122 protein-coding genes (2 of these 122 cut by a window edge) are annotated in these 110,184 nt (G+C 60.1%); 58 read left to right on the forward strand and 64 right to left on the reverse strand.

What is annotated here, in order from left to right; translation table 11 throughout:
- From ISX84_RS16840 to boxB, 7 genes are all read left to right on the forward strand, one after another.
- A protein-coding gene (locus ISX84_RS16840) for a TRAP transporter small permease (RefSeq protein WP_195821559.1) crosses the window boundary here: on the forward strand, positions 1-75 show its final stretch. 426 nt of this gene lie to the left of the window's left edge; only the last 75 of its 501 coding nucleotides appear in the window; the start codon falls outside the window, past its left edge; its stop codon occupies positions 73-75.
- Between the two features lie 12 nt (positions 76-87).
- The gene (locus ISX84_RS16845) at positions 88-1,407 is read left to right on the forward strand and encodes a TRAP transporter large permease (protein WP_195821560.1); all 1,320 of its coding nucleotides are present in this window, start codon (positions 88-90) and stop codon (positions 1,405-1,407) included.
- Positions 1,408-1,520: 113 nt separating this feature from the next.
- The gene (locus tag ISX84_RS16850) at positions 1,521-3,065 is read left to right on the forward strand and encodes a benzoate-CoA ligase family protein (RefSeq protein ID WP_195821561.1); all 1,545 of its coding nucleotides are present in this window, start codon (positions 1,521-1,523) and stop codon (positions 3,063-3,065) included.
- Positions 3,062-3,883, forward strand: coding sequence for an alpha/beta fold hydrolase (locus ISX84_RS16855; RefSeq protein WP_195821562.1), 822 nt, complete (start codon positions 3,062-3,064; stop codon positions 3,881-3,883). Before ISX84_RS16850 ends, ISX84_RS16855 begins: the two co-directional genes overlap by 4 nt.
- Positions 3,867-4,331: a DUF309 domain-containing protein gene (locus tag ISX84_RS16860; RefSeq protein WP_195821563.1), complete on the forward strand. Its 465-nt coding sequence runs from the start codon at positions 3,867-3,869 to the stop codon at positions 4,329-4,331. Before ISX84_RS16855 ends, ISX84_RS16860 begins: the two co-directional genes overlap by 17 nt.
- A 111-nt stretch (positions 4,332-4,442) precedes the next feature.
- Positions 4,443-6,101: a 2,3-epoxybenzoyl-CoA dihydrolase gene (gene boxC, locus ISX84_RS16865; protein WP_195821564.1), complete on the forward strand. Its 1,659-nt coding sequence runs from the start codon at positions 4,443-4,445 to the stop codon at positions 6,099-6,101.
- A 97-nt stretch (positions 6,102-6,198) separates the two neighbouring features.
- On the forward strand, positions 6,199-7,650 hold the full coding sequence (boxB, locus tag ISX84_RS16870) for a benzoyl-CoA 2,3-epoxidase subunit BoxB (protein ID WP_195821565.1): 1,452 nt from the start codon (positions 6,199-6,201) through the stop codon (positions 7,648-7,650).
- Between the two features lie 6 nt (positions 7,651-7,656).
- Here the strand turns inward: boxB and ISX84_RS16875 are convergent, their stop codons facing one another.
- Positions 7,657-7,824, reverse strand: a complete 168-nt coding sequence (locus tag ISX84_RS16875) for a hypothetical protein (protein ID WP_195821566.1) — start codon at positions 7,822-7,824, stop codon at positions 7,657-7,659.
- Between the two features lie 54 nt (positions 7,825-7,878).
- Between ISX84_RS16875 and boxA the strand changes: the two genes are divergently transcribed.
- From boxA to ISX84_RS16890, 3 genes are all read left to right on the forward strand, one after another.
- Complete coding sequence (boxA, locus tag ISX84_RS16880; RefSeq protein WP_195821567.1) at positions 7,879-9,075, forward strand: benzoyl-CoA 2,3-epoxidase subunit BoxA; 1,197 nt, start codon at positions 7,879-7,881, stop codon at positions 9,073-9,075.
- Between the two features lie 105 nt (positions 9,076-9,180).
- Positions 9,181-10,071 (forward strand): helix-turn-helix transcriptional regulator, encoded by an 891-nt coding sequence (locus ISX84_RS16885; RefSeq protein ID WP_195821568.1) that lies wholly within the window; start codon positions 9,181-9,183, stop codon positions 10,069-10,071.
- A complete protein-coding gene (locus tag ISX84_RS16890; RefSeq protein ID WP_195821569.1) occupies positions 10,068-10,703 on the forward strand; it encodes a 3-hydroxyacyl-CoA dehydrogenase family protein in 636 nt (211 codons plus the stop codon). The genes ISX84_RS16885 and ISX84_RS16890 overlap by 4 nt, the downstream gene beginning before the upstream one ends.
- 7 nt (positions 10,704-10,710) lie before the next feature.
- Here the strand turns inward: ISX84_RS16890 and ISX84_RS16895 are convergent, their stop codons facing one another.
- A complete protein-coding gene (locus tag ISX84_RS16895) occupies positions 10,711-11,199 on the reverse strand; it encodes a DUF2165 domain-containing protein (protein ID WP_195821570.1) in 489 nt (162 codons plus the stop codon).
- A 72-nt stretch (positions 11,200-11,271) separates the two neighbouring features.
- The gene (locus ISX84_RS16900; RefSeq protein WP_195821571.1) at positions 11,272-12,936 is read right to left on the reverse strand and encodes an ABC transporter substrate-binding protein; all 1,665 of its coding nucleotides are present in this window, start codon (positions 12,934-12,936) and stop codon (positions 11,272-11,274) included.
- A gap of 637 nt (positions 12,937-13,573) precedes the next feature.
- On the opposite strand from ISX84_RS16900, the gene ISX84_RS16905 reads away from it, so the two are divergent.
- On the forward strand, positions 13,574-13,969 hold the full coding sequence (locus ISX84_RS16905; RefSeq protein ID WP_195821572.1) for a RidA family protein: 396 nt from the start codon (positions 13,574-13,576) through the stop codon (positions 13,967-13,969).
- On the opposite strand, the gene ISX84_RS16910 is transcribed toward ISX84_RS16905, so the two are convergent.
- The 4 genes from ISX84_RS16910 to hmgA all read right to left on the reverse strand — a co-directional run bounded on the left by ISX84_RS16910 (position 13,966) and on the right by hmgA (position 17,474).
- Entirely contained in the window at positions 13,966-14,181 is a 216-nt protein-coding gene (locus ISX84_RS16910; protein WP_195821573.1) for a hypothetical protein, read from the reverse strand. The two genes, ISX84_RS16905 and ISX84_RS16910, sit on opposite strands and share 4 nt — an antisense overlap.
- Complete coding sequence (locus ISX84_RS16915; RefSeq protein WP_195821574.1) at positions 14,178-14,693, reverse strand: DinB family protein; 516 nt, start codon at positions 14,691-14,693, stop codon at positions 14,178-14,180. The genes ISX84_RS16910 and ISX84_RS16915 overlap by 4 nt, the downstream gene beginning before the upstream one ends.
- Positions 14,694-14,732: 39 nt before the next feature.
- Positions 14,733-15,986: a fumarylacetoacetase gene (fahA, locus tag ISX84_RS16920; RefSeq protein WP_195821575.1), complete on the reverse strand. Its 1,254-nt coding sequence runs from the start codon at positions 15,984-15,986 to the stop codon at positions 14,733-14,735.
- A 126-nt stretch (positions 15,987-16,112) separates the two neighbouring features.
- Positions 16,113-17,474, reverse strand: a complete 1,362-nt coding sequence (gene hmgA / locus ISX84_RS16925) for a homogentisate 1,2-dioxygenase (RefSeq protein ID WP_195821576.1) — start codon at positions 17,472-17,474, stop codon at positions 16,113-16,115.
- 74 nt (positions 17,475-17,548) lie between these two features.
- Here hmgA and ISX84_RS16930 point away from each other — a divergent pair, with 74 nt between their 5' ends.
- Positions 17,549-17,989 carry a MarR family winged helix-turn-helix transcriptional regulator gene (locus ISX84_RS16930; protein WP_195821577.1) on the forward strand — a complete coding sequence of 147 codons (441 nt, stop codon included), beginning with the start codon at positions 17,549-17,551 and terminating at the stop codon, positions 17,987-17,989.
- 41 nt (positions 17,990-18,030) lie between these two features.
- Here the strand turns inward: ISX84_RS16930 and ISX84_RS16935 are convergent, their stop codons facing one another.
- Together ISX84_RS16935 and ISX84_RS16940 are read right to left on the reverse strand one after the other, a co-directional pair.
- Positions 18,031-18,864: a spondin domain-containing protein gene (locus ISX84_RS16935; RefSeq protein WP_195821578.1), complete on the reverse strand. Its 834-nt coding sequence runs from the start codon at positions 18,862-18,864 to the stop codon at positions 18,031-18,033.
- Positions 18,865-19,011: 147 nt separating this feature from the next.
- Entirely contained in the window at positions 19,012-19,821 is an 810-nt protein-coding gene (locus ISX84_RS16940; RefSeq protein WP_195821579.1) for a division plane positioning ATPase MipZ, read from the reverse strand.
- Positions 19,822-20,045: 224 nt separating this feature from the next.
- Between ISX84_RS16940 and ISX84_RS16945 the strand changes: the two genes are divergently transcribed.
- Together ISX84_RS16945 and ISX84_RS16950 are read left to right on the forward strand one after the other, a co-directional pair.
- Entirely contained in the window at positions 20,046-20,345 is a 300-nt protein-coding gene (locus tag ISX84_RS16945; protein ID WP_195821580.1) for a hypothetical protein, read from the forward strand.
- Positions 20,342-22,192 (forward strand): methyl-accepting chemotaxis protein, encoded by a 1,851-nt coding sequence (locus ISX84_RS16950; RefSeq protein ID WP_195821581.1) that lies wholly within the window; start codon positions 20,342-20,344, stop codon positions 22,190-22,192. Before ISX84_RS16945 ends, ISX84_RS16950 begins: the two co-directional genes overlap by 4 nt.
- A gap of 123 nt (positions 22,193-22,315) precedes the next feature.
- On the opposite strand, the gene rpmE is transcribed toward ISX84_RS16950, so the two are convergent.
- The 14 genes from rpmE to ffh form a co-directional block, all read right to left on the reverse strand.
- Positions 22,316-22,537, reverse strand: coding sequence for a 50S ribosomal protein L31 (gene rpmE / locus ISX84_RS16955; protein WP_159977188.1), 222 nt, complete (start codon positions 22,535-22,537; stop codon positions 22,316-22,318).
- Between the two features lie 11 nt (positions 22,538-22,548).
- Positions 22,549-22,932 carry a 50S ribosomal protein L19 gene (gene rplS, locus ISX84_RS16960; RefSeq protein WP_195821582.1) on the reverse strand — a complete coding sequence of 128 codons (384 nt, stop codon included), beginning with the start codon at positions 22,930-22,932 and terminating at the stop codon, positions 22,549-22,551.
- A 589-nt stretch (positions 22,933-23,521) separates the two neighbouring features.
- Positions 23,522-23,833, reverse strand: coding sequence for a hypothetical protein (locus ISX84_RS16965; protein WP_195821583.1), 312 nt, complete (start codon positions 23,831-23,833; stop codon positions 23,522-23,524).
- Between the two features lie 131 nt (positions 23,834-23,964).
- Complete coding sequence (trmD, locus tag ISX84_RS16970; RefSeq protein WP_195821584.1) at positions 23,965-24,756, reverse strand: tRNA (guanosine(37)-N1)-methyltransferase TrmD; 792 nt, start codon at positions 24,754-24,756, stop codon at positions 23,965-23,967.
- A 135-nt stretch (positions 24,757-24,891) separates the two neighbouring features.
- A complete protein-coding gene (gene rimM / locus ISX84_RS16975) occupies positions 24,892-25,398 on the reverse strand; it encodes a ribosome maturation factor RimM (RefSeq protein WP_195821585.1) in 507 nt (168 codons plus the stop codon).
- A 247-nt stretch (positions 25,399-25,645) separates the two neighbouring features.
- On the reverse strand, positions 25,646-26,032 hold the full coding sequence (gene rpsP / locus ISX84_RS16980) for a 30S ribosomal protein S16 (RefSeq protein ID WP_195821586.1): 387 nt from the start codon (positions 26,030-26,032) through the stop codon (positions 25,646-25,648).
- Between the two features lie 50 nt (positions 26,033-26,082).
- Positions 26,083-26,379 (reverse strand): chorismate mutase, encoded by a 297-nt coding sequence (locus tag ISX84_RS16985; protein ID WP_195821587.1) that lies wholly within the window; start codon positions 26,377-26,379, stop codon positions 26,083-26,085.
- 92 nt (positions 26,380-26,471) lie between these two features.
- Positions 26,472-27,077, reverse strand: coding sequence for a GNAT family N-acetyltransferase (locus tag ISX84_RS16990; RefSeq protein ID WP_195821588.1), 606 nt, complete (start codon positions 27,075-27,077; stop codon positions 26,472-26,474).
- A complete protein-coding gene (locus ISX84_RS16995; protein WP_195821589.1) occupies positions 27,074-27,631 on the reverse strand; it encodes a GNAT family N-acetyltransferase in 558 nt (185 codons plus the stop codon). The genes ISX84_RS16990 and ISX84_RS16995 overlap by 4 nt, the downstream gene beginning before the upstream one ends.
- The gene (locus ISX84_RS17000; RefSeq protein ID WP_195821590.1) at positions 27,628-28,128 is read right to left on the reverse strand and encodes a GNAT family N-acetyltransferase; all 501 of its coding nucleotides are present in this window, start codon (positions 28,126-28,128) and stop codon (positions 27,628-27,630) included. Before ISX84_RS17000 ends, ISX84_RS16995 begins: the two co-directional genes overlap by 4 nt.
- The gene (locus ISX84_RS17005; RefSeq protein WP_195821591.1) at positions 28,125-28,625 is read right to left on the reverse strand and encodes a GNAT family N-acetyltransferase; all 501 of its coding nucleotides are present in this window, start codon (positions 28,623-28,625) and stop codon (positions 28,125-28,127) included. The genes ISX84_RS17000 and ISX84_RS17005 overlap by 4 nt, the downstream gene beginning before the upstream one ends.
- Complete coding sequence (locus ISX84_RS17010; protein ID WP_195821592.1) at positions 28,625-28,960, reverse strand: NIPSNAP family protein; 336 nt, start codon at positions 28,958-28,960, stop codon at positions 28,625-28,627. Before ISX84_RS17010 ends, ISX84_RS17005 begins: the two co-directional genes overlap by 1 nt.
- Positions 28,957-29,499 (reverse strand): GNAT family N-acetyltransferase, encoded by a 543-nt coding sequence (locus ISX84_RS17015; RefSeq protein ID WP_195821593.1) that lies wholly within the window; start codon positions 29,497-29,499, stop codon positions 28,957-28,959. Before ISX84_RS17015 ends, ISX84_RS17010 begins: the two co-directional genes overlap by 4 nt.
- The gene (gene ffh / locus ISX84_RS17020; RefSeq protein ID WP_195821594.1) at positions 29,496-31,001 is read right to left on the reverse strand and encodes a signal recognition particle protein; all 1,506 of its coding nucleotides are present in this window, start codon (positions 30,999-31,001) and stop codon (positions 29,496-29,498) included. Before ffh ends, ISX84_RS17015 begins: the two co-directional genes overlap by 4 nt.
- 235 nt (positions 31,002-31,236) lie before the next feature.
- Between ffh and ISX84_RS17025 the strand changes: the two genes are divergently transcribed.
- Positions 31,237-31,944 (forward strand): methyltransferase domain-containing protein, encoded by a 708-nt coding sequence (locus ISX84_RS17025; protein ID WP_195821595.1) that lies wholly within the window; start codon positions 31,237-31,239, stop codon positions 31,942-31,944.
- Positions 31,945-31,959: 15 nt separating this feature from the next.
- Here ISX84_RS17025 and ISX84_RS17030 read toward each other — a convergent pair whose 3' ends face one another.
- Positions 31,960-32,538 carry an FMN-dependent NADH-azoreductase gene (locus ISX84_RS17030; RefSeq protein ID WP_195821596.1) on the reverse strand — a complete coding sequence of 193 codons (579 nt, stop codon included), beginning with the start codon at positions 32,536-32,538 and terminating at the stop codon, positions 31,960-31,962.
- A gap of 126 nt (positions 32,539-32,664) precedes the next feature.
- On the opposite strand from ISX84_RS17030, the gene ISX84_RS17035 reads away from it, so the two are divergent.
- Positions 32,665-33,543, forward strand: a complete 879-nt coding sequence (locus ISX84_RS17035) for a LysR family transcriptional regulator (RefSeq protein ID WP_195821597.1) — start codon at positions 32,665-32,667, stop codon at positions 33,541-33,543.
- On the forward strand, positions 33,540-34,457 hold the full coding sequence (locus ISX84_RS17040) for a DMT family transporter (protein ID WP_195821598.1): 918 nt from the start codon (positions 33,540-33,542) through the stop codon (positions 34,455-34,457). The genes ISX84_RS17035 and ISX84_RS17040 overlap by 4 nt, the downstream gene beginning before the upstream one ends.
- 124 nt (positions 34,458-34,581) lie before the next feature.
- On the opposite strand, the gene ISX84_RS17045 is transcribed toward ISX84_RS17040, so the two are convergent.
- Together ISX84_RS17045 and ISX84_RS17050 are read right to left on the reverse strand one after the other, a co-directional pair.
- Entirely contained in the window at positions 34,582-34,914 is a 333-nt protein-coding gene (locus ISX84_RS17045; protein WP_195821599.1) for an ArsR/SmtB family transcription factor, read from the reverse strand.
- Positions 34,915-34,953: 39 nt separating this feature from the next.
- Entirely contained in the window at positions 34,954-35,175 is a 222-nt protein-coding gene (locus ISX84_RS17050; protein WP_195821600.1) for a hypothetical protein, read from the reverse strand.
- Between the two features lie 103 nt (positions 35,176-35,278).
- On the opposite strand from ISX84_RS17050, the gene ISX84_RS17055 reads away from it, so the two are divergent.
- The 6 genes from ISX84_RS17055 to ISX84_RS17080 all read left to right on the forward strand — a co-directional run bounded on the left by ISX84_RS17055 (position 35,279) and on the right by ISX84_RS17080 (position 38,918).
- On the forward strand, positions 35,279-36,172 hold the full coding sequence (locus tag ISX84_RS17055) for a LysR substrate-binding domain-containing protein (RefSeq protein ID WP_195821601.1): 894 nt from the start codon (positions 35,279-35,281) through the stop codon (positions 36,170-36,172).
- 205 nt (positions 36,173-36,377) lie between these two features.
- Positions 36,378-36,707, forward strand: a complete 330-nt coding sequence (locus tag ISX84_RS17060; protein WP_195821802.1) for an AtpZ/AtpI family protein — start codon at positions 36,378-36,380, stop codon at positions 36,705-36,707.
- A gap of 1 nt (position 36,708) precedes the next feature.
- Entirely contained in the window at positions 36,709-37,455 is a 747-nt protein-coding gene (locus tag ISX84_RS17065) for a F0F1 ATP synthase subunit A (protein WP_195821602.1), read from the forward strand.
- Between the two features lie 55 nt (positions 37,456-37,510).
- Positions 37,511-37,735 carry a F0F1 ATP synthase subunit C gene (locus ISX84_RS17070; protein ID WP_011567586.1) on the forward strand — a complete coding sequence of 75 codons (225 nt, stop codon included), beginning with the start codon at positions 37,511-37,513 and terminating at the stop codon, positions 37,733-37,735.
- Between the two features lie 86 nt (positions 37,736-37,821).
- Entirely contained in the window at positions 37,822-38,349 is a 528-nt protein-coding gene (locus ISX84_RS17075) for a F0F1 ATP synthase subunit B' (protein ID WP_195821603.1), read from the forward strand.
- A gap of 5 nt (positions 38,350-38,354) precedes the next feature.
- The gene (locus ISX84_RS17080; RefSeq protein WP_195821604.1) at positions 38,355-38,918 is read left to right on the forward strand and encodes a F0F1 ATP synthase subunit B; all 564 of its coding nucleotides are present in this window, start codon (positions 38,355-38,357) and stop codon (positions 38,916-38,918) included.
- A 727-nt stretch (positions 38,919-39,645) separates the two neighbouring features.
- Here the strand turns inward: ISX84_RS17080 and ISX84_RS17085 are convergent.
- Positions 39,646-40,416: a FadR/GntR family transcriptional regulator gene (locus ISX84_RS17085; RefSeq protein WP_195821605.1), complete on the reverse strand. Its 771-nt coding sequence runs from the start codon at positions 40,414-40,416 to the stop codon at positions 39,646-39,648.
- Between the two features lie 285 nt (positions 40,417-40,701).
- Here ISX84_RS17085 and smc point away from each other — a divergent pair, with 285 nt between their 5' ends.
- Positions 40,702-44,157, forward strand: a complete 3,456-nt coding sequence (smc, locus tag ISX84_RS17090; protein WP_195821606.1) for a chromosome segregation protein SMC — start codon at positions 40,702-40,704, stop codon at positions 44,155-44,157.
- A gap of 82 nt (positions 44,158-44,239) precedes the next feature.
- Positions 44,240-44,608, forward strand: coding sequence for a hypothetical protein (locus ISX84_RS17095; protein WP_195821607.1), 369 nt, complete (start codon positions 44,240-44,242; stop codon positions 44,606-44,608).
- A 114-nt stretch (positions 44,609-44,722) separates the two neighbouring features.
- Here ISX84_RS17095 and ISX84_RS17100 read toward each other — a convergent pair whose 3' ends face one another.
- From ISX84_RS17100 to ISX84_RS17110, 3 genes are read right to left on the reverse strand one after another with little or no spacing between them, the layout of a single operon-like run.
- Positions 44,723-45,886 (reverse strand): lytic murein transglycosylase, encoded by a 1,164-nt coding sequence (locus ISX84_RS17100; protein WP_195821608.1) that lies wholly within the window; start codon positions 45,884-45,886, stop codon positions 44,723-44,725.
- Positions 45,887-45,906: 20 nt separating this feature from the next.
- Positions 45,907-46,812, reverse strand: coding sequence for an adenosylcobinamide-phosphate synthase CbiB (gene cbiB, locus ISX84_RS17105; RefSeq protein ID WP_195821609.1), 906 nt, complete (start codon positions 46,810-46,812; stop codon positions 45,907-45,909).
- Positions 46,809-47,762: a threonine-phosphate decarboxylase gene (locus tag ISX84_RS17110; RefSeq protein ID WP_195821610.1), complete on the reverse strand. Its 954-nt coding sequence runs from the start codon at positions 47,760-47,762 to the stop codon at positions 46,809-46,811. The genes cbiB and ISX84_RS17110 overlap by 4 nt, the downstream gene beginning before the upstream one ends.
- 198 nt (positions 47,763-47,960) lie before the next feature.
- Here ISX84_RS17110 and ISX84_RS17115 point away from each other — a divergent pair, with 198 nt between their 5' ends.
- Positions 47,961-48,341 (forward strand): response regulator, encoded by a 381-nt coding sequence (locus tag ISX84_RS17115; protein WP_195821611.1) that lies wholly within the window; start codon positions 47,961-47,963, stop codon positions 48,339-48,341.
- Positions 48,342-48,373: 32 nt separating this feature from the next.
- Here ISX84_RS17115 and ISX84_RS17120 read toward each other — a convergent pair whose 3' ends face one another.
- A complete protein-coding gene (locus ISX84_RS17120) occupies positions 48,374-49,348 on the reverse strand; it encodes a glutathione S-transferase family protein (RefSeq protein ID WP_195821612.1) in 975 nt (324 codons plus the stop codon).
- A 181-nt stretch (positions 49,349-49,529) separates the two neighbouring features.
- Here ISX84_RS17120 and ISX84_RS17125 point away from each other — a divergent pair, with 181 nt between their 5' ends.
- Entirely contained in the window at positions 49,530-49,880 is a 351-nt protein-coding gene (locus ISX84_RS17125) for a hypothetical protein (RefSeq protein WP_195821613.1), read from the forward strand.
- Positions 49,881-49,886: 6 nt separating this feature from the next.
- On the opposite strand, the gene ISX84_RS17130 is transcribed toward ISX84_RS17125, so the two are convergent.
- Entirely contained in the window at positions 49,887-51,080 is a 1,194-nt protein-coding gene (locus ISX84_RS17130; protein WP_195821614.1) for a MalY/PatB family protein, read from the reverse strand.
- A gap of 98 nt (positions 51,081-51,178) precedes the next feature.
- On the opposite strand from ISX84_RS17130, the gene def (ISX84_RS17135) reads away from it, so the two are divergent.
- The 5 genes from def (ISX84_RS17135) to ISX84_RS17155 all read left to right on the forward strand — a co-directional run bounded on the left by def (ISX84_RS17135) (position 51,179) and on the right by ISX84_RS17155 (position 53,940).
- On the forward strand, positions 51,179-51,697 hold the full coding sequence (gene def / locus ISX84_RS17135; RefSeq protein WP_195821615.1) for a peptide deformylase: 519 nt from the start codon (positions 51,179-51,181) through the stop codon (positions 51,695-51,697).
- On the forward strand, positions 51,694-52,197 hold the full coding sequence (gene def / locus ISX84_RS17140) for a peptide deformylase (RefSeq protein ID WP_195821616.1): 504 nt from the start codon (positions 51,694-51,696) through the stop codon (positions 52,195-52,197). Before def (ISX84_RS17135) ends, def (ISX84_RS17140) begins: the two co-directional genes overlap by 4 nt.
- A complete protein-coding gene (def, locus tag ISX84_RS17145; RefSeq protein WP_195821617.1) occupies positions 52,194-52,691 on the forward strand; it encodes a peptide deformylase in 498 nt (165 codons plus the stop codon). The genes def (ISX84_RS17140) and def (ISX84_RS17145) overlap by 4 nt, the downstream gene beginning before the upstream one ends.
- A gap of 93 nt (positions 52,692-52,784) precedes the next feature.
- Entirely contained in the window at positions 52,785-53,690 is a 906-nt protein-coding gene (fmt, locus tag ISX84_RS17150; RefSeq protein WP_195821618.1) for a methionyl-tRNA formyltransferase, read from the forward strand.
- A gap of 13 nt (positions 53,691-53,703) precedes the next feature.
- Complete coding sequence (locus tag ISX84_RS17155; protein WP_195821803.1) at positions 53,704-53,940, forward strand: hypothetical protein; 237 nt, start codon at positions 53,704-53,706, stop codon at positions 53,938-53,940.
- Positions 53,941-53,942: 2 nt separating this feature from the next.
- Here ISX84_RS17155 and ISX84_RS17160 read toward each other — a convergent pair whose 3' ends face one another.
- The 6 genes from ISX84_RS17160 to ISX84_RS17185 all read right to left on the reverse strand — a co-directional run bounded on the left by ISX84_RS17160 (position 53,943) and on the right by ISX84_RS17185 (position 63,743).
- Positions 53,943-57,107 carry an efflux RND transporter permease subunit gene (locus tag ISX84_RS17160; protein WP_195821619.1) on the reverse strand — a complete coding sequence of 1,055 codons (3,165 nt, stop codon included), beginning with the start codon at positions 57,105-57,107 and terminating at the stop codon, positions 53,943-53,945.
- A 1-nt stretch (position 57,108) separates the two neighbouring features.
- Complete coding sequence (locus ISX84_RS17165; RefSeq protein WP_195821620.1) at positions 57,109-58,236, reverse strand: efflux RND transporter periplasmic adaptor subunit; 1,128 nt, start codon at positions 58,234-58,236, stop codon at positions 57,109-57,111.
- 116 nt (positions 58,237-58,352) lie between these two features.
- Complete coding sequence (locus tag ISX84_RS17170; protein ID WP_195821621.1) at positions 58,353-59,036, reverse strand: TetR/AcrR family transcriptional regulator; 684 nt, start codon at positions 59,034-59,036, stop codon at positions 58,353-58,355.
- A 4-nt stretch (positions 59,037-59,040) separates the two neighbouring features.
- Positions 59,041-60,582, reverse strand: a complete 1,542-nt coding sequence (locus ISX84_RS17175) for a trimethylamine methyltransferase family protein (protein ID WP_195821622.1) — start codon at positions 60,580-60,582, stop codon at positions 59,041-59,043.
- The gene (locus ISX84_RS17180; protein WP_195821623.1) at positions 60,579-62,981 is read right to left on the reverse strand and encodes a GcvT family protein; all 2,403 of its coding nucleotides are present in this window, start codon (positions 62,979-62,981) and stop codon (positions 60,579-60,581) included. The genes ISX84_RS17175 and ISX84_RS17180 overlap by 4 nt, the downstream gene beginning before the upstream one ends.
- A 108-nt stretch (positions 62,982-63,089) precedes the next feature.
- On the reverse strand, positions 63,090-63,743 hold the full coding sequence (locus tag ISX84_RS17185) for a class I SAM-dependent methyltransferase (protein WP_195821624.1): 654 nt from the start codon (positions 63,741-63,743) through the stop codon (positions 63,090-63,092).
- A gap of 109 nt (positions 63,744-63,852) precedes the next feature.
- Between ISX84_RS17185 and ISX84_RS17190 the strand changes: the two genes are divergently transcribed.
- From ISX84_RS17190 to ISX84_RS17200, 3 genes are all read left to right on the forward strand, one after another.
- Positions 63,853-64,752 (forward strand): LysR family transcriptional regulator, encoded by a 900-nt coding sequence (locus tag ISX84_RS17190; protein ID WP_229884376.1) that lies wholly within the window; start codon positions 63,853-63,855, stop codon positions 64,750-64,752.
- 86 nt (positions 64,753-64,838) lie between these two features.
- On the forward strand, positions 64,839-65,213 hold the full coding sequence (locus ISX84_RS17195; protein WP_195821626.1) for a hypothetical protein: 375 nt from the start codon (positions 64,839-64,841) through the stop codon (positions 65,211-65,213).
- Positions 65,194-65,943 (forward strand): DUF4760 domain-containing protein, encoded by a 750-nt coding sequence (locus tag ISX84_RS17200; protein WP_195821627.1) that lies wholly within the window; start codon positions 65,194-65,196, stop codon positions 65,941-65,943. The genes ISX84_RS17195 and ISX84_RS17200 overlap by 20 nt, the downstream gene beginning before the upstream one ends.
- Positions 65,944-65,955: 12 nt before the next feature.
- Here the strand turns inward: ISX84_RS17200 and ISX84_RS17205 are convergent, their stop codons facing one another.
- Complete coding sequence (locus ISX84_RS17205) at positions 65,956-67,956, reverse strand: peroxidase family protein (protein ID WP_229884377.1); 2,001 nt, start codon at positions 67,954-67,956, stop codon at positions 65,956-65,958.
- Positions 67,957-68,311: 355 nt separating this feature from the next.
- On the opposite strand from ISX84_RS17205, the gene ISX84_RS17210 reads away from it, so the two are divergent.
- The 3 genes from ISX84_RS17210 (at position 68,312) to ISX84_RS17215 (ending at position 70,408) form a co-directional block, all read left to right on the forward strand.
- On the forward strand, positions 68,312-69,025 hold the full coding sequence (locus ISX84_RS17210; protein WP_195821628.1) for a FadR/GntR family transcriptional regulator: 714 nt from the start codon (positions 68,312-68,314) through the stop codon (positions 69,023-69,025).
- A 40-nt stretch (positions 69,026-69,065) separates the two neighbouring features.
- The gene (locus ISX84_RS23405; protein ID WP_268247496.1) at positions 69,066-69,188 is read left to right on the forward strand and encodes a hypothetical protein; all 123 of its coding nucleotides are present in this window, start codon (positions 69,066-69,068) and stop codon (positions 69,186-69,188) included.
- Between the two features lie 143 nt (positions 69,189-69,331).
- The gene (locus ISX84_RS17215; RefSeq protein WP_195821629.1) at positions 69,332-70,408 is read left to right on the forward strand and encodes a saccharopine dehydrogenase C-terminal domain-containing protein; all 1,077 of its coding nucleotides are present in this window, start codon (positions 69,332-69,334) and stop codon (positions 70,406-70,408) included.
- On the opposite strand, the gene ISX84_RS17220 is transcribed toward ISX84_RS17215, so the two are convergent.
- Positions 70,405-71,148: an aspartate/glutamate racemase family protein gene (locus ISX84_RS17220; protein WP_195821630.1), complete on the reverse strand. Its 744-nt coding sequence runs from the start codon at positions 71,146-71,148 to the stop codon at positions 70,405-70,407. The genes ISX84_RS17215 and ISX84_RS17220 overlap by 4 nt on opposite strands.
- 190 nt (positions 71,149-71,338) lie before the next feature.
- On the opposite strand from ISX84_RS17220, the gene ISX84_RS17225 reads away from it, so the two are divergent.
- Complete coding sequence (locus tag ISX84_RS17225) at positions 71,339-72,583, forward strand: NAD(P)/FAD-dependent oxidoreductase (RefSeq protein WP_195821631.1); 1,245 nt, start codon at positions 71,339-71,341, stop codon at positions 72,581-72,583.
- 12 nt (positions 72,584-72,595) lie between these two features.
- On the opposite strand, the gene ISX84_RS17230 is transcribed toward ISX84_RS17225, so the two are convergent.
- Complete coding sequence (locus tag ISX84_RS17230) at positions 72,596-74,353, reverse strand: TRAP transporter permease (protein ID WP_195821632.1); 1,758 nt, start codon at positions 74,351-74,353, stop codon at positions 72,596-72,598.
- A gap of 96 nt (positions 74,354-74,449) precedes the next feature.
- Positions 74,450-75,400, reverse strand: coding sequence for a TAXI family TRAP transporter solute-binding subunit (locus tag ISX84_RS17235; RefSeq protein ID WP_195821633.1), 951 nt, complete (start codon positions 75,398-75,400; stop codon positions 74,450-74,452).
- 562 nt (positions 75,401-75,962) lie between these two features.
- On the opposite strand from ISX84_RS17235, the gene ISX84_RS17240 reads away from it, so the two are divergent.
- From ISX84_RS17240 to ISX84_RS17265, 6 genes are read left to right on the forward strand one after another with little or no spacing between them, the layout of a single operon-like run.
- Positions 75,963-76,349 carry a Fur family transcriptional regulator gene (locus ISX84_RS17240; protein ID WP_195821634.1) on the forward strand — a complete coding sequence of 129 codons (387 nt, stop codon included), beginning with the start codon at positions 75,963-75,965 and terminating at the stop codon, positions 76,347-76,349.
- Positions 76,350-76,382: 33 nt separating this feature from the next.
- Complete coding sequence (gene zrgA / locus ISX84_RS17245; RefSeq protein ID WP_195821635.1) at positions 76,383-77,015, forward strand: zinc uptake protein ZrgA; 633 nt, start codon at positions 76,383-76,385, stop codon at positions 77,013-77,015.
- The gene (locus tag ISX84_RS17250) at positions 76,981-77,712 is read left to right on the forward strand and encodes an ABC transporter ATP-binding protein (RefSeq protein WP_229884378.1); all 732 of its coding nucleotides are present in this window, start codon (positions 76,981-76,983) and stop codon (positions 77,710-77,712) included. The genes zrgA and ISX84_RS17250 overlap by 35 nt, the downstream gene beginning before the upstream one ends.
- The gene (locus tag ISX84_RS17255; protein WP_195821636.1) at positions 77,709-78,959 is read left to right on the forward strand and encodes an ABC transporter permease; all 1,251 of its coding nucleotides are present in this window, start codon (positions 77,709-77,711) and stop codon (positions 78,957-78,959) included. The genes ISX84_RS17250 and ISX84_RS17255 overlap by 4 nt, the downstream gene beginning before the upstream one ends.
- 19 nt (positions 78,960-78,978) lie before the next feature.
- Positions 78,979-79,479: a DUF3299 domain-containing protein gene (locus ISX84_RS17260; protein ID WP_195821637.1), complete on the forward strand. Its 501-nt coding sequence runs from the start codon at positions 78,979-78,981 to the stop codon at positions 79,477-79,479.
- On the forward strand, positions 79,473-79,982 hold the full coding sequence (locus ISX84_RS17265) for a DUF3299 domain-containing protein (RefSeq protein WP_195821638.1): 510 nt from the start codon (positions 79,473-79,475) through the stop codon (positions 79,980-79,982). Before ISX84_RS17260 ends, ISX84_RS17265 begins: the two co-directional genes overlap by 7 nt.
- Before the next feature lie 16 nt (positions 79,983-79,998).
- Here ISX84_RS17265 and ISX84_RS17270 read toward each other — a convergent pair whose 3' ends face one another.
- The 5 genes from ISX84_RS17270 to ISX84_RS17290 all read right to left on the reverse strand — a co-directional run bounded on the left by ISX84_RS17270 (position 79,999) and on the right by ISX84_RS17290 (position 84,307).
- Positions 79,999-80,577: a dihydrofolate reductase family protein gene (locus ISX84_RS17270; protein WP_195821639.1), complete on the reverse strand. Its 579-nt coding sequence runs from the start codon at positions 80,575-80,577 to the stop codon at positions 79,999-80,001.
- 161 nt (positions 80,578-80,738) lie between these two features.
- Positions 80,739-81,224: an SRPBCC family protein gene (locus ISX84_RS17275; protein WP_195821640.1), complete on the reverse strand. Its 486-nt coding sequence runs from the start codon at positions 81,222-81,224 to the stop codon at positions 80,739-80,741.
- Positions 81,217-81,555, reverse strand: a complete 339-nt coding sequence (locus ISX84_RS17280) for an ArsR/SmtB family transcription factor (RefSeq protein WP_195821641.1) — start codon at positions 81,553-81,555, stop codon at positions 81,217-81,219. Before ISX84_RS17280 ends, ISX84_RS17275 begins: the two co-directional genes overlap by 8 nt.
- A gap of 208 nt (positions 81,556-81,763) precedes the next feature.
- Entirely contained in the window at positions 81,764-83,119 is a 1,356-nt protein-coding gene (locus ISX84_RS17285) for a tetratricopeptide repeat protein (protein ID WP_195821642.1), read from the reverse strand.
- Positions 83,120-83,695: 576 nt separating this feature from the next.
- Positions 83,696-84,307 (reverse strand): TetR/AcrR family transcriptional regulator, encoded by a 612-nt coding sequence (locus tag ISX84_RS17290; RefSeq protein ID WP_195821643.1) that lies wholly within the window; start codon positions 84,305-84,307, stop codon positions 83,696-83,698.
- A 313-nt stretch (positions 84,308-84,620) separates the two neighbouring features.
- On the opposite strand from ISX84_RS17290, the gene ISX84_RS17295 reads away from it, so the two are divergent.
- Entirely contained in the window at positions 84,621-85,949 is a 1,329-nt protein-coding gene (locus ISX84_RS17295; protein ID WP_195821644.1) for a patatin-like phospholipase family protein, read from the forward strand.
- Positions 85,950-86,119: 170 nt separating this feature from the next.
- On the opposite strand, the gene ccoS is transcribed toward ISX84_RS17295, so the two are convergent.
- From ccoS to ISX84_RS17345, 10 genes are read right to left on the reverse strand one after another with little or no spacing between them, the layout of a single operon-like run.
- On the reverse strand, positions 86,120-86,314 hold the full coding sequence (gene ccoS, locus ISX84_RS17300; RefSeq protein ID WP_195821645.1) for a cbb3-type cytochrome oxidase assembly protein CcoS: 195 nt from the start codon (positions 86,312-86,314) through the stop codon (positions 86,120-86,122).
- Positions 86,311-88,395, reverse strand: coding sequence for a heavy metal translocating P-type ATPase (locus tag ISX84_RS17305; protein ID WP_195821646.1), 2,085 nt, complete (start codon positions 88,393-88,395; stop codon positions 86,311-86,313). The genes ccoS and ISX84_RS17305 overlap by 4 nt, the downstream gene beginning before the upstream one ends.
- Positions 88,392-88,556, reverse strand: coding sequence for a hypothetical protein (locus ISX84_RS17310; protein WP_195821647.1), 165 nt, complete (start codon positions 88,554-88,556; stop codon positions 88,392-88,394). The genes ISX84_RS17305 and ISX84_RS17310 overlap by 4 nt, the downstream gene beginning before the upstream one ends.
- Positions 88,543-89,424: a cytochrome-c oxidase, cbb3-type subunit III gene (gene ccoP, locus ISX84_RS17315; protein ID WP_195821648.1), complete on the reverse strand. Its 882-nt coding sequence runs from the start codon at positions 89,422-89,424 to the stop codon at positions 88,543-88,545. Before ccoP ends, ISX84_RS17310 begins: the two co-directional genes overlap by 14 nt.
- A complete protein-coding gene (locus ISX84_RS17320; RefSeq protein WP_195821649.1) occupies positions 89,421-89,582 on the reverse strand; it encodes a cbb3-type cytochrome c oxidase subunit 3 in 162 nt (53 codons plus the stop codon). The genes ccoP and ISX84_RS17320 overlap by 4 nt, the downstream gene beginning before the upstream one ends.
- On the reverse strand, positions 89,579-90,310 hold the full coding sequence (ccoO, locus tag ISX84_RS17325) for a cytochrome-c oxidase, cbb3-type subunit II (protein ID WP_195821650.1): 732 nt from the start codon (positions 90,308-90,310) through the stop codon (positions 89,579-89,581). Before ccoO ends, ISX84_RS17320 begins: the two co-directional genes overlap by 4 nt.
- Before the next feature lie 4 nt (positions 90,311-90,314).
- Entirely contained in the window at positions 90,315-91,937 is a 1,623-nt protein-coding gene (gene ccoN, locus ISX84_RS17330; protein WP_195821651.1) for a cytochrome-c oxidase, cbb3-type subunit I, read from the reverse strand.
- Positions 91,934-92,254: a DUF1971 domain-containing protein gene (locus ISX84_RS17335; RefSeq protein ID WP_195821652.1), complete on the reverse strand. Its 321-nt coding sequence runs from the start codon at positions 92,252-92,254 to the stop codon at positions 91,934-91,936. Before ISX84_RS17335 ends, ccoN begins: the two co-directional genes overlap by 4 nt.
- Complete coding sequence (locus ISX84_RS17340; protein ID WP_195821653.1) at positions 92,251-93,018, reverse strand: DUF2189 domain-containing protein; 768 nt, start codon at positions 93,016-93,018, stop codon at positions 92,251-92,253. Before ISX84_RS17340 ends, ISX84_RS17335 begins: the two co-directional genes overlap by 4 nt.
- 1 nt (position 93,019) lies before the next feature.
- A complete protein-coding gene (locus ISX84_RS17345) occupies positions 93,020-93,436 on the reverse strand; it encodes a hypothetical protein (RefSeq protein ID WP_195821654.1) in 417 nt (138 codons plus the stop codon).
- A gap of 534 nt (positions 93,437-93,970) precedes the next feature.
- On the opposite strand from ISX84_RS17345, the gene ISX84_RS17350 reads away from it, so the two are divergent.
- The 3 genes from ISX84_RS17350 (at position 93,971) to ISX84_RS17360 (ending at position 96,792) form a co-directional block, all read left to right on the forward strand.
- Positions 93,971-94,369, forward strand: a complete 399-nt coding sequence (locus ISX84_RS17350) for a group III truncated hemoglobin (protein WP_326838760.1) — start codon at positions 93,971-93,973, stop codon at positions 94,367-94,369.
- 142 nt (positions 94,370-94,511) lie between these two features.
- Entirely contained in the window at positions 94,512-94,961 is a 450-nt protein-coding gene (locus ISX84_RS17355) for an RrF2 family transcriptional regulator (protein ID WP_195821656.1), read from the forward strand.
- A 445-nt stretch (positions 94,962-95,406) separates the two neighbouring features.
- Positions 95,407-96,792, forward strand: a complete 1,386-nt coding sequence (locus ISX84_RS17360; protein WP_195821657.1) for an IS1182 family transposase — start codon at positions 95,407-95,409, stop codon at positions 96,790-96,792.
- A gap of 18 nt (positions 96,793-96,810) precedes the next feature.
- Here ISX84_RS17360 and ISX84_RS17365 read toward each other — a convergent pair whose 3' ends face one another.
- The gene (locus tag ISX84_RS17365) at positions 96,811-96,957 is read right to left on the reverse strand and encodes a hypothetical protein (RefSeq protein ID WP_195821658.1); all 147 of its coding nucleotides are present in this window, start codon (positions 96,955-96,957) and stop codon (positions 96,811-96,813) included.
- A 121-nt stretch (positions 96,958-97,078) separates the two neighbouring features.
- Here ISX84_RS17365 and ISX84_RS23285 point away from each other — a divergent pair, with 121 nt between their 5' ends.
- Positions 97,079-97,285 (forward strand): hypothetical protein, encoded by a 207-nt coding sequence (locus ISX84_RS23285; protein ID WP_229884379.1) that lies wholly within the window; start codon positions 97,079-97,081, stop codon positions 97,283-97,285.
- A gap of 219 nt (positions 97,286-97,504) precedes the next feature.
- On the opposite strand, the gene ISX84_RS23290 is transcribed toward ISX84_RS23285, so the two are convergent.
- Positions 97,505-97,984, reverse strand: coding sequence for an ImmA/IrrE family metallo-endopeptidase (locus ISX84_RS23290; RefSeq protein WP_229884380.1), 480 nt, complete (start codon positions 97,982-97,984; stop codon positions 97,505-97,507).
- 548 nt (positions 97,985-98,532) lie between these two features.
- Here ISX84_RS23290 and ISX84_RS17375 point away from each other — a divergent pair.
- From ISX84_RS17375 to dacB, 4 genes are all read left to right on the forward strand, one after another.
- Complete coding sequence (locus tag ISX84_RS17375) at positions 98,533-99,822, forward strand: alpha/beta hydrolase (protein ID WP_326838761.1); 1,290 nt, start codon at positions 98,533-98,535, stop codon at positions 99,820-99,822.
- Between the two features lie 8 nt (positions 99,823-99,830).
- Positions 99,831-100,295, forward strand: a complete 465-nt coding sequence (locus tag ISX84_RS17380; protein WP_195821659.1) for an MOSC domain-containing protein — start codon at positions 99,831-99,833, stop codon at positions 100,293-100,295.
- Positions 100,296-100,374: 79 nt separating this feature from the next.
- Positions 100,375-100,977, forward strand: coding sequence for a nicotinate-nucleotide adenylyltransferase (locus ISX84_RS17385; RefSeq protein WP_195821660.1), 603 nt, complete (start codon positions 100,375-100,377; stop codon positions 100,975-100,977).
- An 83-nt stretch (positions 100,978-101,060) separates the two neighbouring features.
- Positions 101,061-102,560: a D-alanyl-D-alanine carboxypeptidase/D-alanyl-D-alanine endopeptidase gene (gene dacB / locus ISX84_RS17390; RefSeq protein WP_195821661.1), complete on the forward strand. Its 1,500-nt coding sequence runs from the start codon at positions 101,061-101,063 to the stop codon at positions 102,558-102,560.
- 57 nt (positions 102,561-102,617) lie between these two features.
- Here dacB and ISX84_RS17395 read toward each other — a convergent pair whose 3' ends face one another.
- A complete protein-coding gene (locus ISX84_RS17395; protein ID WP_195821662.1) occupies positions 102,618-104,024 on the reverse strand; it encodes a VPLPA-CTERM sorting domain-containing protein in 1,407 nt (468 codons plus the stop codon).
- Between the two features lie 137 nt (positions 104,025-104,161).
- A complete protein-coding gene (locus tag ISX84_RS17400; protein WP_195821663.1) occupies positions 104,162-104,584 on the reverse strand; it encodes a tellurite resistance TerB family protein in 423 nt (140 codons plus the stop codon).
- Between the two features lie 119 nt (positions 104,585-104,703).
- Here ISX84_RS17400 and ISX84_RS17405 point away from each other — a divergent pair, with 119 nt between their 5' ends.
- The 3 genes from ISX84_RS17405 (at position 104,704) to ISX84_RS17415 (ending at position 108,560) form a co-directional block, all read left to right on the forward strand.
- Entirely contained in the window at positions 104,704-106,287 is a 1,584-nt protein-coding gene (locus ISX84_RS17405; protein WP_195821664.1) for a lysine--tRNA ligase, read from the forward strand.
- Positions 106,288-106,346: 59 nt separating this feature from the next.
- Positions 106,347-106,748, forward strand: coding sequence for a DUF4864 domain-containing protein (locus ISX84_RS17410; protein ID WP_195821665.1), 402 nt, complete (start codon positions 106,347-106,349; stop codon positions 106,746-106,748).
- An 87-nt stretch (positions 106,749-106,835) separates the two neighbouring features.
- Positions 106,836-108,560, forward strand: coding sequence for a glycosyl hydrolase family 28-related protein (locus ISX84_RS17415; protein WP_195821666.1), 1,725 nt, complete (start codon positions 106,836-106,838; stop codon positions 108,558-108,560).
- Between the two features lie 21 nt (positions 108,561-108,581).
- Here the strand turns inward: ISX84_RS17415 and ISX84_RS17420 are convergent, their stop codons facing one another.
- Both ISX84_RS17420 and ISX84_RS17425 read right to left on the reverse strand, forming a co-directional pair.
- Positions 108,582-109,253 (reverse strand): hypothetical protein, encoded by a 672-nt coding sequence (locus ISX84_RS17420; protein WP_195821667.1) that lies wholly within the window; start codon positions 109,251-109,253, stop codon positions 108,582-108,584.
- A 93-nt stretch (positions 109,254-109,346) separates the two neighbouring features.
- Positions 109,347-109,775 (reverse strand): hypothetical protein, encoded by a 429-nt coding sequence (locus ISX84_RS17425; protein WP_195821668.1) that lies wholly within the window; start codon positions 109,773-109,775, stop codon positions 109,347-109,349.
- A 139-nt stretch (positions 109,776-109,914) separates the two neighbouring features.
- Here ISX84_RS17425 and ISX84_RS17430 point away from each other — a divergent pair, with 139 nt between their 5' ends.
- Positions 109,915-110,154, forward strand: a complete 240-nt coding sequence (locus tag ISX84_RS17430; RefSeq protein ID WP_195821669.1) for a TFIIB-type zinc ribbon-containing protein — start codon at positions 109,915-109,917, stop codon at positions 110,152-110,154.
- Positions 110,155-110,164: 10 nt separating this feature from the next.
- Here ISX84_RS17430 and ISX84_RS17435 read toward each other — a convergent pair whose 3' ends face one another.
- Positions 110,165-110,184 carry the end of an EamA family transporter gene (locus tag ISX84_RS17435; protein WP_195821670.1) on the reverse strand. It continues 319 nt past the right edge of the window, so the window shows 20 of its 339 coding nt (coding positions 320-339); its start codon lies off the right edge, out of view — the gene reads right to left on this strand; it ends in the stop codon at positions 110,165-110,167.

The raw sequence follows: 110,184 nt of genomic DNA on the forward strand, positions 1-110,184 counted from the left end.
ATTGTTGCCCTCTATTGTGCCGCCATGCGTGTCGGTGAAAGCCTCTCTGGCCGCATGCTGCTGCCGACCGCGTAAGGACCTTCCCTCGTGAGCAACCTCGAACTTGGCTTCTGGTCCTTCCCGATCCTGCTGATCATGGTGTTTCTGCGCGCGCCCATCGGCTTGGCGATGCTGCTCTGCGGGTTTGCAGGGTGGTATTTCGCCATGGGGGGCAACCCCAATGTGCTGCTCAACAAGCTGAAATCCGAGACCTACACACAATTCTCCAGCTATTCGCTGTCGATCATTCCGATGTTCCTGCTGATGGGGCAATTCGCTACCCTCTCGGGGATGTCCAGCGCGCTCTTCAAGGCAGCCGAGAGTTTTCTGGGGCACCGCCGGGGTGGTGTCGCCATGGCCTCTGTCGGGGCCTGTGCGGGGTTCGGGGCGATTTGCGGTTCGTCTCTGGCCACCGCTGCCACCATGTCCAAGGTCGCGCTACCGGAACTGCGCCGCTACGGCTATTCCGGTGGATTTTCCACGGCGACACTTGCTGCCGGGGGGACGTTGGGCATCCTGATCCCGCCCTCGGTGATCCTCGTGATCTACGCCATCATCACAGAGCAGAACATCGCCAAGCTTTTCCTTGCGGCCTTTATCCCCGGCATTCTGGCAGCCGTTGGCTACATGCTGACCATTTCGCTCTACGTCCGGCTCTATCCGAAATCGGCAGGCACCCGCCCGCCGCAACCGATGTCGGAACGCTGGGCGGCACTGGCGAACACATGGCCGGTGCTGGTGATCTTTGGCGTTGTGGTGGGCGGCATTTACCTCGGCTGGTTCACCCCCACCGAGGGTTCGGCCATCGGGGCCGCGGGCACGGGGCTGGTCGCACTGCTGTCCGGCAGCCTGAACTGGTCGGTGTTCCGCGACAGCCTTTTTGGTACGGCCCGCACCACGGCGATGATCTTCTTCATCGTGCTCGGTGCCAGCTTCTACAACAGTTTCCTCGCGCTCTCCGGTGTGCCGCAGTTCATGGCGGACTGGGTGCTGAACCAGGGGTATAGCCCGTGGTTCGTGCTCTCGATCATACTGGTCTTCTACCTGGTCTTTGGCTGCCTGATGGACAGCCTGTCGATGATCTTGCTGACGGTTCCGATCTTTTTCCCGGTCATCTCGGCAATGGATTTCGGCATGTCGCCTGAACACGTGGCGATCTGGTTCGGCATCCTTGTGCTGATCGTGGTGGAGGTGGGGCTGATCACGCCACCGGTGGGCATGAACCTCTTTATCATCAACGCGATGGACAAAGAGACCCCGATGACCGACACCTATAAGGCGGTGATGTTCTTTGTCGGCTCTGACATCCTGCGGGTGATCATTCTGGTGATGTTCCCGGCGATCACGCTTTTCTTGCTGCCGTCCTGATACGGGCCTTGTGATTGTGCACTAAATTGCACCACCTGACCGCTCAGCTTGCGGCAGATTACATCACATGCAGTATAGAGCAGGAATCGCCAGTCGTTTCGGGGGAGGGTAAAGTGATCAGCGCCACTGAGAACGCGGCCAGCTATTTCGTTGACAGACATCTGGCAGAGGGGCGCGCAGACAAGATCGCCTATCGCGAAGCAGGCAGCGGACGCAGCCTGACCTACCAGCAGCTGGCCGAGGGTGCGGGCCGTGTCGCAGGGGCCATGATGCGTGCGGGCCTACGCGCGGAGGAACGCGCCGCGATGCTGATGCTTGATACGGTGGAGTTCCCCCAGATTTTCTTTGGCGCGCTGAAATGCGGCGTCGTGCCGATCCCGATCAACACGCTGCTTGCGGCCCCGGTCTATGAGGCGATCCTGCGCGATAGCCGGGCGGTAACGCTCTTTGTCTCTGCGCCGCTCTATGAGGCCGTGAAACCTGCTCTGACGGACAATCCCTACCTCAGATCAGTGGTTGTCATCGGCGAGGCCGTGACCGGCCCGGTCCAGCCCTTCGATGATTTCACCACCGGTGCCGAGATTTTACCCACCGCGGCGGCCTCTGCCGATGAGGTTGCTTTCTGGCTCTACTCTTCCGGCTCTACCGGCCAGCCAAAGGGGGTGCAGCACGTGCACGCCAGCATGAAGGCCACTGCTGATACCTACGGCGCGCATGTCCTCGGACTGACCGAAAGCGACAGGGTGTTCTCGGCGGCGAAACTCTTTTTCGCCTATGGGTTGGGCAATGCGATGACCTTCCCGTTGGCGGTGGGCGCGACGACCGTGCTTTTTGCCGGGCGACCCAAGCCTGCCGATATGATCGCGACGCTGAATGCCGAAAAGCCGACGGTGTTTTGCGGGGTGCCGACGCTCTACGCCGCCATGGTGGCCGAGATCGACCAATCCGGGCCGCCGCACGCACCGCTGCGCCGCTGCATCTCCGCCGGAGAGGCGTTGCCGGAAGATGTGGGCAAGCGGTGGCAGGCACAGACCGGCATCGACATTCTTGATGGCGTTGGCTCTACCGAAATGCTGCACATCTTCCTCAGCAACCGCGCGGATGACCTGGCCTATGGCACCTCCGGGACACCGGTGCCCGGCTACGCGGTGCGGTTGGTCGATGACGCGGGCGAGGATGTGGGCGACAATGAAATCGGCGAAATGCTGGTGAACGGTGCCTCTGCCGCCGCCGCCTACTGGAACCAACGCGACAAGTCTCGCGCCACCTTTGAAGGGGTCTGGACGCGCACCGGCGACAAATACGAACGCCGCCCGGATGGGCGTTACATCTACTGCGGTCGAACTGACGACATGTTCAAGGTCTCCGGGATCTGGGTTTCCCCCTTCGAGGTGGAGCAGGCGCTGGCAAGCCACCCCTCCGTGCTGGAGGCGGCGGTGGTTGCCGCGCAGGATGTCGAAGGTCTGGACAAGCCAAAGGCCTTCATCGTGCTGGAAAAGAGCGCGCATGCTGATCTGGAGGCGGACCTTATCGCGCATGTGAAGTCCCGGATCGGGAAGTGGAAGTACCCCCGCTGGATCGAGGTGGTTGAGGATCTGCCCAAGACCGCCACCGGGAAAATCCAGCGCTTCAAGCTGCGCGACCCGTCGACCCCATGATCCGCTGGACCTCAGAGCCCGGCGCAGCGCTGGAGGTTGGTGGCGTCCAGCTGGAATATGCCTGCTATGGCCCGCCCCCGGGACAGGAGCCAACCCTTGTCCTCTTGCATGAGGGGCTGGGCTGTGTTGCCCTCTGGCGCGCGTTTCCCGCGCAGCTGGCCGAGGCGACGGGCCTGGGTGTGTTTGTTTATTCGCGTCAGGGGTATGGTGGGTCGACGCCTGTCAGCTTACCGCGGTCCCTCACCTACATGGAACAGGAGACCGAGAAGGTCCTGGCGCCGGTGATGGATGCCGCTGGCCTTGGGGAGGTAATCCTGCTGGGCCATTCCGATGGGGCGACAATTGCCAGCCTCTATGCCGGGTCGATCAGCGACAGGCGGGTGCGCGGATTGGTTCTGATCGCGCCCCATTTTTTCGTGGAAGGGTCCGGGCTCGACGCCATCCGCGCGGCAGGGGCCGAATTCGCTTCAGGCGATCTGAAACAGCGGCTTGCCAGGTATCATGATAATGTGGATGGCGCCTTTTTGGGATGGCATGACGCATGGACGGACCCGGATTTTGCGCATTGGAATGTCGCGGATGCGATAGATCATTGGCGTATCCCTGTGCTGGCGATCCAAGGGGGCGAGGACCCCTACGGCACCATCGCGCAGATCGAAGAGATCGAGACCCGCATCTACGCGCCGCTGGAAGTCAAAATACTGCCCGATTGCGGCCACGCCCCCCATCTTGAACGCCCGGAGGAGACGCGCGCGGCCATCACCGAGTTTTGCGCGCGGTTGATGCGGTTGGAGCGGGAAGATGTCCGTCTGGCCTGAGCTCTCCGAGACACTGCGTCCTCCGCATGTCTATGTGCCCGGCCAGACGCCCCGTCATCCAGAGGGGTGGTTCGATGAGATCAAGTCAACAGTCGATGCCGCGGCGGCTCCCACGGCTCTCCATCAAACCCCCGCGTTTCAGACCGGGTTGGCGTATTTGGGGGCCGGGTACTTCTGGGAATGTCACGAGGTGTTGGAAGCCGTGTGGATGCGCACAGCGGATCCCAGTGCCGAGCGGGACCTGGTGCAGGCCCTCATTCAATTGGCCAATGCCCGCCTCAAGCTGTTGATGGAGCGTCCCCGCGCAGCGCGGCGTCTTTGCGATATGGTGCAGGCACATCTGGCCCGGTGCCCGGCGGATGTGCCTGTTCTGGGCGTGAGAATCGATCTGCTCCAACGCGAATTGCAAGTCACGCGTTCGGAGCTAAATATGCAGTATAAAGCATAATTATCGCACAATTTTGGAAAAAACTTGCGCTGAAACGCATTTTATTCTGACCTACATGCGTTATAATTCAAATTACCGACAAGCTGCACCGACAGTCACGAAAGGCTAACTGTGAGCAAGCACATTGATTTTCAGGTCGATCCAAACGCCATGAAGCATTGGAAGATCGATTACGATGGTGCTGTCGCCAATCTCTACATGGATGTGGATGAAGACGGAGGATTGTTCGAGGGCTACCAGTTGAAGCTGAACTCTTACGATCTTGGCGTGGACATAGAGCTTGCAGATGTGGTGCAGCGCATGCGGTTCGAGCACCCCGAGGTCCGGGTTGTGGTGTTGCGATCTGCCAAGGACAAGGTTTTTTGCGCCGGCGCGAATATTCGCATGCTGGGGGGCGCCGCCCATGCGCACAAGGTCAATTTCTGCAAGTTCACCAATGAAACCCGCAACACGTTCGAAGCCGCACTGGCGGACAGCGGACAGAATTACATTTGCGCTGTGCGGGGGGCCTGTGCCGGCGGCGGGTATGAGCTTGCCCTCGCGTGCAATCATATCATGCTCACCGATGATAGCACCTCTTCGGTGGCGCTGCCCGAGGTGCCGCTGTTGGCGGTCCTGCCGGGCACGGGCGGGCTGACTCGTGTCACCGACAAGCGCAAGGTGCGCCGGGACCTCGCAGATGTCTTCTGCTCCGTCGAGGAAGGCGTGAAGGGCAAACGCGCGCTGGAGTGGCGTCTTGTGGACGAGGTCATTCCCAATTCCAAGTTCGATGAGGTTGTGGCCGAACGGGCCCGCGCCTTTGCCGCCGAGGCGACCCGTGATGCACCGCCGGAGGGCATCACCCTGACGCCACTTGACCGGAGGTTTGGGGTGGATGAGATCGAATATTCGAGCGTGAAAGTGGTCCTCGATAGGGTTGGTCGCCGGGCAGAGATCACCATTTTGGGGCCGGAAGGCAGCGCGCCGGGTGACATGGAGACCTTTCAAAAACAGGGCGCGGAGGCATGGATGCTACGGTGTGCCCGCGAGCTGGATGATGCGATCCTGCATCTGCGCACAAATGAGGATGACCTCGGGCTCATCGAATTCCAGACCCGGGGGGACCCGCAGTTGATCGTGGCCCATGAGGCACTGCTTCTCGCGCATCGAGATCACTGGCTGGCCAATGAGGTCTTATGTTTTTGGAAACGTGTGCTGAAACGCATCGACATGACGTCACGCAGTCTGGTCGCGCTGGTCGAACACGGATCCTGCTTTGCCGGTGTGCTGGCAGAGCTGCTCTGGGCGGTGGACCGCAGTTACATGATGCTGGATGGGTTTGAAGACGATGACCGTCCCATGGGGGCGGTGACGCTGACCGAGGCCAATTTTGGCGTGTACCCGATGGGTAACGGTCTCAGCCGTCTGGAGACCCGGTTTCTGGGAACCCCGGAACACGTCGAGGATCTCAGACAGGATCTGCTTGCGCCGTTTGAGGCGGAGGAGGCTGAAGCACGTGGGCTGGTCACCTATGCCTATGACGACATCGATTGGGAAGACGAGGTGCGGCTTTTCCGGGAGGAGCGTGCCAGCTTCTCTCCCGATGCGCTGACGGGCATGGAAGGTAATCTGCGGTTCGCCGGGCCCGAGACCATGGAAACGCGGATATTCGGGCGTCTGACCGCCTGGCAGAACTGGATTTTTCAACGACCCAATGCCGTGGGTCCGGAGGGTGCTTTGCAGCGCTACGGAACCGGGGTGCGGGGCGTCTACGATATGCAACGTGTGTGAAAAAGGTGGCCTGAAAGCCCACCCTACCTGCTGGCGGTAAGCTCGGTTTCAGACAGGTAGGGTGGGCCTTTGGGCCACCATCCGACAGGAGGACTGAATGCTCGATCTCATCAATGTCAGCTACGACAGCCAAATTCCCAATAACGTGGGCCTGAGTTCCGACAAGAAGGTGCTGAAGGCATTGGAAAAATGGCATCCGGGGTATATCAACTGGTGGAATGATCTGATCCCGCAGAGTTTTCAGGACAGCATGGTCTATTTGCGCACGGCGGTATCCGTCGATCCGAAGGGTTGGGCGAAATTCGACTATGTCAGGATGCCGGAGTATCGCTGGGGCGTTCTACTGGCGCCCGCCGTCGAGGACCGCCGCATTCCGATGGGCGAGCATCTGGGCGAGCCCGCCTGGCAGGAGGTGCCGGGCGAGTACCGCAACATGCTCAAGCGGCTGATCGTCATTCAGGGCGACACCGAGCCGGGCTCGGTCGAACAGCAGCGGTTTCTGGGCCTGACCGCACCGTCGCTTTACGACATGCGCAACCTCTTTCAGGTCAATGTCGAAGAAGGGCGGCATCTGTGGGCCATGGTTTATCTGCTGCAGAAGTACTTCGGTCGTGACGGGCGTGAGGAGGCGGATGATCTGCTTGTACGCTCCTCGGGCTCTGAGGAGGCGCCACGGATGCTGGGGGCGTTCAACGAGGAAACGCCTGATTGGTTGAGTTTCTTCATGTTCACCTATTTCACCGACCGCGATGGCAAGATGCAGCTGGAAAGTCTTGCGCAGTCGGGGTTCGACCCGCTCAGCCGCACCTGCCGTTTCATGCTGACCGAAGAAGCGCATCACATGTTTGTCGGCGAGACCGGCGTGGGCCGCACCATTCAGGCCACGCTGGAAGCCATGAACAAACATGGCATCACCGATCCCTATGATATCCACAAAATCCGCGATCTCGGCGTGATCGACCTGCCCACGATCCAGAAAAAGCTGAACCTGCACTATACGCTCAGTCTCGACCTTTTTGGGCAGGAGGTCTCGACCAATGCGGCAAATGCCTTCAACGCCGGCATCAAGGGGCGTTACATGGAGCAACGCATTGATGATGACCACAAGCTGCAGGAGGATACCTACGCGGTTACCTCGATCAAGGATGGGCAAATCTTGACCGAAGACGTCCCCGCCCTGACCGCGATTAACATGCGCCTGCGCGATGACTATGTGCGCGATGCGGCAGGCGGTGTCGGACGCTGGAACAAGGCGATTGCCAAAGCCGGGGTCGAGTTTGAATTCAAACTGCCGCATGAAGGCTTCCACCGCCAGATCGGTGTGTTCTCGACCGTGGCCGTTGATCCAGAGGGCAATATCATTTCCGCCGACGATTGGGCAAAACGGCAGGATGAATGGCTGCCCACAAAGGCCGACGGGGATTTTATCCAATCGCTCATGAAACCCTGCTATGAGCCGGGGCAATATGCCTCCTGGATCGCGCCGCCCAAGGTCGGGATCGATAACAAGCCCGGTGATTTCGAATATGTGAAGCTTCATATGGCTTGATCCAGATCAAAGCGCCCGCCAGACGGGCCAGTGAAACTGGCCCGCGTCACCGCCAGTGACCTTGATTTTTTCTAAGGAGACCGGACCCATGCAGACCCAAACCGCCAAAATGCCCGCGACGCCCAGCCCCAATTGCATCGGTTGCACCGACTGCAAAGGCATTTGCCGTGACATTGTCGAGCTTGCCTTCTTGCCCGAAACGGTTTTGCGCCGGTCCACCGCCAGTCCATGAACACACCCTTAAAACAGCATCTTATCGATCCTGAAATCTGCATCCGCTGCTATACCTGCGAGATGACATGCCCCATCGGGGCGATCCAGCACGATGACAACAATGTCGTTGTCGACCCGGATACCTGCAATTTCTGCATGGACTGCATTCCGGTCTGCCCCACCGGCTCCATCGATGAATGGCGTGTGGTGGAAACGCCCTACTCCCTCGAACAGCAATACGACTTTGACGAACTGCCGGAGCAGGAGGATATCTCCCTGCCTGATGAAGGTCAGGACGACGGTATCGAGGCCCATGATGATGCCATTGCGGCGCTGCTGGCCGAGGCCCACAAAGGCGCAGGCGGCAAGGCCAAGGCACCTGCGTCCGCCTCCAAACCGACGATCAATCTCTATTCCCTCGGCAATCCGGCGACCGCGACCGTGCAGGGCAACTACCGGCTGACCGACGCGGAGAGTGACGGGGACGTGCGTCACATCATTCTTGATCTGGGCAGCCTGCCGTTCCCCGTTCTCGAAGGGCAGAGCATCGGGATCATCACCCCCGGCAAAGATGCCGAGGGCAAGGCGCATCTACCGCGGCTCTATTCCGTCTCCAGCCCCCGCGACGGGGAACGCCCAGGCTTCAACAATATCTCGCTCACGGTCAAGCGTGAGGAAAAGGGTCTGTGCTCCAACTACGTCTGTGACTTGGCCAAAGGCGACGAGGTGCAGATCACCGGACCCTTTGGTGCGACGTTCCTGCTGCCCTCGGATCCGGATGCCCATCTGCTGATGATCTGCACCGGCACCGGTTCCGCACCGTTTCGCGGGTTCACCATGCGGCGTCAGCGCGAGATGCCCAAGGCTAAGGACAGCCTGACATTGGTCTTTGGTGCCCGCAGCCCACGTGATCTGCCCTATTTCGGACCGCTGAAAAAAGTGCCGGATCAATTCATGCGCAAGGCGTTTGCCTTCAGCCGCGCGTCTGATCAGCCCAAGCAATACGTTCAGGACAAGCTGCGTGAACAATCGGAGGTCATCGCCGCCCTGTTGTCATCGCAGGACGGCCATATCTACATCTGCGGTCTCAAGGCGATGGAGCAGGGTGTCGAAGAAGCGCTGAGTGACATTGCGCACGGCAGCGGCAAGGACTGGGCAGCTTTGCGCGACCAGATGCGTGACGAGGGCCGATACCACGTCGAAACCTACTGAAGTCCGGGTTGGTGCGAAATATTTCCGGTTTTTAGGACGTGTCGGCTTGAGGTGGTCACCATCCGCCCTAGAACCTGCATTATTGTTCAGTTTCGCAGGTGCTGCATGACCGACACAACTGTCACACAAGACCCGAGCCAGGCGCTGAAACGGCGCCTCGCGGCCCGTGTGCGTGATCTGCGCAAGGGGCTGGGGTTGCCGCGGCGTGCCCTGTCGGAAAAATCCGGGGTCTCCCCGCGCTATCTTGCGCAGCTTGAAGCGGGGGAGGGCAACATCTCTATCACCCTGTTGCACCGGATCGCGACGGCGCTGGAGGTCAAGGTCGAAAACCTGGTGTCGGAAAATGCACCCTGGGACAGGGATGTCGATCGGGTGGCGCATCTCTACCGCGCTGCACCCGAGGAGGTGCGACAGAAAATACGCAGTCTGTTGGCACCGCAAAACCCGGCGGCCTTGCGCGCCGGGCGCATTTGCCTGATCGGGCTGCGCGGCGCGGGGAAATCCACCTTGGGTCGTCTGGCGGGCAAGGCGCTCGGCCTACCATTCGTGGAGCTGAACCGGGACATCGAGGAGCACACGGGCATGCCGCTCTCCGAGGTCATGGCGTTCTACGGGCAGGACGGTTACCGCGCGCTGGAAGCCGAAGCAATTGCGCGCACCGTGGAAAAGCATGACCGGATGATCCTGGCCGTGGCAGGCGGGCTGGTGGCAGAAGAGGTGACCTATCAACAGGTGTTGGAACGGTTTCACACCGTCTGGCTGCGCACCTCCCCGGCAGAGCATATGCAACGTGTGAGGGCGCAGGGCGACTTGCGCCCGATGCAGGGCAATCCTGCGGCCATGCAACAGTTGAAATCGCTGCTGAGCGCGCGGACAGCGCTCTATGAGAAAGCCGAAGCGCAGGTCAATACGTCGAACCGGACCATATCAGGTTCGCTCAACGATCTGATGAAGGTGATTGCCGCCAAGGGCTTCCTCGAGGCACCGGCGGAGTGACAGACGCAGAGATTGCCCAGGCGCTGGAAGATGGGCTCTATGCTGCGGCGGATCAGCTTTTGATGCAGGCCACCAATCCTTGGGAACTGGACGCCGCGATGACCGATTTTGGGTTTCCTACGGGCGTTTGCGAGGGTCAGGATGGCGTTGGGCTGGATGCTCTACTGCAGCGCCAGAGTGCTGCGTCCTGCTCGCATGAGGTTACCTTCTCTCCAATACTCTCACGTATGGTTTCGGAAGGACGTTTAGGCCGCAAGGTGGGTGTCGGCTGGTATCGCTATCCCGGCGGAGGTGGGCTGGTGATCGACCCGCTGGTGGAGGATCTTCTGCGCGAAGAGGCGTGGTTTGCCGGTGTCACGCGCGTTGAGCTAAGGGACGAGCAGATGCTGCAAAGGCTCGTCGCCGGGATTGTCCTTGCCGCGCTCGACCTCATGACGACCGGAGGGGCGCATTTGACGGCGCGCGTTGATCACCTGAGCATCAGCGCGCTTGGATTCCCTGCCAAGACAGGCGGCGCATTGTCCTATGCGCGCACCTTCGAAAGGCCCGATCTGGTCCGGCACCTGAGGGCCGTCGCGCCGGACGGCAAAGGCTGCGCAGCACTTGCCGATGCGCTCTTTGCCATTCCGTAAAAAAGCTTCAGCCCTGACAGATCAGGATCATGGTCGCCAGACCCCAGAGCGTCATCTGGTAGTGCGTGTTTTGCGCACCCTCATGGCAGAACCAATAGCAAAAGTGGTTACCGATGATGAGAAACCCTGCCCAGACGGTCGTGAAGGCCGTTGCCCCCAAAAGTGCCAGCATCCGCCCGGTTTCCGGCAATGCCGTGCCCACAAGTCCCATCAACAGGCCAATGGTGCCAAGCCATAGCAAAATACATGCCGCCGCCTCAGCGAGGATCACCAGCCGAAAGGCCAGTTTCTGTGTGGGGCGGTTGGTGATCGCGCGATGGGCAACTGACGCAAATTCATCAGGATAGTCGTTCCGCATCCGCGCCATGGACAGCACCTCTGCGGTGTAGGTTTCATTGACCTGTGGATGCAGCAGGTTGTCGCGCAGTCCCAAGGTCAGCCATGCGGTGATCAGGCCGGTGGCGACGGCCTGTGCCAACAGAAGTGCGGTGTCCATCCTAGTGTCTCTTGGCGGTTACCAAACAAAAAAAGGCCGCGCAGTGCGCGACCCTTCGAGGTTTTTTGTGGCTCAGGTCCAGGCCATACGCGCCGGGTGGTATTCGAACGCGATATGGTGTTCCGCGCCCACCAGGCCCTCTTTGGTGAAGTTGTAGAGCGACCGCCAATAGGGCTGGATCGTCACGCCTTCTTCCTGGATCAGGGCTTGCATGTCCTTCATCAGCTTGCGGCGTTCGTCCACATCTGCCGTGGCCAGCGCCACATCCAGCATCTTGTCGAACTCCGCGTTGGACCAGCCGAACTCGTTCCACGCCTCGCCGGACCGGTAAGCCAGTGCCCAGATCTGCACGCCCAGCGGACGGTGGTTCCAGTTGGTGGAGGAGAACGGGTACTTCACCCAGTCATTCCAGAAGGTGGAGCCGGGCAGGATGGTCCGCTTGACCTTGATGCCGGCGTCGCGCAGTTGGGCGGCGACAGCATCGGTCGTGTCTTTGCGCCAGGCATCGTCGATTGAGTAGAGCTCGTGCTCGTAATCCCCCATACCGGCTTCATCCATCAGCGCCTTGGCGGCGGCTGGATCCACCTTGCGGGGCGGCAGTTCGGCGTAGTCGGGATGCATCGGACCCACATGGTGGTTTTCCGCTTCGATGCCGCGTCCGCCGTAGCCCAGCTCCAGCAGAACCGCATTGTCGACGGCCATGGCCAGCGCCTGACGGACACGTTTGTCCGCGTAAGGCTTGGCGCCATCGATCTCAGCCAACTGGTTGGGACGGATGACGATGGTCGCCGCAGTGGCAATCGAGTTCTCGACCCAGCCGTCCAGCGTGGCGAAGATATCGATGAAATCGCCTTCGATGGAGTAGAGCGCGTCGATCTCTTCGGCTTCGGCCGCCGCAACAAAGGCGGAAGGGTCGGTGCCGTAGTCGATGTATTCAAGGCGGTCGATGTAGGGCCCGCCAAAGACTTCCGTGCCCCACCAGGTGTGCTCGGCGTTCTTGACCAGCGCGCTTTTGACGCCAACCTCGAGCATTTCAGGCAGGTAGGGACCGGTGCCAATGGGATTGTCCATCATGGTGTCGGGATCAAAGCCTGCGGGCGTGATCGCCGCAGGATAGTCCGCCATGCCAGGGATCAGCGAGATATCGGGGCGCGGCAGGGCCAGCTTGACCGTGTGGCTGTCCACAACCGTAATTGCGCCGTCGATGGCCTGGCCGGAAGCTTCGTCGATCAGCACGCCGAAACGACCTGCCATGGAGTTGCCTTCAAGGCTCTTGTCACACCAGCCGGTGATGTTGCGGGCCACGTCTTCGGCGGTGAAGTCGTCACCGTTGTTCCACTTCACGCCCTTGCGGACATTCAGGGTGTATTCGGTGGCATTGTCGTTGATCTCCCAGCTCTCCAGCAGGGCGGGGGTGAAGGTACCGTCGTTTTCGTAGATCACGAGGTATTCCAGCCATCCGCGCGAGAAGTTCGCGATCTGCGACCAGTCGTAGGTGCGCGGGTCCTTGAGCGCCCGGACTTCCTGTTGCATGCGGACAACGCCGCCTTCCTTGTGGCCCGCGGCGCGGGCGGGCGCTGCCATGCCGATCATCGAATAGGCCGTTGCCGCCGTCGCGCCGAAAGCGCTGGCCGTTGCCAGGAACTCGCGGCGGGTGACCGGATCGGTGCCGACCTTCCCAGCGGAATCCACGACGGCCTTCGGCAGGGGTCTGCCGGTACGTGTGAAAAATGTCATCTTCTTCCTCTCTGTTTTTTGCGCGTCCAGGTGATGCGCGGTGCCGGGTATTTGCTCCGGCTCGGTGATGCAGTTGGTCTGCTTTCTTAACGCCCTCTTGAGGACGGCTGGAGTGTCAAACGTGCCAGACGTGCCGTCAACCCTTTCTCCCCGGGTTCAATGCAGCAGAACCAGCTGAAACCCTCCAAGGTCTGCAGGGTTCCCAAAGCGCTTTTAACACGGACCGATGGAAGACCGAAAGCAGATGTCCGATGAAATACCCGCGCGCAGGTCGGCCATGGAGGACAAGCGGCGAATTTTTGACAACTGATGTCGCAAATGTACCAAGCTTTTGCGGCAAGGTGTGGCAGCGCCCCGACGGTCTCGGAAAGGCGGGCATTGCCGGTTTGAGCTGTTCGGCTATTTTAGCGCGCGCCAAATTTTTTCAACTTTGTTTGTGTCATGTTGGTGTTTTCACCTGTGGTGGGCAGAAAAGCGACTCAAATCTCTGCGGTCTGGCACCCGATTCCCCCGGGGGAATCGCGTCTACAGTGCGACAGACGTCGGCGGTTTGTTGCACCCTTGTCCTAGTTTTCGCGGTTTAACTGGCGTGTGATTTGCGTCATCGTGATGCAAACGCCGCCATTGGACATGGATCATGAAATCTCTTTCTCCCCATCAAATTGCGCCGCCGTTTGCGCGGTACGCGCACGGGGTGGAGCTGCCCGCTGGATCGCGTCTTGTGCGGACGTCCGGTCAATTGGGCCTTGCACGGGATGGATCCGTTCCGGACGGGGCGGAGGCGCAGGCAGAGATCTGTTTTGCGAATATCCTGTCGATCCTGCAGGAAGCCGACATGGGTGCCGAGAACGTCTGCCATCTGAGCGCCTATGTGACCGACCGGGCTCATATGGCCGGGTACATGGCGGCCCGCGATGCGTTTCTGGCCAATGTGCCGGTTCTGCCGACGTCCACGCTGGTGATCGTATCGGGGTTCACGCGTCCGGAGTTCGTGGTCGAGGTGGAGGTCTGGGCGGCGGAAGCGCCTGCCTAGGGCGCGTCCGAATACTCTTTCTTGATCAGTTTTTTCAGCGTCCAAAGCAGCGTGCCGCCAAAGAAGACCCCGGCAATCCCGACGATTTCAAACATCGCCGGTCCTTGTGGCATGCCGCGATAGACCAGTGCCGCACCCAGCAAGAGAAGCCCTGCGACGGACACGCAGAGGCGGAAGGTCAATTCCTTGCGGGTCGGGCCAAACCGGTTCATGGCCAATAGGCCTGTGCCGAAGGTGCGCGTTCGAAGGAGAGGTGGAATTCATCCAACTGCGGCGGGGCAATCCCCAGCGCGTGCAACTGCACATGGGCTTGGCCGCGATGATGCACCTGGTGTTGGAACAGATGCAGCAAAAGCGCCTGCACCGTCTCGTGGACAACACCCTCGCCGCGGTCGGTGGGGCGCGTGTCGTTGAGCGCGTCCTGGGTCAGGGTTTCACAGAATGCGATCAACCGCGCATCCGATGCCGCCTGCCGACGCGCCAGTGACGTAAGGGACGGATCGTCGTTTCGCTGGTAGACCGCCCGCCCCAGACCGCCCTGTTCGAGCGCGTCGACATAGTAGAGATCGACCTCGTAGATGTGGTTCAGCGTGCGCGCAAGCGAGGGGAAGAACCCAGGCGCCTCCGCGCGTGCGGCGTCCTCCGGCAAGGTCTGTGCCGCGTGATAGAGCGTGGCATTTGCCCAGGCGTTGTTCTGTGCCATTCTTTCAAAAGCGGTCAGCATGTCGGCCTCCTGCGCGCCGATTGTGACCATCCGGCGAGGTTACGTCCAGTCCAGAGCCGGCAAAACCTTTCCCGCGCAAGCACCAAAGCCAATGCGGTAGCCATCCCCCTGCGCATGTCCCGTCAGCGTCAGCGTGTCACCATCCTCGACAAAGCATCGGGTGGCCCCGTCCTGCAGCGCAATCGGCTCTGCCCCGCCCCAGCTCAACTCAAGCAGGGAGCCGCGCTGCGCCTTCTCAGGGCCTGAAATGGTGCCGGAACCGAGCAGGTCGCCCGCGTTCATCGCGCAGCCAGAGGAGGCGTGATGCGCCAATTGCTGGGCAGCGGAGTAATACATCTGGTTGTAGTTGGTCTGGGCGATCACTTCCTGCGCGCCGCCCTCCGGCTCAATCAGCACGGCAAGATCAATGTCAAAGAGCATCGGTCCGGGTTCCTGCAGATGCGGCAGTAGCTCTTTCTCCCGCGCGGGCGTTGACGTTCGGAAGGGCTGCAAGGCCTCCGTGGTGACGATCCACGGGCTCACGGAGGTTGCAAAAGCCTTGGCCTGAAACGGGCCGAGAGGCTGGTATTCCCAGGCCTGAATGTCGCGGGCGGACCAGTCGTTCAGCAGCAGGTAGCCAAAGATCATCTGATCCGCTTCGGCCACTGATATGGGGTGCCCCATGGAGGTGGACACGCCAACGATGGCGCCCAGCTCCAGTTCGATATCGAGTTTTCGGGTGGGTTTGAACTCCGGGACATCGGCGTCAGGCGCCTTGATCTGGCCCCAGGGGCGGCGGATTTCGGTGCCGCTGACGACAACCGTGCTGGCCCGCCCGTTGTAGCCGATGGGGATATGCAGCCAGTTGGCAGGCAGCGCGTTTTCAGCGCCGCGAAACATCGTGCCCACATTGGTTGCGTGATGGCGACCGGCGTAGAAATCGGTGAACTCGGACACGACCAGCGGCAGATGAAGACGCACTTCGGACAATGGCACCAGGAAAGGGGCCAACTGTGCCTGTTCCGGCGCGGCTTCGCGCAGGAAATCCGTCAATAGGGCACGTAGAGCGGCCCAAGCGTCCGGGCCCAGATCCATCACGTCGTTCCAGTAGGGCAGATCGAAGACCGGGGCGTCCGCCAGCCGGATCAGGCCTGCGGCCTCGACCACTGCCAGATCCAGCACCTGATCACCAATGGCCACGCCACAGCGCGCATCATGTGGATCGTTCGAGAAAACACCGTAGGGCAGGTTGTTCAGGGGAAAGTCGCAGCCCGGATCATTGGCGCTGGCCACCCAGCTTTTCATCAGGGGCATTCAGTCATCCTTGCCGGGCTCGTCCCGTTTTTTGCGGGCCTGCAACCAGCGGAAGAGGAAGAACAAGGCGGCAAAGACGCCGATCCAGAAGAGAAGGTCGATAAATGCAGTGCTCATGCCATTTATCTATTTCTTCCCGGGCGTGCCGTCGAACTTTTTCTCAAGGCTTTCCCAGCAATCGATGTAGTCGTCCTGCAAGGGTGCCTCCTGCGCGGCAAAGCGGGTCAGATGCTGCGGGAAACGGGTCTCGAACATGAAGGACATGGTGTTGTCGAGCTTCTCGGCCTTGAGGTCCGCATTACTGGCACCTTCAAAGGCGTTTTTGTCAGGGCCGTGGGGCAGCATCATATTGTGCAGGGACATGCCACCGGGCACGAACCCCTTGGGTTTGGCATCGTACTGGCCATAGATATTGCCCATCAGCTCCGACATGATGTTCTTGTGATACCACGGCGGGCGGAACGTATCTTCGGCCACCATCCAGCGTTCGCGGAAGAGCACGAAGTCGATGTTGGCGGTGCCTTCCACGCCCGAAGGCGCGGTCAGCACTGTAAAGATCGACGGATCCGGGTGGTCGAAGAGGATCGCACCCACCGGGCAATAGTTGCGCAAATCGTATTTGCAGGGGGCGTAGTTGCCATGCCACGCGACCACGTCGAGCGGGCTGTGACCGATCTTGGTCTCATGGAACTGGCCAGCCCATTTGATGGTCACCGTGCTGGGCACTTCCCGGTCTTCGAAGGCTGCGACCGGCGTTTTGAAATCGCGCCGGTTTGCCATGCAGTTGGCCCCGATGGGCCCCCGTCCCGGCAGGTCGAATTTCTGACCGTAGTTCTCGCAGACGAACCCGCGACAGGGGCCCTCCAGAACCTCGACCCGGTAGACCAGCCCGCGCGGGATCACCGCGATCTCCTTGGGCTCCACATCGATCACCCCAAGCTCGGTATAAAACCGCAGGCGTCCTTCCTGTGGCACCACCAGCAGTTCGCTGTCCGCCGAGTAGAAATAGGCATCCACCATCGATTGCGTGACCAGATAGATATGCGTCGCCATGCCCACCTGCGTGTTCACATCGCCCGCTGTCGTCATCGTGCGCATGCCCGTCAGCCAGGTCAGCGGCGTGTCGGAATGCGGCACCGGGTCCCAGCGGTATTGGCCCAGGGACACCACGTCCGGGTCCACATGCGGGGCGGATTTCCAGTAGGGTAGGTCGATTTTTTCATAGCGGTGCGAATGTTTCACCGACGGTCGGATGCGGTAGCACCATGTGCGTTCATTCTGGTGGCTGGGCGCGGTAAAGGCGGTGCCGGACAGCTGCTCGCCATAGAGGCCATAATTGCATTTCTGCGGGGAATTCATGCCCTGCGGCAGGGCGCCGGGCAACGCTTCGGTCTCAAAGTCATTGCCGAAGCCGGGCATATAGCCCTCGGTGGTGCCGGAGCCGCTGGCGGCCTGGGTCATCCCTGCTGGTGTCATGTGCCGGTTCATGGAAACCTCCCTTGTCCGCAGAATGGCGCAGATGTAATAGTTGTTTTTGTAACTAACAAGGGAAGCCACCCGGGATGCCCGAAAAAGACAGCTTCGATCTGCAGCAATTCCTGCCCTACCTGCTCAATCAGGCCGCCGAGAGGAGCAGCCTTGAGTTTCAGCAGGTGTACAAGGATCGCTATGGCATGCTGCGCACGGAGTGGCGCGTGCTGTTTCATCTGGGGCTCTATGGGAAAATGACCGCCGGCGGGATCGGCCAGTCCGCCAAGATGCATAAAACCAAGATCAGCCGCGCGGTGCATCGCCTCGCGGACCGCCGTTTCCTGACGCGCGCGCGCGACGAGGCAGACCGGCGCGTCGAGCATCTGGAGCTGACGGCTCAGGGCCGGAAAGCCTATGCGGAACTGCGCGAAATCGCGATGGAGTATGATGCGGCTCTGACGGCGCAACTGACGCCGGAAGAGAACGCAGTCCTGCGCGGCGCATTGCGAAAGCTCGCGCGCATCTCGGCCTAGCAGGGGGGCGCAAGGCTGGTTGGAGCCTTGCGCTTGGGTGTTCAGGAGACCGTTTTGCGGCGAAAGCGCCAGCCCAACAGACCCAATGCGGCCAGCATCAAAGGCGCGCTGGCGGGCAGCGGCACCGGGGCCACTTCCGAAATCTCGATGGTCAGCAGGTTGAATGCGCTCGGGTCGGACGTGAAATCAATCAACCCGTCATTCAATGTGCCGCCCGTTGCCAGCAGGACGCCACTTGCAAGGAGCTCGTCTGACAGCGGAACACCCTGCTGGATCGAACCTTCACCGGTGGGGCTGTCATCGATGTCCGCGCCCTGGACAAAGGCCGCGCCTTCAAAGCCATTTGCTTCGGTCCCCGCATCATAGATGTCCGCACCGGTGACATTGATCGTGCGATTGCCGGTGAAATTGCCGTTATCGTCAAAGATCTGGAATTCCCGGGCATTGTCATTCCCGATGAAGTGATCGTTGGACGGCAAGAGCATCGAAAGAAACGTGAAGAAGAGCGCAGAAGGCGTATTCACTTCGAAAATACCGCTGACGGATTCGCCCGGCTGGACAGGGGGTGGGCCGCTGGGCGATTCCAGAAAGAGTGCCTGGGAATTCGGATCAATTGCCCGGCGTTCCGCTGCAATGACCGGGGGCATGCCGGTTTCAGCCAGCAGTTCCAACCCCGGTGACGCGGTTCCGCTCAGATCGAAGGCATCGAAGTTTCCGTTGTGCAGCGCCGCATAGAGCGGTGTGACCGACAAACCGCCTGCTGCCTGATTATTGGTTACCGTAATCTGTATGGACGCCGCCTGCGCGGTAAGTGCAACTGTTGCGCCGACGCCCGTGATCGCCAGTGCCAGCAAGTTTCTGGTCACGAAATTCATTTTATTCTCCTGTCAGATGAGCTCCCCGGATGGGGAGGCACGCGCACCGTAACGGGAAGATCCGGTCACCTTGCAGTCACACCTGCGTGACAGTCGGGCGGCTACCGGACTTGTGAATAATACTGAAATTTCCGTGAGTTGGTCGTGTCAGAAATCGACGGTGACGCCGGGCAGGTTCAGTGCTTTCATCAGGTCGCGCAATTCCTGACGTGCCGCAATATTCGAGATGTTCAGCTGCTTGACACCGATGTCCTTGAGATCCAGCAAGGTCAATCCCCGCGGGAAAAGCTCGCGGAACACCACGCGTTCCGAAAAGCCAGGTGCGATGCGGAAGCCGATCCGCTTGCTGAGGTTTTTCACGGCCCGTTCCATTTTTTCCTTATTGACCATGCGTTGCGCCCCCATTCGGTTGCGCACGACGATCCAGTCGATCGGGGTGAGGCCAGCCTGCGCGCGCAACTGTCGCGCATTCCAAACCATTTCCGAGTAGACCGAGGGCCCGAGAATTTCATCGCCGGAGGAATCCGTGCGCGCCAGCAGGTCGAAATCCACGAAACTGTCGTTGAGCGGTGTGATCAGCGTATCGGCCAGCGAATGCGCAACCTGGCTGAGGCGGGTGTGAGAGCCGGGGCAATCGATCAGGATGAAATCATTGTCCGGCTCCAGCGAGGCAACGGCGGCCGACAGCCGGTGATCGTAGATGTTCTCGCCCGGCTTCAGGCTTTCGGGCGCAATTTCAGGCAACTCATGTGTGTTGGGGCTGGCGAGGCTCAACCCGGCCTTGGCCAGAAACGTTTTACGGTTTTCCGTGTAGCGCCCGAAGGTCCGTTGCCGAAGGTCCAGATCAAGGGCGCTGACCTTATGGCCCATCCGCGCCAGCGCCGTGGCCACATGCATCGACACGGTCGATTTTCCCGCGCCGCCTTTTTCATTCCCGACGACGATGATATGCGCCATTGCCCGTTCCTTTGCCCCCGGCCGCTTTCTGCGGCTCGTCTATTGGGCGGCACTATATGTAGTGTTTGAAGGTTTGGGAAGGCGTGATGCAGGCAATTTGCGGATTGCACGGGCGGTCATCTTGGTGGGGTTTTGCAGGTGTCCGAGCGCGTGATCAGGAGCGCGTGTTTTAGCGGGTTGTAAACCTTCTGGTGATAGCCAGTCTTGAACTGGATATGGTTCCGATGCCGCTGATTACCTATGCCCTTGCGCTGATTTCATTGCTTTTTGCCGGCCCGCTTCTTGCCCTTGCGGCCTCAAAGCCGGTGCCGGGCGAGGTCGTGCTCGTGATTGGACCCGGCTCGGCGGAGCGGCGGGTCATGATTGCCGCCGCCGGTGGACGCGTACTGGGACCCGCAGAGGCGCGTTTTGGCGTGCTGGCCTTGTCGGAGGAGGATGGATTTGCCGCGTCCCTTCTGGCGCAGGGAGCTTGGTTTGTTGTCGATGGCAGGCGTGTGGCCTTTTTATGTGGAGTAGAGACATGACGGAACCAGAGAGCTTCCGGGATGATGTATGGGAAAACGCGGCCAATAAGGCCGCTTTTCAAGTTGCAATGGGGGCGGCGGCGCTCGTGCCGTTTTCCCTGCTTGCGGCTTGGGCGGCGCAGAATTCTCTTCTGCTCATCGGTGCAGGTGCTGCATTCTTCGCTGTGTTGGCTTTTCTCGGAGCACGGATGCAAAGCCTGCATGGGCGTATTCTTGTGGCGGTTGGGCTTGTAGGTCAGGCGATCTGCATCACCGCTGCGCTGTCGGGCCACGCCTGGCAAATCGACAGCCACATGATCTTCTTTGCTGTTCTTGCCGTCTGCATGGTGATGTCCGAACCTGTTGTCATTTTGGCAGCTGCGGCGGCTATTGCGATCCATCACCTCAGCCTGTCACTGGCTTTGCCCGCCCTTGTCTATCCGTCCGTCGATATTGCAACCAACTTGCAGCGGACAGTTCTGCACGGTGCTGTGGTGGTGATCGAGGCCGGGGTCCTCTGGATCTCTCTCAAGCAGCGTAACAAGGCCTATCAGGAGAGCCTGGCAAAGAACCGGGAAGTGCAACAGTCGGCGGATGAGACCCGCGCGGCGCTGGCCAAGGCGGAAGTCGCAAAAACGGAGACCGAAGCAGCACTTGAAGCTGCCGAGAAGGCTCAGCAAGCGGCGCTTGAGGCGCGCCAAGCGGCTGAGATTGAAACCGAAAAGGCGATTGAAGCGGATCGTCACGCCAGAGAAACCGAAGAGGCCGAGCGTCAGAAAAGCGCGAAGGTGGAGGCGGAGCAAAAGCGCGTGGTTGATACGCTGCGGCAGGCGCTGAAAAGCCTTTCAACCGGGGATCTCTCCAAGCCGATCAACGAGCCGCTGCCGGACCAGTACGAGGATCTGCGGCGGGATTTCAACAGTGCATTGGAAGAGCTGCGCGATGCCATGACGCTTGTGGATCAGAACGCGACCACGATCGTAGATGACGTGAATTCTATCGAACAAGCCGCAGAGACACTCGCAAAGCGCACCGAGGCACAGGCCTCGACGCTTGAGGAAACGACTGCGGCAATCACGCAAATTGCGACGAATTCGGGCAATGCGGCCAAAAGCGCCCAGCAGGCAAATGATGCTGTTTCCGAGGCAAAATCCAGAGCAGGCTCTTCGGACGAAATTGTCAAGAATGCCGTGGCCGCAATGGCTGAGATCGAGGATTCTTCCGGTCAGATTGCGAAGATCGTGGGTGTGATTGAGGACATCGCTTTTCAGACCAATCTGCTGGCACTGAATGCCGGCGTGGAAGCGGCCCGCGCGGGGGACAAGGGGCGCGGATTTTCAGTTGTTGCATCAGAGGTGCGGGAACTGGCGCAGCGTTCGTCCGAGGCTGCGCGTGAAATCGGCGGCTTGATTGAAGCGAGCGGGCAACAGGTGTCCAACGGCGTGGAGCTTGTCAACAAGGCTGGTACCGCATTGCAAAGCATCAATGGCTCAGTCGAAGAAATTGCGGAATATGTGGCGGTGATCGCTACAGCGGCAGCAGAACAATCCATGAGTATTTCCGAGTCCAACGAGGCGATGCAGCAGCTCGAAGATGTTACGCAGCAAAACGCCGCGATGTTTGAGGAAACAAACGCCGTGACGCAATCCCTTGCGGAGCAGGCCGAACATCTCAAACAGGCCATGGCGCGGTTCACGATTGGAGGCGAACGGCCCGCGCCAAAGCCCGCTGCCAAAACCTCGTCGTCCGAAAGCCAAAAGCCGGCACCGAACGCTTCACCGCGCGCCGCTGCGCCTGCGTTTGACGGGAATGCTGCTCTTGCCCTACCGGATGATGACCTGGCGGACTCGGGATGGGAAGAATTCTGACATCAGACCTAACTTCTCTTATGCACCCCGTGCCTGATACAAGCGAAGATCATGACTTGGTCTGAAAAGAAAAAAGCCACGCTGGTATGGCGTGGCTTTTGTCTGGCTGCATAGTCCTTGGCTTTAGAAGCCAAGACCCGCATATTTGTTTTTGAACTTGGAAACGCGGCCACCCGTATCCATCAGGCGCGAAGAACCGCCAGTCCATGCCGGATGTACCGAGGGATCGATATCGAGCGACAACTGATCGCCTTCCTTGCCCCAAGTCGATTTCATCTGCACAACGGTGCCATCGGTCATTTTGACGTCGATGATGTGATATTCGGGATGTGTATCTGCTTTCATCGAAAGGCTCCTTACGCGTCTTTTGCCGCGAGCGGCTTGTAGTTGGAATTCTCGGTGATCCGTGCGGATTTGCCGCGACGGCTGCGCAGATAGTAGAGTTTGGCACGGCGCACACGACCGCGGCGCACGACAGTGATGCTGTCGATGTTGGTCGAATGCAGTGGGAACACCCGCTCCACGCCTTCGCCAAACGAAATTTTGCGAACTGTGAAGGACCCGGCAATACCCTTGCCATTGTTGCGGGCAATGCAGACGCCTTCGTAGTTTTGCACACGGGTACGTGTGCCTTCGGTTACTTTGAACCCGACACGGACGGTGTCGCCCGCGCGAAAGTCAGGGATTTCTTTCCCAAGAGCGGCGATTTGTTCCGCTTCAATCTCAGCAATCAGATCCATCTGATCGTCTCCTATGATGCTCGTGGTTTGTTCCACGAAGGTTGTGCACGCGCTTTGCTGCGTGACATTTGGCGCGTTCCAGAGCTTCCGGTCTGTCATCGGGTTCGCGCATCGCGCCCGCCGGGAGAGTTCAAACGTCGTTTCTTTTACAGGCGCTGTCAGGTGGCCGGAGGGACAGAAAGGATCACCCGAATCCAACAGCAAAAGGTCCAGATCGCAAAAACGATTCCGAACTCGCGCGGTATAGGGGGGAAGCTGTCGCGGATCAAGCCTTATCAAAAGCATGTATCGGTGCGCTGGTATTAGGCAAAGTGGGATTGCGCTCTTCTGAAATGACGCTGATGAACTGGTGCCGGAGACGATGACAGCGAAACCGGAGACTACAATCCTGCAATGGCTTGCCGTCAGGCTGGTGCTGCGGTTTGGCACAGCCTCAATCTGTGATGTGAAGCGATGCGCGGCCTAAGGCCTCTATCCTGAAGAGCCCGGCCATCGATTAGGTGCCGCGCTTTTATCGGCGTAGCTGCCTGGAACCGCTTCAAACCTGACGTAAAAATGAGGCGGGACGCCCTGTTTCTAAACCAATGCTTCAGCAGTCCATCACCGCAAAACGCATGGGCAAAGCCTTGCGCAGAACGTTGATTGAGATGTGCGCCTCTGAATAAAGCTGTGCATTCTCGTCGAGCTTGGGCGGCTGAACGCGTGCCGCATTGGGTTTGCGTCCCTGAGGTGCTGCAGGCACTGGCGAGAGCTTCACACGATTCGATTGCTCAACCGCCTGCGGGGGCGGTGCCGTCCGCGCGTTGCGATAGTAAAACCGCGTGTACTGCACATCCGGCTGATGAGCCGGCGGCTTTTTGTTCCCGGTGGCACGGTTCGGCGCGCCAAACAACTTCAGCATGTGACATCACCCCTGACCAACACTTGGGACCATCTTCAATTGAAAATTTGTCTATTTTTAGTCAGATGCGCTGCATATTGGGGCGAGAATCTGGCAGCGGGTTGCGCCATTGGCCACGCAAGGCCGTGGGATCAGCCCTTTGTCTTGAAGGCTTCCCAAAGGTCGGGCCTGCGCGTCCGGGTCAAATCCTCCGACTGAGCGCGACGCCATTTTTCGACCTCGCCGTGATTGCCGGATGTCAGCACCGACGGAATTTCACGATCCATCCAGACCGCCGGGCGCGTGTACTGAGGGTGCTCCAAGAGCCCTTGAGAATGGCTTTCGTCAACCGTGCTTTCCGCATTGCCAAGCACCCCGGGCAGCAGTCGAACGGTGGCATCGATCACCGCCTGCGCGGCCAGTTCACCACCGGTCATGACAAAGTCACCCAGTGAGACTTCGGTGATCTGATAGTGTTCCAAGACACGTTCATCGACGCCCTCAAAACGCCCACACAGCAAGGTAACGCCATCGCAGCGCGCCAGATCTCTGGCCATCGCTTGATCAAATCGGCGCCCTCGGGGTGACATGTAAAGGATTGGCCAGCGCTCTGTTGCACGGCTCTGTGCCGCCTCAATGGCCGGGCCAACGACGTCAGCCCGCAGCACCATCCCCGCGCCACCACCCGCCGGTGTGTCATCCACATTGCGGTGTTTCCCAATGCCGAAATCACGCAGATCATGGGTGTGCAACTGCCAGCGACCTTCCTGCAAGGCCTTGCCAGTCAGGGAAAGGCCAAGCGTTCCGGGAAAGGCGTCGGGGAAAAGCGTCACGATCCGCACTTGCCACACGTCCGCCAGCTCCTCCGCTCCGGACATCAGACCGCGCGGCTTTGCCGTTGCGCGGATTGTTTTGCGGCCAAAGGATTTAGGTTTTTCACTCACGGTAGGCTGCCTTGGTTTTTGTGGCCCACTGCGCTTTTGCATGGGTGGGCGTTAGGTTACGACCCGAAACATCCATTCGTGCGGTCAGACGATGGCGTCAACGTGAAGCACGGGGGGGCCATGCTCCAGCGCTGTTCAAAACAGACCGATGGGTGGGTCTGCAACAATGCGCCCCGCCGCAAGATCAACGGTCGGAACCGCGTCCATTGTAAAAGGGAGCAGGACGGTTTCCGAAGATCCGGGTCGCTGCACTTCCAGCAAATCCCCCGCGCCATGGTCCAGAACGGTCTTGATCCGGCCCAGCAAGGTGCCGCCCGTGTCCACCACCTCAAGGCCAATCAAATCCGTGTGGTAGTATTCATCGTCGGGCAGGGACGGCAGCTGGTCGCGGGTGGCGAAAAGCTGTGTGCCTTTGAGCGCATCAGCCTCTTCCTTTGTGGAAACCTCGACGATACGCGCGACAAAGCCATTCTTGATCGAGCGCACCAATGCGAGGTGAAACAACCGGCTGCCGTCTTCAGTGGCCAGCGGGCTGTAGCTTTCGATATCTTCGGGAATGGAGCAGAAACTCTTGATGCGCAGCTCACCGCGCACGCCGTAAGACCCGCCAATGGCCCCGACGCAGATTCTCTCGTCTCTCATTCTTCCACTCCTATGCACAAACCTTCGGAAATTGCGCCGCCGCGATCAAGACATGTGTCTCGTTGATTGGCCCGCTCAAAGAAAATCCCCGCCAGAAAGGCGACGGTGATGAGCATCAGAGAGCGGATTGGTCTGAACATCACAGGTCCGGACAGGAATGAGACAGCGATGGGCCCGCGCAATCGCGGGCCCTTGCAGGTGTAAAAGGGCGGGGCAGTCACACTGGCGACGGCCCCAAACTGGAGGCTTACTCTGCGGTTTCTTCGGCGGGTGCCTCTTCAGCAGGTGCGGCGGCCTCAGCGGCCTTTGCCGCTTTTTCTTCCGCACGTTCCTGCGCTTTCTTGCCCGGTGTGCCCTTGTTGGGGTTGTTGCGCTCGGTTTTTTCTTTCAGACCAGCAGCTTCCAGCATGCGTGCTACGCGGTCCGTGGGCTGTGCGCCCTGACCCAACCAATGCTGAACGCGCTCGACGTCCATCTTCACACGCTCTTCGCTGTCTTTCGGCAGCAGCGGGTTGTATGTGCCCAGCTTCTCGATGAAGCGGCCATCGCGTGGCATGCGGCTGTCCGCTGCGACGATCCGGTAAAAGGGGCGTTTCTTGGAGCCGCCACGGGCGAGACGAATTTTCATAGCCATTGTAGTATTTCCTTCTGAGTTCAGTGGGTAAGGTGGGCTTTCAGGCCACCTTATGTCTGGTGGAGTTGGTGGTGCTGAATGACTTCAGCGATGATGAAGTTGAGAAACTTCTTGGCGAATTCGGGGTCCAGATCGGCCCGGTTCGCCAAATCTTCGAGCCGCTCGATCTGTGCCGCTTCGCGCGCGGGATCGGACGGGGGAAGGTCGTGTGCAGCCTTGAGTTTCCCCACGGCCTGCGTGTGCTTGAACCGCTCGCCCAGCGTATAGACGAGGATCGCATCGAGACGGTCGATAGAAGCGCGGTGCTCTTTCAGCACCTCTGCAGCACGGGTTACGGCATCGGTCATCTTAAAACTTCCCATGGGCGTCAGCGACGCAAATTCCGGATGCCAGACCACGATGGGTCACAGCCGGCGCCTCAGATACTGCAAGATATGGATCAGTCAATGGCCCATCCTTTCGGTTTAAAAAGCGGGTCAGCATAGTGGCCGATTTCCATTTCGATCCCATGGGCCAGTTGGGAGCCCTGCAAATCAGCCGCGGATGGATGGCGATAGACCGCGTCATTGCCATCAATCGTTGCCGCAGCCGGGTCCTTGACCGCACCCAAACGCTCGGCCAGCCGTATACTGTCGAGGTTCTTGGGATCGATGTAGCTGACCGCGGCATCCCAGGCCTTTTCCCGGTAGAGATAGTCGCGCACCTTATGCGTCGCTTCCAGCGCATAGCCTTTCCCGGCCTTATCCGGCCAGATCACCCAGGCGATTTCCGCTTCGGGCCACTTTGCGGGTTTCCACCCGCCCGCCATGCCCAGCGTTTCATCGGAGGCCTTGTCGTGGATCATCCACATGCCATAGCCGCGGATCTGCCAATGACCGATCTCGGCGGCATAGAGCATCCATGCTTCATAGGCGTTCAGCGGCCCGCCCATGAAACGGGCGCGGTAGCTGGTGAAGGTGGCCTTGAAGTCCGGGTAATCCTCGGGCTCCGGGCCGCGCAGGATCAGCCGCCCGGTTTCGAGGCGTGGAATGGAGGTGCCGGTCATGCGCGCGCACCTCCTGTGTTGTAACGCCAGACCTGGGCGTCATCGACCATACCGTCCCGCACCGCCCCAAGCCGCGATGCCAAACGGGCGGCGCGGGCGTTTTCGGGATCAATGTAGCTGACCAGCGTTGTCCAGCCCAGTGTATCAAAGGCATGCGCCCGGGCAGCTGTCGCCGCCTCAACGGCGATGCCTTGCCCCTCGGCTTCGGGCAACAGGAGGAAGCCCAGTTCGGGTTCCAGATCACCGGGTTCAAATCCCAAGAGGACGAAGCCCGCGATATCGCCTGCCGCGCCAATGGTCCAGACGCCATGGCCGTGCAGCAACCACGTGGCGGTCATCTGGGTGAAGTCGGCCCAGGCCTCCTCCCGCGTCATCGGGCCACCAAAATACGCCCCGCGATCTGTGCAGGCAATGCTGGCAAAGGCGTCGAAATCCTCGACTTTCGGCGCACGCAGCACAAGGCGCTCGGTCACCAGAAGCGGCAACTGACCTTGCAACGCCAAGGCAAAGGCGGCTGCGGCACCGGTCGAGGGTGTTTCACAGGCAAACCTCACGCCGCCACCTCGTAGCGGTAGACCACGTCGTCCGGATCATGGGTTCTGGCGTCCGGATCATGCGCCGCCCCCAGCCTTTCAGCCAAAGCGATGGAGCGGGCATTGTCACGGTGGATGTAGCTCACCAGCGACGCCGGTCTGATTTCCTGCCGTGTATAGGCCAGCGCCAGCGCGGCCGCTTCACAGGCAAGCCCGCGCCCTTCGAAACCGTCAAAGAGGATATAGCCAAGCTCGGTTTCGGCAAAATGCGGCGGCTGCGTGATGGCGACCTGTCCCGCAATCTCGCCGTCCACTTCGATGGCCCAACCGCCCATGCCCATCAACTCCCAGGAGCCAACTTCGGAGGCAAGCCCGTACCAGAGGTGGGTTTTGTTGTCCGGCCCGTCAACGAATTGCGCGCGCGGGGTCTGGAAGAAGGCCCAAAAGGCTTCCAGGTCTTCCATGACATGGGGACGCAGGCGCAGACGATCGCCGGTTATGACGGGTGCGGTGGTCACGCGGCGATCCTATACGTCAGGGCGCCGGGATAGCGGTCAAAGGCGGGCGGCTGTCCGGCGCGCGCGCCCAGTTTCTCGGCAATGCGGCAAGAGCCGGTGTTCTCGGGCGCCACACGGATCAGCAGTTCTGTCCACCCGATCCGATCCAGCAGGTGATCCACCACCGCGCGCGCGGCTTCAGTGGCAAAGCCTTTGCCCTCATCCGCGCCGTTCCAGATGGTCCAGGAAAGCTCCGGCGCTGTCTGGTCCGTCAAGTGCAACGGGCCCACGTGACCTACGGCGCGCCCCTCGTGTTCCATCACGTAGCGCCCAAAGCCCCGCAGGGCCCAGTGCCCAATCATGGCGGCGAACCGGTTGAATGCGGCAGGGGCGTCGAAAGGCCCACCTACGTGGACCGCGCGGTCGCTTGCGCAATAGACCGTGTAGGCGGAGAGGTCGTCCGCCCGTGGCTGGCGCAGCGCAAGCCGTGCCGTCGAGAGGGTGCGCGCCACCTGCATCACATCAGCCCCAGATCGGCCGGGCTTTCGCCTTCCAGAACGGGGCGGGTGAAGTGGCGGTCATAGCGGCGGATGCACTGCGTGCGTTCGGCGTGCGCATAGGTGGCGATGCAGGCGGGGTCGGTCGCCATTTCGGTACGGTAGGCTTCGTAAGCCGCGAGCGACGGGAAGCTGAACGCACACCATGCCAGATCGGATGGCCCTTCGGAGGGCAGCCAGTAGCCATGATGCGTGCCGCCCATGCGGTTGATGTTGTGAATCCACGCTTTGGCATAGATTTCAAAATCAGCCACTTTCGCCGGGTCGATCTCGTATTTCAGGAAACAAGTAATCATGCGACCTCACCACGGTTTGCCAGTTCAAAGCCGAAGACGTCGCGGTTGTGCCCATCGGGGAAGCTGTCACGGCGCAGTTTCGTACCGCCCAGGCGATCCACGAGACGCAAGGCTGCCGCATTGGTGTCGCGGACGTGCGTTTCCACGACTGTCCACCCCAGCCTGTCTCGCGCGTACTCCAGCACGGCCAGGGCTGCTTCTGTGGCAAAGCCCTTGCCGCGCGCGGTGCCGAGCAGCCACCATGTCAGCTCATGGCTGGGCCAGCCGTCCCAATGCACGATCCCGCACCCGCCAATAGGCGCATCTGTCTCGCGGTCGACCACGACGAATTTGCCGAAGCCCTTCATATGCCAATGCCCGATGTCCGCTGCCAGACGCACGCTGGCCTGATCCGGTCGCAGCGGCCCGCCATAGAAATAGCCGTCCCCTGTCTGCGCGTCGAAGAACGCGGCATAGAGCGCCGCATCCGCCGCAGAAGGCATGCGGAGCACGAGGCGCGTCGTTTCCAGCACCGGGGTATCAGCGACCGAGGGTGTCATTTCTTTTTGCCAAATCCTGACAGGCCGGGGGGTAGGGGCATGCCGCCGCCCATCCCGCCGAGACCACCTGGCAGCTTGCCGCCCATGGCTTTGGCTGCAGCCTCGAGCTGTTTGGGGTCCATTTGCGAAGGGTCCATACCGGGCATGCCGCCCTTGCCCATCATGCCTTTCATGGCCTGTTTCAGCATGCCGCCTTTGCCCATGCGGCCCATCTTTTTCATCATGTCGCCCATCTGACGCTGCATCTTGAGCAGTTTGTTGAGCTCGGAAACTTCGAGCCCTGCGCCCTTGGCGATGCGTTTCTTGCGGGAGGCCTGCAGGATCTGCGGATTGGCGCGTTCCTTCTTGGTCATGGACTGGATCAGCGCGATCTGGCGCTTCAGGATACTGTCATCCATCCCTGCCGCCTCGACCTGCTTGGCCATCTTGCCCATGCCGGGCATCATGCCCATCATACCTTCCATCCCGCCCATCTTGAGCATCTGTTCCAGCTGCATCTTGAGGTCGTTCATGTTGAACTGACCCTTGGCCATGCGCTTCATCATCTTTTCGGCCTGCTCGGCCTCGATGGTTTCCTGCGCCTTTTCGACCAAGGCTACGATGTCGCCCATCCCGAGGATGCGCCCCGCGATGCGTTCGGGTTCGAAGGTCTCGATGGCGTCCATCTTTTCGCCGAGGCCTACGTATTTGATCGGCTTGCCCGTGACCGCGCGCATCGAGAGCGCAGCCCCGCCGCGTCCGTCGCCGTCCATCCGTGTCAGCACGACGCCAGAGACACCGATCTTGTCGTCGAATTCGGTGGCGACGTTCACGGCGTCCTGACCGGTGAGGCCGTCGACCACCAGCAGTGTTTCACGCGGGTTCGCGACATCCCGTACGGCGGCAGCCTGGGCGATCAGCTCCTGATCGATGTGCAGCCGGCCAGCGGTATCGAGCATATAGACGTCATAGCCGCCCAAGCCCGCCTGGGTCTTGGCGCGTTTGGCGATGGCGACGGGATCCTCACCCTTGACGATGGGCAGGGTGTCGACGCCGATCTGGGTGCCAAGAATTGCAAGCTGTTCCATCGCGGCGGGGCGGTTTACGTCGAGCGAGGCCATCAGCACGCGCTTGCCGTCGCGGTCTTTCAGGCGCTTGGCCAGTTTCGCGGTGGTGGTGGTTTTACCCGAGCCCTGCAGGCCGACCATGAGGATCGGCGCGGGCGGGTTGTCGATTTTCAGCGCGCCGGGCTCACCCTCGCCCTTCAGCACGTCGATCAGGGCATCATGTACGATCTTGACGACCTGCTGACCCGGCGTGATCGACTTGGTGACGGCCTGTCCGGTGGCCTTTTCCTGTACGGCTTTGACGAAATCACGGGCCACGGGCAGGGAGACGTCAGCCTCCAGCAGCGCCACGCGGACCTCACGCAGTGCGGTGGCCACATCATCCTCGGACAGGGCGCCCTGCTTGGTGAGCCGGTCAAAGACGCCAGAGAGGCGTTCGGACAGATTTTCAAACATGGGCCATAGCCCCTTTCGATATCGGTTGCGGGATAGGCCTGATGTAGGCAGCCCGCGTGAATTGCACAAACGCCTGCAGTCATTTTCAGCGGGGCCAAAACCAAATGGTTTTGCCCCCGTGGGCGCAACGCGCTGACGGAGGGCGATCCCGGACGACCCGGGACCGGAAGGCTGGTGCTTCCGGATGTTGGAGGGCTATTACGAGGCCAGCGGCAGTGAGTCAAGGAGATGCGTGATGCAAAGCGACTGGGACCGATCCGCTGCGGCGTGGATCGCCGCACAAGGTGACGAGGGGGATTTCAGCCGCAGGCGGGTCCTCGACACGCCGATGCTGCAGCGCGTAACCCAGGCCCGTCCCGACAGGGTGCTGGACCTTGGCTGTGGCGAAGGACGCTTTTGCCGAAAGCTCGCAGAGCGGGGGTATGATGTGACCGGGCTCGATCCGACAGCGGCGTTGCTTGCACAGGCAGAAGCGCGCGGTGGTGCGCGCTATGTGACCGGGCGGGCCGAGGCGCTACCCTTTGGTGATGGCAGCTTTGACATGGTGGTGAGCTACCTGTCGCTGCTCGATATCGAAGGGATCGACGCGGCGCTGGATGAGGTGGCCCGCGTTCTGGCGCCCGGTGGCCACTTCCTGATCGCCAATCTGGCCGGGATCGCCACCGCCGCGGATATCAAGGGCGGCGGTTGGGAGGCGTTGCCTGATGGCGGTCGGCGCATCATCATCCGCCACTATCTGGAGAGCCGGGCCATGCAGTCCGAGTGGAAAGGCATTTCGGTGACCAACTGGCACCGCCCCTTGTCTGTCTACATGCAGGCGCTGCTGGAACGCGGCTTTCACCTGACCCATTTTGATGAGCCGTCGGTGCCTGACCCGCAGTGGCCGCAGGAGGAGGCCTATAATCAGGCCCCCTACCAGATGATGATGGAGTGGCGGCTGTAAATCAGCAGCACACCGTCAGGCCGCAAGGGCTGCGATCTGGGCGTTGGCAGCGGCCATGGCCTTGTCGGCATCGGCCATCAGCCGGTCTGCCGCGACGATCTCCACATCCGTGATGCCGATGAAACCCATGATGTGACGCATGTACCCGGAGGCAAAATCGACATCCGAACCCACTTCGGTGCCGCCGGTGGCCAGCGCAATGATTGCGCGCTTCCCCTCCAAAAGACCCACCGGGCCGTTTTCCGTATACTTGAAGGTGAAGCCCGCGCGGGCAATCTGGTCGATCCAGGCTTTCAGGGCTGCCGGCACGCCGAAGTTGTAGACCGGCACGCCGATCACCAGCACATCCGCCGCCTGAACTTCGTGCACGAGCGTGTCGGAAAGGGCGAGCGCGGTTTTCTGATCATCCGTCCGCGCGTCGCTTGCGGTGAAATTGGCATTCACCCAGGTCTCGTCGATCTGTGGGATGGCGTCAGTCAGATCGCGACGGATCACCGTGCCGCCAAGTGTCTCCACGATGGCAGCAGTGAGGTGGCGCGACGCAGAACCTTCGGTGCGAGCGGAGGCGTCGATATGCAGAATGGTCTGTGTCATGTCAGTATCCTTGAATGAGGTCGGGATAGTTGGTGTCCTCCCAACATGCCTATTGCAATTACGAACGCAATTTCTGATATTCCACATAAAATGTGCGTTGACGCACAATTATCGGGGTAGGATGCGATGGAGAATTGGGACGAGATCAAGACCGCCTATCAGGTGGCGCGTATGGGCACGGTGAGCGGTGCGGCGGACGTGCTGGGCGTGCACCATGCGACGGTGATCCGCCATATCGATGCGCTGGAAGGGCGGCTGGGCGTCAAGCTGTTCCAGCGCCACGCGCGCGGATACACGGCGACCGAGGCGGGGCAGGATTTGCTGCGCGTGGCGCAGGCGACGGATGATCAGTTTAGTCAACTTGCCGGTCGTATCAAAGGGTTGGGCGATGAGGTGTCGGGCGATCTGGTGATCACCTCACTGATCAGCCTTGCGCCGCGCATGGTGCCCCTGCTCGCAGGATTTCAGGCGCTCTATCCGGATGTCGTGGTGCGGTATCTGACCGGCGAACGGCTGTTCCGGCTGGAATATGGCGAAGCGCATGTGGCAATCCGTGCCGGGACCGCGCCCGATCAGCCCGACAACGTGGTGCAGACCTTTCACCACCAGCATATGGGGCTCTATGCGACACGCGGGTATCTGGAAACGCATGGCACGCCGACCTCGCTGGCGGATCTGAAACATCACCGGTTTGTCGGCCATGACAACGACCAGAGCCGCGCGCCCTTCAACCGCTGGCTGCGTGCGCATGTACCGCCCGAGGCGATCACCTTCCGCTCGACTGACAATCGCGCGCTCGACATCGCGGTCAAGTCCGGCGCGGGCATCGGCTTTGTCGCGGTGCTGGAGGCCCAGGCCGATCCAGATCTCGTGGAAGTGCTGGAACGCCAAGAGGACTGGGCCGCGCCGCTGTGGCTGGTCACCCATGTGGATCTGCACCGCACGACGAAGGTGCAGGCCTTTTTGAGCTTCCTGAAAGAGCAGGCGAAAGACTGGGAGGTATGAACCCCGCGGCTCAGGGGCATCTGGCGATGCTGACCTTTTCCGCCTTGGTGGCAGGGTCTTTCTCGCTCGGTGCGCAGGCCGCGAATGCCATCGATCCCGCAGTGCTGAACGCGGCGCGCTTCATGATCGCAGCGGGGGTGATCGGGGCAGTGGCAGGTGCCACAACGGGATTGCCGCGCAGCGCCTTTCGCGCGCCATGGCGATATGCGCTGCTCGGTGGGACGTTCGCGGTTTACTTTGTGCTGATGTTCGAGGGGCTCAAAACCGCGCCGCCGGTCAGCGCCGCAGCCGTCTTCACGCTGACACCGGTGATGGCGGCAGGCTTTGGCTGGCTGCTGTTGCGCCAGATCACCACCCCGCGCATGGCACTGGCGCTCAGCATCGGAGCAGCGGGCGCGCTCTGGGTGATTTTCCGCGCCGATCTGGCGGCTTTGCGTGCCTTCGAGATCGGACGCGGCGAGGTGATTTATTTCTTCGGCTGCGTCGCACACGCCGTCTACACGCCCATGGTGCGCAAGCTGAACCGCGGGGAACCTGCTGTCGTCTTCACCTTTGGCATGCTGGTGGCAGGCGCCCTGCTGCTGACGCTCTACGCGTGGTCGGACATCGTGGCGACCGATTGGGCGGGCCTGCCCGCGATCGTCTGGGTCACGCTCCTCTACATTGCCCTCTTTGCATCTGCGGCGACCTTCGTGTTGCTGCAATTCGCAACGTTGCGCCTGCCCAGTGCAAAGGTCATGGCCTACACCTACCTGACGCCAAGCTGGGTCATCTTATGGGAAATCGCCTTTGGCAATGGCGTCCCGCATCCCCTGGTTTTGGGCGGCGTCGCCCTGACCGTTGTGGCGCTTGCGCTGCTGTTACGCGATGACAGCGCCAGAGCGGCGGAACAAAAACCGCGAAAAGCGCGTTAGTCCGGTGACAACTCAATGAGAGGAAGCAAAAATGCGTGGTATTATTTATCTGATCGGTCTTGTGGTCGTGGTCATGGCGGTGATCAATCTCGCGACCTGACTACGCCGGCATAGCAATAAGCGCTTACGCGCTTTCTTCGGGCAGTTCGGTCGCGAGGAACCTCTCAAATGCGTCTAGGTTCACCGGCTCGAACTGCCCGAAACCCTGCATCCAGACCGACGCCGCTCGGAGCGCGTCCGGCTCCAGCTTGCACCATTTGACACGTCCCCGCTTTTCCTGAGAAATCAACCCCGCTGCTGTCAGCACGCCAAGATGTTTGGAAATGGCAGCAAGCGACATCGCAAATGGCTCCGCGACATCCGTGACGGCCATGTCATCTTCCAACAACATCGTCAGAATCGCCCGCCGCGTCGGATCCGCCAGTGCCGCGAAGGTCTGATCAAGGTCACGTGTCATGCGCTTTCATACCGCCGGGAGCTTTGCAGGGAAAGCCCGTCAGCCCCGAGGATGGTGATCCGTCTGCGATGGCAATGTTAGACGGAGCCGCTCCAGATCAGCCTTTGAAAGCCCGATGTCGCGCGCCAGATGATCGCTGATATCACCGATGTGCAGGCCTTTCGGACGGGGTCGCAGCCATCGAACAAGGCGTGTCAGCGTGATTTTTTCAAACATAGTGGCAAAACCTGAGTCTGCGCGCGAACGCGATGCATCAGTCATGAAACATACTCCTGTAAGGGGGTGTCAGGATGGTGCCCCAGGTGCCATCAGATTTCAAAATCAATTGCTTGACCTGACTTGTGCAAAAAAGGCACATATAGGCATGGTCCGACAACTTCCCCCGTTGAATGCCCTGCGCGCCTTTGAGGCAGCAGGTCGGCACGAGAGCTTCTCGCGCGCCGCCGGGGAACTTGCCGTGAGCCATTCCGCGATCAGTCGCCATGTGCGCGGGCTGGAGCACCGTCTGAATACGCGGCTCTTCCGGGATGTGTCCCGCGGTGTCGAACTCACGGCAGAGGGCGCAGCCTACCTGAGCGAAATCACACCCGCACTGGATGCCATCGCCGATGCGACCGAGCGGGTGACAGAACGCCCCGCTGGCGTCGTCATGATCAATGGCGAGCCCCTGTTTGCAGCCAAATGGCTGATCCCGCGGCTCTCCGACTTCTACGCCGCCTATCCGGACATCGAGATCCGACTGGAAGGATCGCGCTGGCTGGCCGATGTAAATCGCTACGAGGCCGATGTTGCCATTCGCTTTCTCAAAGTGCCGGGCTCCAACCCCGACGGCATCCTGTTGAGCGATGCGCCGCTCTATCCCTATGCGGTGCCCGGCCTGGTCGACCTGCCGCTCTCCGAGCCGCGCGATTTGGCGCAACATACCCTGTTTCGGGACAGGTCAAGCGGCACCTGGGGCGTCTGGTTTGCCCTTGCGGGAGAGAACGACCCCGAGGTGGTCCCGGCGTCGGGCTGGCGGATGCGCTCGCATCTGGCGTATGAGGCCACACTGGCCGGGCAGGGTGTCTATCTGACCTCTGACGAGGTGACATCGCTCGATGTCGCCGCAGGCCGATTGCAGCGCCTCTCTGACATCGGATTTCGTGAAGGCGGATACTACATGTTGCTTGGCGAAGGCGCGCTGCGCCGCAAACCTGTCCGGCTCTTTCGGGACTGGCTGCTCGCCACCAGTGCCCCACACCGTGGACAGCCGATCTGAAAAGATCAACCAAACGGTTGAATACGGGAAACGCGACAAATGCGCCTTCCACCACCGCAACAGGCATATGGGCCGTCTTTCATTGTTCCAAAAATATGCATAAAAACAAAGTCTTGAAAAAGTCAGGCGGCTTCAGGTGGACCGCTTGACTCACACCGTCCCGCGCAATAGCAACGGCGCAACCATCCAACGGGGTGTTTTGCGTGTGACCGATCCGGACGAACAGCAGCGACTGGCGCAGCTTGAGGCGCGGATCGAGGCAGCAAAACAGGGTCAGGCGCCCAAACCCCGGCAGGATGAACACTATTCCCAGGCGCAGTTGGCCTGGCGCATGGTGATCGAATTGGTCGCCGGTCTCGGGATCGGCTTTGGCATTGGATACGGGCTCGACAGCCTGTTCGGGACACTCCCGATCTTTCTGGTGCTCTTTACATTGCTGGGTCTCGCGGCGGGGATCAAAACGATGCTCCGCTCTGCAGAAGAAATCCAGGAAAAGAAGTTGGCCGAAGAGGCCGAAAAGGACGAGGGAGCCTGAAATGGCGGACAAAGCAGAAGAAGGCGGTCTGGTATTCCACCCGATGGACCAGTTCATCATCAAACCGATCTTCGGGGGCGATGTGACATGGTACACGCCGACGAACGCAGCGTTGTGGATGGGTCTGTCGATCCTGGCGATTATCCTTTTGCTGGTTCTGGGCAGCTCCAAACGCTCCATTGTCCCCAGCCGATCCCAGTCCATCGCCGAACTGGCCTATGGGTTCGTTTACAAGATGGTCGAGGATATCTGCGGCAAAGAAGGCCTGCGCTACTTCCCCTACATCATGACGCTGTTTATGTTCATCGTCTGCGCCAACTTCCTTGGCCTGATCCCGACGTCTTTCACGCCCACCTCGCATTTCGCCGTCACCGTCGTGCTGGCGCTCGCGGTGTTCCTCACTGTGACCGTGCTGGGCTTTGTGAAAAACGGCGCGGGCTTCCTGAGCCTCTTCTGGGTCTCCTCCGCACCGCTTGCCTTGCGACCCATCCTCGCAATCATTGAGCTTATTTCCTATTTCGTGCGCCCTGTGAGCCACTCCATTCGTCTGGCAGGGAACGTCATGGCAGGCCACGCGGTGATCAAGGTGTTCGCAGGCTTTGCGGCGCTCACTGCCGTGAGCCCCGTGGCCGTGCTCGGCATCACTGCGATGTATGGGCTGGAGGTGCTGGTGTCCTTTATCCAGGCCTACGTTTTCACCATTCTGACATGCGTCTATCTCAAGGACGCATTGCACCCGCATCACTAATTCGGGCGGAAACACCCGTTCAAATACTCAACTTCCAATCGTAAGGAGAATTCACATGGAAGGCGAACTCGCACACATCGGCGCAGGTCTGGCGGCAATCGGTTCCGGCGCTGCAGCCATCGGGGTTGGCAACGTGGCCGGCAACTACCTCGCAGGCGCCCTGCGCAACCCCTCCGCTGCTGCCAGCCAGACAGCGACCCTTTTCATCGGCATCGCCTTTGCAGAAGCGCTGGGGATCTTCGCATTCCTCGTCGCCCTGCTGCTGATGTTCGCCGTCTAAGACGTCTACGACGACATTCCTTACGGTCGGGCGGCGGTGACCTACACCGCTGCCCGATGTAATGGGGCGGTTCGAAGGAGACCAACATGGCAACCGAAACACACAGCGCGGACGCGGCTTCCTCCGGGGGCATGCCACAGCTCGATTTTTCGACCTGGGGCAACCAGATCTTCTGGTTGGTGCTCACGCTCATCGTTATCTATTTCATTCTGTCGCGGGTGGCGCTGCCACGGATCGCGGCCATTCTGGCGGAGCGTCAGGGGACGATCACCAGCGATCTGGCTGCAGCTGAAGACCTGAAGTCAAAAGCGAAGGAGGCGGAAGCCGCCTACGACAAAGCACTGGTTGATGCCCGTGCCGAAGCACATCGCATCGTTGCCGAAGCCAAGGCCGAAATCCAGGATGATCTGGATGCAGCAATCGCCAAGGCGGACGCCGAGATCGCGGCAAAATCTGCGGAATCCGAAAAGGCCATTGCCGACATCCGCGCGGGCGCGATGGAAGCGGTCAAGGATGTTGCCACGGAAACGGCGCAGGAAATCGTCAGCGCCATGGGTGGCAAGGCCGATGCGAAAGCCATCACAGCGGCCGTTGACGCCCGGCTGAAAGGATAAGCGACATGCGGAAGTTGACCGGACTTACACTGTTGGCCCTGCTTGCCGCTGGCCCCGCTGCCGCTGCGAGCGGTCCCTTCTTCTCTCTGAAGAATACCGATTTCGTCGTGCTCTTGGGTCTGATCGTCTTCGTGGCGATTCTGATCTACTTCAAGGTGCCCTCGATGATCGGTGGCATGCTGGACAAACGCGCCGACGGCATCCAGTCCGAACTGGACGAGGCCCGCGCGCTGCGGGACGAGGCGCAATCGCTGCTGGCCAGTTACGAGCGCAAGCAGCGCGAAGTGCAGGAACAGGCAGATCGCATCGTGGCTGCTGCAAAAGAAGAATCCACTGTTGCGGCAGAGCAGGCGCGTGCCGATCTTGCCGTCTCGCTTGAACGCCGGATGGCAGCAGCGCAGGAGCAGATTGAAAATGCACAAAGCGCCGCCATCAAGGAAGTGCGTGACCAGTCCATCACGGTCGCGATGTCCGTGGCGCGGGATGTCATTGCAAAGCAGATGACTGCGGCACAGGGCAACAGCCTGATCGACAGCGCAATTCAGGAGGTGGATGCCAAGCTGCATTGATTGGCGCTTCACACAGAATTTCGAAAAACCCGGTTTCAAGACCGGGTTTTTTTTGGTTCAGGTGACCTCACCGCACAGATGTACCTGAACAGGGTGTCGGACGGCGTACGCCCTCAATTCGGGACACCTTTTTGGACCTTAGTGCGTATCAGGAACCTCTGGTAGACGGGCAAACGTTCAAAGAGGTGGGGCACCCGAAAGGGCGGGCTGGCATTATGGCTGCTTTTGGTCCGCGAGGGTTGGGATGCCGATGCTGTGGTTGGTTTTTCCTGGGCGGTGCGGGGCCAATACGACCGCAGCAGTCGCGCAAATCAGCAACTCCACTAGAAACGGCCAGTGAAACGGAAATGATAGAATCCATTGGCTGTGAGTTGCCTGAACGGTAACCACAGCGACATTCAAATCTCAGAGCGGCCATGCCCAGTTGATCTGACCCTGGATACTGTCCAGCACGACATGCAGCACCGAGGGGTAGCGCGACGGGAACGCCGCCTGCGCCGCTGGCCATCCTGCTGCGTAACGTCACACCTGCAATGAGAAGACCAATTCAGTGGGCGGGGCGATGGGTCAGATAGTCATGATGGTGCACCTGACGGTCATGCAGGAAACAGAGGAGCAGCCTGTCCATATCAGGCGCGGTGCCGCCAAATAGAAAGGTCTAATCCGCACGGGGTCGCAGATTCGGCGCGTTGTGCGAGACAGGCGCTTGGCAGATGCCCGACGAATATCAGTGTTTTTGTACTTCGTGGTCGAGCCGTTGCCGGGCGACCTCTTCGTTCCGGCTCGCCTTGATCTGGTCCTGCAGGCAAACCTCCACATAGTCGAGATGCGCCTCGACCGCCGCCCGTGCGCCCTCTGCGTCACGCTCTTGCAATGCCTGGTTGATAGCCTTGTGCTGGTCAAGCAACATGCCGCGGGTCGCGCGCTGTTTGAACATGACCTGCCGATTGTAAAACACGCCCTCGCGCAGCAGTTCGTACATGGACCGCATCATATGCAGCATGACCACGTTGTGGCTGGCCTCAATGATCGCCATGTGAAATTGCGCATCCAGCCGCGCCTCGTCTTCGGGATTGCGTTTGGTATGGGCGGCTTCCATCTTGTCGAACACGGCCTGCACCACACGCAGATCAGTGTCAGAGGCCAGCCGTGCTGCTCGTTCCGCAGCCAGCCCCTCCATGTCCCGGCGAAAGGAAAGATAGTCGAAAACGGCCTCATCATGGCGGGCGAACAACTGAACAAGCGCAGGTGCAAAGGCGGAGCCCAGCACATCTGCCACATAGACACCGGCACCGGCGCGGGCTGTCAGCAACCCCTGCTCTTGTAAGGTACCGATGGCGTCCCGCAGGCTGGGCCGGGACACATGCAGTCGCTCCGCCAATTCGCGTTCCGCCGGCAGCCGCTCGCCCGGCCGCAGTATGCCGCGCAGGATCAGCTCCTCGATCTGGCGGACCACCGCCGAAGAGAGTTTTTCAGACTGTACCGGGCGAAAAGGCATCAAAGCTCCGTTTTGGTCAAATTATATGACCACTTCTCCCCAAGGGTAAACTCTTTTCCTCATTCCGCAGCGTCTTTAAGCCATGGTCGGCTCAGTTTTGTCGGAGAATTCCGTGATGCATGCGCCATCCGCCGTATTTGGGGCAAAGCCGGACTTTCGACCCGGCAGTGCAACAATATCTTGTGGATAACTCCGCTTACTACCCATCTTGTGGGGTGTTTTGGTTGACAGGCCCTGCTGTCACCCACAGTCTAGCGGACCATAGGAATCAATGTCAGGCACGTTTTGCGCTTTTCCAAACTCAGACTGACGGGCTTCAAAAGCTTCGTGGATCCCACCGACCTGATCATCGCGGATGGTCTGACCGGCGTGGTAGGCCCGAACGGCTGTGGCAAGTCCAATCTGTTGGAGGCGCTGCGTTGGGTCATGGGGGAAAATCGCCCGACGGCCATGCGTGGCGGTGGCATGGAGGACGTGATTTTTGCCGGTGCCGCCACGCGGCCCGCGCGCAACTTTGCCGAAGTTGCCCTGCACATTGATAATTCGGATCGTCTGGCACCTGCCGGTTTCAACGACGCGGATCAGCTTGAGATCGTGCGCCGGATCACCCGCGATGTCGGCAGCGCCTACAAGGTTGGGGCCAAGGATGTACGCGCCCGCGACGTGCAGATGCTTTTTGCCGACGCTTCCACCGGTGCGCACAGCCCCGCGCTGGTGCGGCAGGGGCAGATTGCGGAGCTGATCAACGCCAAGCCGAAGAACCGGCGCCGTATTCTGGAGGAAGCTGCCGGGATCAGCGGGCTCTACCAGCGGCGGCACGAAGCGGAACTGAAGCTCAAGGGGGCAGAGACGAACCTGGCGCGGGTCGATGATGTGATCGAGCAATTGGCCAATCAGCTCAGCCAGTTGGCACGCCAGGCGCGCCAAGCAGCGCGCTATCGCGAGATCGGCAATGAGCTGCGCCGGGCGGAAGGCATGTTGCTCTACCGTCGCTGGCGCGAGGCGGATGAGGCGCGGGCCGTGGCCGAAGAGAGCCTGCGCGGGCGCGTCACCGAGGCGGCGCAGGCCGAGGCCGCTGTGCGGCAGGCGGCCAAGGTGCGGGAAGAAGCTGAAAACGCCCTGCCTTCACTGCGCGAGGAGGAGGCGATTGCGGCTGCCGTCCTGCAACGCCTGACGGTGGAACGTGACACGCTGAACGATCAGGAATCGCGGGCTCTGGCGTTGATCGAAACGCTCACCGGTCGGATTGCACAGCTGGGCCATGACATCGAACGCGAAGGCGGGTTGAACCGGGACGCGGGCGAGACCATCGAACGGCTGGAGTGGGAAGCGGGCGAGTTGGCCAAGGCCGCCGAAGGACATGAGGAAAAGCTGGTCGAAGCCGCGGAGGCGGCACGCGAGGCGGCGGCGGTGTTGCAGACCCGCGAAGACGATATGTCTCAGCAGACCGAAGACATGGCACGTTTGTCCGCCCGGCACAGCTCTGCGCAGCGCTTGCTGGAAGACAGTCGGAAGACGCAGGACAAATCCGAAGCGGAAGCCGTCAAGGCGCGTGAAGCCGTCGCGGCGAGCCAGGCGGCGCTGGCACAGGCTGGTGTGGACTTTTCCGCTGCTGAAGTGGCCGAAAAAGAGGCGGTTGCAACGGCGGAAAAGGCGGATGCGGCGCTGATCGAGGCCGAAGAGGCGCGGGCGGAAACCCAAGCCCGCGAAGCCGATGCCCGCGCACAACGCTCCGAGGCCGAAGGCGAGATGAATGCGCTGCGCGCGGAGGCCGGCGCGCTGGCCAAGCTGGTGGATAGGGATACCGCCGAGGGCGGACAGGTGCTTGACCAACTGCATGTGAAATCAGGCTACGAAAAGGCGCTGGGGGCCGCGCTGGCCGATGATTTGCGCGCGCCGGAAGTGGCAGCGGATGGCCCGTCCGGATGGGCGGCTCTGCCCGCTTATGATCGCCATCAGGCCTTGCCTGAGGGGGTAAAGCCCCTGTCGCTATTCGTTGACGTCCCGGAGGTTCTTTCGCGGCGGATCAGCCAGATCGGGTTGGTTGAGGCCGACGAAGGGCCGCGTTTGCAGGCCGCCTTAAGCCCGGGTCAGCGACTTGTGTCATCCGAGGGAGACTTGTGGCGGTGGGATGGGTTCCGCGCCTGGGCCGAAGACGCGCCCTCTGCTGCGGCGTTGCGCTTACAGCAGCTCAACCGGCTGGAAGAGCTCAAGCAAAATCTGGAAGTGGCCACGCAGCGCGCCGAGGGGGCGCAGGCGGCGCATGAAATGCTGGGCGCGCGATTGGCGGAGCTGACCAAGGCGGATGCCTTGGCGCGCGAGGCTCGGCGGGCGGCAGACAAGCTGATGGCCGATGCCGGGCGCCGTCTCAGCCGGGCGGAAGCGGACCGCAATCTGGCAGAGGGCAAGCTTGAATCGCTTGGGCTGGCGGTGGCGCGCCACGAGGAAGAAGCGATGGCGGCGCGCACCCGTTTCAAGGAAGCGGAGCGGGCGCTGGAGGAACTGGGTGATCTCGATGAAGCCCGTGCGTTGGTCGAGACCGTGCGCATGGCGGTGGAAGCGGCGCGGATCACCATGATGTCGCGCCGGTCTGCCCATGACGAGCTGCGCCGCGAGGGGGAGGCGCGCACCAAACGCGCGCAGGAAGTAACCAAGGAGATCAGTGGCTGGCGGCACCGTCTGGAGACGGCGGAGAAGCGCAGTGCCGAGTTGGTGGCGCGCAAGACCGCCACCGAAGAGGAACTGGCGCTTGCCAGCGCGGCGCCCGAAGAGATTGCCGAGAAACGTGCCGAAATGAGCACGTCGATCACCATTGCCGAGGCGCGCAAGGCGCAAAGCTCGGACGCGCTCTCGGTCGCAGAGGGCGCTTTGCGCACGGCCACCCAGTCCGAGCGCGACACGGAACGGGTGGCGTCAGAAGCACGCGAGGCCCGGGCCCGCGCAGAGGCACGCAGCGATGCAGCACGCGAGACCGTGGCGCTGGCGGCGGAACGTATCGCGGATGAGGCGCAGGTCACGCCCAACCAGCTTTTGGGCCAATTGGAAGTCACACCGGATGCGATGCCCGGCGCGGATACGCTTGAAGCGGACGTCAACCGGTTGAAACGGCAGCGCGACGCCTTGGGTGCGGTGAACCTGCGCGCCGAGGAAGACGCCTCAGAAGTGCAAACAGAGTACGACACGCTGACGGGCGAAAAGGCCGATCTGGAAGAGGCGATCAAGACGTTGCGGGGCGGGATTGCGAGCCTGAACCGGGAAGGGCGCGAGCGGCTGCTGACCGCGTTTGAGCAGGTGAATTCGAATTTCTCGATGCTCTTCACCCATCTCTTTGGCGGCGGCGAAGCCAATCTGGTGATGGTGGAAAGCGACGACCCGCTGGAGGCGGGTTTGGAGATCATGTGCCAGCCGCCCGGCAAGAAACTCAGCACTCTGAGTCTGCTCAGCGGGGGCGAACAGACGCTGACGGCCATGGCGCTGATCTTTGCCGTGTTCCTTGCGAATCCGGCACCGATCTGTGTTCTGGATGAGGTGGATGCGCCGCTCGATGATGCGAATGTGACCCGTTTCTGCGACCTGCTGGACGAGATGTGCCGCCAGACCGAAACGCGGTTCCTGATCATCACGCACCATGCGGTGACGATGGCGCGCATGGATCGGCTGTTCGGGGTGACCATGGCTGAGCAGGGGGTGAGCCAACTGGTGTCCGTTGACCTCAAGAAGGCGGAAACGCTGGTCGCCTAGCATTTTCCTCGGTGGGTGGCGCAGGCGCGAGGATCACCTGATCGTGTCTTGGGTCTTTTGCATTCAGAGATAGAGTGACAGGATGAAAAGATGTCTCTTTTTAACCGTATTGCTCATCTCTCCCATGGCCGTCCTTGCACAGGATTGGCCGTTTCGCGATGGCGACCGGGCGCTCGATCATGCAGAGGTTATGGCGCTGACCGAAGGGCAGACGCTTGTGTTCTTCGATGAAGGCCAATCGAAATTTTCATCCGGCGGCGCCTATTCCTATACTTACGCCAGTGGCGAATCCGCCTTTGGCCGGTACCGCGTGGAACCTGATGGCACGGTGTGTATCGACTATCGCAATGGTTTCGCGCGGTGTGACCGCTATGTGGAGAGCGGCACCCGTATCGTGATGCTGACCGAGAAGGGCGAGCGTTTTCCGCTGCGACCGCGCGCCGCGGAATAGAGAAGACCCTGCGGCACAGGGGCACGCAGGGTCAAAGGTAAAAACAAACCTGAATGTATGTTTCGCCTGAGAAATTAGGGATTTGCCGCTAAAAAGAGGTAAACGGCGAGCACGTCAAAGCCGCGCAAGCAGGGTCGGCGTGGGCCAGGCATCAGCCGGCAGGCCCAGCCTTTTCTGCTCTGCTTGAACGGCTGCGCGGGTGCGCGCGCCCAGAATGCCGTCGACCTTTCCGACATTGTGTCCGCGCGCCTGCAGCTTGCGTTGCAGCTCCTTGGTTTGCGCGCCGTTCAGTCCTTGTTCTGGCGATCCGGCATCATAGACCGGCGCCCCCTGCAACCGCGTACCAAAGTAAGCCGCTGTCAGAACATAGGTAAAGCTTTGATTCCATTCGAAATAAACGCGGAAATTGGGGTATGCGATAAAGGCAGGGCCCTTATGGCCCTGCGGCAGGATCAAAGACGCCTTGAGCCCCCGTTGCAAGCCGCCTTGCCGGGCGCGGACGCCCATGGCTTCCCATTGTGAGGTGGATTTGACAACATTCAGACCGCTTTGGGACCAGTCGAACTGGGTCGGGACCTGCACTTCCTGCAGCCACGGCTCACCCGCACGCCAGCCAAGACTTTGCAGCATCTTGCCACCAGACATAAGGGCGTCGGCGGGCGAGGTTTTTAATGAAACCTTACCGTCGCCGTCGCCATCGACGCCATTTTCCAGGATATCCTGTGGCAGCATCTGCACCATACCGATTTCCCCTGCCCAGGCCCCTGTGGTGGTACGGGGATCGAAGGCGCCCTGTTCAAAAAGCTCCAGCGCGGCAAAGATCTGTGGCCGAAAGAGTTCTGGCCTGCGACAGTCGTGCGAAAGGGTGACCAGGGCGTTTGCCGTGTTGAAATCCCCCTGAAAGCCGCCGTAATCCGTCTCAAACGCCCAGAAAGCCAGCAAAACACCACGGTCCACGCCATATCTTCGTTCGACCTGATCAAAGATCGCATCATACTTCCGGGCATTGCTTTGCCCGCGTTTCAGGCGATCTGCGGAAATCAGGCGCTTGGAGAAATCGAGGAACGGGCGCTGGAAAACACCTTGGGCGCGGTCTGCCTTGATGACCCTCGAATCCTGCCGCACACCCGAAAAGAACTGCTCAACGGCGGAGTTACCGTGTCCCTTCGCAAGCGCCTCGGCCTTGAGGTCGTTCACAAAAGCGCCAAACGATCCGCCACAGGCCTGAGCGGCAAAGGGCAGGGCAGACAGACAAAGGGCAAGAAGGGGAAGGCGCATCATAAATCTCCGCGATCAGGTCACATCAAAACAAGCAGAACACAGAGCGCGAGGAACCCGGCCCATGCTTTCCACAGCATTGCGATACCGGCGTCTATGTCTACCGGTGTGAGGATACTGCGACCGTCAGGGTTAACATAAGGAAAATCCTGCATCTGGCCGTCATAGGCGCGAGGTCCGGCCAGCGCGACGCCAAGCGCGCGGGAAAGCGCCGCTTCTGGCCAGCCGGCATTGGGAGAGCGGTGGCGACCCGCGTCTGCGCGGATGCCTGCGAAGTCAAAGCAGCGGGCGGGCAGGGCCAGCAGCGCTGCGGTAAGCCGGGCAGGGATCAGGTTCAGCACATCGTCAAGCCGCGCCGCGGCCCAGCCGAATGCTTCGTGGCGCGGGGTCCGGTAGCCGATCATGCTGTCTGCGGTGTTGATCAGTTTATAGACCACCAATCCGGGCAGCCCTGCGATCAGGAACCAAAAGGCGGGCGCGATGACCCCGTCAGAGAGGTTTTCCGCCGCACTTTCGAGCGCCGCGCGGGCCACCAGGGTTTCGTCCATTACGCTGGTATCGCGGCTGACGATGCGGGCGACCATGCGTTGCCCCTCACGGAGCGACATCCGTAACCCGTCCGCGACAGCGGCCACATGTTGCACGAGGGATTTTTGCGCAAGGAGCATGGCGGCAACGATGATCTCGACCAGCGGACCCGCCGTGCTGAGCAGGTACCCCAGCGCGCCGCCAATAATCACGAGGGCTATCGTGCACAGGATGCCGTTGCGGCGTTTGTTGCGCCCGGTGTTAAATCGTTGGTCCAGAAAGCCAACGAACCGCCCCATCAGAACAGCCGGATGCGGGACGCGGTCCCAGAGCCAGCGGGGCTCCCCCAGAAGGGCGTCGAGGCACAGCGCACAGATCAGGACGGCTGCAGTGCTCATGCAAGCGCGACCGCAACCCGCGGCCAGTGCAGCGCATGTGGCAGACCGAGGCGCAGCCAACGCGGATTATAGGGAAAGACGCGGCTCCAGATCCTGTGGCGGGCAAGCCGGGTTTGCCATGCTGCGGCGTCGTCCACCTCGTAGAGCCGGAAGAGGGTGGTGCCACCCAGCATCCGCGCCCCTGCAATCTGCATCTGTGCGTCCAGTCGTGCGGCGTCTTCGGCCAGACGCGCCCTGGTGTCGCGCGCCCACTCCACATCGGCCAGCGCAGCCGCGCCCACATGCAGGGCGGGTCCTGACACGGCCCAAGGTCCCACGGCATCCTTCAGACGTGCAATGAGGGCAGGATCACCTGCGATGAAGCCGAGGCGCAGCCCGGCCAGCCCCCAGAATTTGCCAAAGCTCTTGAGGACCAGCGTACCGGGCCGCGCGGAGAGAGAGATCAGCGATTGCATCGGTGCCACGTCGCAAAAGCTTTCATCGATGATGGTAAGCGCAGCGTCAGGGCAGGGCAATGTCTCCGCCGTCCATGTCTTGCCATCGGGGTTGTTGGGGTGCACGACGACCTGCGCCTCTGCCGGTGCCGCATCCGTGAGGCGCCAGTCCGCGGCGCGAAAGGCTGCCGCATGTTCGTTATACGTCGGCCCGGGGATGTAGACCGTACCCCTTGCTGCAAGTCGTGGGATCTGCGCGATAAGCGCGGATGCCCCGGAGGCCGCCATCAGCCCGACGCCTTCCGGTACCTGCCAAAAGGCGCGGGCGGCGGCAATCAGATCGGCAAGGGCGTTCTTGTCCGGCAGGGCGGTCCAACAGTCTGCAGGCAGTGTCTTGAGCGGGTAGGGATGCGGATTGATCCCCGTCGACAGGTCGATCCAGCCGATTCGTTCGCCCCCAAACCGTGCAATTGCAGCATCCAGCCCGCCCCCATGATCGCGTTCGCGTTTCGTCAACAATATGCTCCAAAACCGAGAAACGTGGCGCAAAACCGCAGCTTTGCCCGTTGCTAAAAGCGGAAACTGGCCGGTTATTCAAGTGTGATCAGAATTGATAAAGATGTCGTGGATTGCTTAATGGTTTGTTAACCTTTGAGGCAGACGACAGATGTTACGGTGTGAAACAATTCCGGAGCTTACCGGAATGGAGGACAGATGAAGGTTCTGATTGTTGAGAGCCAAAACGATCTGGCTAAAATTTGGCAAAGGCATCTCGAGCGCATGGGTATGAGCGTTGCGAGCGCATCCGGGCAATCGGAGGCGATTGGCCACCTGAGCACACACGAAACGAATATCATCATCATGGACCTTGTCCTGAATGAGGGATCCGCCCTGGCGGTTGCGGATTATGCGAGCTACCGGCTGCCCGAGGCCAAGGTGATCTTTGTCACCAACACCTCGTTCTTCTCGGACGGCTCGATCTTCTCGCATGCGACAAATGCCTGCGCTTTCGTGCAAAGCGCGACACCTCCCGAAGACCTTGCGGCGATGGTCGAACACTATGGTGCGCCAACCCAGCATTCCGGCGCGGCCTGACCGCACGGAGAGGATGCCAAAATCACAAAGGGCTAACCGCGGCCGTGCGGTGCCATGAAATCCAGATCGGGTCCGATGGGCACGATCCGGTGCGGATTGATGCTTTCATGGCTGTAGTGGTAGTGCCGGATGATATGCTGGAAATTCACGGTCTCTGACACGCCGGGTGTCTGATAGAGATCACGGGTGTAGGCCCAGAGGTTTGGGTAGTCGATCAGCCGTTTTCGATTGCACTTGAAATGCAGGTGGTACACCGGGTCAAAGCGCACCAGTGTGGTGAAGAGCCGCCAGTCGGCCTCCGTCTGCCGGTCTCCCATCAGGTAACGCGTGTCCGACAGGCGGATTTCCAGCCACTCCAGCGTGTCGAAAAGCGGCGTCACCGCTGCGTCATAGGCCGCTTGAGTTGTAGCAAATCCGGCTTTGTAGACGCCGTTGTTGACCGTGCCGTAGATACGGTCGTTGACCGGAGCGAGGGCATCGCGCAGCGCTTCTGGCCAGAAGTCATCGGTGTTGCCCGTCAGGCCGTTGAACGCCCCGTTGAACATGCGGATGATCTCAGAGCTCTCATTGGACACGATGGTTTCGCGTGACGTGTCCCAGAGGATCGGCACCGTGACCCGACCGGAAAAGCAGGGATCGGCCTTGGTGTAGAGATCACGGGCAAAGGGCAGGTCGTAGAGCGTGTCACCCGTCGCGCCCGCATCGTCCTGCTCAAAAGTCCAGCCGTCAGTCAGCATGTCAGGATGCACCGCTGAGACGGAGATATGCGGTTCCAACGCCTTCAGTTTGCGGAAAACCAAAGTCCGATGCGCCCAAGGGCACGCGTAGCTGACATAGAGGTGATAGCGGCCCGAATCGGGTGTGAACCCTCCCGTGCCGCTAGGCCCCGGGACGCCGTCTGCCGTAATCCAGTTGCGAAACTGCGCATCAGCCCGTTTGAAGCTGCCGCCTGTGGACTTCGTATCGTACCAGCGATCGTGCCACACCCCGTCGACCAAAAGCCCCATGCTCAAACTCCTTCAATTCCAGGGTCGACCCTAAGACACACCACCTAAACGTCACAGTGGAAACCGCGCGCAGCCCCTCTGCATCTGCGCACAGGGCAGCACGGCTGACATAAAAACTTAACTTGATTTTTAGTCGATGAGTCCATCATGTTACGGTGAGAACGATGTAGGATGTAACGAGATGGAAGCGATTTTTTCCAAGGAAATTCAAGCGGGTCTGGATCAGGCGCGGGTGGAGGCACTAAAGCGGTCGTCGCGGCTGCGGGTGAACGTGGACGGTGATATTCTGCCGGTTCTGCGCATGTGGAAGACCGGTTTCGCGCTGGAGGCGGACACGCCGAGCCTGCGCGGATTTGTGGATCTCTACGATGGCAGCCTGCATCTTTTCCAGTGCCTGATTGTCACCAGCTACGACGAAGAGGGTGAGCGGCGCTACGAGTTCAAACGCGCCACGGCCGTGTCGGAAAAACCCGCTGTGGATTTCGAGATTGGTGAAGACACCCCCGTCGGTCTGATCGAAGACGCCCGCTGAACCTGCCTATTGAAGGTCGCCGAAGGCGGTTGCGAGGCGTTCGCAGGCTTCTTTGACGCGCGACCGGGGTGTGCCGAGATTGAAGCGCATGAAGCTTTCGCCGCCTGTGCCAAAGCTGGACCCGTGGTTGGCCGCGATCTGCGCATCTTCCTGCACACGCCGAATGATCTTAGTCGTTTCCATCCCGGTATCTTTGAAATCCACCCACGCGAGATAGGTGCTTTCAAGGTTCATTGAGGATAGGCCGGGGATCGCATTAACCGCTGTGTCGAAAAGCCGGCGATTGCCGTCGAGATATTCGGTCAAATCATCTACCCAGGCCGCACCTTCCGGAGAATAGGCTGCTTTGGCCATCACCAGCCCGAATGAGTTTGCCGAAAGACCGAGAGCGGACATCCGGCGGGAGAAGATCGCACGCAGGTCCGGGTCTTCGATGATCACATTGCCCGTGTGGTGCCCTGCGAGGTTAAAGGTCTTGCTCGTCGCCGTCATCATGATCAGACGGTCGGTGATCCCGTCGATAAGGGCTGCAGGTATGTGGGAATGGCCGGGCATCACCAGATCATGGTGGATTTCGTCGGAGACAAGGATCAGGTCGTGGCGACGGGCGAAATCCGCCAGCTGTTGCAGCTCTTCCCGCGTCCAGACCCGTCCGCCCGGATTGTGCGGAGAACACAGGATGATCATCTTCTCTGCGCCAGTCATCTGGGCGTCATAGGCGTCAAAATCCATCTGGTACTGGCCATCCACTTGAACCAGGGGGCATTCCACGATCTTGCGTTCAGCGGCGTCGATGACGCGGGCAAAGGCGTGGTAGACGGGGGTGAAAAGGATCACGCCATCACCCGGTTCGGTAAAGGCGTCAATGCACAGACCCGTGCCATTCACCAGCCCGTGGGTGTTGAAAATCCAGTTCTTCTCGATCTGCCACCCATGGCGTTCCTGCATCCACCACTGGATGGTTTCGCGATAGCTGTCTTCGCTGCCGTAATATCCGTACACGCCGTGATCAATCATGCCCTGCAGTGCGTGCTGGACGCAGTCCGGGGGCCGGAAGTCCATATCGGCGACCCACATGGCAAGACCCTGATCGGCCGAAACCCCGTATGTTTGCTGCATGCTGTCCCACTTGCAGCAATCGGTGCCGCGCCGATCAATCAGGGTATCGAACCGGGCGTCATGGGGGGTGTCGAGGCTCATCAGGATCTCCTTTTTACCTGCCGCAAGCTAGCGGGAATTTCGCGCGCCGCAAGCCCGCGTGTGTTGCAGCCGCTGTGATGCTGGCTTACATGAAACCCATGAAGAGAAATATTCTGTTACATCCTGACCCACGGCTGAAAAAACAGGCAGCTCCTGTCGCTGATCTGAGCGATGAGTTGCGTGCATTGGCCGATGACATGCTGGAAACGATGTATGATGCGCCGGGTGTCGGGCTCGCGGCGCCGCAGGTGGGTATTCTGCAGCGGCTTGTGGTGCTGGATTGCGTAAAAGGCGAGAATGAGCGCCCGCGCCCGCTGATCATGTTCAACCCGGAAATCGTTTCCTCCTCGGACGAGATGAACGTCTACGAAGAGGGCTGCCTGTCAATCCCGGAACAGTTTGCTGATGTCACGCGCCCGGCGGAGGTCGAGGTACGCTGGATCGACCAGAACGGCAAAGAGATGCAAGAGACGTTTGATGGCCTTTGGGCCACCTGCGCGCAGCACGAGATTGATCACTTGGATGGCAAGCTTTTCATCGATTATCTCAAGCCGCTGAAGCGTCAGATGATCACCCGCAAAATGGTGAAGATGAAGCGGGAACTGGCCCGCGCATGACGGTGCGCGACATTGTGTTATGGCCGGACCCTCGTTTGACTGATGTCTGCGCCCGGATTGCGGCAATCACACCGGAAATTGAAACCTTGGCCACCGATATGCTGGAGACGATGTATGACGCGCCGGGGCGCGGGTTGGCAGGCCCGCAGGTTGGCGCCATGCACAGAATATTCGTCATGGATACGGAATGGAAGGAAGGCTCACCTGCGCCGATGGTCTTCATCAACCCAGAGATCGAGGCCCGCAGCGCGGCACAATCGGTTCAAAGCGAAGGGTGTCTTTCCATCCCCAGCATCACGGTGGAGGTGTCTCGCCCCAAGGAGGTCACGCTGCGCTGGACGGATTTGGCGGGGCAAGAGACGCGGGGTGTGTTTTACGGGTTTGCGGCCGCCTGCGTGCAGCACGAACTGGATCATCTGAATGGCATCGTGACGTTGGACCATTTGACGGAGGTGGCGCGCGCGTCCGCAGAAGCCGATTATGCGGAGGCTCTGTCATGACCCTGCGGGCGTTCGTGAAATGGCCCGATGCCCGATTGCGGACCAAGGCCGCCGCTATTGACGAAATTACAGACGACATTCGGACCCTGTGGGATGACATGATCGAGACGATGGATGCCATGCCAGGGGTCGGGCTTGCGGCACCGCAGATTGGGGTCATGTTTCAGGTCGCCGTGGTGGATGCCTCGGATGCCAGAGATCGGCGCATTCGGATGGCCAACCCGGAAATACTGGACGCCTCGGCCATCATGAACCTGCATGAGGAAGCCAGCCCAAATCTGCCGGGGGTCTCTGCCACGATCTCGCGGCCCAGAGGGGTTGCGGTGCGGTTTATGGATGAGACCGGGCTTTACGTCCGGCGTGATTTCGTTGGATTGGAAGCGACAAGCGTGCAGCACCAGATCGATCATTTGCAGGGACGCATGTACTTTGACCATCTGAGCAAGGTCAAACGTGACATGCTGCTGCGCAAAGCCCGCAAGCTAAGGAACTAAGGTGGCCTGAAAGCCCACCTTACCTGTTGGGAGCAAAGGCATGTGGTGGCAGGTAGGGTGGGCTTTCAGGCCACCTTTTGCAGGAGATGGAAAATGCGCGTGATCTTTATGGGGACACCTGAATTTTCGGTGCCCGTCCTTGATGCCCTGGTGGCGGCGGGACACGAGATTGCCTGCGTTTACGCGCAGCCGCCTCGGCCCTCCGGACGGGGCAAGAAAGAGCGACCCGGCCCTGTCCACAAACGTGCGCTGGAGTTGGGATTGCCCGTGTTGACGCCGGTCTCTCTGAAAGATGAAGACGCGCAGGACGTATTTCGGGCATTCCATGCGGATGTGGCGGTTGTCGTCGCCTATGGATTGATCTTGCCACAGGCTATTCTCGATATGCCGAAACTGGGGTGCCTAAACATTCACGCCAGTCTTCTGCCAAGATGGCGCGGTGCTGCGCCGATCCACCGTGCGATTATGTCCGGCGACGCGGAGACAGGTGTTTGTATCATGCAGATGGAAGCCGGATTGGACACGGGGCCGGTGCTGTTGCGGGACGCCACAAAAATCGGTGAGGAGGAGACCACGGCCACGCTGCACGACCGGCTCAGTGCGATGGGGGCTGCGCTGGTTGTGGACGCGTTGGCGCAGATCGGCCAGTTGGTCCCGCAGCCTCAAACCGAAACCGGAGTGACCTATGCCGACAAGATCGACAAATCAGAAGCCCGCGTGGACTGGCACCAGCCCGCAGAGCATGTGGACCGCCTGATCCGGGGGTTGTCCCCGTTTCCGGGTGCCTGGATCATGGATGGCGATACGCGCATAAAACTGCTCGGCGCGCGTCTTGCGGAAGGGCAGGGCGCGCCCGGTACCGTTCTGTTGGATCCATTGCGGGTTGTCTGTCAGGACGGGGCCGTCGAACTCACCCGCTTGCAGCGCGCGGGCAAAGCTGTGCAGGATGCGCAGGACTTCCTGCATGGTTGGCCAATGGCTGCGGGAAAGCAGCTTTGAGGGAGAAGGCGCGATGTTTCCAACGCTGATCGGCACCGTCGTGATTGCCGGAATTGTCGGCTATCTCTGTGAAAAAACCGGGTTTACCCACAACGGCTATCTGCAGAGCATCATCATCTGCGTGGGCGGTGCGTTTCTGTTCTACTTCATCCGACTGATGTTCGGCTTCGGCTTTTCCAGTCCCGGTCTAAACGCAATTGCCTCTTCCATCGGCGCCTTGATCATCGTGCCTTTTCACTGGCGAAAATAGCACTATTCGGCGGGCCGACCGGTCAGAGCAGCCTCTTCATCCGGGCGCGGTGCCCGCACGCAAAGACGCAGGAGCGGCGGCACCGTGAGCAGTGTCAGGAAGGCGGACATCGACAGTCCCCCGACAACCACGGCACCAAGGCCACGGTAGAGCTCTGACCCTTCGCCCGGGATCAGCACCAGCGGCAGCATCCCGAAGACCGAGGTCAGCGTCGACATGAAGATCGGCCGGATACGGTTGCTGGTCGCCTCTTCGATGGCGGCAATGGGGGCCATGCCTTCATCGCGCAGGTGGTAGAGCGTCTGGTGCACGATCAGGATCGCGTTATTCACCACGATCCCGACCAGAATAATAAAGCCCAGCAGGGTCAGCATATCCAGAGGCTGGTTCTGAAAGGTGTTCAGCAGGGCGAGCCCGCCAACGCCGCCGGCTGCAGCGACCGGCACGGAGATCAGGATCACCAGCGGCAGAACGAAACTCTCAAAGAGGATCGCCATGACCAGAAAGACGATGATCAGCGCCACGGCGAGGTTGATCTGGATGGCATCCCAGGTCTGGCTGAGTTGATCGGCGGTGCCGGACACGCTGACGCGGATGCCGTTGGGCAACCCCTGCTCTTCCAGAACCGAGACAACCTCGGTTTCCAGCAGTTCCACCGCCGCCTCCAGTGGCAGGGCGTCCGAGGGGCGCACTTCCAGCGTCACGGTGCGCAACCGGTCGCGGTGCCTGATCTCGGTCGGACCTGCAGTGACGACAACATCGGCCAGTGCGGTCACGGGCACGATCTGCCCCGAGGGCGTCACCACCGGGTAGTTGCCGATGTCCTGCGTTCGCTGGGCGACCTGCAGACCCGGATCGCCTTTCAGCATCAGGTTCAACCGCTCTGCCCCGACCGTGATCTCGGCCACGCGCAGCCCGTCGTTGAAGGCATCAACCGTCAGCGCCAGATCAGACGCGCTGAGCCCTGCATCGGCCAGCCGCAGCCGGTTAGGCACCAGCCGAACCTCGGGGGCGCCAAGCTCCAACCCCGGGATCGGACGGAACTGATGGCCTTCGGAGCGGGGCAGCAGGCCTGCGATTGTGCCTGCCGCCTGACCGGCGACGGCCAGAATTTCATCCAGATCCTGCCCTGAGATGTTGAGTTCGATGGTGCGCCCCCCGCCAACACCGCGCCCAAAAAGCGAGGGTTGTGTCATGAACCCGAAAGTGCCGGGCTCCGCGAATATCGGCGTCGACAGGACGGGGATAAGCTCGCCTGCGCGGGTTCCGTCAACGGCGGCGGCCCCCACAAAGCTGTTGCCGGGGGTGGCCACGAAGAAGAAGTTCTCGATCGTCGGCGTACCGTCTTCCATCTGGGGCGCGGGGGCGGCTTCCCAGAGCGGGCGGGCCACGCCTTCGATCCGCTGCGCGATTGTCTGTGTCGTGTCGAGGTTATACCCGGGCGGCGGAATGATCAGGCCGAACACCAGATTTCGATTGCCTTCCGGCAGGTATTCCAGGCGCGGCAAAAAGATGACGCTGGCGATAGCCGCACCGCCCGCGATGGCGGCCACCATCATCAGACCAATGGCCCGGAACCGCACCGTCATGCGCACGTAACGCATCACCAGCCCGTGGAACCCATGGGCCAGATGATCGAGCCCCCAGATTCTCATGGTGACCTGTTCGCCCTGTTTCAACAGGCGGCTGGCGAGGGCGGGAATGACCGTGACCGCAACGACGAGCGACAGGAGCACGGAGACCGAAATCGCAACGGCGATATCGCGAAAGAGCTGACCGGCTTCGAGTTGCATAATCAGGATCGGGATGAAGACCAGCACGGTGGTCAGGGCGGAGACGAGGATCGCGCCCCAGACCTGTTTGGCGCCCTTGTAAGCCGCCTCGCGCCGGGTCAGCCCCTGTTCACGCAAGCGGTAGATGTTTTCCAACACAACGATGGCCGCATCGACGATCATGCCCACGGCAAAGGCAATTCCGGCCAGCGAGATCACGTTCAGCGTGCGCCCGGTGGCGGCCATGGCGACAAAGGTTGCCACGATACTGACCGGAATGGCCAGCGACACCACAAGCGTGGCGCGCGGGCTGCGCAGAAAGGCGAGCAGGACCGCAGCGGCCAGCGCGCCGCCGATCCAGATGTTCTGTGTCACCAGATCGATGGCCCCGTTGATGTAGATGGTTTCATCATAGACCTGACGCATCTGTAGCCCGGCATCGGAGACGGGGCCTTCGTCCAGTTCGGTCAGCACCGCGCGCACGGATTCCATGGTCTCGATGACATTGGCGCCGGGTTCGCGCACAATGTTGAAGGCCAGTCCGGGCTCCCCGCGGAAACGCAACCGGGCCCCGGGTTCCTGATAGGCAAAACCGACCTCTGCCACATCCCCGACCCGCACGCGACCCGACCCGCCATTGCCAAGCTCGGAGCGCAGCACGACTTCTTCGATGGCGGCAACCGTGTTGAGGTTGCCCTCGGCGCGCACCACATAGCGGCGTTTGCCCTCTTCCACATCCCCGGCGGAGAGGGAAATGTTTTCGTTGCGCAGGATGTTCACCACGTCCGGCACCGTCAGATCAAACCGGGCCAACTGCCTCGGATCAACCACGACCTGCAATTCGCGGGTCACCCCGCCGAAGACATTCACCGCAGAAACACCTTCGATCCGCTCGACCCGGTCCTTGATGATGTCTTCGACAAAATCGCCATAGGTCGGCATGGATTGGGTGTTGCCCTCCTGCGCGGTCAGCAGGACCCAGGCAATCGGGCTGTCATCTGATCCAGAGGTGTCCAGCGACGGCTCGCCGGCCTCATCGGGATAATCCCCCACCCGATCCAGACGGTTCGAGACAAGCAGAAGCGATTGGCTCATATCCGTGCCAATGCCGAATTCCAGCGTCACCGATGCCTCGCCGGTTTGCGCGCGCGAGGTCATGACGTCGAGCCCCTCCAACCCGCGCAAGGCCTCTTCCTGCCGGTTGATGATTTCCCGTTCGATCTCTGAGGGGGCGGCGCCGGGCCAGTTCGTGCTGATCACGACGATGGGTTTGCGGACGTCAGGCGCCAACTGGATCGGAATACGGGTGACCGCGATGACACCGAACAGGACGGCCATCACGACCGCGGCCATGACGGCGACGGGGCGATCGATGGCGAACCGGATGAAATCCATATCAGCCTCCGTTACTGGCGCCCATGGGCGCGATGGCTTGCCCGGGGCGCAGACGTTCATTGCCGCGAGTGACGACAACCTCGCCCTCCTGCAGGCCGCCCAGAACTTCGAACCGGTCCCCGAGTGCGACGCCGATTTCCACCGTGCGCGGTTGCGCTTGTCCGTCCGCAGCGACGAAAACGGTCCAGCCACCGCGCGCCTGGACAAGCGCATCCTTGGGCACGGACAAGACCTCGCGCGGTTCACTGATCGGGATGGACACGGTGATCGATTGCCCGATCGCGACGGTTTTCATGTCGATCAGAAGCGGTGAGGAAAAGCGTACCGGCCGTGTCCGGGTTGCCGTGTCCTCGACCGGCAGCAGCACCCGTACCGTCAGGGCGAGCTCCTCACCTGCTTCCGTGATGCCGCTGACCTCAAGTCCCGGCTCCAGCACGCGGATGTATTTCGAGGGCACGCTGGCTTCGATCTCGAAGGATTGTGTGTCCAGCAGCGACACGACCGGCGCGCCGGAACTGATGAATTCGCCGGGGTTGGTGTTGACCTCCAGCACGATCCCGGAAAACGGTGCGGTGATCCGGGCGCGGTCCAGCTGATAGCGGGCTTCGGCCTCATTGGCTTCGGCTGTCTGGACCCGCGCTTCGGCCTCGGCCAGCTGTCCCTGGGCCTCGAAAAAATCGCTCTGGGCTTCGTCGAAGCGGCTGGAGGAGAAAGAGGTGGTGCCGCGCAGCCCTTCGATCCGCGCCAACGACTTGGTCGTGCGGTCGACACGTGATTTTGCGGTTGCGATCCCGGCGCGCGCTTCGGAAAGACCCGCATCCGCCTGGCGTGCAAGGATTTCCAGCAACTCTGTATCCAGCTCGGCGAGGATATCGCCCTGGGACACTGTAACCCCTTCCAGCACATGAACCTTATCGACGGTTCCGGCAATCCGGCTGGCCACGGTGCCCTCGCGCGACGTGACCACCTCGGCAAAAAGCGGCACCGTTTCGGCGATGGATTGCACTTCAACGGTCTCGACGCCAACGGCAGCGGGCCCGCCTTGCGCGGCCACCGTGCTGCCCGTCGCCAGAAGAACACCGGTCACAAGCAAAGAACGCAGCAGATTCGGAAACGGATTTATACTCATGGATATGCTTTCTGTGCCTGACGCAGGCGGTAGGGCTGGGACCTAGGTAAGTCCTGCAGCAGTCAAATACCACTTTGGCGCGCAAACGCACCTGCAAATTCCAGTGATCACTCAGATTATTCCGGCGCTTTGCCCGATTCAAGGTCACGCGCATAGGCGATGAGGGCATCCACTTCTTCGGCAAGGGGCTCTTGCCCGGTAAATCCCAGCAGATAACTGGACACCAGACGGCTGCGTGCCTCCATCGGCTCATTCAATTGCGCGTCGTCGTACCCGATCTGCATATAGTAGAGGATACGCGCCCGCGCGACGGCTTCGAGATCGGGATAGCCGAACCGGGCGAACATCGCCCGCAGCGCTTCCAGCCGTTCCGCTTCGGAGGCATGCAAGACCTCGCGCACGCGCGGTGCACGGCGTGCCCAGTCCCGTATGGCAAAATCGAGCCGCGTGCTGAACAGCGCGGGGTTGATCACGCAGCGAAAGACATTGCCGACCGCTTCGGTGATGGTGTTTGCCGGGGTTTGCGCCTTGGCCACAAGGGCGGCGGTGTTGGTTTGCCGCCAGTGATCGAGCAGGGCATCCAGCAAATCCTGCCGCGATTTGAAATACCAGTAGAAGCTGGAGCGGGAGACCTGCAGTTTCTCCCCGATGAGCTGGATTTTCACACCCTCCACGCCGTGGGCCAGCAAGGCCTCCAGCGCCGCGTCCAGCCAGTCCTGCCGGGTCACCTTGATGTTCCCGACAAGGGGCGCGTTCTGAGGGATGTCCGGGGGCGGGCCGGGCTTTCGGGGGGCGTTCATGGGTTCAGCTTTCCGGCGGCGCGCCGCCGGCGTCGGACTTCCGGCGGATGTCGTCGCGCAGGCGGGCCAGGGCGGTTTCATCCGCGCTCGGGCCTGCAGCCTCCGCCACAATCTGTTTCCACATATCGGTCGCGCGGGTGGTTGCGTCCTTGCCGCCGCGTTCCTGCCATGTGCCGAAATTCGTGAGGTCCCCGATCAGCGGCTCGTAGAATGCCGTCTGATACCGCTCCATCGTATGGGGGGTGCCAAAGAAGTGCCCGCCCGGCTGCACGTCTTCCAGTGCCGCGAGGCCGATATCGGCGGCATCCGCCGGGGTTTCCGTGCACAGCTCTGCAACCATTTGAAGGACTTCCAGATCGGTGATGAGTTTCTCGTAAGATACGGTCAAACCCCCTTCAAGCCAACCGGCGGCATGGATCACAACCGTCGCACCGGCCAGCAGACAGCCCCATGTGCCAAATTGCGTTTCATTGGCCGCCTGCACGTCGCTGAGGTTGGCCGCCGAGCCGCTGGCGCAGCGCCACGGCAGGCCGATTTTGCGGGCCAATTGTCCGGCGGCGAGGCTGGCTTTGAAGTGTTCTGGCGTGCCAAAGGCGGGCGCGCCGGATTTCATGTCCACGTTGGAGGTGAAGGTGCCGTAGCAGACGGGTGCACCGGGGCGGGTGAGCTGGGTCAGCGTGATCGCGGCGAGCGCTTCGGCATGGCTGAGGGTCATGGCGCCTGCCACGGTGATCGGGGCCATCGCGCCCATGAGCGTGAAGGGGGTCACGATGCTGACCTGTCCGGCCATGGCAAAGTCCATGAGCCCCTGCGCCATGGGGATATCCAGCGTGCGGGGCGAATTGGTGTTGATGATCGTGTAGCAATGGCTCTCGGTCGCGAACGCATCGTCGGACAGACCGCGAAAGTCGCGCAGCATCTCGAAGCTTTGCATGACCTGCGGTGTGCCGCGCGAGAAGATGAAGGGGACCTTGTCGGACAGCGACAGCTGCGCATCCAGCGTCGCGTAGTGACGCAGGTGCATCGGCACGTCCTGCGGCTCGATCAGCGGCGGAACCATGTGCAGCACGTCGAAATGCTGGGTGAGCTGCACGAGCTCGCGGAAGTCGCGCTCCGTGCCCGGGCGGCGACCTCGCTCCAGATCTGTGGCGTGGGGCGCGCCGGCGCCAGGTTGGAACACCAGATTGCCCAGCTCCAGTGTGATGTCGCGGTCGGGCACGGCCCCGCGCACGGGGATCGACCTTGGCGCGCTGGCAAGCGCTGCCTCCACCATCTCGCGCCCGATATGCACCATCTCACTGTCCTCATGCACTGTGGCACCGCCCGCCTTGTAGGCATGGCGCGCGGCGGGCAGGAGCACCTTGATGCCGAGGCGTTCGAGCACATCTAAAGCGGCCTCGTGGATCGCTTCGATCCGGTCGTCCGAGAACACCGACATGGGTGGGAACGGGTTGCGCAGATGGCGATAGTCCACCTTGCGCTTGGCGGGCGGGGCGCCGCCACCCCGACGGGTGCGCCGCCGCCCGGTGTTCTCGGCCAGCGTCATACCCGCATGACCTTGCCCTCTGGGTCGTAAGGTGAGGGCGGGATGACCTTCGCGGCGCGCTCGATCCCCACCACATGCACGCTGAGCGCGGTGTCGGGCTTAGCGTGCTCGGTGTTGACCAGCGCCATCGCCAGCGATTTGCCGGTGGTGTGACCGTAAGCGCCGGAGGTGACGAAGCCCACTTTCTCCGCCCCGGCCCAGATCGGCTCATAGCCGCTCGCATCCGCGTCCTTGGCGTCGATCTCGAGCGTGACCTGAATTTGCGCCGGGCCATTCCCGTCGCGCTCGGCAAGTGCGGCGGATTTGCCAACGAAGTCTTTCTCCCAGTCGATCCAGCGGTCCATGCCGGTCATGCCGGGGGTGTAGCCTTGGGTGAATTCGGCGTTCCAGATGCCGAAGCTCTTCTCGATCCGCAGGCTGAGGAGCGCGTTGAAGCCGACCTCGCGGATGCCTTCTTCCTCGCCCGCCTCCAGCAGGATGCGGCGCAGGGTGGCGTGATCGCCAGCACGGCAGTGGATTTCGTACCCCAGCTCGCCGGTGACCGACAGTCGCCCCACCTTGCAGCGCAGAAGGCCGATGTCGAAGGCGCCGCAGCCCATGAAGGGCAAATCGCCGATGGGACCGTCGGTGAGTTTCTCAATGACCGCCCTTGACGCTGGCCCGGAGAGCGAGAACCCGGCGGTATCCTCGCCCAAATCGCGGATGGTCACGCCGTCGTCCATATGGTCGTTGAACCAGCGCATGTGCCAGCTGCGCAGATAGTAGCTGCCCATGATCCACCAGATGCCGTCGCCCCAGTTGAAGATGGTCAGGTCTCCCTTGAGACGCCCGTCTTCCGCCAGCATGGGCGCGAGCTTCGCCCGACCCGGCTTGGGCAGTTTCGAGGCCATGATCCGGTCGAGCCAAGCTTCGGCGTTCGGACCGGTGACCTCGAAGCGGGAGAACCCGGTGATGTCGAGCAACCCGACGCCATTGCGCACGGCGTGACATTCATCGGCGACGATCAGATGCGCGTTCGAGCGTTTCAGGGAAGGGGTTTCCTTGAACCCGGGCTCAGCGAAATAGAGCGGCACTTCCAGATCCCAGCTTTGGCCCCACTGGCAGCCCGCGGCGGTCATGTCCGCATAAGCGCCTGCGGTTTTCAGCGGGCGGCCCGCAGGCAGCTGTTCGTTGGGATAGGTCATCACGAAGCGGCGGGTGTAGAACTGGCCCGTGGTCTCCTTGATGTACTGCCTGTTCTCGGCCCAGACACCGTAGCGGGCCACATCCATGCCGAAGACGTCCGCCTCGGGCGTGCCGTGGATCATCCACTCGGCAAGGCTCTTACCGACCCCGCCGCCCTGCAGGAAGCCCGCCATGACCGCACAAGCGGACCAATAGCCGCGTTTGCCGGGCACGGGGCCGACCAACGGATTGCCATCCGGCGAGAAGGTGAAGGCGCCGTTGACCCAGGTCTTCACGCCGACCTCCTGTAGGCAGGGGTAGCGTTCGAACCCCAGGGTCAACTCGTGTTCGATCCGGTCGGGATCTTCCTGCTGCAGCTCGAAGCCATACTCCCACGGCGCGCCGTCCATCATCCAGTGTTGGTGGTTGATCTCGTAGATGCCCAGCAGCACGCCTTTCTGATCCTGCCGCAGATAGGTGAAGCCTTCCAGATCCACAGTCATCGGCACCTCAAAGTCGATGTCTTCCAGCTGCGGGATGGTGTCGGAAATCAGGTAGTGGTGGTTGAGCGGGGAGACGGGCAGTTCGATTCCCGCCATGCGCCCGACCTGCTTGGCCCAGAGACCGGCGGCATTGACCACATGCTCGCAGGTCACGGTGCCCTTTTGGGTGACGACCTCCCAGCCTTGCAGCGTCTGGTTCAGCTCCAGCACGCGGTTGTGTTCGATCACCTCTGCGCCGCGTTTCCTGGCCGCACCGGCATAGGCGTGCACGGTGCCCGTGGTGTCGATATAGCCCTCGCGGTCCGCCCACATGCCGCCCAGAAGCCCGTCGCCGGACATGATCGGGTTCAGCGCCATCGCCTCTTCTACGGTCACGAGACGGCAATCCTCGATGCCGATGGACTGGAACGTGCGGTAGGCCGATTGCAGCCATTCCCAGCGATCAGGCGTGCCCGCCATGGTCAAGCCACCGGTCATGTGCAGCCCGATGTTCTGGCCGCTCTCTGCCTCAATCTCGCTCAGCAGATCAATCGTGTAGGCCTGCAGCTGCGCAATATTCGGATCCGCATTCAGCGCATGAATGCCACCCGCCGCGTGCCAGCTGGACCCTGCCGTCAACACCGAGCGTTCGATCAGGCAGACGTCGGACCAGCCCATCTTGGCCAGATGATAGAGAACAGAGGCGCCGACAACGCCGCCTCCGATCACGACAACGCGGTAATGCGACTTCATGGCAGATCCTCCCGATGATCGTTGCGTTCTGGACAGTAATGTACAGTCCTGCTCAAACGCTAAGATCAAACGGGCCCACCCGTCAAGAAAATGCTGATACCGGGCGTGTCAACCGGGTTTGCGCGCGACGATGAAGATGCCCTTGCGCGGGCCGGGGCGCCAGGATTGCTCGATTTCGAACCCGGCGTCCCTGACCATTTCTTCCAGCTCCGAACTGGTGACAAAAAGGACATGCGGCAGCAGCTTTAGCGCCCTGCCAACAACGGCAATCGGTTTGAACCATCTCATCCCGTCACCGAGGCAAACGGTACTCGAAAACATCATCCCGCCCGGTTTCAACATGTCGAAACTCTTGGCAATGGCTGCACGCGGGTCTTTGAGAAGGTGCAGAATACTCATCGCCAGCACCGCGTCATAGCGATTGTCCGGCGGTTCGAAATCCTCGATCCGGTTCTGCACGAAGGAGACGTTTTCGATGCTCTGATCCTGCGCTTTCCGCTCGGCAATGGAGATCATTTCGGCAGAGAAATCAAAAGCCAGAACGTGGTTGACATAAGGCGCGTGGATCAGCGCGGTTGTGCCGGTGCCGCACCCGAATTCGAGCAGGTCCATGTCACGGGTCAGGAAAGACCGGGTGATGGCCAGCTTGCGCTCATAGGTCGCCTGATCTGCAACCGGGCGTTTGGCGTAGCCCTGCGCAACGCGGTCCCAAAAACGCGATTCGCCTGCGTTGGATAGAGAGGGCGGGGAGGCATAGGTCATAGATGTTCACCTTCGAATAGAGATGGCACTGTCTTATATCTGCATGGATCGTAAATAAATTGACCAAATACGCTTTCCTGATATGCATTTTTGCATGGATTGGCGTTCGATGAAATTTGACTGGAACCACGCGCGGGCTTTTCTGATCACGGCGGAGGAGGGGTCGCTTTCGGCGGCTGCACGGGCGTTGGGAATGACACAGCCGACGCTGGGTCGGCAGGTCTCGGCGCTGGAGGAAGAGTTGGGTGTGTTGTTGTTCGACCGCGTCGGTCGCAGCCTGAAGCTCACCGCGAACGGGTTGGAGCTGGTGGATCACGTGCGGGCGATGGGGGATGCGGCCAGCCATGTTTCGATGACCGCATCGGGGCAATCAACTTCGGTAGAGGGCACCGTGCGCATTACCGCGACGGAGGTGGCGTCGGCCTATGTTCTGCCCAGGATGATCGCCCGCCTTCGACAGCAGCATCCGGGGATCGAGGTCGAAGTCGTTGCCACGAACCACCTGCGGGATCTGCGTCGCCGCGAGGCGGATATTGCGATCCGCACGGTGCGGCCAACCGACCCACAGCTTATCGCACGTCAGTTACCTTCTGAAACAGCGGATCTCTACGCCAGCCTGAGTTACCTGGACCAGAACGGGCCTTTCGACCAGCCAGAAGCATTGTCGACTGCCACCTTACTCGGATTTGATGAGAACAACCAGTTTCTGGAGGCTCTGAACGCGCGCGGTCTGCGGCTCTTTGAACACCAGTTCCCGGTGCGCACGGCGTCACATCTGGCCCAGTGGGAAATGGTTCGTCAGGGTCTGGGTATTGGGGTGATGCTCTCGCGTGTGGGTGAGGCCGATCCATCAGTGCGGCGTGCACTGCCCTGGTTCGATCCTTTTGCCTTCGATGTGTGGTTGGTGGCCCACCGCGAAGTAAATTCCAGCAGGCGCGTGCGGCTGGTGTTCGACTGGCTGGTGGGCGAATTCAATGCCCTTCCGGATGTACCCGGATGCAAGGAATAAGGCATGCGGTGACGGGAAATCTTGAAATACAGATAGACACCTGAAAGGATATCTTTGGAAATCTGGTGGGGGTTCAGATGGTCAAAATGCGATATATACTGCCGTTTCTGCTCGGATATGGAGCGCCGGGGTTGGCCTGTGACTACTGCTCGGCCGAGGTTACGCTGACATCGGAACTGGCGGAGTGTTACCTCACGCGCGTCGATGGCGAGATCGACAAGATGATCGAAGCGAACCTGCCCGCCCAATTGATCAACCTGGCGTCTTGTGACGGTGCGGCAACGGCCACGCGCGGAACATCTGGCCTGCCCGGGGTCAGCCCCGGCACAAGGAAGCCCGACCTGAGTTTCCTGATGGATGCGGATGGAATGCGCTGTCTGGCCGTGGCGCTCCGGGGAGAAAGCTGGTCACCGGATCCTGTGAAGACCTTCGAGGTGCACCGTGACTGCGAAGCGCGATAAACCCCGCAAACCGCTCTCCCATGAGATGATGAACGAGGCGCTGGCAGACCCGGCACCGGATTTGGATGCGCCCCGCGACAGCGCCGAAGATCATGATGTGGATGATGATGCGCGCCGACCGTCAGTGCGGCGTCCGACAGAGCCCGGCAAAACCAGCGCTGACCGCGTGACCTTGTCAACTCGCGTTGAGCAATACACGCGTATTGCGGCCAGTCTGGGCGTGGCATTGGCAGCAATCACCGGCGCCTATCAGTACGTCGAAGCCAATGAGGACAATCGCCGCGAACGCTCGCTTGAGATCGTGCGGAATTGGCAGTCCGAAACCAATATCGAGCGGTACACGGCGATACAGGCGTTTGTTGAAGGCAAGGTCAACGAACCCACGCTGAAAGCACAGCTTCAGGTGCTGTCGCCAGACGCCCTGCCAGATGCGCAAGCCAATCTGGGCCGGGCGTGGACAGCGGCTTTGCGCGACAGCGACGCGTCGGAGGACAAGCGGATTGAGCGCCACATCGACCGGCTGATGCTGTTTTTTGCACAGATGGAAATCTGCATCGATTCCGAGCTCTGCAACGCGAAGGTGCTGCGCGACTATTTCGAGCTCGAAGTCTCAACTTTCTGGACCTACTTCAAGGGCTATGCCGAGCTGCGCCAGAGAGCGAGTTATCAAGGGTACGGGGATCCGGTCGCCCGCCTGGTTGAGCGTTTTGCGGCGATGCCGGATCCCTGAAAGGGCCTTGGTTTACTCCCGGACCCATCCGGTCTGGGTCATGCCGACAAACCCGAGGTTTTCGGGCGCGGGAATGTTACGCAACACCAGATCGCGCATTGATCCGCAGGTGGTGATCTGCTCCCATCCGTAGTTGGAGAAGGTGGGATGCTCCTGTGACGGGTCTTCGGGCGGGGTGAAAACATGCTCTGACAGCAGCGGGTTTGTCAGCGCCTGCGAAAAGGCGTCCAGGGCGACAAAGGATAGGATCGTGCGCGGCAGCGGCGCGTTTTTGACCCGATCCTCGCAAAACAGACCCACGAAGAAATCCACGCGGTTCACGTCGCCGTAGGTATCCTTGAGCAGCTTTGCGACATCCCGGTCCGCGCTGATCTGCGACATCTCTGTGATCGGCAGGCGCTGCAGATACTCCAGATAATCCGCGAAGGGACGCAGTCGGCAGAACCGACCCTGTGCGACAGAGGCTTCCTCCACATGCATCAGCGATTTGGTGGTGTTGCGTGGCCCGACTTCACCTGCGGATTGCGCGCTCATGTCTTCGAAAGCGCGCCCCAGCCCGATGTCGATCAGCGGCTTGTTTTCCATGAAATAGGACGGGTTGACCTTGCGCGTGGTCTCGCCCCAGGTGATCTGATCGGGGATCAGCGCGTGCCAGCGGTAGAGCAGGCTGAATTCCGTCGTGATCCAGTTGGGCCGGTTCCATTTCGCGCCCCAGGCCGCTTTGGGGTCTGCCTTGATCCGGAAGGCGGTGGGCGCGATGTGGTTGATGTAGTCTTCAACCACGATCTTGATGAATTGCACCACAACGATGTTGCGTGCTGTCTCGAACACGCGATCATCATCCCAGTCGGGGTTGCGCCCCCCAAGCTCACTGGCAAGCCGGTTGTGTTCGCGCAGAAGCACCGTGTTGATCATCGCCGTTTGTGGCACCGAATTGGCGCGGTCGCCCCCGAAGGCGAAAAGCCTGCCGCGCTTCTCGCGCACCCGTGCGGCTACTTCCGGCGTGCCTGATGTGATCGCCGCGTTCAGGTTTCCGAGACCCAGGGGTTGGTCGAGGATGTCGAACTCCTGCTTGATGTCATCGCCGTCGAAGAGGAAGGGCGCAAATTCTTCGCCGTCCAGCATCTGGCTTTTCAACTTGCCGCGATCCTCCGGTGCCGGGGAGGCGACCCTTAGGGCCGCCGTCTGTGCCGCTGTCCGTCCATAGAGCGGGCAGAGGTCGATATTGTGGTTCGACGTGTTTCGCTTCAGGCGGTCGGGGTCCTTTTCATCCGTTGTGGTGCGGATGAATCCGTCCGTCAGATACTGCGCAAAGGAGGGGAAAAGGCAGGTCGATTTAGGACACAGGCGTTGTGTGTCCCCCGTCCGTGCAAAAAGGTGTTGGATGTCATCCCAGGGTGGCAGGCTTTCAGGATCAACGGGGGAAGGACCAAGATGGCGGGCACTCCATTCCGTGTCCGTGAGGCTGGACCAGGAGGTGTAATCGCTCCTGGTGGAGAAGGGATGCGGCCGGTTGCGGACCTGATTGACGATACGGTTGATGACGATGCGGTTGATCAATGCATCCAGTGGCGGGATCTTCCCGATGAGATCAACGATCCACTGGACATTCAGCAATCCCATCGCCTTGTCTCCGATCCAGCCGAGAACCCGCCGCTGTGTCAGTTCGACCCGGCGGGATTTCTTCATGCCGCCGTAGAACAGCCGGAAGATCGCGGGAAAGACGAGAATGAAAAACAGCTGACGCGACCAGGGGAGGTCGAGGGCATAGACGGACCAGAGCCCCGAAAAGACACTCAGCCCGGTGAAAATCCACCAGCCTTCCTGTTGTTCGCACCAGATACGATAAATGCCATACAGGCATCCCAGATAAACGGGAACCAACAGCAGTCGTGCGTTCTCGCCGGGGAACTGCGTCGCATGTGTCATCGTGTGGTAAACGAAAATTGCGCCGATGATGAAACAGGTTGCTGTCAAAAGGGTTTTGCGCTGCTGCGCGCTATCGGTTGCCATGATAATCCTCCGGCGTAATTTAATTAACTTTTTAATTAACTTTTCAAAATATGTGCCATTTCACACTAAAACGGCGCATTTTTCCAGTTTAGATTGTAACCGGCTCGAATCCCATTAGATTTCTGTGTCAGGGATGCCTTCGGCCAATGCACAGGCTGCGGCGCCTTTTGTGGTATTCAGCGTACCGTCATCGCCGCACTATTTAGCAGCGGGGCGCAATTATTTTTCATTGGATTATGTTCAATTTCCTGAGTTCGCATTGTAGAAATGCACTGCTGGCCGATTTCAGAAAGTTTCTATAATGTTCCCGCCTTCCTCTCGTTCTCCGCAACCCGCTGTGCGGCGTAGTCGTCCAATGCGTGTTGCGGACACGATCAAGGAACTGGTGATGGTGCGCGATCTCAAGCGCGGCGATCGCTTGCCAGCGGAATCTGAGATGATTCAAAGCTTCGGGATGGCCAAAAGCACGATCCGCGAGGCGATGCGCATTCTGGAGGCACAGGGCCTGGTCGAGACCCGGACAGGCCCGGGCGGCGGCAGTTTCGTCGGAGAACCGTCGGCAGAGCGTGCACGTGCGCTGCTGGGCAACTACTTCTACTTCAAGGACGTCAAGTTTGCGGAAGTCTATCAGCTGCGCCGTTTGCTGGAGCCGGAACTCGTTGCCTCACTGGCGGGGGGGCTGAGCGAGGATCAGTTGGAGGAATTGGAACTGCTCGCAGAACGGTTTCCCACACCACCCCAGACTGTAGAAGAGGCGCGGGCCTATCACATCGGATCACTGGAGTTTCATGTGCGGCTTGCCTCTTTTGCGCAAAATGATCTGTTGGGTTTCGTGATCGGTTTTCTGGCGACCACCCTGTCGGAACTCACGGTGAGCCAGGGAGGGGCCGAGCACGCGGCGGCAGCGCTTTGGCGCAAGGGGCGGTTGTGCCGCAGGCATCTGCTGATGGCGTTGCGCGAGGGGGCGCCCGGGGAGGCGCGCAAGGTGATGCTCGAATTCATGCTGGCGGAGGAGGCGATGATGTTGTCACAAAACGCCGCCTTGCGGCGACGTTTCGTGCCGGGGTGATATCCGCGCCACTTGCCGATTGTGCCGTAGACATCTGCTGATGGCATTGCGCGAGGGCGCGCCCGGTGAGGCGCGCAAGGTGATGCTCGAATTCATGCTGGCGGAGGAGGCGATGATGTTGTCACAAAACGCCGCCTTGCGGCGACGTTTCGTGCCGGGGTGATATCCGCGCCACTTGCTGATTGTGCCGGAAACCGGTCTTGGCGCCTTTTCCCCAAAAACCCGATTGCACCTTGGCCGGGAAGTGGATTTGCATGGGCGGACCGGGGCAACGAGTCGCCGAACGGGTTTTGAAAAGGGGATGGAATGAAACGTATCGTGGTCTTGGGGATGGGCAAGGTTGGCACCTTGTCGGGCGAGCTTTTGCATGAGGCGGGTTTTGCCGTCACCGGCATAGACGCGCTTGGGAAATCCGATCACTTGCCATTCGAAACCCAGGTGTGTGACCTCTCCGACCCGGCGCAGTTCTCTGCGGCTTTGCAGGGGGCGGAAGCGGTCCTGTCCTGTCTGCCCTACCATTTGAATACGGGCATTGCAGAGGCCGCGCATGCCGCGGGTCTGCACTATTTCGACCTGACGGAGGATGTCCCGACCACCAAGGCCATTCTGGAGTTGTCCAAGACGTCCAAGGGTCTGATGGCCCCGCAATGTGGACTGGCACCGGGGTTCGTGGGGATTGTCGGTGCGGATCTGATCAGCCAGTTTGACGACTGCCGTGCCTGCAAGATGCGCGTGGGGGCCCTGCCGCAGCACCCGACCGGCCTGATGGGCTATTCGTTCAACTGGTCCCCCGAAGGCGTGGTCAATGAATACCTGAATGATTGCGAAGTCTTGGAAGACGGGCAGATCAAATCGGTCTCGCCGATGGAATGGATCGAAAAGCTCTATATCGACGGGACGGAACTGGAAGCTTTCACCACCTCTGGCGGTCTTGGCACCATGTGCGAGACCTATCTGGGGCGGGTGCCCAACATCGATTACAAGACCATGCGGTATCCCGGGCATGTGGACCTGATGAACTTCTTTTTCCATGAGCTGCTGATGCGGGACCGACGCAAGGACGCAGGTGAAATCCTCGTGCACGCGAAACCCCCGGTGGAGGATGATATCGTCTATGTACACGTCTCCGCCGAAGGGATGATTGATGGCAAGCTGGCCCGGCGCGAGTTTGTGCGCGGGTACAAGCCCATTGATCTGGCCGGGCGGCGGCGCACGGCCATCGCCTGGACAACCGCCTCCTCGGTGGTGGGGATCATTGAAATGGTGCGCGATGGTACCTTGCCCGGCGCCGGATTCCTGAAGCAGGAGGATGTGCCGCTACCCGCTTTTCTGGCAACCCGCACCGGGTCTGCCTACGCCGCAGAAGGGGCTTTTTCAGCCTAGCCGTGACGCGGGTCGTCCAGTTCTGCCGGGAAGGCGCGTGGTAGCAGTGCGGCCTGAAACCAGGTCACCAGCGTGTAGATGGAGTAGACCGGCAGCCCGGTCACGCGCCGGATGTCGCGGGCATAGGGCACCATGTTGGTGCATTCCAGCACGATGGCGCCTATGCCGTCATGCTCGCAGACCAGCGCCTGCGCCGCTTCCAACATGTCCAGGCGGCAGGCATCGAAATCGAGGTCCGGCTGGTCTGTCAGGATCGCCTGCGAAAAGCAGCGCCCGCCGTCCGTGCCCATGATCGGCGTATCGGGCGGCACGCCTGCGCAATAGAGATGATCGGGGGTCAGACTGTCCTTGGCGATGGTCAGTACACCCACCCGCTGGCCCGGCGGCAGGGTCTGGGCAATCATCGGCACCTGCATGAGCGCCGAACTGGCAACCGGTACCTCCAGTTCGGCCTTGAGATCATTCTGCAGCACCGACAGAAAGCCACAGTTGGTCACAATGCCATCGCAGCCCATGCGCACCAACGCCCGCCCTTCGTGGATGAAGGCGTCGCGCATCGCGCGGGCGTCCTGCAGCACGATCCGGTCAGGCGTGGCACCGTCCACGACGCGGTAGTGAACGGGAAAAGGCCATGTGGACGCATTGCCGATATCACCGGGAATGCGGGGGAAGCGGGTCTCCAGCATCAAGATGCCCACCGTTGCGCCGTAGATGGTTTTACCGCCTGACTGAACACTCATGTAACGTCTCCGCGCTGGTCCTCAGACACCCGGCATAGCATGCAAGGTGCCACATCCCTAGTCGACTTTCTGATTACACGCCGCCGGGATGAGCGTCATTCAGCACCCACCATTCTGTCCACTTGATGTCGAAACCAATTGACCCCGGACAGCCGACAGGCAAGGTGATCCACAGGGGGTGGGAGGAACAATGTCGCAACATGTCATCGTCATCGGTGCGGGTATCGTTGGGGTGTCCACCGGCATCTGGCTGCGGCGGTTCGGGACGGAGGTCACCCTCGTTGATCGCGCGGCACCGGGGCAGGGCACGTCCTACGGCAACGCGGGCGTGCTGGCGGCCTGCTCCATGGTGCCGGTCACGGCGCCGGGGCTGATTGGCAAGGCACCGGGGATGCTCCTCAACCCGGATTTCCCTTTGTTCCTGCGCTGGGCTTATCTGCCAAAGCTTGCGCCCTGGCTGATGAAGTATCTGCGCAATGCCAATGACGCGGATACCCGCCGGATCGCCCAAGGTCTGACGCCCATCGTTTCGGATGCGGTCGAGCAGCACAAAGCGTTGACCGATCAGACCGGTGCGGCCCATTGGGTGACGGACAGCGATTATCATTTCGCCTATGCGACCCGCGCGGATTTTGACGCGGATGGCTATACTTGGGCGCTGCGCAAGGCCGCGGGCTTCGTACCGGTCCTCTCGGAAGGCGGCGGGGTCCAGGACAGGGAGCCGAACCTCTCCTCCGCCATTGGCTGTCTGGCCACGATGAAGGATCACGGATTTATTCGCGATCCGGGGGCGTATGTGGCGGCACTGGCCGAGGAATTCCGCCAGATCGGCGGGAAGATCGTCACCACGGAGGTGGTGGACTTCGAGCTCTCGGCGGGGCGGATCACGGCTGTGCTCACCAAGGACGGACTCATGCCGTGCGATACCGCCGTGCTGGCAACGGGCGTGTGGTCCAAACCCCTGATGCGTAAACTCGGTGTCTCCGTGCCGCTGGAGAGCGAACGGGGGTATCACATCGTCTTTGAAGGGGCGGAGAATGGCCCGCGCGCGCCGACCATGGTGGCCAGTGGCAAATTCGTGGCGACCCCGATGGCGGCGGGTTTGCGGTGCGCCGGCGTCGTGGAGTTCGGCGGACTGGAAGCAGGCCCGTCCAAAGCCCCTTTTGCCTTGCTGCGTCGCAAAGTCAAAGAGGCTTACCCGGCCCTGACACATTCCGGCGAAGAGGAGTGGATGGGGCACCGGCCAGCACCCTCAGACAGCCTGCCGCTGATTGGGGAAATCGGACAAAGCCGCGTAATGACTGCCTTCGGGCACCACCACATCGGCCTTACCGGCGGGCCGAAAACGGGTCGTCTGATTGCGGAAATGCTGACCGGGCGGTCTCCGAACATGGATGCAAGTGTTTACTCTCCAAATCGCTTCGCCACGCCTTAGCGGTGGTGATGCTCAGAGCAAGAGCGGGAAGAAGATGACGAGCAGCCCGCCAAACAAGAAACCGGCGCGCAGGACAGCAGCGCGTGCGCCGATGAGGGCAAAAGAGATCAACGCCAGGCCGAGCCCGATCTGCACCGCTGCCAGGAACGCTTGGGTTGGTGCCGACTGCAGCCTGATCAGCGCAGGGTTTGCAATCATCGCCAGCGGGATGATGTAGAGGCCGAAGCCGAGGGTCATGGCCGTTAGCGCCACTTTCAGCCAGTTTTCCCCGATCATACCGGCCGCGATGAACACCGCGCCACAGACCGGTGGCGTGATGGTGGAGAGCAGCGCGAACCAGAACACAAAAAGATGCGCCTGCAGCGGCTCCAGCCCCAACTGGATCAGCGCCGGTCCGGCAACCGATACGCAGATCACATAGGCTGCGGTGGTGGGGACTTCCATGCCGAGGATGAGGCAGGCGAGCGCCGTCAGCAGCAAGGCGGGCCATAACATGCCACCCGACCCCGAGAGGATCAGGGATGTGATCTTGACCCCCAGCCCGGTGATCGACAGGACGCCGATGATGATCGAGGCGCAGATGATGATGGCCGCAATCATCGATACCTGCCGTGCTGCATTCAGCGCCGAAGTTTCGATCCGGTCGCGTGTCTCCGGCCACGATCCCAAACCTTTCGTGTTGAAGAACAGCAGTAGAACGCTTGTGAGGATGGCGAGGCTGGCGGCGTATTGTGGCGTCACCTTGCTCCAGAACATGCCCACCAGCAGAACGGTGAAGGGCACGGCAAAGAACGCGGATGTAATGATCACATCCCGGGTCGAGGGCTGATCCTTTGCGTCGATGCCGGATAGGTTTTCCCGCGCGGCATAGGCATCGACGCCCACCCAGACGGCCAGAAAGTAGAGCACCGCCGGGAGCAGCGCCGCCGCCATGATGGAGGTGTAGGACACGCCTGTCAGTTCGACCATGACAAAGGCGCCGGCACCCATCAGCGGGGGCATGATCTGCCCGCCGGAGGACGCCACGGCCTCGACTGCGGCGGCCAGCCGTTTGGGATATCCCAGGCGCGTCATCGCAGGCAGGGTGATCGCCCCGGTGGAGGCGACATTGGCGGAGGCGGACCCGGAGATCGATCCGAAAAAGGCGGAGGAGAGCACGGAGACTTTTGCCGCCCCGCCTTTGAGTCGACCAGCGGCGGCAGAGGCGACATTCATGAAGCCTTGCCCGGCCTCCCCGGCGTTCAGCACGGCGCCGAAAATCACAAAAATCGCGACCACGTTTACGGAGACGCCCGTCAGACTGCCCCAGATGCCGCCCTCGGCAATGGTCAGCGTGCCCAGAAAGCTGCGGAGCGGCGTGCCGGAATGGCCGAATTCGCCGGGGATGTACTGCCCGAACAGCCCGTAAAGCAGGGCGGTCAGCGCAACCATCGGCAGCGGCCAGCCAATCGCGCGCCGCGCGGCCTCAAGCACCACGACCAAAAGGGTCACGGCGATGGCCATCTGAAAGGGGCTTTCCAGGAAACCGTATTGATCGGACAACGCGTCATGCGACCAGGCCACCCAAAGACACGCGCCAACGCCCGCGACGGCGAGGGCTGCGCCGCTGAGGCGCGTCATGCGGGATTGCGCCCCAGCCAACAGGATCCACGGCAAGGCCAGCGCCAGGTGCAAAGGGCGGCTGACAAGGTTCGGCACCAGACCGGAAAAGATCAAGGCCAGATGAAAGGCAACCAGACCGAAGGCGGCGGCAAAGATGACGAAGCGCATGACAAAACCCTTGTGGTCCAGGCGATTGGAGCCGCAGCACTAGAGAGGAAAGCCGCAGGTATGCCTGGGCTTTCGTGATGTTTCATCGCTGGTGGATCACATTTGTGCGTCGGTGAGCGCGTATCCGATCTCTTTGTAATAGCGGATTGCGCCAGGGTGCAGCTTGCTGGTGATGCTGCTCATGAGACCTTCGTTCACGCCGTTCCACCAGGGCGCGGCTTCCCCCATCTTTTTGCGCTGCTCCCAGAAAGTTTTGGTCAGCTGATAGGCGACATCATCGCTCATCGCGGTGGTGGTAAAGGCAGCCACGGGCAGGGAGGTCGTGGTGATGTCGCTGTCCTGACCGGCATAGGTGCCTGCCGGGATGACCAGCTTGGTGCGCTTTGTCTGGCCGATCTGATCCTCATCCAGCGACAGGACCGTCACGCCCGTGGTTGCTGCCGCTTCGATGACATTCGGGGCGGGGTAGGACCCGGCGGTCACGAAACCATCGATCTGGCCGTTTTTCAGGGCGGCCACGGCGTTGGAGAGCTCCACATCGGCAAGATCGACCTTTCCTTCAAGCCCGAAAAGCCCCAGATATTTTTCCCCTTCGCGCGCGCCAAAGGATCCCTTGCCGAGCAGGATGGTCTTGCCCTCCAACCCGCTGAAATCGGTGACGCCACTGGCATCGGATACCACGAAATGCATCGTCAGCGACGGGATCGGGAACAGGGCGCGAATGGTGTCAAAGGCGGGGTCGCTCTTGCCGTCGAACATCGCCTTGCCCTGCTGCGCAAGACCGATCAACGCAGGGGGCGTTGTAAAGACATAATCTGCACCGCGTGCGCGTACTTCCATCACATTCTGGACGGAGCCCTGGCTCTCCTCGACGGTCACGATCACACCGCCGTCCGTGCCCTCTTTCATCGCCTCGGCGATCTGCACACCCATCTGATAGTAAGACGACGTCGATTTGGCAGACTTGTAGGTGACGCGTTCCTGTGCAGTCGCAAAGCTCGCCGTCACAGCGACAGCAGCGCTCAATAGAATGGTTGCTAGTTTCATGTCTTCCTCCCTTGGAATCTCGGTTCGCCCCTGACGTCCCGGGTATTGGGCTTCTTAAGGGAGCGCAGGTTTTGATTGTGTATTTGGTCGCATGTTCTGGAGAATGAAAACAACCTGCTTTTATCGTCTCGATCAGGACGGTTTTCCCGGCAGGCGTCACTTACAGCATCATTTGCGCATCATGGTGCCTGAAGGCCGACAGGTGGGTATCCGATCCCTCTCCCTGCCGGATTTCAAGTTTTGCGATATGATCGGCATTGGCGTCAGACGAAAAAAAACAGCTTGCTTGGCAATCCATGGGCGAGGAGGCGCACCTCTGCGCGCGAAGACATCCAGCCTCCGGGTTCCGCGCGACCATGCCGTGGCAAGGCCAACAGCCACTCGGATGGGTGGATTCGGAGTACGGCCAGGGCAATGGAGACTTTTGGAAGGCCCAATCGGTGCGTTCAGCTAAGGGGGCTTCAGCCTGTTGGTCATCAAGAAATCCGCCGACCAAAGATTTTGCACGTTGAACGCTGTTACTTTATAAAATAACAAATCTGCAAGTATCAGAGAGAGTGCCATGCGAAAGCGAGCGACGGCGCGGCAGGACGACGTTCTCACCGTCTTGCGCGGGTGCGAAAAGCCCATGACCGCCTACCAGATCCTTGAGATGCTGCAGGCGGATGAGCCCGATATCGCGCCGCCGACGGTGTACCGGACATTGTCGGCCCTGACGGATCAGGGACGTGCGCACCGGCTCGAATCCATCAAGGCCTTCGTGCCCTGTCGCTGTGACCACGTCGAAAGCGTCCCGGTGCTTGCCATCTGCGAGGATTGCGGATCGGTCGAAGAGCATGACGGCAGCGCGCTCTTGCCAAAATTGACGACGCTCACCGCATCCAGCGCTTTCCATGCGGATCGGCACATCGTTGAAATCCACGGGCGGTGCGGGATCTGCGCCGCTTGATCAAATCTCAAACCAGTAACAGCGGAGAATGACATGAAACGGACAGTCCTTTTGCTTCTTGCGGTCAATGCCGCGCCGGCTCTGGCAGAAGACACGCGCCAGCTTGATGCCCATGAACACGGGGTCGGCGCTTTGAACATCGCCATTGACGGCACGACCGTCGCGATGGAGTTCCATGCGCCCGGCGCGGATATTGTCGGGTTCGAGTATGCTGCTGAAAGCGAGGCAGATCGCGCCGCCGTCGATGCGGCGGTCGCTACGCTTGCCCGCCCGCTCGACCTGTTCGTTCTGCCCGCAGCGGCGGCCTGTTCGGTGACACAGGCCAGTGCGGAGCTCGAAAGCGAACAGGCCCACGACGACCATGACCATCATGATCATGACGCGCATAAGGATCACGACGACCATGCGGAGCATTCCGGCCATGAAGACCACGCGGAACACTCTGATCATGCAGAACACGCAGAAGAGGCCGGCCACTCGGAGTTCCACGCGGAATACACGCTGACCTGCGCTGATCCGACGGCGCTGACCGAGATCAGTTTTGCCTATTTCGACACGTTCGAGAATGCACGCGAACTTGAGGTGCAGGTCATCGCCGGTTCCGGCGCGCAAGCCTTTGAGGTCGAACGCGATGCTCCGACACTGGACCTGCGGAGCCTGTTTTGATGTGACGGATGCCATTCTGCACCTAGCGACTGTCGACTTTCGCTGGCGCGGGCGGTCGGGGTTTTCCGTGTCGGTGCCGAATTTCGCCATGAACGCAGGTGAAACAGTGCTGCTGCTGGGAGAAAGCGGATCGGGTAAATCCACGCTCCTGTCGCTGATCTGCGGCACAATGCTGCCAGATGCCGGGCGGGTAAACATTGCGGGCCAGGATTTGGCTACGCTTTCGAGCAGCGCGCGCGACAGGTTCCGGGCGGAGCAGATTGGTGTGATTTTTCAGCAATTCAACCTGCTGCCGTTTGGTACGGTGATCGACAACATCCTATTGCCACTCCGGTTCGCGCCCGAGCGACGCAAGCGGGCGGGGGATGCGAAGGCCACTGCGGCCACACTCTGCACCGCACTTGGCCTGCCCGGAGAGATTCTCGGCCACCGCGCCAACACGCTGAGCGTCGGGCAGCAGCAGCGCGTTGCGGTGGCACGGGCACTGATCGGTCAGCCGCCGCTGATCATCGCGGATGAGCCGACATCGGCGCTGGACGCAGACAGCCAGGCGGTGTTTTTGGATCTGCTGTTTCAGCAAACCGCGGCAAACAAGGCCTCGCTGCTGATGGTCAGCCATGATCCGCGTCTCGCAGATCGGTTTGATCGGGTGGTGCGGATGGAAGATATCGCCCGCATTCATCGGGTCGCTGCATGATCCTGCGACTGGCCATCGCCTCGCTCATCGCGCGGGCTCTGACCGTGGGCATGACGATCCTTGCGATCGCCCTGTCCGTGGCCCTCTTTCTGGGTGTGGAAAAGGTGCGGACCGGCGCCAAGGAAAGCTTTGCCGATACGATCTCCGGCACCGATCTGATCGTCGGGGCCCGGTCAGGGTCCGTGCAACTGCTGCTCTACTCGGTGTTCCGCATCGGCAACGCGACGAACAACGTGAGCTGGGAAAGCTATCAGGACATCGCGACACGTCCGGATGTAGAGTGGATCGTGCCGATCTCGCTGGGCGACAGTCACCGGCAGTTCCGGGTAATGGGCACGACGCGCGCCTTTTTTGACCACTACAAGTACCGTCAGGGCAGATCGCTGGAGACAGCGGACGGCGTCATCATGGACGACCTTTTTGATACGGTCATCGGCGCCGATGTGGCGACAACCTTGGGCTACAGCGTCGGTGATCCCATCGTGGTTGCGCATGGTCTTGCCTCCTTCTCCGAGCACAAGAACCAGCCTTTCCGCATCTCCGGTATCCTCGCCAAAACCGGCACGCCGGTTGACCGCACAGTGATTGTCAGCATGGAAGCGATTGAGGCCATTCATGTGGATTGGCGCAGCGGCGCGCAGATCCCCGGTCAGGTCACCCCGGTCGATGTCATCCGGCAAATGGAGCTGACGCCCAAGGCCATTACGGCCGCACTTGTGGGGGTCGAAAGCCCGCTGCAGACCTTTGCCCTGCAACGGGCGATCAACGAATACCGACAGGAACCGCTGCTGGCTGTGCTGCCGGGCGTGGCTCTGCAGGAGCTATGGGGGATCGTCGGCATTGCCGAAACCGCCTTGCTCGCAGTCTCTGCGATGGTGGTGGTCACGGCGTTGATCGGCATGATGGCGACGATCTTTTCCAGCCTGAACGAACGCCGCCGCGAGATGGCGATTTTCCGGGCGATGGGCGCGCGGCCCACAACGATCCTGGGGTTGCTGGTGCTGGAGGCGATGCTGATGGCGGCCCTTGGCGCGCTCCTTGGTCTTGCGCTGCTCTACGCGGGTCTGAGCGTCGCGCAACCGATGATCGACAGCGCCTTTGGGCTGTGGCTGCCCGTTACCGCGCCGTCATTGCAGGAGCTATGGGTGATACTGGCGGTTGTCGGTGCTGGCGCGATTGTGAGCATGGTCCCGGCCCTGCGCGCCTACCGCATGTCGCTGGCAGATGGTATGTTGGTGAGAACGTAACGCATGAAGTGAGGTCGAAATGCTGAGCCGCAGGTCTGCCCTTACCCTTTTTTCGGCGTCTGCCCTTGTGCCGACATCGGCGGTTGCCGCCGCACCCAGAGAGGTGATGTGGGATGATCTGATCCCGCCCGGCACGCCTTATTCCGAGATCATCGGCGAGGGGGAAATAGACGAGGTCAACGATACGTGGAACCCGATCTACGACGCCAATGCGACCAAGCTGAACGAGACATTGAATGGGGCTTACGTGCGGATGCCGGGCTACATCATCCCGCTTGATTTCAACTCCAAGGGCGTGAAGGATTTCATCCTGGTGCCCTATGTCGGCGCCTGTATCCACACGCCGCCACCGCCGGCCAATCAATTGGTGATGGTCAATGCCGACAGCTATTGGCCGGGGAACCAGCTTTGGGACGCGGTCTGGGTGACAGGCACCATGCACACGCAATTGCAATCCACCGAGTTGGGGCAGACCGGCTATGCCATCCTGGCTGACGAGATGGAGGCTTACGAATGGTGAGCCGCCTGCTTCAAAGGCGCAGCGTCCTTGCGGGTCTCGCAGCCGGTCTCTGCCTGCCGCGGGCTGGGATGGCTGAGGATTTCGTTGATCTGGACTGGGTTGACCTGCTGCCCGAGAATGAGACAAGCATTCCGACTTTCCTGCGCGGCATCGTGGATCATGACGCAGCACCCCTTGCCAGCCAACAACCCGCCTCCAGCGGGGTCAGAACCGATTGGAATGGTCAGATCGTCCGTATTCCTGGGTTCATGGTGCCCATCGAACACCGCGGAACTGGTGTCGTGGCCTTCATCCTGGTGCCCTATGTCGGGGCCTGCGTGCATGTGCCGCCACCGCCCGCCAATCAACTGGTGTTCGTCACCACGCAGCAGCCGTATGAAAGCGCAGGTCTCTTCGAGGCCATCAACGTGACCGGCATGTTCGGCGTGTCGGCCGTTTCAACGCAACTGGCTGAAATCGGCTACGCGCTGTCGGCGGACAAGATTGAGCCGTTTCGGGCATAGTCGTACGCGCGCGGCGCTAAGCACACCTCAGCGTTTGCCCAACTACTCCGTTGCCGAGGGTCTCTGATCTCACCTGCGCAAGTGCCACCGGTTTGGTCCCTGGCTCGAACAGCCTTTTGCCTGTGCCCACCACGACGGGAAACGTCCATAGTCGAAACTCATCGATCAGGTCATTGGCCAGCAGCGTCTGGATCAACTGCGCGCTGCCATGCACCTGCAAAAGCGGGCCGTCTTGGCGCTTCAGTTCCCGAATGGTCTGCACAACATCGCCCCTGATCGGATGGGAATTCTGCCAGGTCAGAGGGTCAGGGCGTGACGTCACGACATGCTTTTGCGCCTGGTTCAGCTGGTCCGACTGATCCGATTTGGGCGCGTTTGGCCAATGCCCGGCGAAGATGTCATAGGTTTTTCGACCGAAGAGGATGTCGTAGGGTGCCGTCATGGCGGTCGCTGCAACGCGCGGCATGGTCTCTTCCCAAAAGGGTGCGGCCCAGCCGCCATGTTCAAAGCCATTGTCGGGATCTTCTTCAGCCATGCTCGGGGACTGCATGACCCCGTCGAGCGTTACGAAAGTCAAGATTGCAAGATCACGCATGATAGTCTCCTGATTGTTTCTTGTCCGCGCACGCCAGGCGAGATCAAACGCGCACGGATTGAAACGCCGCAGCATGCACACCGTTGGTCATCCGAACGCCGCGGCCTTGAATTTTCTCAGGCGACACGAATACGCCAAGGACCGCAAAGCGTAGCGTCTGATCAGCCCACTTTGTCGATCAATTCCTCAAGCTTGTCGAAGGCCTGGTGCCATCCGCCGGCGCCTGCCGTGCCTTCTTCGACACCGACATGCACCATGACCATGCGGGTTTTGCCGCCGACTTCCGTCAACTCCACGATCACTTCGGTGATGTCGGGAAAGTTGTCAGGCATGCCTATGCTTTGCGGCGGTATGATCGTGCCTTCCGCGTCGCACATGCTTTCCGTGTAGACGAGCCGGTGGGGCGGATCGATTTCCTTGTAGACGCCGGTGAACCACATTGTCATTGACCGCTCGGGGCTCTGCATGGCCATGCAGATTTTCCGCGTGCCGCCGGGGGCCACATTCATCTCGGCGGTCGGAACGGACATGCCTTTGGGGCCGTACCATTGTTTGAACAGATCCGGATCCGTCCACATCCGCCAGACCATATCGATTGATGCGTCAAAGTTCCGTTCAATGCGCACCCATTCCTGCTGATCAGTCATTTGGTGTATCCTTTAGTTCATTCAGTAGCTTGCCCATCATGTCAAAGCGCGTTTCCCAGATGTGCCTGTATTGATCGGTCCAGCTGGCAACTGCTTCGAGGGGCTTTGTGTCGAGCGTACAGGGGCGGAACTGGGCATCCCGGCCGCGTTTGATCAGGCCCGCTTCTTCCAGCACTTTGATATGCTTGGAGATCGCTGGCAGAGACATGTCGAAGGGTTCAGCAAGGTCGTTGACCGTCGCCTTCCCCTGCACCAGCCGGGCCAGGATCGCGCGCCGCGTTGGATGGGCCAGTGCAGCAAATGCCGCGTCGAGTTGATCGCTGTCGGTCATAGGTTCTTATTTAACTATTGAGTTAATTAGTCAAGTGGTTAAATACATGATTTGGACACCCCCGCCGGAAGTAAAAATCTTGGTCATTTCCGTTGTAGCGATGGGTCGACTGCGGTCCTCCGGCCTTTTCCCGCGAGGGGTGAGCCAAGGAGCAAAACGGTTCTGTTCTTTCGGTGACGCTAAGGAGGCTGCCACGAGGGCGCAGCGGTCAATCCGTCCAGCCACAAACGTTTTGCGCGAATGCATCTGCGTCTTCGCGCATTTCAAATGGCGCAATCGCATTGGCTGTTGTCAGCAATTCCGCCACGGATCCATACGGGCGGTCGCATGAAGTCTCATCGCCCAAATAGAGCTTCTCATCCAGGACATCCAACCAGAAGCCCCAGGCTTGGGGGTCCTGCGGTGCATCCTTGGCCCACAGCTTGGCGTCCGCCAAGGCGTCGTCGATGTCCTGATCCGTAGCGTGGTAGCGCACCAGAAAAGGATCATCAGGCGCAAGGCTCTTGGCAATCCTGAAATTCTCCGCCGCCTCATCCGGTGCGTCGGCCGCCAGCAATGCACGGCCCAATTCGCTCCAAGCGTAGGGGTCGAGTTTGTCCACATCCACGGCCATTTGGTAAAACGCAATGGCATCGTCGTATTGTTCGAGATCCTCCATGGTGCGGGCCTGCGCCGTCCGGATAAACCCGTAGTCAGGCGCGAGCTCTGCCGCTTGCTCAAAGAGATCCATCGCCTGCAGTTGCATCTCATCTTGCTCAGAGAAGTAGCCTTTTTCCGAGAGAACTTGCCCCTTCAGCAACAAAGACTGCGCTCTGACCGTCCTCCAGTCATCATTTCTGCGCGACCAGAAGCCCTTTTGTCGCCGTACCTCGTCTCCAACGGCAATCGCCGCTTCGCTGTATGCCAGGGCCTGATCGTACTCCTGTCGGTCCAGCGCGGCAAATCCCAGGAGGGCTGCGGCTTCTTCGGCGTTCTCCCCGCGCTGCAGCAAGAGCTCGGTGGAGATTTTGACGGCGTATACACTCCAGTCGTTCGAGGTGTCGAAATAGTAATATCGTGCCGCGACCAGAGGATCGATCTCCTCTTCCAGCAGGTGCAGGGCGGTGTCGTGGAAGTAATCCTCCATTGTCCGGCCATCGATGGCACCGGCGGAGATGACGCGCGTGCCGTCCCCTGAAAAAATCCGAATTCTGAGAGATATCTGGTCATGGCTACAGGTGCTTTCGAGGCAGACAAACTCCCCGGCGATGCGCGTCTGCGGCAGGTTGAAAAGCGACCGCAACACTTTTGTTATCCGTTGCAGGGACAAGCCTGAACCCGGCTCAACCACGTCCAGCTGGCGGGATGCCGTCTGGATGCGTACATTCTGTTTGCTGTCGCCGGTAAAGCTCCTGATGTCTTCGATGGCGTCCCAAAGCATGTTCGAGGCGACAAGGCCCGTGTAGCCCTCTTGGCTCAAGGGCGCGATGACGCCAATCTCTTCCAGAACAATCGGCGCGCGGGTCAGGTCTCGAATGGCGACGACCAGCATGGCGATGACCGCCAGCACGGCGACCATGCTCAACAACCCGGACCTCAAAGACGCAAGACTTGTCAAAACGCGCTCTCTGCGGGAGGGGCCGCTCGTTAGGTCGGGACTTTTGTCCGTGCTGGCGGCGATCTCTTGGTTTCCGTCTGGCATATTCGCTTTCTGAGATGAGATCCCCGTCACTGGAATGCATCCTGGTGTCGGAAGTCTCCTTGGCTTGGTATCGCCGTTGGATCTGACCATAGACCACGTTGATCATTCGCGCCAAGTCTCGTGTCTCCAGACCTCGTGAACGCTGCATCCGGGTCACACGGGGGCGTCGGGATCAATGACGCTGAGCTCTGCTCGGACAAGGGCGTCAGTTCAAAACCGGCACGGATTAATGTCGCGACCCGCTCGGCGACAAGGTTTTCGCGCGCATAGTATTCGTCGCCCCCTTGAGGCTGGTCCACCGGATTTGCGCAACACCTTCATGGACGTAACAGAAACTAGTGCCGGATCACCCAGGTTGCTTGATAGCACATTGGGGGTGAGTGATGCGCCCTCATTCATGGCTGATGCGCATTTGCGGGAAACCACGCTTGCGGGCGCGTCGGGGACGGTTCCCACAAATCACTTTGTCAGCAGAAAGTGCATGATTTCGGCGGTATCCTGTATCATGACGGCCTCGTCCATGCCGGGATTTTCCACCACCATTTCCACCACTGAATTACCGATTTCAATCATCAGGCGCACTCTTCTTCGAAGTTCGGCTTCCGCCAAGCCAAGGTCCAGATTCATGAGCGAGGACGTCAACCCGTCAGTAAGCTCTTCATGAGAGGTCAGTCGGACTTCAACGAGCTGCGGTGTCGCATACATCGTTTTCAAAACGGCAACGCCGCCAGGGAAGTCACGCGTGATTTGCACTTGTCCAGACAGGATCGTGGCGGTTCTGTCTACGTCTAGGCCATCTTGTTGTATGTCAATTGAACTCTCTGCCACCGCCACGTTCTGCAAGTGCATCAATTGCTTGGCCAGCTCAGAGATAATGGCGTATTTATTTGGAAAATAACGATAAAGAGCGGGGGGCGTCAGCTCTGCCGCCTTGCATATCTTGTTGGTTGTCAGCTCTTCAAAGCCAATTTCCTCTAGCAACTTAGCGGCTGTTTCCAAGATCAGTTTGACAGTCTTGTTCGCCCGCGTCTGCAAAGGCGTGGTCCGTCTTTCCAAATGTTTCGACGTCATAACATTCTCCTGCCAGCCGCGGGTTCGAAGCCACCAAACCCAGACAGGTTTATATATAGTATTTACTACATATTCTCTGAGTGCTACCAAAATTTGTAAGTACGTTCTGCCTTGCGACTGAGCATTCGGTGCTCAATTTGGCCAGATGCCAAGAAGGGAATTTGCCATCTCTGACAACGTGGCTAAGCAGGAGGGAGGTTGCATACAACAGCCGTACAGCCGTCTCGGACATCTCGCGGGCATCAAGGGCCGACGCGCTTCACCACCCAAAATCGGCACATGAATTCGTATCACTTCCTCTGGCAGCATGCCAATGAACCGTAAGAGCAACGTTTTGTCGTCTCAGCTGTTACGTTCCTCATCCTATATGATCGCCTTTTGGGGGCTGGTGACGATAAACAAAGGTGGCGATCCAGCGGGACATCTCACGCAAAAACTGGAGAGGATTTGGTGGCGGGCTCGGCTTTTCGGCTTCCTTTTCCTGCTTGCGATCTTGGCCGCAGGATGCGCGACGCATGATCGGGCATTTCTTGCGCCGTCAGAGGATGATTATGAAAGTTTCGCGCCCGTGGGTGTGCCGTCAGATATCCGAACTTTCGGCGACATCTCCGAATTTGATGAAGAGTCCATTGTCACAGAGTTCAAATCCGTTTTTGCGAGACCGGGGAAACAGGGCGGCGTAAACATCCTTGCACTTTCCGGTGGTGGGCCCGACGGGGCGTATGGCGCAGGCGTTCTGAACGGATGGACCGAAACAGGACAAAGGCCTCAGTTCGATGTTGTAACAGGTATTTCCACTGGTGCGATCATAGCGCCCTTTGCATTCCTGGGCCCCGAATATGACGCCGCCATTCGTCGTTTCTATACGACAACGGACACGACACGCATTGCCAGGTTCAGGGTCGTCGGTGCGCTCATCGGAGGAGGCGCGCTTGCTGACAACAAGCCACTGGCGGATGCCATCGCAGAAGAGCTGACGGACGATATTATCCGCAAAATCGGTCAAGAGCATCAGAAGGGCCGCCGCCTGATTGTCGGCACCACCAACATCGACGCGGAACGTCCGGTCCTCTGGGACATCGGCGCACTTGCCAGCGCAGGCACACCAGAGAGCTTTGCGCTGGTCCGAAAGATTATTCTTGCCTCAGCCGCGATACCCGTGCTCTTCCAGCCGGTTCGAATTTCTGTCACCGACGGGATAACCACCAAAGAAGAACTTCACGTCGACGGGGCATTGACCCAACAGATTTTTGTATACCCGGCCAACTTACCGATGAAACGCACTCTTGCAGAGGTCGGTTTGGCAAACGCAAAGAACACCATCTGGCTCATCCACAACAAACGCTTGGAGCCGCGTTTTGAACCGCAAAGTACCCGTTTGACAAGCATGGCGGGCCGGACATTGTCCACTCTGATCCGGTCGCAAAGTTATGGTGACATCGCGTTCATCATTGCACTGGCCAAGCGTGACGGCCTGCGGGTGAACGGGTTGGCCGTTCCAAAACGATTTAACGAAAAGCCGACCCAAGCCTTTGATCCGGTCTATATGAGGGTACTGTACGAGCTGGGTGTTGAAGACGGGCGTCAGACCAATTCATGGCGTCCTGATCTGCAAGAAGAGCTTTTTGCCATCGGAAACTAAAGTGGCATGAGGCACTGCTTTTCGCCAAAATCTTGTACCCATCGCGCGGCGTGGTGTTGTGAGGACAGGTTCTTTCCAACGTGTTGGTGTTGAGTTTTGCGCCCTAGTAAGGGCCCTCATGCAGGTGGGGGTGGGGCATTGTGTCGTCAAAGAATGACGCATTCGGAACTTCAGGAGCTTTCGCCTATCCCGGTGAGAGCCCTGCGCTGCGCATCGTTCATCGGCTTGTCTTCGGCCTCAAGAATGCGATGTGCATCGCTTTCCATGTTGTCATATTGGCTCGCACGCACGGACCAGAAGAACCCGAGAAGGGCGCAAAGCCCAAGGCCAATGGAGATCGGGATGAGATAAGTGATAGCGGTCATTCGGGCCTCCTGAGACGAAGGCCGTTCGCAAGAACGACGATGGAGGACGACGACATCAGGATCGCGGCGATAAGTGGGCTGAGATAGCCGGCAAGGGCAAGGGGCACCGTTACGATGTTGTAAACGGCTGAGAAGGTCAGGTTCTGCCCGATCAGGTCGCGGGCGGCCCGGGCCACCTGAATTGCGCGCGGCACTAATGTGAGGTCGGGCTTGACCAGCACGACGTCTGCCGCCACCTGCGCGACCTCCGTGGCACCAGCGAATGAGATCGAGACATATGCCGCCTTGAGCGCAGGCGCATCATTGATCCCGTCGCCCAGCATCAAAGGTTTTTTATCGGCTTCCACCGCCTTTGTCAGAAACGACAATTTGTCATTTGGTGCGGCACCGCCATGGTGCGCTGGGATGGCATTTCTGTTGGCGAAACCCGCGACCGAGGATTGCGTATCGCCCGATAGCAAGGTCAGTGGCATGCCCAATGCGTCCAAAGCCCTCAGCATATCCGACAATCCTGCGCGCGCGGTTTCGCGGAACCGAAAACCGTGTATTTGGCCGGTGGCGGTGCGATACCACAAGGTTGGAAACTCTGCTGTTTCGGTTCCTCCGACGAATTGTGCAGAGCCAAGCCGCGCGCCATCAGGGGCTTCAATTCCCTGTCCTGGAACCTCTCGCAGATCGGGCAACGGCGTCACCTCCAGCCCGTCACACAACATCTTGGCCAGTGGATGCGCGCTGCCTGCTGCAAGCCTTGCGGCGGCGTGACGCACAGCGGCATCAGGAGCCTGCAGCACCGGGAACGGCTCGGACAGCGTGCCTGTCTTATCTGCAACCACACTCTTTGCGTCACTCAGCCGTTCCAATGCATCACTTGATTTCACAACGATGCCTGCGCGCATCAACATATCGACGGCCCGTGCAGAAACCGCCGGGGTCGCGAGCCCGGCAGCGCAGGGGCAGGTTACCACCAGCACGGCAACGGCGATCATCAATGCGTCGGCAAAACTGGCGCCGAAAAGAAGATACCACAGAGCAAAACCCGCAGCACCACCGCCCAGCACGAGCGGAATATACCCGCGCGCGAATTGGTCGGCCCGTTGTTGTGTCGCACTCTTGTTTGCAACGACATCCGTGATCATTTGGGAGATTTTGCCGATCTGCGCATCTGCGCCGACATGGGTGACCTGCAGTCTTGCCGGACCGGTATGCACGATGGCCCCTGCCACGATGGCCTGGGATCTGGTGACCTCCCGAGGAAGGGTTTCACCCGTTATGACGCTTTCATCCACCTGTGCATGATCCGACAACAGCACGCCATCAGCAGGGACCCGTTCGCCAGTGCCGACGATCACGATGTCGCCAGGCAGCAAGTCAGCCGCCGCGATGGTCTCTATGCGCCCGTCCGCCCCTTCGCGCCGTGCATCGATCTGCATGAGGTTGCGCAGGTTCTCTGCCGCATCGCCTGAGCGCCGTTTCAGCGCGCGTTCGATGACGCGGCCGATCAGCAGGAAGAAGACCAACGTCGTAACCGCGTCAAAATAGACGTGTTCGGTGCCGCGCAGGGTTTCAAACAGGCTGGCCAGATAGGTGATCGCGATGGCGATGGAGATCGGCGTGTCCATCGTCATCGATCCGTGTCGCAAAGCACGCAGTGAGGGCGCGTAAAAGACCGCCCCGGAATAGAAGACGACGGGCGTGGCAAGGGCGGCTGAAACCCAATGCAGAAACTGCATGCTGCCTGCCCCCATGTCGGTGGCGTCACCTGCCCAGACGGCAAAGGAAATCGCCATTATGTTCATCATCGCAAAACTGGCCAATCCCAGGTGCGGCAGCAAGGAAGGCTCGACCGGTGTTGTGTCTCCTATCTGAAACGGCAGCGCATCATAGCCAATGGCGCGGATCTGGTCGATCAGCGTATCGGCGGTTTGCAGGGCGGGGTCCCAGACCAGTCGAATGCGTTTGACCGTGGCGTTGCCGCGGGCGAGTACCACTCCTCGCTGCGCGCCCAAATGGCGTTCGATCTTGGCAATGCAGCCTGCGCAATTCACACCATCCAAGGCAAAGGTCAGGCTTGCCTGTGTCATTTCGCAGCCCCCTTGGTGCTGCGTTCCAGAACCTGCCCTTGGTAGGCGTCAATTGAGATATGGATGTGCCAGGACTTGATCCCGATATAGCCCAGCAACAGCAGTCCGATCATCACGAACATCTTGTTGCGGAATTGCGGCTCTCTTTCAGTTCGAGGCATCGTCCTGTTCCTCATCCTGACCCGCCCACAGCACATACATCGTCAGTTTCTTGATCTCTTCTTCGGTCAGCCGCCCCAACCAGCCCGGCATGACGCCTTGGCGTCCGTATTTGAGGGTCTCGGTCAGCACCTCGCGCGATCCGCCGTATATCCATGCGTCATCCACGAGGCTGGGCGCGCCGCTTTCTATGCCGCCAATGCCACCCTCTTCGTGACAGCTGGCGCAATTGTCCTCGAAAACAGATGCGCCGACTTTCGCCAGCTCTGTGTCATGCTCGGCGCCGGAAATCCGGAGGACATATTCCACCACAGCTTTCAGATCAGAGCGTTCGATCATGCCATCGCCAAAGGCTGGCATCTCCGCCCAACGGGTATCGTCATCAAGGTGGTTGATCCCGACTTGCAGCGTGTACTCGATCTCCTCGGGCGTGCCGGACCAAAGCCAATGATCATCTGTCAGATTGGGAAAGTTTATCTGCCCTTTAAGGTCGCGCCCATGGCAGACCGCGCAATTGTCGCGATAAAGCACGCCAATTGCCTCGCCATATTTGGCTTCAAGGGTAGGGTCATGGGCCAATGCGGCAACATCGAGTGCGGCAAACTCCGGCATTTGCATCAGGCGCAGGTCCTGGCGCGCTTCCACAGCCTCTGCGACCCTGTCCCGCGAGGAGTATCCCGCAAGACCCTTTACATATCCCGAGATGCCAGGCCACGAGGGATAAAGCACCCACATGATGACTGAGACTATGATCGTCAGCCACAGCGAGATGTGAAACACTAGGGGCACCGGCGTGTTCAGCTCCTTCAACCCGTCCCATTCATGGCCCGTGGTTTCCTGCCCGCTTGTCTCGTCCAGCTCAGGTTTCATCGTTTGATCTCCTCGTTGCTGAGAGGGGATTGCGCGGCATCGTCATAGGTTTTCTTGTGCGAGGGCCAATAGACCCAGAGAGCGGCCAGCAGGAACACGACCAGCAGGTAAACCGCCCCCCAGGTCTTGGAGAAAACAAGGACTGTATCATGGGTCATCTGTTGTTTGCCTCCGCATCGAAGCTGTCAAAATCAACGAGCGTCCCCAGCATTTGCAGATAGGCGACAACCGCGTCCATTTCGGTCAACCGGTCAGGCTGGCCATCAAAATCGCGAACCTGCACGTTGTCGCCATAGCTTTCGCGCAGATCATCCTCGTAATCCGCAAGCGGGTCGGCCTGCCGCAAGGCGTCTCTTGCCGCATGGTTGATCTGGTCATCTGAATAGGGCACGCCGACGCGCCGCAATGCGGTCAAGGCGCCGCTCAGCTGCTGCGTATCAAGCCTGTTTTCCAGCAGAAAGCTGTAACCGGGCATCACCGACCCTTCGACAGACTCCCGTGGGTTGGCCAGATGTGCCACATGCCAGGTGTCGGAGTATTTCGCGCCGACGCGGGAGAGATCCGGCCCGGTGCGTTTTGACCCCCATTGGTGCGGGTGATCGTACATGCTTTCAGCAGCAAGGCTGTAATGACCATATCGGTCCACATCCGAGCGCAACGTCCGGATCATCTGGCTGTGGCAGGCATAGCACCCTTCGCGCACATAGATATCGCGCCCGGCGTTTTCCAACGGCGTATAGGGGCGCATCCCGTCGACCTCTTCCACAGTGTTTTCAATGGTGAACAGAGGGGCAATCTCAAAGAGGCCACCCAATGAGGCCACGAACAGGATCATCAGCGCGAACCCGATGCCGTTACGTTCAAGTCTTTGGTGTGCTGTGCTCATCGCTCTATTCCCCGGGCTGCAGAATTGGACGGTTTGCATCAGATGCGGGTGCCATGCGGGGTCCATTGACGGTCATGTAGATATTGTAGGCTCCGAGGCAGGCCCCGATCAGGTACAACAGCCCGCCGATGGCCCGGGCAAAGTAATAGGGCCGCATCGCATCCACCGTATCGATGAACGCGTAGACGAAATTGCCGTCCGCATCATAGGTTTGCCACATCAGCGCTTGGGTGATGCCGCTGTTCCACATCGCGCCGACGTAGATCAGCGTGCCGGAGAGGGCGAGCCAGAAATGCCAGGCCTCAAGGCGCAGTGAATAGGTGCCCTCCCGCTTCCAGATCCATGGCACCATCTTGTACATCGCGCCGAAGGTGATGAAGGCGACCCAACCCAGCGCGCCCGCGTGCACATGGCCCACGGTCCAGTCCGTGTAGTGGCTGAGCGTGTTTACAGGGCGAATGGCGAGGAACGATCCCTCGAACGTCGCCAGCCCATAAAACAGGATCGCGACCATCATGAAGCGCACGGCAGGATCGGTGCGCACCTTATCCCAGGCCCCGTTGATGGTGAGGATGCCGTTAAAGACCGACCCCCAGCTGGGCACCAGCAGGATGACCGACATGGTCATCCCCAGATACTGCACCCAATCGGGCAGGGCCGTATAATGCAGGTGGTGCGACCCGGCCCAAAGGTACAGGAAAGTGATGCCCCAGAACCCGATGATCGACAGCCGGTAGGAATAGATCGGGCGGTTCACCGCCTTGGGCAGGAAGTAGTACATCATCCCGAGGAACCCGGCGGTCAGCAGGAAACCCACGGCATTATGGCCGTACCACCATTGCGTCATGGCGTCCTGAACGCCGGAAAAGAGCGAGTAGCTTTTGGGATAGGCAATGCTGATCGGCATGGCGAGGTTGTTGACCACATGCAGCATCGCGATCACCACGATAAAGCCCATGTAATACCAGTTTGCGACGTAGATATGCGGCTCTGCCCGATTGGCGAGCGTGCGCATGTAAATCCACAGATAACCGACCCAGGCGAAGGTCAGCACCAGATCGGCGTACCATTCCGGCTCGGCATATTCTTTTGATTGGGTGATGCCCATCGGGTAGCCGGTGACCGCTAACAGGACGAACAGATTGTAGCCGAAGAAAACAAACCATGGGGAGACCTCACTGGCCAGCCGTGCGCGCGAGGTGCGTTGCACCACATAAAAAGAAGTGGCCATCAACGCGTTACCACCAAAGCCGAAGATCACGGCAGTGGTGTGCATGGGTCGGATACGTCCAAAGTTAGACCACGACATGTCGCCGTTCCAGGACGGGATCGCAAGCTGCCACGCCAGGATGTCGCCAATGGTGAAGCCGATCACACCCCAGATGAAGGTCGCCCAAACACCCCATTTGATGACGGTATCTGCGTATTCATGCGGGATGTCGGGCTGTTTGTCATTCAACCGGTTGATCAGATTCATCAATCCCCAGCCGGCCACAATCGCGATCAGCCAGCCGTGAACGACATATCCAGCCTCCCGGCCAAACCCCAGGATCGCAACGCCGAGGAGGAACACCATGAGGGTCGCGGCGAAGATGACACCGATTTCGAGACGGTCTGAGGTGGTCATAGCGTAACCTCCTCGTCGTCACGGTCCGAGTCCCTGGTCGCGGGATCATGGTAGAATTCAACGTGGAAACGGACCGGCCCATCCGGCGCAATCTTGTGTAGTTCCCCGGGCAGGATCACGCCGGGATGATCCGGGGTCAAAAGCTGCGGTTGCTGGTCGATACGCGTGTAAATCAGCTGGCCGCTGTCGATCACGATCAAACCCCATGATTTGGGTTTGGTGCTGTGATTACTCAGGAGCGGCTTTGGAATAGTCGTCTCATCAAAGGTTTTGGTTTGCGAATATTTGCGCGCACCTTGCGGCAGAGAAACTGTCATGCACGGGCTCCTTTGAAGAGGTCGCAATAGGCGTGCCATGTGGCAAACCCGAGAAGCGGGAAGATGATGATGAGGCCCAGAAGCCCCGTCAGCAGACCGATCAGGATGCCTGCGCAGACCACGGCGGCCCAGCTGATCATCAGGCGGAAATTATGTGTGGTCGCATTGAAGCTGAGGCCCATCGCAGAGAAACAGTCGATCTTGCGATCCACCAACATGGGAATAGAGAAAACGGAGATCGCAAAGCCGAGCGCTGCAAACAGCCCGCCGAACACGCTGCCAACAACAATCGTCGCAATTCCCTGAGGGCTCGACAGCAGCGTCGCCATCGCCTCGACAAAGCCCGCGAAGGGTAGCAGCCCGAAAAAGATCGCAAAGATGAGTGTTGCGGCGCGGATCCAGGCCAGAGCGAACACCATCAAAATGATGCCGATCAGGATGATCTGCTCGGGGGAGGCCACTTCTGCTGTTCCGCCGTCCTGCCCGCCACGGCTCATGCCATAAAGCCCGATGGTCGCCAGCGGCCCGACCAACATGCCACCCGCCAGAATGGGCAACAGCGCCCATTCGAGGTCGAAGTGCCAAAGCAGCAGTAGGGTCACCCATCCGGCAGCACAGAGCGCGATGCCGTAGCAGACCGCCGCTACCGTGTGCCGTTTCAGATCGGATACTGCCAGGTTCAACCAGCGCCTGATCACCGTAACGATTGGCTCTTCAACGCGCCGCGCTTTCCACCGGGGGGTGCCGGTTGCTGCAACATCCATATCAAATCCGTCCTGTCTGAAATGTCGGGGAGAGCAACGTCAGCGCCGCGGCCAGCAGCAAAGCGAGCAGTTTTGTGCATTCCAATGCGATGAAGACCAGATGCAGCTTTGAGCCACCCAATGCAGTCCCGGCAATCACCTGATCTGTGAGCTCTGACAGCTGTGGCAGAACGACAAAGCGTTGGGCGATAAATACGGACAGGGCGACCAGCACAAATGCCTGCACACGCGGCGTTTCGATCGCGATGGCAAGTGCGGCAAATGCAGCGAGGACCATCTCCAGATACCCCACCCATAAGAACTGTACACGCCCGACTTGCAGGGCTACCGGTCGCGTTAAGTCGGCCACCTGAAACTTTGCGGGGGCCGCAATCATATTGGCTGAAATCGATGCGCCGGCCCAAATGAGCAGAGACATTACGACTAGCAGTCGCGCTGTAATCAGCATTTTGCAGTTCCTTTTTGCCCAATGACCAACGAGGGCATGAGGCCGGAGAGGCACTCCCTTGATCTCCAGCAGTTGTTGACGATGACCGTCTGGAAAGTGGAGGGCGACCGCGTGCCAGGATGGCCAAATGCGCCTTAGTGACCGATCGCGGCTATTCTGGCCAGGTTTGTCGCTAACTCATCGCCCTATCGGATGCCTGACGCAGAAAGCCCGGGCAGAACACTGTTTTTGTCGCTTCACTCCTTAGCTGTCCCGACCATGGATTCGTTGAGCGTGGTTTTATGATCTTTAAATGGTATTTACAATGCTTATTTTAACTATATGATTTGAAGACGAAAGATTGGAGGTAAATGACGCCATTTTGGATATGCTCACTCGTTCTCTGTTCGGGCGCTTCACGCTTATCAGAATCATTTACATCAAAAATATAGTTTTAACTATCTTTTTGAATGATGCACCGAAAACTAGCGTTATCCTGCCTGCCCCTGAATGGAGAATTGCCAAGTGACACCACCCCGCATTGATATTGATCGAAAGGCTATCGCCGACGTGGTAGCGGTGTTTTATCGGCGCGTCCGGAAGGACGAGACGCTTGCCCCAATCTTTGCTGAGCATGTCAAAAACTGGCCCGAGCATGAGGAAAAGATCACCCGTTTCTGGGCGAATGCGCTGCTGTTTGAACGATCTTACTCAGGCAATCCGATGCGTGCGCATTTGGATGCGGGAAACGTTCGACCGGAGCATTTTGAGCGGTGGCTGACCCTTTTTGACGAGGTACTAAATGCCCACATCAACTCACCGCAACGGGAGCAATGGTCGGCCTTGGTGCACAGGATCGGTCGCGGCTTGTCCTTTGGTTTGACCGAGTTCCAGAAAGCCCCGGGTGATCCGCCAAAATTCTGACACAGGATCATAGCGTCAAAGATAGCGCGATCCCGCTGGAGTGGTCATTTGGTCTGGGCGAGTGCAAAGTTGAGAGGGAAGAACAGTGAAGGAATTCATATTCTGCATTTGAGTTACCAATAAAATGCAATAGGTGTCAAATATGCAGCTTTCAACATTCTCTGACTACGCGATCCGTACGCTTATGCATCTGGCGGTGGCCGATAGACACATGCTGACAACGCGCCAGATCGCAGTCATCCATGGGGCAAAATACAATCATCTTGCAAAAGTCACCCAGTGGCTTGTGAGGGAAGGCTATGTCGTTTCGATGCGCGGCAGAGCAGGTGGACTGAAGCTTGCCATGGATACTAAGGAAATAAATGTCGGTCTTGTTTTGCGAGACCTTGAAAGCCAAAGCGCACTTGTTGAATGTATGAGGGCCGATGGCGGATCCTGCGTCTTGTCACCGCTATGTCCGCTAACAACGGCTTTGAAGGCTGCACAGACGGCTTTCTTCGATTCCCTTTCCCAGCTCACACTCCACGACCTGACAAATGATAATCGCCCAATTGGTCATTTACTGTCGCAACTTAACGGCGAGGTAACCTAGAGATACATAGCGCCCGTGCGCCTTCCTGTTTGAAGCGATCCATTTCATGCTGATATTGTTCGGGCCACAGTGCTTCGCGTTGCGTCAGCCAAGGATCTTTTCAATGCGCTCCAATTTGCTGTGAACATTGCATCTGGCCTCTTGAATAGCGCCTGATCAGCCCGTGCGTTTCAGTTCATGATGCCTCAAAAAAATACAGGCATCATGAACTCTTTGAGTCCGGGTAACCTCGCAAGTCACTAGAAAATCCAAAACGTCTTTCACGCTTTCGGCTATGAGCACTTTAGACCATAACTTCAACGACATAGCAGAGGACAAAGGTCAATGAAGACAATTGAACCTGTGAGGATTAGTTTAGTGCCGGAGCGAATTTTGTTGAAAAACTCTGACTTGATCGGTTGCCCATTCGCTGATTCAATTCCCGTATTGATGGGGGAATTTAGCGATGATGGGACCGAAGCAGGAAGCACAGGCGGCGCTGTTTTGTGAGTTCTCGCTGGAAGATCACGTTTCACAAGATCATCTGCTAAGGTCGATTGACCGGTTCGTCGATCTGAGTGACATCCGTCAATATCTAGCTGACTTTTACAGCCACACTGGTCGCCCTTCGGTTGATCCTGAACTGCTTATCCGCATGCTTCTTGTCGGCTATTGTTTCGGCATCCGATCCGAACGCCGTCTTTGTGATGAGGTGCATCTGAACCTTGCTTATCGCTGGTTCTGCCGCCTTGATTTGTCCGACCCTGTGCCGAACCATTCAACCTTCTCAAAGAACCGACACGGGCGTTTCCGGGAAAGCGCATTGCTTAGGCATCTGTTCGAGAAGACAGTCGCACGGTGCATCTCATATGGGTTGGTGAGCGGTCAGCGCCTTGCGGCAGATGCCAGCTTGATTGAAGCTGACGCCAACAAACAGAACTCAACGCCAAAGGAAGACTGGGACTCTAGCGCCATTGATCCTGCGGATGCGCCGCGCGCAGTGAGGGAATATCTCGACGTCTTGGATGACGCAGCTTTTGGCGCAGCATCGGAGGTCGAACCCAAGTTCACATCCCATTCTGATCCTGCAAGCCAGTGGACTGCAGCGCGCAAAGGACCTGCATTCTTTAGCTATTCCACCAACTACTTGATCGACACCGACCACAGCGTGATCGTGGATGTTGAAGGCACAAGATCAATCCGACAGGCTGAAGTTGGCTCTGTGCGCACTATGTTGGATCGTATCAAGGTGCAGCATGACATTCATCCTGAACGATTGATTGCAGACAGCGCATATGGATCTGGACCAATGCTGGGTTGGCTGGTGGATCGCGACATCAAACCTCACATTCCTGTGCTGGATAAGGCAGGTAGAACAGACGGTACATGGTCCCGAACCGATTTCGAATGGGACGCTGAGAACAACCAATATATTTGCCCGGAAGGCGAGCCGCTCAAACAGTTCCGGCGCAATTACTCAGATCCTAAGCGGAAACCCACAGGCAAAGGGGTTGCCAAGTATCAGGCTCTGAGACACACCTGCCAAGCCTGCCCATCGAAGATGAAGTGCTGCCCGAAAGCAGATGCGCGCAAGATCACCCGCGAAGAACATGAGGATGCCCGTCAAGTGGCACGCGACATCGCTAAGACCAAACAGTATGCGATCTCAATGCGGCTCAGAAAAAAGGTCGAGATGCTCTTCGCCCACCTCAAACGCATTCTGGGGCTGGGACGATTGCGATTACGCGGCCCATGCGGCGCGAATGACGAATTCCTCCTCGCCGCCACAGCTCAAAACCTCCGGAAATTAGCAAAGATCTTTCCTGCACTGCAGCAAACGTGCAAAGCCTGACAAGAAAGGCCCTCGCGTTCAGTTCAGCGCCCTTCTTTCTGCGCCCGCAACACGTTGTTTTTCCACAGAATCAGCCGCAAGCCGTCCTTCGCCGCATCTGCGATAGACGATAGAACAAGTTTTGGGAGCCGACATTCGTTTCAGGGTGGTGCCGAGCGTTGTCATGCCGCTGCTCATCATGCTGACGGTCAGGCCAAACTGGATCTATTGAAGGCATTCTGAGCACTAGGTTCAGCGACTAGATGCCATAGAACGCGGTGCTTCAAGGCGCGGCAAGGATAGTTCGATGGGGCCCGCGGTAGATCCCGAGAGTGAGAGCATAGCCCCATTTGACGGTTTCGAACTCAAAAACATGAGGGTCGCCATTGTCGCCGTGGAGAACAATGTCAGCGCCGCCCAATCGACCGCCGCGGGCTGGGGAGCAGTAGTCGACAACCATATCGAAGACATCAGCTGCTTCACATTCTTTGAAGCCTGTCGCGAATACCGGTGATTGGACGAAATGGTTGCAGGGTTGCATTGGGTCGAAGCTATCGTCCCGCTTTGCCGGGTGAGGGTGGCCTGTCACAAGACCGATTATGGGCGTGGACGCGCCCCAAATTTCCACGCATCGCCAAAACGTAGTCGTGAGCGTGTTGCCAAACCGGGGCTGGAGTTCCTTAACTGCATCGAGGCTTGGCTTGTAGTCTCGTGCTTCGAGAGCGAAACGGTCTCAAAGAAATAGCAACCTGGCCGCCGCGAAGTTTGCGTCGGCTTCCATTTGGTCGTGGCAATTCGGACGAAGGGTTTGTTTGTCGTCCCCTAGCATAGCGCCCTCGTGCCAAGGCAGCAGGCTATGGCCTATCTCGTGGGCTTCGATCCAACGGTACTTCAGTTTATGCAGGCTGTGATCGATGAGAATCCGCCTCTCATCTGGCAGGTAGAATGCCCGCAGGTCGAACTTCTTCACTGCGTCCACAAACAGAGTTGGACGCCTGAGAACTTGTTTTCCGGCGACGTGGAGCATGCTGATGACATCGTCCATTAAGGACGGGTCATCTTTCTGGAAGTAGGCGCGATCGAGATCGAGCGCATCGCGTACGTGTTCGAGTTTGAGCGGTGGTTCGGGATTCCCCAAACGGTTCAGTAACCGCTCAACACGTTCGTCGATGCGCTCTTGGGTCCGTTGTCGAAGTATATAATTCTTGGCCAAAGGACCCTCTCATCACTGTTACTTTGCGTTCTTCGATAGAGCCGCCACAACCGCGTCATGAAAGGCTTGTTCGTCGGGTTTGACATCCTTAATCGGCGCGGAACGTGCCGCATAGGCAAAGCCTTCTGATGTCAGAATGCTTCGTGCGCCCGCCAGGATGAAATTGCCTATTCCGACCATGTTTGCCCGGTAGAGCAACCCTCTGGCAGCCGGGGGCCTCTCAAGAGCGCAGCGCGTGCCTGATAGCCAACAACTCCAACCGCAAATAGTCCGTGTGACACTCATGGGAAAAGGCGGGAGCCCGTTGGAAAAGTCACGTGAAAGCGGATGGACGATGAAAGACGAACGCCGGCTTCGGGGCGATTTCGCTCACTTCCGGAAACCTCATCGCAGTGCATGTTTTCGGAAACGGCAGGGGCGTCAGCGCCCGAGGCGTGGCGCATTTGCGATAGTTCGGCATTATCCGCCGGTCTGCAAAGCTGTGATTTGATTTTTTGCACACCCATGTTAGCGCTGGATGGGACCGGAACAGCAGCGGGGCGCGCAGGGTGCGGATCATTACGGGTTTGGCGGTTCTGACGATGCTGGTGGCAGGCTGCGCGGTTCGCGAGGTCGTGCTGGCACCGCCGCCGAACCTGTACCTGGAACGCCAGAACTACCCCGTCGACCGGGTGCCTGACGTGTTGCGCAACGTCGATCCTCGCATGTTTTACGTGACAGACCGTGCGGTCGCCGAGGATAGCAACGGCGTGCTGGTCTACAACACGGAGCGGTCCAACTCCATGGCGCTGGGGGCGGTGCGTGTACGTTTCGGCGCCGAAGACTGGGCCGACCTTGTCGCGCGCACGTCGACCGACGGGGGGCGACGGATTTCACAACTCAATGTCGAAGCGCCGTCAGAGCTGGTGCGGTTTGTGGATGTCCCCCTGCCGACGCAGCGCACGGACGGCGGATTGGTTTTTGATCCCGACGCCCTGTCGCAATACGATACGGGGGCGGCAGCGTTCAAGGAAGCGCTGAGGGATGAAATCAGACGAACGGGCAATGGCCGGATATTGATTTTCACCCATGGCGTGCGTAACGACTTTGACCGGGCAATCGCGACGCTGGCCAACCTGTGGCACTATGAGGGCCGTGACAGCATCCCCATCGCCTTTACCTGGCCTGCTGGCAATCGCGGGCTGCTCTCCTACTTCCGTGACCGTGAGGCCGGTGATTTCAGCGTCTATCATGCCAAGGAGTTCCTGCGCTTGCTCGCGGAAATTCCGGAGGTTGAGGACATTGACATCGTCGCCCATTCGCGGGGTACGGATGTGATGTCGACCGCCCTGCGTGAGTTGGTGATCTATCACCGCGGGCGGGGCGCGCATCCCAAGACGGCGATGAAGACTGGCACCTTGATCCTGGCCGCGGCAGATCTGGATACCGGTGTGGTGGAGCAGCGCTTGCAGGCCGAACGCGTCTCGGAGGCCTTTGAGCAGATCAACATCTATGTCAATCCAAGCGACGGCGCCTTGCGCCTCTCCTCGATCCTGTCCAACGCGCCGCGATTGGGGTCCGCCACGTCAGATGCGCTGATGATCGATCAGATCGAGCGTTTGAAAAAGTCGGAGCTGGTGCACTTTATAAGGGTCGAGAGCGTGCAGGGACGTGGGCATTCGTACTTCCGTGACAACCCCGCGGTTTTGTCTGACATCGTGCTGGCGCTGCGTACGCGCGCCTTCCCAGGGGGAACATTGCGCCCCCTGGACCTCGGTGAGGACGGTTTCTGGCAGTTGCATCCAAACTATCCGCTGGACCGCTTGCCGGACTTTCTGGTCGAAGGCAGCGACCGCTGAGCCGCACTATGCAAAGCCTGAAGGAACTGATCAGCAGATACGCAAAGCCTGGACAGTTAGACTGGATCGGTCTGCGCCCGGCGCGACGGGCAGAGATGGTGTCGGTGCCGCAGGTATTGATTGGCCCACGCGGGCTGGACGGGGATCACGGGGCTTCCGATAAACGTGCAGTGACGTTGATACAGGCGGAGCATCTGCCGGTCATTGGCGCGATGCTGGGGCGCGAAATCGAGACGGCTATGCTGCGCCGCAATCTGCTGGTTTCGGGTCTGAACCTCGCGGCGCTGAAGGGGCGCGAGATCCGGATAGGGGAAACCGTGCTGGAAATCACCAGCATCTGTGCACCCTGCAGCCGCATGGAGGAAACGTTGGGGCACGGCGGATATTCTGCCATGCGGGGCCACGGTGGATGGTGCGCCCGCGTGGTCGCAGGTGGCCTTATCACCTTGCAGGACACCGTGACACCGCTGTGACCGGTCAATTCGCTGGCATTGACAAGTGGTGGCGGCCCCTTTTCAAGGGGGCGATGTAGATGCGGGAGGCGAGACGGCAGTGAGACAGGGCTTTCCCCTCGCACGTCCGGGAGAGGTGATTGGATTGCTGGGCGGGTCTTTTGACCCGGCGCATGCTGGGCACGTACATATTACCCGCGAGGCGTTGAAACGCTTTGGTCTGACGCGGGTGTGGTGGTTGGTCAGCCCCGGCAACCCGATCAAGGCGCGCGGTCCCGCGCCGCTGGACACCCGTATGGCCCGGGCGCGCGTCGTGATGCAGCACCCGCGCGTGGAAGTGACCGACATCGAGGCGCACCTGGGCACACGCTACACAGCCGAGACGCTGACCCGCCTGCGCGCCTGCTATCCGGGCGTGCGGTTTGTCTGGCTGATGGGCGCGGATAACCTTGCCCAGCTACACCGCTGGCAGGACTGGCGCGAGATCATGCAATCGGTCCCCGTGGGGGTGCTGGCCCGCCCCGGCGACCGGATTTCAGCCCGGATGAGCCCGGCGGCGCGCCTATTTGCACCGGCGCGGATCGCCGGTCGCGCCTCGGCCCTTTTGGGACGTGCCGAGGCCCCGGCGTGGTGTTTCGTGAATGTGCCGATGGTGTCACAGTCCTCAAGCGCAATCCGCGCAGCCGGCGGCTGGCAAAGCTGAACTGAGCGACATCACGCAATTTTAAGGCATGGGGTGTATCGAAGCTGTTGTTTCCGCATCAGCGCTGGGGTTTAGTTGCCTTTATGAAAAATGCCTCTGTCCATCAGGTTTCACGCCGCGGGTTTGTCGCCGGTCTTTTGGCCAGCGCGGCAAGCCCCGCATTGGCCGATGTGCCGGCCGTTTCGCTGCGCCCGCGCATACGCGGTGCAAAACCGGTTGAGCCCAGCGGCTTTGAAAGCCTGCTGCGCGAGGCGCGGGTTTCGGGCAACGTGGTCTTTGCGGTGGCCGATGCCGAAACCGGCGATGTTCTGGAAGGACATAATGCGGCCACGGGCCTTGCACCCGCCAGCGTGACGAAATCGATCACGGCGCTTTACGCACTTGATACGCTAGGCCCCGCGCACCGTTTTGCCACCACAGTCGTTGCTGCCGGTCCCGTGACGGAGGGTGTGCTGGACGGCGATCTGGTACTTGTGGGCGGTTGTGATCCGACGCTGGATACGCGCGCGTTGGCCGATCTGGCGGCGCAATTGAAGGAGGCCGGGCTGCGCGAAGTGCGGGGCCGGTTCCTTGTCTTTGAAAACGCGCTGCGCCCGTTGCGCTCCATCGACCCTGAGCAGCCGGATCATCTGGGCTACAGCCCGGCCGTGTCGGGCATCGCGCTGAATTACAACCGTGTGCATTTTGAGTGGAAACGCGAGGCGTCGAAGTACAAGGTCACGATGGATGCCCGCACCGCTGGCTTCCGCCCCGAAGTCCAAATGGCGCGCATGCAGGTCGTGGAGCGGTCGGTGCCGGTGTACACGTACGAAGACCAGGGCACCTACGATCAATGGACCGTGGCCAAGGGCGCATTGGGCAAGGAAGGGGCGCGCTGGTTGCCGGTGCGCCATCCCGGCCTTTATGCAGGCGACGTCTTTGCGACACTCGCCCGGTCACATGGTATCTTGCTGAAATCTCCCACACTGGTCGAGGAGATGCCGGACGGCACCCAACAGGCCGAAGTGCACAGCCCGCCCCTGCGCGAGATCCTGCAGGGAATGCTGAAGTATTCCAACAACCTGACGGCAGAGATGGTCGGCCAGGCGGCCACCCGTGTCCGCGCCGGACGGGCACATACGTTGGCGGCCTCCGCGCGGCAGATGAACCTCTGGGCCATTGAAACGCTGGGCATGGAAAACCCCGCTTTCGTGGACCATTCCGGCCTGGGGGGACTGAGCCGGGTGAGCCCACGGGACATGGTACGCGGGCTGGCGGCGGTGCATGGCGATGCAGTGCTGCGACCGATCCTGAAGCCCGTGACGCTGAGGGATACGAAAGGCCGCCCGGTCAAGAACCACCCGGTGAAGGTTGATGCCAAAACCGGTACGCTGAATTTCGTCTCGGGCCTTGCCGGCTACATCACCGCGCCAGACGGGCGCGAAATGGTCTTTGCCATCTTCTGTTCGAATGAAGAAATTCGCGCCACCATTCCACGTGCTCACCGCGAACGCCCTGAAGGCGCGCGCCCATGGGCGTCCCGCGCGCGACGGCTGCAAAGCCAGTTGCTGATGCGGTGGGGGAAGATGTTTCAGAGCAGCTGAGGCGGCACCTCGCGCCACAGGGTGTGCCGCGCGGGGCCATGGGCAGGGTGCAGGCGTTCAGACGCGGGACGTCCGGCGCAGCAGACCGAAACCACCAAGACCCAGCAGCAGCATAGGAAACGCGGCAGGCAGTGGTACGGGCTGCGGACCCAATGCATCCTGCAGCGCCCGCACGTCGTAGCGCTGGCCACCCACTTCCCATTGGCCGAAGTTCAGGAAGGTGCCCGCAACCCTATCGCCATCCGACATGAACGACAGATCGACCCGGTCGCCGTCCACTTCGAAGCTGAGCACGTCGCCGAGGCCGAAGCCGTCCAGCACCAGCTCGTTGGTGCCCTGACCGCCGTCAAAGATGCCGCTGCCCAGAAAGCCTGAGGTCAAAAGACCGATGTGCAACAGGTCGTTGCCACCGCCAAAGAGCACATCGCCAAAAATCTGGCTCTCGCCAAGAACATGCAGTCGGCTGTCACCCTGCCCATCGGCAAGGCGGATCGCGGTCCCGCCGCGCCCGTTCAGCGTGCCGCTGTTGGTGATGCGGATCTCCGAGGTGGAGGCGGCGTCCGTACCGATGGCGCTGGGGCCTTCGATCAGGCCCTCGTTTACAATGGTCAGCGGACCGGGTGCGCGCTCCGGGCTGACACCGTCGTCATAGACTTCGTCCACATCGATACCGCTGTTACTGTTCTGATCGGGCGCCGTGGAGCGGATGATCCCACCCGTGAAGTTCATGATGTGCCCTTCATCCACGTCGATGCCGTCATCGCTGCCTTCGATCAATCCCCAGTTGTCGACGCGCCCGCCCGCGAATTGCACGCCATCCTCGTCTTCGATACCAGGGTCACTCAGCTTGATGGTGCCGTAGTTTTCCAGTGTGAAATCGCCCCGCGCCTCGACCACTTCCTCGGCTCCGATCAGATCGCCATGGTTGATCACCGTGGCGCCGAAGGAGCGCAGTTGCAGCGCACGCCCATCGGTGGAGGTGATGGTGCCCCGGTTCTCAACCCGAGCGCCGGGCGAATCCTCCCGCGCGCGCACCGCCTGACGGCGCGCTTCGATGGTCGCGCCGGTGCCGTTAATCACCGTGAGGTCGGAGCCGTTCTCCATCACGATCCCGCGGTCACCACTTTTGATGTCGCCGTTGTTCTCGACCCGCAACCGGGTGCCCGAACCGAAGATCGCAAAACCGCCGTTGTCCGTCTGGTCGATCAGGCCGTCGTTGCGCAGGGTGGTGCCATCACCGCTGAGATCGACCGGGCTGGTGTTTTCGTCGGTGCTGACGACCGACGCCGGCGCCTGAACGACGACGTCAATGCCGTTTTCGGCGGACGTCACGGGGTCGCTGCCCGGATCGGCACAGGTGATGAGGCCGGGCTGGATGTCGCAGGTCGCGGCATGCGCCGAGAATGCCGTGGCAAAAATCACGGCCAAGGCGGTGCCGGAAAGAAGGGAAAAACGGGGTGTCATCATGTGCTCCTGACGTCGCAATTCAAGGGAACGGCATGTCTGGGCACGCCGAAGGCGGGCGCTGAAACCAGTGCCCTTGAGCTGGGTTAACCAAGGTCAATGACGATTTTTTGACAGCGAAGACTGCTGGCGTGCGCTCAGGTCAGGTGTCGGGCCCGGGCGCCGCGTTCGATTGCAGCTGCGTGCAACCGGTCGAGGTTCAACTCGTAACGGATTTCTTCCAGCAGGCGCAGTTCTGCCTCGTCCAGCGTGCCGTCGGCTGCGGCCACATCGCAGGCCAGCGCGTAGCCTGTCTCGAACAGCCGCTCGGGCAGCCCCTCGCGGATCAGACCAAAGAGCGCGTCAAGCCCGTCTTCCTGTTCAAAAAGGTCAAAGACGGTCTGGCTGATGACGGTCAGCCGATCCTCATCATAGCCTGCAAAAATCGGCAACATCTGCACGGCGGATTGAATCTTGACCAGCTCTGCGGTGCGGATGTCCTCATCCGAGGCGGAAACGGCGATCATCAGCGCCACAAGACTGTCTTGGGCGCTGAACGCGTGGGGGGCATCATCTTGCACAGGCAGGGTTCTTTCACTGAGGTCTTTCGGGGCAGATTATTGACGCCAATGCTGCAACGCAATAGGGACGGGCGAAACCCGGCGCATGGGGTGCCGGTAGTCAGCCTGCCAGGTGAGATATGTCCCAGATCCGCGACGCCGCAATGACCAGCAAAGCATGGCCTTTTGAAGAAGCGCGCCGGGTGCTCAAACGCTATGAGAAGGCGCCGCCCGAGAAGGGATATGTGCTGTTCCAAACCGGGTATGGTCCTAGTGGGCTGCCCCATATCGGTACCTTTGGTGAGGTGGCGCGCACGACGATGGTGATGCGGGCGTTCCAACAAATCTCGGATATCCCGACGCGGTTGGTCTGCTTTTCCGACGATCTTGATGGGATGCGCAAGGTGCCAGGCAATGTGCCGAATGCTGAGAGCCTGCATGAGCATTTGCAACGCCCGCTGACCTCCGTGCCGGACCCGTTTGGAACGCATGACAGCTTTGGTGCGCATAACAACGCGATGCTGCGGCGGTTTCTGGATACCTTCGGGTTCGAGTATGAGTTCATCTCGGCCACCGAATTTTACAAAACCGGTAAGTTCGACGAGGTGCTGCTGCGCGCCGCCGAGAAATACGATGAGATCATGGCGGTCATGTTGAAATCGCTGCGCGAAGAGCGGCAGCAGACCTATTCGATCTTTCTGCCGATCCATCCCGAAACCGGGCGGGTCATGTATGTGCCAATGAAGGAGGTGAACGCCAAGGATGGCACGATCACCTTTGACGATGAGAATGGGACAGAGATGACGCTGCCGGTAACTGGCGGCAATGTGAAGCTACAGTGGAAACCGGATTTCGGGGCCCGCTGGGCGGCGCTGGGCGTCGATTTCGAAATGTACGGCAAGGACCATTCCACCAATACGCCGATCTACGACAAAATCTGTCGTATCCTCGGTCATCGGCCGCCGGAGCATTTCGTTTTCGAACTCTTTCTCGACGAGAACGGTCAGAAAATTTCCAAATCCTCCGGCAATGGCGTCAGCATCGATGAATGGCTGACCTATGCGAGCACGGAGAGCCTGTCGTACTTCATGTACCAAAAGCCCAAAACAGCGAAGCGGATGCATTTCGATGTGATCCCGAAAGCGGTGGATGAATACCACCAGCAGCTGCGCGCTTACGAGACGCAGGATATAGTTCAACGATTGAACAATCCTGTCTGGCACATTCATTCCGGCGATGTGCCGACGTCGAACATGCTGGTGCCCTTCTCCATGCTGCTCAATCTTGCGAGCGTTTCGGCGGCGGAAGACAAATCCCAACTCTGGGGGTTCATCCAACGCTATGCCCCTGACACCTCAGCGGAAAACAATCCGGACATGGATGCGGCGGCAGGCTTTGCCGTTCGGTATTACAACGATTTCGTGAAGCCGAAGAAGACCTACCGCCTGCCCAATGAGCTGGAGCGGGAGGCGCTGACAGATCTGCGCGATCAGCTCAAGACCTATGATGGACCGGTCGAGGACGAGGCGCTGCAATCCATCGTCTATGCCTGCGGGCGTGAGCGGTTCGAACCGCTGCGCGCGTGGTTCACAGCGCTTTACGAGGTGTTGCTCGGGGCCAGCCAGGGACCGCGTTTTGGCGGGTTCATTGCGCTTTACGGCATCCAGGAAACCATCGCCCTGATCGATCAGGCGCTGGCGGGCGAGTTGGTGTCCGACGCCTGACCCCTTGCCGGGCGGGCCGTCCGCCTTACCCTTTGCCCAGAGCAAACGGGGGTATTGTCATGCGCAGCGCGTTTTTTGGGCTTTTGATCTGGCTGGGGTTCGCTACGGCGCTGCCCGCGCAGGAGGCGGATATTCAGGCCACCATCGACAGCCAGCTGCAGGCCTTCCAGATCGATGATTTCGGCGCGGCCTTTGAGTTCGCCAGCCCGAACCTGCAACGCCTTTTCCAGACGCCGGAGAATTTCCAACGCATGGTCACGCAGGGCTATCCGATGGTCTGGCGCCCGGGCGAGGTGCGCTATCTGGAATTGCGTGAACAAGGCAGCACCTTTTGGCAGCGCGTAATGATCACCGACCAGAGCGGTCGCGTGCATATTCTTGACTACCGGATGCTGGAAACCGGCGACGGCTGGCGCATCAACGGGGTGCAGATCCTCGACAGTTCCGATTTCAGTGCGTGACCTGACCGTCACGGTGGTGTGAGCCGCCCTTAATCCTTTGCCGCTAGGCCTGATCATCTGTCAGCCCCTGCGAAAAAAGGATACCCGATGAATAAGGCGATCACCGATGGCGCGCACTTGATGCCGCCGCCCTTTGCGCGGGCGCTGAGTGCCTATTCAAGCGGCGACGGCACGCCGGGGTCTGCTGACATCGAAGGGTCCGGACGGCTTGTAACTGGAGATGGTGATTTCGGCACCTGCCTTGAGATCACCAAAACGGACGGCACACAAAGCCTGCGCTACAAGGGCGAAACGCCCCTTTTGCCGGGCTGCTACCTGCGTATTTCCGCGCGCATCAAGGCGGTCAGCGGTCCATTGCCCGCGGTTCGGATCGGCGGGTTCGCGGGCGGTGCCGAGGGTGCGCCTGTTCCGGGTGCGCAAACCACCGGCCCGTCGCTGCGTTTGCCCGCACCGGGTGTGGTTGTGGAGGTCTCTGCGATTGTCGGCGCCGGTCTGCGTATCGGTGTCGACATGATCTGGGGCAGGGCCGCCCTTTATGGGCACTTCGGGTTGGATGTGACGGGACCAAAAGGATCGGTGGTGCGGATCGAAAGCCTGGTGATCGAGGATGTGACATCGAGTTTTCTGCGCGATCTGGTCGCTGCGGTGGATGTGCGCGATTTCGGGGCACTGGGGGATGGGGAGACTGACGATGCGGCAGCCTTCGAAGCTGCCGATGCTGCGGCTTTTGGCCGTACGATATTGGTGCCGCGTGGCCAGTTCTACTTGGGGCGGGACGTGATGCTGGACGCTCCGGTTTGCTTTCAGGGGCGCGTCCTCATGCCAGACAGTGCAACCCTGCAGCTAAAGCGCAACTTCGACTTCCCGACCTACAGGGCGGCTTTTGGGGGCGATGTCATGGGGCTGCGCAAGGGATTTCAAGCGCTGATGCAAGCCGAGGGTCAGCACAGCTTCGATCTTGGCGGCGGCGAGATCGAATTGCACGAACCTCTCATGCTGAAAATGGCGCAACCAAAAAGCGATAGCCGCTACCGCAAGACGGTGCACAACGGGCAGCTGACGGCGGTCGATGGACCGGGTTGGGAGGTCGACACCACTATGGCGGAAGGGCAGTGGACGGCTGAACACCCCACCCTGCTGACGGCCGTCGCAAATGTGGAAGAGGTTGCCGTCGGGGCCCATGTTTCAGGCCCGGATGTGCACCGTGAAACCTATGTCCGCGCGACGGATACAGCAGCCGGGACCGTGACGTTGAGCATGCCTCTGGCAACCGGTTCAGCCAAACGGAGGTTAAGGTTCAGCCGATCTGCATATCTTCTCGATTTCAGCGGGATCGCGGCCTTGAACAACCTAACTCTGTCGAATGTGCAATTGCAGGGCAATGGGGTGGCCAGCGGTGTGATGCTTGCGCCAGAGGGCACGGGCATGCGTTTGCAGGACTGCACGATACAGGGGGCGAAGAACCGGGCTCTGACCTCTATCGGCTCCGGTTGCGCGCATCTGGTCCTGGACCGGTGCGACGTCTTGAGCACCCGGACCGAGGAAAATGACGCGGTTGCGATCAACTTGAATGCTGAGGGCGTGCGGCTGCTGAACTGCCATGCGCATGGGCCGCACCTTTTTGCACATATCGCTGGCCAGGGAGCATTGATCACCGGGACCCACATGCAAGGCGCTGCGGGTGAGACGCCCGCTGTGATCCTGACAGAAGGCGGCACTGCTTGTGTTGTGGGCAATCACTTTCAGAACTGCACCCTAATCGTCGGCAATGAGGCCACGCTCAGCACGCCGCCGGGCAATCTGTTTTCCTAAGCGAGAGCTTTGTGAGGCAGGTCAGAAATCCCGCCAAAGGCCGAGCTTGAACTCCGTGTCACCACCGCCCTGGACCGGGACTTCAACGCCAATCTGTAGGGTGTATTTGCCCTTGCCCGGGATTATCAGCAAGGAGGGCGCGAATTTGGCAAAGACTTCGCCGCCCTGATGGGTCGTGAAGACCTGTGCCATGCCTTTGAAATGGTCACCGAAGCCCAGCCCGATGGTCCCGTCGAGCTTGATCCGCGTTTCAAGATCGGAGCCGGGGATATTCAGGCTGCTGTCGATCACCGCCCAGCCGTACCGCTCGCCGACCTTGATACCGCGTCCCCAGGAAATCCCGGCTTCAACGGCGGGTGTGAAGATCCTGTTTTGTGACCGGGCGCCGACGCCAACGTGCCACGCCCATTTGTGTGTGGCATCCGGTTTGCTGATCGGAAACCGCAAAAAGACGATGCCGGAACCCGATTGCTGCAGGGTCCGGTCAATACCGTAAAAGAGGTCGGCACCGAGCGTGATATTGTCGCGCAAACCATACTCGAAATAGGCCGAGCCGGAGGTGTCCTTTTCCTGCGTGATATTGCCGGAGGTGGCGATAAACCCCTTGCCCTTTTCGCGCAGCCACGGTCCCGCGGGCGCGGCCTGTGCACCTACCAGAACAAGACTTAGGGCCAGCGCAATGAACCGCATCATACCATTCTCCCGCTGGAGATCATGGTTAACGGAAGTTAACATTTGGTTACAGGGCTCGAGCCAAGGTCCGGCAGCAGGTTCAGCCCGGCCGGGTCAGGCGCCCGCTGCAACCTCACAGCGGCGAAAGAGGCTTACCGGCTTGGCGGCGCCGTCCAGAGGGATCGCAATGACTTTATCCCCCGACAGAGCCGTCGCGACATCGTTGAATTGCAAGCCGTCGAGCACATTGCCAAAACCACGGTCCGTGACGGTCAGCGCGGTTCGATCGGGGCTCATCTGATGCCGACCGGTAGAAATCGTGATCGGAGCTGATCCGGTAAACTGCAGCGCAAACACATCCGCTTTGGGCCACGGGACGGATCGGGTCAGCGTGATCGTGTAGAGTGGCTGCGTGGGGTCGTAGGTCAGTTCCACCGCCACCTCATTTGTGGCGTGGGTCAGCCGACAGGGCAGCCCGGGGGTGAATTCCCACGCCGCCGCATGACCAGCGAGACCACATATGAACAGTACGAGAAAACGCATACATTCCAGATAGGCCGTGTCGAGGCCCTGGCCAGTTTCTGTCTGGCGCGATCCCCTTGCAAATCTCTGCCAGCGGCGGGTGAAAAATGCGTGCTGCGCCCCCATATGTACCGGGATCAACTTAAGAGGAGACTGCCCTATGAAGTGCCCCGTGGATGGAACAACGCTGGTGATCACCGATCGCAGCGGAGTCGAGATCGACTATTGCCCAGACTGCCGCGGGGTCTGGTTGGATCGGGGTGAGCTCGACAAGATCATTGACCGCAGCGCTTCAGCGCCGCCACCGCCACCGCCGCAACAGCGCGGGTATGACGACCGCGGCGGATATCAGAAGCGCAAAAAACGCGGCGGCTTTCTCGAAGATATCTTCGACTTCTGACGCGACGCGTTCAGGCCACCCGGCTCATCA

Source organism: Roseobacter sp. MH60115 (assembly GCF_015644665.1).
GTDB lineage: Bacteria > Pseudomonadota > Alphaproteobacteria > Rhodobacterales > Rhodobacteraceae > Roseobacter.

Bases quoted from the DNA above. Each gene is read 5' to 3' on its own strand.
- ISX84_RS16855 (WP_195821562.1), top strand. From the start codon at position 3,062: ATGATCCGCTGGACCTCAGAGCCCGGCGCAGCGCTGGAGGTTGGTGGC.
- ISX84_RS16860 (WP_195821563.1), top strand. From the start codon at position 3,867: ATGTCCGTCTGGCCTGAGCTCTCCGAGACACTGCGTCCTCCGCATGTC.
- boxB (WP_195821565.1), top strand. From the start codon at position 6,199: ATGCTCGATCTCATCAATGTCAGCTACGACAGCCAAATTCCCAATAAC.
- ISX84_RS16875 (WP_195821566.1), bottom strand. From the start codon at position 7,824: ATGTCACGGCAAATGCCTTTGCAGTCGGTGCAACCGATGCAATTGGGG.
- boxA (WP_195821567.1), top strand. From the start codon at position 7,879: ATGAACACACCCTTAAAACAGCATCTTATCGATCCTGAAATCTGCATC.
- ISX84_RS16885 (WP_195821568.1), top strand. From the start codon at position 9,181: ATGACCGACACAACTGTCACACAAGACCCGAGCCAGGCGCTGAAACGG.
- ISX84_RS16895 (WP_195821570.1), bottom strand. From the start codon at position 11,199: ATGGACACCGCACTTCTGTTGGCACAGGCCGTCGCCACCGGCCTGATC.
- ISX84_RS16900 (WP_195821571.1), bottom strand. From the start codon at position 12,936: ATGACATTTTTCACACGTACCGGCAGACCCCTGCCGAAGGCCGTCGTG.
- ISX84_RS16905 (WP_195821572.1), top strand. From the start codon at position 13,574: ATGAAATCTCTTTCTCCCCATCAAATTGCGCCGCCGTTTGCGCGGTAC.
- ISX84_RS16910 (WP_195821573.1), bottom strand. From the start codon at position 14,181: ATGAACCGGTTTGGCCCGACCCGCAAGGAATTGACCTTCCGCCTCTGC.
- ISX84_RS16915 (WP_195821574.1), bottom strand. From the start codon at position 14,693: ATGCTGACCGCTTTTGAAAGAATGGCACAGAACAACGCCTGGGCAAAT.
- fahA (WP_195821575.1), bottom strand. From the start codon at position 15,986: ATGCCCCTGATGAAAAGCTGGGTGGCCAGCGCCAATGATCCGGGCTGC.
- hmgA (WP_195821576.1), bottom strand. From the start codon at position 17,474: ATGAACCGGCACATGACACCAGCAGGGATGACCCAGGCCGCCAGCGGC.
- ISX84_RS16930 (WP_195821577.1), top strand. From the start codon at position 17,549: ATGCCCGAAAAAGACAGCTTCGATCTGCAGCAATTCCTGCCCTACCTG.
- ISX84_RS16935 (WP_195821578.1), bottom strand. From the start codon at position 18,864: ATGAATTTCGTGACCAGAAACTTGCTGGCACTGGCGATCACGGGCGTC.
- ISX84_RS16940 (WP_195821579.1), bottom strand. From the start codon at position 19,821: ATGGCGCATATCATCGTCGTCGGGAATGAAAAAGGCGGCGCGGGAAAA.
- ISX84_RS16945 (WP_195821580.1), top strand. From the start codon at position 20,046: ATGCCGCTGATTACCTATGCCCTTGCGCTGATTTCATTGCTTTTTGCC.
- ISX84_RS16950 (WP_195821581.1), top strand. From the start codon at position 20,342: ATGACGGAACCAGAGAGCTTCCGGGATGATGTATGGGAAAACGCGGCC.
- rpmE (WP_159977188.1), bottom strand. From the start codon at position 22,537: ATGAAAGCAGATACACATCCCGAATATCACATCATCGACGTCAAAATG.
- rplS (WP_195821582.1), bottom strand. From the start codon at position 22,932: ATGGATCTGATTGCTGAGATTGAAGCGGAACAAATCGCCGCTCTTGGG.
- ISX84_RS16965 (WP_195821583.1), bottom strand. From the start codon at position 23,833: ATGCTGAAGTTGTTTGGCGCGCCGAACCGTGCCACCGGGAACAAAAAG.
- rimM (WP_195821585.1), bottom strand. From the start codon at position 25,398: ATGAGAGACGAGAGAATCTGCGTCGGGGCCATTGGCGGGTCTTACGGC.
- rpsP (WP_195821586.1), bottom strand. From the start codon at position 26,032: ATGGCTATGAAAATTCGTCTCGCCCGTGGCGGCTCCAAGAAACGCCCC.
- ISX84_RS16985 (WP_195821587.1), bottom strand. From the start codon at position 26,379: ATGACCGATGCCGTAACCCGTGCTGCAGAGGTGCTGAAAGAGCACCGC.
- ISX84_RS16990 (WP_195821588.1), bottom strand. From the start codon at position 27,077: ATGACCGGCACCTCCATTCCACGCCTCGAAACCGGGCGGCTGATCCTG.
- ISX84_RS17005 (WP_195821591.1), bottom strand. From the start codon at position 28,625: ATGCAGGTGGCGCGCACCCTCTCGACGGCACGGCTTGCGCTGCGCCAG.
- ISX84_RS17010 (WP_195821592.1), bottom strand. From the start codon at position 28,960: ATGATTACTTGTTTCCTGAAATACGAGATCGACCCGGCGAAAGTGGCT.
- ISX84_RS17015 (WP_195821593.1), bottom strand. From the start codon at position 29,499: ATGACACCCTCGGTCGCTGATACCCCGGTGCTGGAAACGACGCGCCTC.
- ffh (WP_195821594.1), bottom strand. From the start codon at position 31,001: ATGTTTGAAAATCTGTCCGAACGCCTCTCTGGCGTCTTTGACCGGCTC.
- ISX84_RS17025 (WP_195821595.1), top strand. From the start codon at position 31,237: ATGCAAAGCGACTGGGACCGATCCGCTGCGGCGTGGATCGCCGCACAA.
- ISX84_RS17030 (WP_195821596.1), bottom strand. From the start codon at position 32,538: ATGACACAGACCATTCTGCATATCGACGCCTCCGCTCGCACCGAAGGT.
- ISX84_RS17035 (WP_195821597.1), top strand. From the start codon at position 32,665: ATGGAGAATTGGGACGAGATCAAGACCGCCTATCAGGTGGCGCGTATG.
- ISX84_RS17040 (WP_195821598.1), top strand. From the start codon at position 33,540: ATGAACCCCGCGGCTCAGGGGCATCTGGCGATGCTGACCTTTTCCGCC.
- ISX84_RS17045 (WP_195821599.1), bottom strand. From the start codon at position 34,914: ATGACACGTGACCTTGATCAGACCTTCGCGGCACTGGCGGATCCGACG.
- ISX84_RS17050 (WP_195821600.1), bottom strand. From the start codon at position 35,175: ATGACTGATGCATCGCGTTCGCGCGCAGACTCAGGTTTTGCCACTATG.
- ISX84_RS17055 (WP_195821601.1), top strand. From the start codon at position 35,279: ATGGTCCGACAACTTCCCCCGTTGAATGCCCTGCGCGCCTTTGAGGCA.
- ISX84_RS17065 (WP_195821602.1), top strand. From the start codon at position 36,709: ATGGCGGACAAAGCAGAAGAAGGCGGTCTGGTATTCCACCCGATGGAC.
- ISX84_RS17070 (WP_011567586.1), top strand. From the start codon at position 37,511: ATGGAAGGCGAACTCGCACACATCGGCGCAGGTCTGGCGGCAATCGGT.
- ISX84_RS17075 (WP_195821603.1), top strand. From the start codon at position 37,822: ATGGCAACCGAAACACACAGCGCGGACGCGGCTTCCTCCGGGGGCATG.
- ISX84_RS17080 (WP_195821604.1), top strand. From the start codon at position 38,355: ATGCGGAAGTTGACCGGACTTACACTGTTGGCCCTGCTTGCCGCTGGC.
- ISX84_RS17085 (WP_195821605.1), bottom strand. From the start codon at position 40,416: ATGCCTTTTCGCCCGGTACAGTCTGAAAAACTCTCTTCGGCGGTGGTC.
- ISX84_RS17095 (WP_195821607.1), top strand. From the start codon at position 44,240: ATGAAAAGATGTCTCTTTTTAACCGTATTGCTCATCTCTCCCATGGCC.
- ISX84_RS17100 (WP_195821608.1), bottom strand. From the start codon at position 45,886: ATGCGCCTTCCCCTTCTTGCCCTTTGTCTGTCTGCCCTGCCCTTTGCC.
- cbiB (WP_195821609.1), bottom strand. From the start codon at position 46,812: ATGAGCACTGCAGCCGTCCTGATCTGTGCGCTGTGCCTCGACGCCCTT.
- ISX84_RS17115 (WP_195821611.1), top strand. From the start codon at position 47,961: ATGAAGGTTCTGATTGTTGAGAGCCAAAACGATCTGGCTAAAATTTGG.
- ISX84_RS17120 (WP_195821612.1), bottom strand. From the start codon at position 49,348: ATGGGGCTTTTGGTCGACGGGGTGTGGCACGATCGCTGGTACGATACG.
- ISX84_RS17125 (WP_195821613.1), top strand. From the start codon at position 49,530: ATGGAAGCGATTTTTTCCAAGGAAATTCAAGCGGGTCTGGATCAGGCG.
- ISX84_RS17130 (WP_195821614.1), bottom strand. From the start codon at position 51,080: ATGAGCCTCGACACCCCCCATGACGCCCGGTTCGATACCCTGATTGAT.
- def (WP_195821615.1), top strand. From the start codon at position 51,179: ATGAAGAGAAATATTCTGTTACATCCTGACCCACGGCTGAAAAAACAG.
- def (WP_195821616.1), top strand. From the start codon at position 51,694: ATGACGGTGCGCGACATTGTGTTATGGCCGGACCCTCGTTTGACTGAT.
- def (WP_195821617.1), top strand. From the start codon at position 52,194: ATGACCCTGCGGGCGTTCGTGAAATGGCCCGATGCCCGATTGCGGACC.
- fmt (WP_195821618.1), top strand. From the start codon at position 52,785: ATGCGCGTGATCTTTATGGGGACACCTGAATTTTCGGTGCCCGTCCTT.
- ISX84_RS17155 (WP_195821803.1), top strand. From the start codon at position 53,704: ATGTTTCCAACGCTGATCGGCACCGTCGTGATTGCCGGAATTGTCGGC.
- ISX84_RS17160 (WP_195821619.1), bottom strand. From the start codon at position 57,107: ATGGATTTCATCCGGTTCGCCATCGATCGCCCCGTCGCCGTCATGGCC.
- ISX84_RS17165 (WP_195821620.1), bottom strand. From the start codon at position 58,236: ATGAGTATAAATCCGTTTCCGAATCTGCTGCGTTCTTTGCTTGTGACC.
- ISX84_RS17170 (WP_195821621.1), bottom strand. From the start codon at position 59,036: ATGAACGCCCCCCGAAAGCCCGGCCCGCCCCCGGACATCCCTCAGAAC.
- ISX84_RS17175 (WP_195821622.1), bottom strand. From the start codon at position 60,582: ATGACGCTGGCCGAGAACACCGGGCGGCGGCGCACCCGTCGGGGTGGC.
- ISX84_RS17180 (WP_195821623.1), bottom strand. From the start codon at position 62,981: ATGAAGTCGCATTACCGCGTTGTCGTGATCGGAGGCGGCGTTGTCGGC.
- ISX84_RS17185 (WP_195821624.1), bottom strand. From the start codon at position 63,743: ATGACCTATGCCTCCCCGCCCTCTCTATCCAACGCAGGCGAATCGCGT.
- ISX84_RS17190 (WP_229884376.1), top strand. From the start codon at position 63,853: ATGAAATTTGACTGGAACCACGCGCGGGCTTTTCTGATCACGGCGGAG.
- ISX84_RS17195 (WP_195821626.1), top strand. From the start codon at position 64,839: ATGCGATATATACTGCCGTTTCTGCTCGGATATGGAGCGCCGGGGTTG.
- ISX84_RS17205 (WP_229884377.1), bottom strand. From the start codon at position 67,956: ATGGCAACCGATAGCGCGCAGCAGCGCAAAACCCTTTTGACAGCAACC.
- ISX84_RS17210 (WP_195821628.1), top strand. From the start codon at position 68,312: ATGCGTGTTGCGGACACGATCAAGGAACTGGTGATGGTGCGCGATCTC.
- ISX84_RS23405 (WP_268247496.1), top strand. From the start codon at position 69,066: ATGGCATTGCGCGAGGGCGCGCCCGGTGAGGCGCGCAAGGTGATGCTC.
- ISX84_RS17215 (WP_195821629.1), top strand. From the start codon at position 69,332: ATGAAACGTATCGTGGTCTTGGGGATGGGCAAGGTTGGCACCTTGTCG.
- ISX84_RS17220 (WP_195821630.1), bottom strand. From the start codon at position 71,148: ATGAGTGTTCAGTCAGGCGGTAAAACCATCTACGGCGCAACGGTGGGC.
- ISX84_RS17225 (WP_195821631.1), top strand. From the start codon at position 71,339: ATGTCGCAACATGTCATCGTCATCGGTGCGGGTATCGTTGGGGTGTCC.
- ISX84_RS17230 (WP_195821632.1), bottom strand. From the start codon at position 74,353: ATGCGCTTCGTCATCTTTGCCGCCGCCTTCGGTCTGGTTGCCTTTCAT.
- ISX84_RS17235 (WP_195821633.1), bottom strand. From the start codon at position 75,400: ATGAAACTAGCAACCATTCTATTGAGCGCTGCTGTCGCTGTGACGGCG.
- ISX84_RS17240 (WP_195821634.1), top strand. From the start codon at position 75,963: ATGCGAAAGCGAGCGACGGCGCGGCAGGACGACGTTCTCACCGTCTTG.
- zrgA (WP_195821635.1), top strand. From the start codon at position 76,383: ATGAAACGGACAGTCCTTTTGCTTCTTGCGGTCAATGCCGCGCCGGCT.
- ISX84_RS17250 (WP_229884378.1), top strand. From the start codon at position 76,981: ATGCTCCGACACTGGACCTGCGGAGCCTGTTTTGATGTGACGGATGCC.
- ISX84_RS17255 (WP_195821636.1), top strand. From the start codon at position 77,709: ATGATCCTGCGACTGGCCATCGCCTCGCTCATCGCGCGGGCTCTGACC.
- ISX84_RS17260 (WP_195821637.1), top strand. From the start codon at position 78,979: ATGCTGAGCCGCAGGTCTGCCCTTACCCTTTTTTCGGCGTCTGCCCTT.
- ISX84_RS17265 (WP_195821638.1), top strand. From the start codon at position 79,473: ATGGTGAGCCGCCTGCTTCAAAGGCGCAGCGTCCTTGCGGGTCTCGCA.
- ISX84_RS17270 (WP_195821639.1), bottom strand. From the start codon at position 80,577: ATGCGTGATCTTGCAATCTTGACTTTCGTAACGCTCGACGGGGTCATG.
- ISX84_RS17275 (WP_195821640.1), bottom strand. From the start codon at position 81,224: ATGACTGATCAGCAGGAATGGGTGCGCATTGAACGGAACTTTGACGCA.
- ISX84_RS17280 (WP_195821641.1), bottom strand. From the start codon at position 81,555: ATGACCGACAGCGATCAACTCGACGCGGCATTTGCTGCACTGGCCCAT.
- ISX84_RS17290 (WP_195821643.1), bottom strand. From the start codon at position 84,307: ATGACGTCGAAACATTTGGAAAGACGGACCACGCCTTTGCAGACGCGG.
- ISX84_RS17295 (WP_195821644.1), top strand. From the start codon at position 84,621: ATGAACCGTAAGAGCAACGTTTTGTCGTCTCAGCTGTTACGTTCCTCA.
- ccoS (WP_195821645.1), bottom strand. From the start codon at position 86,314: ATGACCGCTATCACTTATCTCATCCCGATCTCCATTGGCCTTGGGCTT.
- ISX84_RS17305 (WP_195821646.1), bottom strand. From the start codon at position 88,395: ATGACACAGGCAAGCCTGACCTTTGCCTTGGATGGTGTGAATTGCGCA.
- ISX84_RS17310 (WP_195821647.1), bottom strand. From the start codon at position 88,556: ATGCCTCGAACTGAAAGAGAGCCGCAATTCCGCAACAAGATGTTCGTG.
- ccoP (WP_195821648.1), bottom strand. From the start codon at position 89,424: ATGAAACCTGAGCTGGACGAGACAAGCGGGCAGGAAACCACGGGCCAT.
- ISX84_RS17320 (WP_195821649.1), bottom strand. From the start codon at position 89,582: ATGACCCATGATACAGTCCTTGTTTTCTCCAAGACCTGGGGGGCGGTT.
- ccoO (WP_195821650.1), bottom strand. From the start codon at position 90,310: ATGAGCACAGCACACCAAAGACTTGAACGTAACGGCATCGGGTTCGCG.
- ccoN (WP_195821651.1), bottom strand. From the start codon at position 91,937: ATGACCACCTCAGACCGTCTCGAAATCGGTGTCATCTTCGCCGCGACC.
- ISX84_RS17335 (WP_195821652.1), bottom strand. From the start codon at position 92,254: ATGACAGTTTCTCTGCCGCAAGGTGCGCGCAAATATTCGCAAACCAAA.
- ISX84_RS17340 (WP_195821653.1), bottom strand. From the start codon at position 93,018: ATGGATGTTGCAGCAACCGGCACCCCCCGGTGGAAAGCGCGGCGCGTT.
- ISX84_RS17345 (WP_195821654.1), bottom strand. From the start codon at position 93,436: ATGTCTCTGCTCATTTGGGCCGGCGCATCGATTTCAGCCAATATGATT.
- ISX84_RS17355 (WP_195821656.1), top strand. From the start codon at position 94,512: ATGCAGCTTTCAACATTCTCTGACTACGCGATCCGTACGCTTATGCAT.
- ISX84_RS17360 (WP_195821657.1), top strand. From the start codon at position 95,407: ATGATGGGACCGAAGCAGGAAGCACAGGCGGCGCTGTTTTGTGAGTTC.
- ISX84_RS17365 (WP_195821658.1), bottom strand. From the start codon at position 96,957: ATGACAACGCTCGGCACCACCCTGAAACGAATGTCGGCTCCCAAAACT.
- ISX84_RS23285 (WP_229884379.1), top strand. From the start codon at position 97,079: ATGGGGCCCGCGGTAGATCCCGAGAGTGAGAGCATAGCCCCATTTGAC.
- ISX84_RS17380 (WP_195821659.1), top strand. From the start codon at position 99,831: ATGCAAAGCCTGAAGGAACTGATCAGCAGATACGCAAAGCCTGGACAG.
- dacB (WP_195821661.1), top strand. From the start codon at position 101,061: ATGAAAAATGCCTCTGTCCATCAGGTTTCACGCCGCGGGTTTGTCGCC.
- ISX84_RS17395 (WP_195821662.1), bottom strand. From the start codon at position 104,024: ATGACACCCCGTTTTTCCCTTCTTTCCGGCACCGCCTTGGCCGTGATT.
- ISX84_RS17405 (WP_195821664.1), top strand. From the start codon at position 104,704: ATGTCCCAGATCCGCGACGCCGCAATGACCAGCAAAGCATGGCCTTTT.
- ISX84_RS17410 (WP_195821665.1), top strand. From the start codon at position 106,347: ATGCGCAGCGCGTTTTTTGGGCTTTTGATCTGGCTGGGGTTCGCTACG.
- ISX84_RS17415 (WP_195821666.1), top strand. From the start codon at position 106,836: ATGAATAAGGCGATCACCGATGGCGCGCACTTGATGCCGCCGCCCTTT.
- ISX84_RS17420 (WP_195821667.1), bottom strand. From the start codon at position 109,253: ATGATGCGGTTCATTGCGCTGGCCCTAAGTCTTGTTCTGGTAGGTGCA.
- ISX84_RS17425 (WP_195821668.1), bottom strand. From the start codon at position 109,775: ATGCGTTTTCTCGTACTGTTCATATGTGGTCTCGCTGGTCATGCGGCG.
- ISX84_RS17430 (WP_195821669.1), top strand. From the start codon at position 109,915: ATGAAGTGCCCCGTGGATGGAACAACGCTGGTGATCACCGATCGCAGC.